We start from the raw sequence: 112,417 nt of genomic DNA on the forward strand, positions 1-112,417 counted from the left end.
ACGGTGAACCCGCCGATTTCCGGGGGTACTTCGCCGTAATCCCTGGTCGGGCCCGACCGCCAGTGCGGCGACACCCAGGTGCCGTCGGCACGGTAATGGCCGCGAACGTGTGGCACCGCTCCCCCCAAACCTGTTGCCGGGCGCCCGTCACGGCACGCCGACGACCTCCATGATGAACCATGCCGCTGCCCGCCGACCGGAGTGGTCGGTTGCGGAAGGTCGCACCAACTCGGCCTGCCGGCCGCGGAGTCGGCGGTCGAGCACCCGCGCGGCGCGCGGTCGGGGCCCGCCTCGCGACTGCTTCACGCGGACATCAGTCGGCGAGCGGTGCGTGCGGTCCGTGGGCCGACGCGCGCACGGCTCCGGCACCGGCGACGACGACAGGCGACGGGCGACGGGCGACGGGCGACGGCCCGGTGTTCGGTCGCGCCGAGGCTCTCGCCCAGGACGAGGTAGCCCTCGAGCGCCGCGATCGCGGGGCGAGACTCATGAGCACCGTGAACGTCGAGGACCGCAGCCGCCACAGGGCCAACAGCTCCAGGGTGGAGGGCAGGACGGACGACAGCAGGGCCACGGCGGCGCCCAGCGCCAGGGTGAGCGGGTGGAAGAGGGCGTCGCCCTGCTCTGCCGGCCCCGCCGGCGGGCTGAGCAGGGCACCGCCGGCCATGGCCGGCGCGAGACCGTCGGCCTGCGGGAACCGGCTGCCCGTCCGCGCGGACAGCCGGATGTACGCGGCCCATGTGGCCCCCGCGCCCAGGGCGCACCCGGCGCCCGCGAGGTCGATCCCGTCGAGACCACCACGGCCCAGCAGTGTCACGCCGGTCGGCGCAAGAGCCGCCCACACCAGCTGCTCGCCCGCCCTGCGGCAACGACGGACATCACCGACCTCGCCGGCCAGATGGCACAGGCGTCGTGACGCGCGTTCCGCCCGGCGCGGCGCACTTCGCCGCACGGCGCTTCGCCGCGTCCGGGCAGGTGCCCGTCAGTCGTAGTAGCGGCGGGCGCTGGAGCCGATGCGGGTGATGTCGGTGCCGTAGACGTGCAGGCTGACGGCCGTTGCGGCGTGGGTGTTCCGGATGCGGTGGATGTCGCCGGGCGGGGCGAAGCCGCTGACCTCGCCGACGTGGTTGTCCCGGACGCCGATCAGGTCGAGCCGCTCGTCGTACAGCTCTTCGTGTTCGACGCCCTGGAGGACGCCGACGACGCACCAGGTGATGTGGTCGTGGATGCGGGTGGTCTGGCCGGGCCGCCAGACCAGGGCGACGACGGAGAACGTGCCGTCGGGTTCGACGTGCAGGACGTGCCCCACGGGCCGGTCCGGCGCGCCGCGGCGCTGACCGGCGGTCAGGACGTCGGCGCCGGGCAGGTGCCGGCGCAGCCGGTCGGCGACGAGACCGGCGGTGCGGTCCCAGTCGGCGTGCGTGCGGACGACCGCGCGTATGCCGGCGAGGAGTTCGGCCGACGGGGGTGTCGCAGTGGTCCGGGCCTGCCTCGCGGGGCTCGTGGTCATGGCTGCCTCTCGATGTCGGCGGGGCGGAAGCGGAGGTCGGTGATCTGTCCGGCCGCGGAGCATTCCGTGCGCCGCAGCCGGACCCGTTCGCCGCCGGGGGCGTCGTAGAGCCGGATGCCGTCACCGAGCAGGACGGGTGCCAGGTGGACGAGGATCTCGTCCACCAGTCCCCGCTGGAGGCACTGGCTGCCGAGGCGGGCCCCGAGCAGCACGAGGTTCCTGCCGTCGGCGGCCGCGCGCGCCGTGTCGACGGCTTCGGGGAGGTCCGTGGACAGGAAGGTGACGTCCGGGTCGTCGGCGGGCCGGTGGGTGAGCACGAAGACCGGCCCGGACCAGGCACCGCCGTAGGGTCGGTGGCGCGAGTTGCGGCCCGTCTCGTAGGTGCGGCGGCCTGCGAGGACGGCGCCGGTCGTACGGATCGTCCGGTCGCCGGCCGGGGAACGGTCCGTGAGGTCGAAGACCCAGTCCATGGCGTCGTCGGGACCGGCGACGAAGCCGTCCAGGGACATCGTGGTGTGCCAGACAACTGAGGCCGTCATGGTTCGTTCCTTCACGGTCGGAGGCCTGTCCCCCTCAGCGTGCTGCCGACCGGATTCATTCGTCCAATGCCAGTATTCGTGCCTACTCATAGATAGCCTTGATGAATGCTGGACATCGTGCGGCTTCGGATCATCGCGGCCATCGCCGCGCACGGCTCCGTCACCAGGGCCGCGGAGCACCTGCACTACTCACAGCCGTCGGTCAGTCACCACCTCGCGCGCCTGGAGGCCGAGACCGGCGCCCGGCTCGTCCAGCGGGTGGGTCGCGGCATCCGTCTCACGCCCGAGGGCGAGCAACTGGCCCGTCGGGCCGCCGAGATCGTCGGCCGGGTCGACGCGGCCGCCGCCGAGCTGTCCGCGATGGTCGGCCTGCGGAGCGGCCGGGTCCGTGTCGCCGGTTTCCAGTCCGTGCTCAGCACGCTGGTCCCCCGGGCCGCGGCCGCCGTGCGCGACTCCCATCCCGGCATCGAACTGGGCCTCCTCGACGCGCACCCGGAGAACGCGTTGAGGATGCTCCGGGCCGGAGACATCGACGTCGCCGTCGTCTTCCGCTACGACGACGCGACTCCCGCCGACGTCCGCGTCACCCACCTCTTCGACGATCCCATGTACCTGCTCAGCCTCGACGCCACGAACAGGACCCTGGGCGACTGCCGGGACGCGGCCTGGATCGCCGGCTGCGAGCACTGCCGCCGCGAGTTCGTCGACGCCTGCGAGCGAGCGGGCTTCACCCCCCGCATCGCGTACACCAGCGACGACGTGATCGTGGAACAGTCGCTCGTCGCCGCCGGGCTGGGCGTGACCACCATCCCTGGACTGGCCCTGCGCGCCCACCGCGCACCGGGGATCGAGGCCGCCGAGCTCCCCGGCTTCCGGCGGCGCGTCCACGTGGCGACCTACGGCGACCCGCCCGATCCGCCCGCCACGGCCGCGTTCCTCGCCGCACTGCGCCAAGCGGTCCGACAGGCTGGGTACTTGGAGCCCGTCGCAGGCCGGCGCGAGCAGGAGTCACGGGAGTCCTGACACCTGCGCCCCCGCGCACCCCTCAAAGCGTCCGGAAACCGACGCGCTCGGCGGGGCGACGTTTCCGGCCACCAGTATTCATACAGCTAAGACTGTACAGATCAAGCTGTACTACTTAGAGTGGAGGCATGAACGAGAACCCTCACGCGTCACCTTCGGCAGTAGAGGCGTCGCGGCAGGTGCGTGCCGTCATCGGCCGTCTGCGGCGCCGCATTCTCGGTGCCGCCGAGGCCGACGACATCACCTTGGGACAGGTTTCGGTCCTGACGCGGCTGGCCGACCGAGCCGGTGTGACCGTCAGCGATCTGGCGGCCTCGGAGGGGATGCGGCACCAGTCGATGACCGCGACCGTCGCTCCGCTGCTCGCCTCGGGGCTGGTCGAGCGGCGCCGCGACCCTCACGACGGGCGGCGCCTGCTGCTCGTGCTCACGCCCGCCGGCCGGCGGAGGGTCGTGGAGGGACGGCAGGCCCGGCAGGAGTGGCTCGCCGGGCAGTTGGAGGAGAAGTGCACGGAAGAGGAGCGGCGGACCGTGATCGAGGCCATGACCGTCCTGGAGCGTCTGACACGTGACTGAGCGGACGAAGGCCGGGCCGATACCGTCGGCGCAGTCACGATTCGATCGGCGGCTGCTGCCTCCGATGCTGCTGGGCTCGGTCCTGAACCCGATCAATTCGACGATCGTCTCGGTCGCGCTCGTACCCATCGGCGTGGCACTGGGCGCACCGCCCGCTCAGACGGCTTGGCTGGTCTCCGCGCTCTACCTGGCCACCGCGCTCGGGCAGCCCGTCATGGGTCGTCTGATCGACATCTTCGGCCCCCGCCGGGTCTTCCTCGTCGGCACCGGCCTCGTCGGCGTCGGCGGCGTCGTCGGCACCCTCGCACCGAATCTGGGCGTACTGATCGTCGCGCGGATCATCCTCGGATTCGGCACCTGCGCCGGTTATCCGGCCTCCATGGCCCTGGTGCGCAGCGAGGCCCGCCGCACCGGGCACGACAGTCCCGCCTCCGTGCTCACCGCTCTCGCCGTGGCCGGGCAGACCGTCATGGCGGTCGGCCCCCTGCTGGGCGGCCTGCTGATCGGCGTGGGCGGCTGGCGCGCCACCTTCGCGCTCAACGTGCCGCTGGCCGTGGTCGCGGTGATGCTGGGCCTGCTCCGCCTGCCCGAGCGGGCCGGCACCGACCCCGCCCCGCGGCACGACCGGATCGCCGGCCGGCTCGACCTGCCCGGCATGGCACTGTTCGCGGTCATGCTGATCGCGCTCCTGCTGTTCCTGATGGACCTGCGCCCGGACCACTGGTATCTGCTGGTCGTCACCTTCGTCACAGGGACCGCGTTCGCCCGACGGGAGTTGCGGGCCGCGACACCGTTCGTCGACCTGCGGGTGCTCGGTGGCAATGTGCCCCTGCTGGCCACCTACGGACGCGCACTGGTGGCCTACGTCGTCGCGTACGGCTTCCTCTACGGATTCGCCCAGTGGACCGAGGACGGCTACGGGCTGACGCCCTTTCACGCGGGTCTGGTCCTGATCCCCACGGCCCTCATGGCGATCACCGTCTCCGTGGCCACCGGGAAGCGCAGCAGCGTGCGCGGCAAGCTGCTGACCGGTGCCGTCGGCCAGATCGTCGCCTGCCTGCTGATGCTGACCCTGGGCGCGGACAGCCCCCTGTGGATGCTGCTCGTCGTGGCTCTGGTCTTCGGCGTGCCCCAGGGGTCGAACAGCCTGGCCCTGCAGAACGCCGTCTACCACCAGGCCGACCCCGAGCGGACCGGATCCTCCTCCGGCCTGCTGCGCACCTTCTCCTACCTGGGCTCGTTGGTCGCCACCGCCACGACCGCGGCCTCCTACGGGCAGCGGGCCGACACCCACGGTCTGCACACACTCGCCTGGGTCATGCTCGCGGCCGGCGTCCTGTACCTGCTGCTGACCGTCTTCGACCGCACGCTGCGCCACGCGACGACCGGCAGATAGAGCGCGGCTGCCCGTCGGCTCCGGGCTCCCGGGCCGTGGAACACCGGACCTCGTCGAAAGGCCCTCACCCGCCGCGGTGACGTCACTGCGACCCCCGACAGGGCCACGAGTCGTGACGCCCGGGCATCCGTCCCTCAGGGCGCCACACAGGGACGTCCCCGCCCTCCTCGGACGGAAGGGCGGGGACGGGTACGGGCGTCAGGCGCGGACGATGTTCTCCGCCTGGGGCCCCTTCTGACCTTGGGTCACGTCGAAGGTGACGGTCTCCCCCTCCACCAGTTCCCGGAAGCCGTTCCCGGAGATGTTGCTGTAGTGCGCGAAGACGTCCGGCCCACCGCCGTCCTGGGCGATGAATCCGAAGCCCTTCTCGGCGTTGAACCACTTCACGGTGCCGCTGGCCATTCTGTGTCCTTCGTTCATGCCGGGACGAGCCCGGCTCAGTGAAAGCGGGTCCCCCACACATCGGGAACACCCGATATCCGTTCTACCCCGTAACGGCCGCATCGTCCGGCTTCCCCACCCCGCCATGGCGGATCTTTTCAGCCGCACACCGTGGCCCGCGGAGTCCCGCACCGGGTCCGGACCGCTGGGCCGAAGGCGTGTCCGGCCACCCGCTGGGCCTGTCCGAAAGCGTGTCGACGAGGTGGAGGGCTTGCGGCAATCCGGTGCGCGGAATAGCCCGCATGGGCCACAGGGCGCGCGCATCCCCGCGCCCGGCGGCAGGGTTTTGCGTGCAGGCTCCGGGCAGTTGCTCTCCGTTCCGCCCCCCGTACCCCCGTGTGCGGCGCTCAAGGAGCACCTCCCCAGAGCGACCGAAGACCACGGCAGGCCGGCTGGAGGCCCCATGCGGGACAAACCCCTGAGCAAGATCGGCAAGGAGCTGACGCGTCTGCGCCACGAGGTGTCGCACACCACCACGCGCCGTTCCGCACCGGAGGGCTTCGGCCTCGACCGCGCGTTGGTCAGCGGGCTGGTCGCCGACAGCCTGAGCCCGCAGGACGAGGCCACTCTGGCCGAGCAGGTCGCCCAGCTGCTGCCGTTCCACTGGGCCCAGTCCAACACGCTCGCCACCACGATGACGGAGATCACCGACCACCTCGGCGGCCACCGCGAACTGATGGCCTGGCTCGACCGCTTCCCCGGTCTGCCCAGGCTGACGGCCCGGCTGTACGTCCTCATGGGGCTCCTGGACCAGTACAGCGAAGAGCATGCGGTCGTGCAGGCCTTCCGGGAGCTCCGGGAGCGCACGCCTTATCCTCCGGGCTTGCAGGGGTACCTGGTGCCGCAGACCGACGACTCGACACTCGCCGGCCTCGCTTTCCGGATCGAGGAGCTTCTGGGCGACGGTGAGGTGAGCAAAGCCGTCGACCTCGCTCTCGCCACGGCGACGTGTGTCGAGCAGACCGCGCCGCGTGCCGAGGAACTCGACGCCACGGTCGGCGACATGGGCGCGGTGATGGAACACATGGTGAAAGATCTCCGCGAGGCGGACTCCGAGGTCTGACGCGGACTCCGAGGTCTGACGCGGACTCCGAGGTCTGACCCCGCGCCACCGGCCCGGCTCCGCCAGGGCACGACCGACCGTCAGGCATCGCCCCTGCCCGACAGTCACTCGTATGACCCCACCCAGCGGTCAGGTGGCCGCGGTGATGGTGACCTTGACGTGCTTCATCAGCGGCTGGTCGCTCTGCGTGCTGTAGTCGCAGAGCGCGCACAGCACGTTCATCTCCGGCATGTAGCCGGCGGCGCTGCCCCGGGGGATGTCGTACGGGATCGCGAGATAGCCGGCCAGGGAGCGGGTGCTGCCGTCCTTGGCGGTACTGACGATGTCGACGGGATCGAATTCCGACAGACCGCGCTCGCGCATGTCGTCCTTGTTCATGAACACGAGGGTGCGCAGGTTCTTGATGCCGCGGTAGCGGTCGTTGTCGGAGTAGATGGTCGTGTTCCACTGGTCGTGGGAGCGCATGGTGCCGAGCGCGAGCGTGCCGGGGGCGGGGACGACGTCGGGCAGCGGAGCGGTGGAGAACTCGGCGCGTCCGGACGGAGTGAGGAAGACCAGTTCGCGGGCCGGCTGCTTGATGCGGAAGCCGAGCGGAAGACGGACCCGGCGGTTGAAGTCCTCGAATCCGTCGAGAGCTTCTTCCATCGTGTCGCGGATGCGGTCGTAGTCCTCGATGTACCACTCCCAGGGCGTCCGGCTCTCCGGCAGGGCGGCGCGGGCGATACCGGCGATGATGGCCGGCTCGGAGAGCAGGTGACGCGAGGCGGGGCGCTTCATGCCGACGGACAGGTGGACCATGCTCATCGAGTCCTCGACGGAGGTGCTCTGGACGCCGTGCCGTTGGTGGTCCTTCTCGGTGCGCCCCAGGCACGGCAGGATGAGCGCCTGCCGGCCGTGGACCAGATGACTGCGATTGAGCTTGGTGCTCACCTGGACGGTCAGCTCGCAGGAGCGCAGCGCCTCGTACGTGTACGGCGTGTCGGGTGCGGCGAGGGCGAAGTTGCCGCCCATGCCGACGAACACCTTCACGTCGCCTCGGTGCATCGCCTCGATGGTGCCGACGGTGTCGAGTCCGTGCTCCCGGGGAGGGTCGATCCTGCAGGCCGCGGCGAGACGGTCCAGGAACTCCTCGGAGGGCCGGTGGTCGATGCCGCAGGTGCGGTTGCCCTGGACATTGCTGTGTCCGCGCACGGGCGAGGGACCCGCCCCCTCCCGTCCCAGATTGCCGCGCAGCAGAAGGACGTTGACGATCTCCCGGACGGTGTCGACGCCGTGCTCGTGCTGGCTGACGCCCAGACACCAGCTGACGATGCTCCGGTCGGCGTCCCGGTAGACGCGGGCCACCTTGAGGATGTCGTCGCGTTCCACTCCGGACTGATGCTCGATCTCCTCCCAGGAGGTGGCCTCGCAGAGCGCCTTGTACTCCTCGAAGTTCGCGGTGTGGCGATCGATGAAGCTCCTGTCCAGCGCCTTGGGATCGGCCTTGGCCTGTTCCAGGACGGCCTTGGCCATGCCGCGCAGGAGCGCCATGTCTCCGCCGATGCGGGGCTGGATGTTCAGGGTGCTGGTCCGCGTCGAGTGGAACGTGGCCATGTCCAGGAAGTCGTGCGGGACGATCGTGCGGGTCGCGGCGGCCTCGACCAGCGGATTGATGTGCACGATCTGGGCGCCGCGACGGTGCGCCTCGGCGAGCGCGGTGAGCATTCTGGGCGCGTTGGAAGCGGCGTTGACGCCCATGATGAACAGGGCGTCGGTCGTCTCCCAGTCCTTGAGGTCGACGGTCCCCTTGCCGGTGCCCAGGGACGCCTGGAGTGCGCGTCCGCTCGCCTCGTGGCACATGTTGGAACAGTCGGGCAGGTTGTTCGTGCCCAGCTCGCGGGCCATCAACTGATAGAGGAACGTGGCCTCGTTGCCCAGGCGGCCGGAAGTGTAGTAGGACGCCTGGTGGGGGCTGTCGAGCTCGCGCAAGGTGCGTCCGGCGAGCTCGAAGGCGTCGTGCCAGCTGATCGGTACGTAGTGGTCGGACTCGGGGTCGTAGACCATCGGCTCGGTGAGCCTGCCCTGGTCCTCCAGGTCGAAGTCGCTCCAGCCGGACAGCTCGGTCACCGAGTGGGCGGCGAAGAACTCCGGGCCGACCCGCTTTCCGGTCATCTCCCAGGTGACGTGTTTGATGCCGTTCTCGCAGATGTCCAGGTGCAGGCCCTTGGTGTCGTCGGGCCAGGCGCATCCGGGGCAGTCGAATCCGACGTTCTCGTGGTTCATCCGCATGATCGCCCGCGGTCCGTCCACGAGGGCACGCTCACGCACCAGCACCCGGGTGACGCTCTTGGCCGCCCCCCAGCCCGCGGCGGGGTGGTGGTACGGGTGGAAGTCCGGGTCGTCCTTGGGGGCGGGCCCTACCCGGGGCTCCAGACCGTCCTGGTCGTCATGGGAGGCGTTCAAGAGTCTCAGCCTTTCACCGTCCGGGTGTGGCCCGGTCCCCCCGGGACTTGTGTTCAGGCTATTCCGGTGGATCGGGCGATGCCACGTGACCGGTGTGTCCGCCCTGCGGCTTCTCGGCGGCGTGCGCGGTCGAGAAGGCACTGGCCAGTACACGTGGGTCACGGAGGGCCACCGGCCGGATGCCGTATCACGGAATCGCACCTAAGATCCGGAATGTTCCACCCCACATCGTCTCCTTGCACCCCGAGGACCAGGCATGCCCAGCGAACCCGCACCGATCAGCGACGCTGCCCGACACGCCCTCGAACAGGAACTCGCCGACCTCCGCACCGAACGCAGGACGGTCGCCGCGACGCTCCAGGACTCCGACTCGGCCGTGGGCGACCGCGCCGACGAAGCCGACGAGTTGCAGCGCGCCGACGACCTCCAGCGCCTGGACGCGCGTATCTCGGAGATCACCACACGGCTCCGCGGTGCGGACACGGCAGGCCCGCCGCCCACCGACCGGGTCGGCGTGGGCAGCACGGTCACCGTGCGATTCGCCGACGGCGCGGAGGAGACCTTCCAGGTCGGCGAGACGGCCGAGGAACTGGACCCCTCACTGGTCACGGCCGACAGCCCCCTCGGGCGCGCCCTCCTCGGCCACCGTCCCGGCGACACGGTGAACTACAGCGCGCCCGGCGGCCGGTCGACCGCGGTGGTCGTGTCCCTGGGGCGGTCGACCGGCGCCGAAGCGTGACCCGTTCGCGCCGCACGCCCGCACACGCTCGCGCCGCGCGCCCGAACACGCCCTCCCCCGGGGCTCGTTGCGCCGCCGTGCCCAGGAGCCTCCCGGGATCAGCCCCCGTCCGTCGCGGGGTCGAGTGCCACGACGGCCTCGTCCGTGTAGACGAGGAACGTCAGGGTCTGGCGGAAGTACAGTTCGATGTCGGTGGCGTCGTGCGACGTGTAGCCGATGGCGAGATCCTCGCCGAGCCTCAGTTCGTAGTCGCCGCCCCGGGTGGTGAGGAGAAAGGCTCCCTCGATCGCGGGCGCCCAGATCAGCTTCCCGTCGAGGATCCGGCCCAGATGGGCGGCGATCGGGTAGCCGTGGTCCGACGTCTCGCTGACCGCCGTGTACGCCTCGGCGCCCAGCAGCAGGGAGTACGGGCCCTGGACGCCTGCCAGGCGCAGCGTGCTCAGGGCGTGGCTGACGGCGTCCGGGTAGTCGCGGGGCTCTGCGGGCAGGCGCAGCACGGGATGTGAGGTGCGCCCGCGCAGACCCTCGATGCGGGCGGCCGGGTATCCGTTGAAGGCCGCCCGGTCCTCGGCGAACGCCATGATGCGCGCGGCGTCCTTGACCGGTTGCCAGTCGGAGTCCTGGGAACCGCGGTCGACGTCGTCGACGGCGGCCCGGCTCACCGTGAAGGGCACGGTCAGCTCGGTGAGGGGCCGTGCCTGGCGCAGCCGCGCGCCCACGCCCGGCGCCGGGCCGTCGATGTCCGAGAGGTGGCCCGTCCCCACCGCCGCGAGTTCGGGACCGTCGGGGCCGGAGACGTCCACGACCCGGCGGCCGGCGAGGTTGCGACGGAAGGTGCGGCGGGCCTCGTCCTCGATCTCGGCCCAGGCCGCGGGCGTGATGGGGGCGAGTTCGCGATGCAGGTTGGTGATGCCGTCGGGCGTCGTCATGTGCGGACTCCTTTGAGGCTGCCGATCCCCAGTGAGCCGTCTGCCGCGGCCTTCCTGCCGGGAGCCGGGGGAAGGTCGTCGAGGAAGCCGGCGGTGGGCACGTGGAACAGGCATCCGGTCACCGCGGTCGAGAAGTCGAGGATGCGGTCGTGCCGGGCCGGGCCGTCGCCGAGGAACATGTTCCTGAGCATCTGCTCGGTCACGTCGGGGGTGCGGGCATAGCCGATGAAGTACGTCCCGAACTCAGCGTCGCCGATGGTGCCGAAGGGCATGTTCTCGCGCACGATCTTGCGCTCGTTGCCGTCCTCGTCGGTGATGGTGTTCAGCGCCACATGGGAGTCGGCGGGCTTGACGTCGTCGGGGAGTTCGACGTTGGCCAGCTTGGTCCGTCCGATCACCTTGTCCTGCTCGTCCACCGGCAGGGCGTTCCACGCCGTCAGGTCGTGCAGGTACTTCTGCACGATCACATAACTGCCGCCGGCGAACTCCGGGTCCTCATCGCCGACGAAGACGGCTTCGGCCGCGAGGCCGCCCTCGGGGTTCTCGCTGCCGTCGACGAAGCCGAGCAGGTCGCGCTCGTCGAAGTACTTGAAGGCATGCACCTCGTCGACGACCGTGGCCGCGCCGCGCAGGCGTTCCCCCAGCAGCCGGGCGAGTTCGAAGCACAGGTCCATGCGCCGGGCCCGTACGTGGAACAGCAGGTCTCCCGGCGTGGACGGGGCCCGGTGTCGTTCCCCGGTCAACTCCACGAACGGATGCAGTCCCTGCGGGCGCGGTCCCTCGAACAAGCGGTCCCAGGCCGCCGATCCGACGCCGACGACGCACGTGAGCTCCTCGTACGGTGCGCGGAACGCTACCGAGCGGCGCAGGCCCGAGACGTCCTCCAGCAGGTCCCGGACGGTTTCCTCACGGCCCGGGACGACAGTGACCACGAGGAAGACGGTGGCCCGGGCCGGCGGCACGATCACGGGCTGCGACTCGGGCACGAGCCGGCCTCCTCACGGGTCGGGGACGGTCCTGTCGTGTGCGCAACGGCGCTCCCTCGGTCCGCGCCGCTCCCTTTCCATCCTGCTGCGTCCCGGGGAAATCCGCGCGAGCACGACAGGGGCCGGTGAGCGGCGAGGCCGGGCCGACTGGCATTCCGCGGGACGGTCGGGTACACCCGTGGCGTGCTGTTTCGCCAACTCGAGTATCTGGTGGCCCTGTCCCGGGAGCGCCACTTCGCCCGTGCCGCCCAGACCTGCCACGTCTCCCAGCCCGCCCTGTCCGAGGCGATCCGGAAACTGGAGGACGAACTCGATGTGCCACTGGTCAGACGGGGCCGCAAGTACGAGGGGCTCACGCAGGAGGGCGAGCGCATCGTGGTGTGGGCGCAGCGGATCCTGGCCGACCGCGACGCGCTCAAGGACGAGGTCGGTGCCCTGCGCACCGGACTGAGCGGCCGGATGCGGATCGGCTCGGTGCCCACCGCCTCCGGTGCCGTGTCCCTGCTGACGGGGCCGTTCTGCGCGACGCACCCGCTGGTCACGGTGGAGGTCATGGCGGATCTGAAGTCGGAGGACATACTCCGGCAGGTGCAGCGCTTCGAGATCGACGCCGGCATCACCTATCTGCGCGACGACCTCCCGGAGGGCTTCCGGACGGTCCCGCTGTACGAGGAGCGGTATGTGCTGCTGACGACGGCGGGCAACGGCCTCGGACACCGGCCGACGGCCACGTGGGCGGATGCCGCGCAGTTGCCCCTGTGTCTGCTGACCGGGACCATGCAGGGCCGCAGGACGGTGGACGGCCTGTTCGCGGAGGCAGGTCTCCAGCCGTCCCCGCGCGTCGAGACCGATTCGGTCGGCACACTGTTCGCCCATGTCAGGACCGGCCACTGGGCGAGTGTCGTACCGCACGCGTGGCTGCACGTCTTCGGCGTGCCGCCCGGCATGCGGACCGTGCCGCTGGTGGAGCCCTCACGCACGGTGCCGGTCGGGCTCGTGACCTCCGCCCGGGAGCCCGGTTCGGTCATGGCGCGCGCCCTGACCGACCTCGCCCGGCGGACGGACGTCGCCGCCGCTCTGGAACGCGTGCCCGGCGTGCGGTGAGGGTGCCTCAGGACCGGACCGCGGGCAGCGGCTGCAGACGCTCGGCACCCGCGTAGACGTTCATCGAGTCCCCGCGCAGGAACCCGACGAGGGTCAGCCCGCTCTCCACCGCCAGGTCCACGGCCAGCGAGGACGGCGCGGAGACGGCCGCCAGCACCGGGATGCCGGCCGTCACCGCCTTCTGCACGAGCTCGAAGGAGGCCCGGCCGCTCACCATCAGCACCGTCTCGCGCAACGGCAGCAGCCCTGATCGCAGGGCGTGTCCGACGACCTTGTCCACGGCGTTGTGCCGGCCCACGTCCTCGCGCGTGCACAGCGGTTCCCCGTCGGCGGTGAAGAGTCCGGCCGCGTGCAGGCCCCCGGTGCTGTCGAACACCTTCTGGGCCGAGCGCAACCGGTCGGGGAGCGCCGTGAGCCGCTCGGGGGCGATGCGCAGCGGGTCCTCGGCCACGGACCAGGCCGCCGACGTGCGCACCGCGTCCAGGCTGGCCTTGCCGCACAGCCCGCACGAGGAGGTGGTGTAGAAGTTCCGTTCCAGGGACGTGTCCGGAGCGGGCACGCCCGGGGCCAGGGCGACATCGACGACGTTGTACGTGTTTGCGCCGTCCGCCGTGGCGCCCGCGCAGTAGCGGATACCGGCCACGTGGTCGGCCGCGTGCACCACTCCCTCGCTCACCAGGAATCCCGCCGCGAGGTCGAAGTCGTCGCCCGGGGTGCGCATCGTGACGGTCAGCGGGCGCCCGCCGACACGGATCTCCATCGGTTCCTCGACGGCCAGTGTGTCCGGGCGGTACGACTCGGCCCCGTCCCGCAGCCGCAGCACGCGCCGTCGCGCGGTGACTCGTCCCATGGTCCTTCTCCTCTCGTCGATCGGCCTCGGCCGGCTCCCCGGTCCGGCTAGTCGGCCGAGCCGGTGCGCTCCAGGCGCACCAGGACGCTCTTGGACGTCGGGGTGTTGCTGATGTCGGCGACGCTGTCCAGCGGCACCAGGACGTTGGTCTCGGGGTAGTAGGAGGCCGCGGAGCCGGGCGTGGTGGGGTAGGCGACCACCCGGAAGTCCTCCGCGCGGCGCACGATCCCGTCGTGCCAGGTGCTCACGAGGTCCACCCGGTCCCGGTCGGCGAGGCCGAGCGCGTCCAGGTCGGACGGGTGGACCAGAACCACCCGGCGGGCGTTGTGGATGCCCCGGTAGCGGTCGTTCATCGCGTAGGGGACGGTGTTCCACTGGTCGTGGGAGCGCAGCGTCTGCAACAGCAGGTGCCCCTCGGGCACATGCGGCATCGTGAAGTCGTTGCAGGTGAAGACGGCCTTGCCGCTCGGGGTGGGGAACACGCCCTCGTTCACGGGATTGGGCAGCTTGAAGCCGCCGGGCTTCGCCACCCGGGCGTTGAAGTCCTCGAAGCCGGGCACGACTCGGGCGATCCGGTCGCGGATGGTGTCGTAGTCGGACTCGAAGTCCTCCCACGGCACGGACGGCGCAGCGCCCAGGGTCCGGCGGGCCAGCCGGCTGATGATGGCGACCTCGCTGAGCAGGTGCGGGGACGCGGGCGCGAGACGTCCGCGGGAGGCGTGCACCTCGCTCATGGAGTCCTCGACCGTGATGAACTGCTCGCCCGCGGCCTGGACGTCCCGGTCGCTGCGGCCGAGCGTGGGCAGGATCAGGGCCGTGTCACCGCAGACCGTGTGGGAGCGGTTGAGCTTGGTGGAGATGTGCGCCGTGAGCCGGCACCGCCGCATCGCCTCCTCGGTGACGCGGCTGTCGGGGGTGGCCCGTACGAAGTTGCCGGCCACGCCGACGAAGACCTTGGCGTCGCCGTCGCGCATGGCCCGGATGCCGTTCACCGAGTCCAGTCCGTGCCGGGTGGGCGGAGTGAAGCCGAACTCGCCGCCCAGCGCGTCGAGGAACGTCTGGGGCATCCGCTCCCATACGCCCATGGTGCGGTCGCCCTGGACGTTGCTGTGCCCGCGGACGGGGCACACACCGGCGCCGGGCCGGCCGATGTTGCCGCGCAACAGCAGGAAGTTGACGACCTCTCGGATCGTGGGGACGCCGTGCTTGTGCTGGGTCAGGCCCATCGCCCAGCACACGATGACGCTCTTGCTCTGCAGGACCATGGCGTGGACGCGTTCGATCTCCTCACGGGTGAGCCCCGTCGCCTCCAATGCGTCGTCCCAGGAGGCCTTCCGGGCGTGCTCGGCGAACTCGGTGAAGCCGGTGGTGGAGGCGTCGACGAAGTCGTGGTCGAGCACGGAGCCCGGCGCGTCGTCCTCGGCCTCCAGCAGCAGCCGGTTGAGCGCCTGGAAGAGCGCGAGATCGCCGCCGGGGCGGATCTGGAGGAACTCGTCGGCGATCTGCGTACCGCGGCCGATCACCCCACGTGCCCTCTGCGGGTGCTTGAAGCGCATCAGTCCGGCCTCGGGCAGCGGGTTCACCGCCACGACGCGCCCGCCGTTGCGCTTGGTCTCCTCCAGCGCCGAGAGCATCCGCGGGTGGTTGGTGCCTGGGTTCTGGCCCACCACGAAGATCAGGTCGCAGTGATGGATGTCGTCGAGGGAGACGCTGCCCTTGCCGATGCCCAAGGTCTCGTTCAGCGCGCATCCGCTGGACTCGTGGCACAGGTTGGAGCAGTCGGGCAGGTTGTTGGTGCCGTAGGCGCGGGCGAAGAGCTGGAGGAGGAAGGCCGCCTCGTTGTTGAGCCGGCCCGAGGTGTAGAACAGGGCCTCGTCGGGCGAGTCCAGGCGGCGCAGTTCCCCGGCGAGGAGGTCCAGTGCCTCGTCCCAGCCGATGGGCTCGTAGTAGTGCGCGCCCGGGCGCTTGACCATGGGCTCGGTCAGCCGGCCCTGCTGGTTGAGCCAGTAGTCGGACTTGGTGTCCAGTTCGTCGATCGAGTACTGGCGGAAGAAGTCGGCGGTGACCCGTCGCGAGGTCGCCTCGTCGTTGATGTGCTTGGCGCCGTTCTCGCAGTACTCGTTCCGGTGCCGCTTGCCCGGCGCGGGCTCGGGCCAGGCGCAGCCCGGGCAGTCGAAGCCCTTGACCTGGTTGATGTTCAGCAGCGTCAGGGCGGTGCGCCGTACGGACGTCTGCCCCAGGGAGTACTCCAGTGCGTGCGTCACCGCGGGCAGGCCTGTCGCCCACTGCTTGGGCGGGGTGACCGACAGGTCGTCGTCCGGGTCCTCGATGCCGCTCATCGTCTGCCTCTTCTCTGCCGCTGCCGACACGTTCCGCGGGGGTGGCCGCGGGCCCGCCGAGGAGCCGGGAAATGGCTCGTCCCATGCGGCGGATGCAGCCTCCGGCAATTCCTGGGAATCTGTCAAAGAGGTGACACCGATGAGTGAATAGGGTGCGCCTATCTTCGACCCCTCACCCTTTGCGTAAAGCGCCCCACCTGCACAAACATTGAAATAATCGTCACCTATCAAGCAATCGGAAATCCTTGTTTGACTTGTTCGGAAAATACGCAGACGATGACCGGGAAGCAATGAGGTGATGTTTCGGCATTCACCGGACGGTCACGGAAGTATCCGTACGCGACGTCGGGGGAGCAACGGCCTTCGACCGCCGACGACCAGAGGAAGAAGGCAGGTCCGTGCCCCGACCGCATCCGTGCCGTACGCCGGTATCGCTGCCGGACGGTCGCTCCCCCGAACCGTCACAGACAAGGTGAACCGCATGCACGAAGGGATCACGGCATCGGCCGGCCGCGCGCACGCCCCGGCGGGCCGGGCGCACGAAGGGTGCGGGGACCACATCCCCTCGGCACACGCGCCCACCGCCCGGGGCGCGAAGTCGCCCGCGAGCACGGCACCGGGACACGTCGCGGGGCCCGCCACGAGCTGGGCGCAGGCCCGTTCCACCGCGCGCCGCAGTGCCGGGGGGCCGCTGCCCGCCGTCACCCGGATGCCCGACGACGCCCTCGGCCACGCCCTCGCCGCGCCGCTCCACGCGCTCTGCGACCTGCCCCCGTTCGACACCTCGGCGATGGACGGCTGGGCCGTGGCCGGGCCGGGCCCCTGGCAGCCGTTCGGCGACCTGGTACTCGCCGGCGAGGAGCCGGCACCGATGGCGACGGGTACGGCCGTGCCCATCGCCACAGGCGCCCGACTGCCTTCCGGGGCCACCGCCGTACTGCGCCGGGAGCACGCGGAGACCTGTGGCGGCGTGGTGCGCCGGCGCGCCTCCGCGCCCGGTGCCCTGCCCGCGGGCCGCGACATCCGGCCGCGTGGTCAGGAGTGCCGTTCCGGCGAGCCGCTGCTCCCGGCCGGCACCACCGTCACCCCGGCCGTCCTCGGACTGGCCGCCGCGGCCGGTTGCGACCGGCTGTCGGTGCACCGCCGTCCCCGCGTCGAGCTCCTGCTCCTCGGCGACGAGCTGCTTTCGCACGGAGTGCCGAGGGGTGGCCGGGTCCGCGACGCGCTCGGCCCCCTGTTCACGCCCTGGCTGAGCTCCTGCGGCGCCGAGCCGATCGGGGTCCGCATGATCGGTGACGACCCCGGGCTGCTCCGCGAGGCCGTCGACCGCTCCCCCGCCGACGTCGTCGTCACCACCGGCAGCACCGCCGCCGGTCCGGTGGACTTCCTGCACGACGTGCTGCACCGGATCGGTGCCGCACTGCCGGTCGACTCCGTCGCCGTCCGGCCCGGCCATCCGATGCTCCTCGCCGAACTGCCGGACAGCACGGACGGCCGCAGCCGCCGGCTCGTCGGACTGCCGGGCAACCCACTGGCGGCGACCGCCGGGTGGGTGACCCTGGCGCTCCCCCTGCTGAGGCGCCTCGGCGGGCACACCGACCCGGAGCCGCATCTGCTGCCCGCCACGGCCGACCTGCCGGGCCATCAGCACGACACACGCCTGCTGCCGGTGCTGCGCACGGGGTACGAGGTGGCGCCGCTCCCGTTCGACGGACCCGCGATGCTGCGCGGACTGGCTCTCGCCGACGCTCTGGCCGTCGTCCCGCCGGGCGGCGTCGAGGCCGGCACCACCGTGGAGATTCTCGGGCTCCCGGGCCGGTGACCGCCTGCCTTTGAGGGCCGGGGACGCGAGGACGAACGGACAAGCGCACACGCATGAGAGCGGACGGGATCGGATCAGCCGCTGACGAGTCCCACGACGAGATTGATGGCGGTGGCGAGGATGCCGGTGCCGAAGACGTAGGACAGCAGACAGTGCCGCAGCACGATCGAACGGATCGTCGAACTGGAGACGTTGGTGTCGGACACCTGGTACGTCATGCCGAGGTTGTAGCTGAAGTAGAAGAAGTCCCGGTACGCCGGAGGGCGCTTCGAGTTGAAGTCGATCCCGTCGCCGGTCTCGTAGTACACGTAGGCGTAGCGGGTCGCGTACATCAGGTGCAGCGCGGCCCAGGCCATGAAGACCCCGCACAGCGCGAGGGCGGCCGCCGCATGGCCGGTGTCGGACTGCCCCCGCAGGAGCAGCAGCACGATGGCGGCCAGTCCGCACAGCGCGACGGCGACGACCACGAGTTCCTCGGTGAGGGGCTGGAAGTCCTCGCGTCGGGCGTTGCCGTGGGTGGCCGTGGCGTCCATCGGCCAGAGCACGAGCCATCCCGCGAGAACGAAGAACAGTTGCGTCGCAGCGATGCCGGCCAGGGCGCCGAGCGCCGGGTCGGTCGGCAGTGCGACGGCCAGGCCGACCACGGCTCCGAGGACCACCGCGCCGGCGAGTCGGGGCACCGCGTCCAGGGGCAACCAGGTCCTCATGCACCACCACGGTAATCGGGTTGCCGCCGGTCAGCCCGACGGAGCGGGACACCCGGCGACGGGGACGCCGAAGCGGGGCGGCCGTGGGAAGGCGACGGGCAGGAGCGGGCCGGAGCCGGCGTGCGGGGCCGAGCACGACCCGGCTCCGTGATCACCCACCGACAAGACCCATCGCTCGCCGGACAAGACCAGGGGTATACACCAGACATGCCAATTTTGCGCCGATTGGTCCCTGCCGGGTCCCGGCAGGGCCGGCGGCCCGCGCTCGCCGGAGCACGGCACGCGCTCTCGCCGCGCGGTGCGCTGAAGCTGCACGAGGTGGACGGAGCGTTTCTGTTCGCCCTGCGGGCGGCTCTGGCCATGGGGCTGGTGGCCGTGCCGATGGCGCTGGCCGGCCGTTCCGACCTGGCGGTCTACGCCATGCTCGGCTCCCTCACCACGACGTTCGGCCGGAATCTGCCCTATGCGCGCCGCGCCCGCGTCCTGGCGGTCGCGGCCGTGGCCATGACGGCGCTGGTGGGCTGTGGCGCGGTCCTCGCCGTGTGGGCGCGAGGGGCACCGGGTGGAGCCGGCGTCGCCGTGGTGGTCGTGGCCACGGCCCTGGTCGCGGGCGTCTCGAAGTTCGTCTGCGACGCGGCACGGCTGAGCGGGCTGGGTGCCGTACTGCTGCTGTTCTCGTTCGCGGTGGCGGCCAACAACACGACGACGCAGGCCGACGTGCTCCCGTACACCGCTCTCGCGGCGGCGGGAGCGGCGCTGGCCTGGCTGCTGGGCGTGCTGGGCCGATTCGTGCATCCTGACCGGCCGCAGCGCGTGGCCGTGGCCACCGCGCTGCGCAAACTCGCCGATCTGCTGGAGGCCTCGGACGCCGGGGACGCGCCGCGGCAGACCCGGCACCGGGCGACCGTCGCCGTCCTCCACGCCTACCAGTGCCTCGGAGTCGCGCCCCCCGCCGGCGTACCGCGGGCCGCAGCCGGGCGCGACACCGTTTTCCTGCGGCTGACCGATCTGTCCTGGACGCTGCTGATCGACTCGGCCCGTCGTCGCACCGCCGACCCGGCCGCCACTTCGGAACTGCTGCGCGGTCAGGCGCGCATGCTGACCGACCGGCGGCTCCGGGATCCCTTCGTGCTGGAGGAACTGGCCTCCCGCACCGGTGTGTCCGCGGCCGTCCCCGGCCTGGCCGAGGACGCGGAGCGCGCGGGCGCCGCGGGCCCGGCGCGGGAGGGCCCGGCCGCGCGGCGGGCCACCGAGCTGCTCATGGGGGCGCGCGGCGGCATCGAGCACTACGCCGTTCTGGCCGTGCCCGCCCTGCGGATGGCGCTCGGGACCGGTGTGGCCGGCGGGGTCGCCGCCCTGCTCGGTCTCGAGCGGGGCTACTGGGCGGCGATCTCCGCGGCAGCGGTGCTGCATTCGGTCAACCTCCGCACCACGGCACAGCGGGCCGCCCAGCGGATCCTGGGCACGGTCGTCGGGCTGCTGCTGGCGTTCGGGGCTCTCGCGGCGCACCTGGAACCCGTGGCGCTCACGCTGCTGATCGTGCTCCTGGAGTTCCTGCTGGAGTACGTCGTGGCCCGCAACTACGCCTTGGGCGTCGTGTTCCTCACGCCGCTGGCCCTGCTGATGAGCGACCTCGCGGCCCCCGCTCCGCCGGGGGAACTGGTCCTCGACCGGGTGCTGGGCAGCGTGGTGGGGATCGTCGTGGCACTGCTGTGCGCGCTGCTCGTGGTCCACGACCGGGCCGCGGTCCGGGTGGAGCGCGCGCTGGAGGGATGTGTGGAAGCCGCCGATCGGGCCGAACACGCGCTGGCGGGCCGCTCCGGACCGCCGCCCGCGTTCGTCCAGGTCCGGCTGGCGATGGCGGTCGTGGAACTGCGCGAGGCCGACGACGCGGCGGCCGGCGAGCTGTGGCCGGCCGGGATCGACCCGGCCGAGCTCGCCGCCACCGAGCAACGTGCCTACTCGCTGCTCGCCCGCTTGCACCGCCGGCAGCACTGAGGCGCCGGTGTGCCGCGCCGCCCGGACGGCGGCTGCCCGCCGTCCGCGCCGCGACGGGCTAGCGTGATGCGATGCGCCATGAAGTGACCGACGCCGACACGGCGGCGACGGTGGGCAGCGGGGACGTGCCCGTACTGTCCACGCCACGGCTGGTCGCCTGGATGGAAGCGGCGACGATACGGGCCGCCGCGCCGTTCACCGCGCCGGGTCAGACGACTGTCGGAACGGCGCTCCGCATCGAGCATCTGCGCGCGACACGGGTCGGAGGGTGCGTGGACGTCTTCGCCGATCCTCCCGCCGCCACCGGCCGCCGCCTCACGTTCCGGGTCCGTGCGGTCGACGGTTCGGGGACGCTGGTCGCGTCGGGCGAGATCGACCGGGCGGTCGTCGACCGGGAGCGGTTCCTCGCCGCGGCGCCGGATCCGGGCCGGTCCCGCGGGTCGACGTGACGCCACGACGTGACGAGGCGTCAGTGCCTCAGTCGAGCAGGATCTCCGGTGCGTACATGTCCAGCCACACGGCGAGGTCGAGGGTCCGCTCCAGACCACGCCGCGCCGCCTGGTGGCTGACGGGTGTGTCACGGTGCGCCGCCTGCTTCACCCGTTCCTGGTCGACGAGGTCGAAGACGGGGTGGGACGGCCGGGTCAGCAGTTCGCGGGCCTGTTCCTGGAGTGCGGCCGCGTAGGCGGGGTCCTGGGTGGACGGGTAGGGGCTCTTGACGCGGTCGTAGACCGACGTGGGGATGACGTCCGCGGTCGCCTCCCTCAGCAGGCTCTTCTCCCGGCCGTCGAAGGACTTGAGCGCCCAGGGCGTGTTGTAGACGTACTCCACGAGCCGGTGGTCGCAGAACGGCACCCGCACCTCCAGGCCGACGGCCATGCTCGTGCGGTCCTTGCGGTCGAGGAGGATCCGCACGAAACGCGTCAGGTGGAGATGGCAGATGCGCCGCATCCGGTACTCGAAGTCGCTCTCGCCCTCCAGGCGCCGGATGCCGGACACGGCGGAGCGGTATCCGTCGGCGACATAGGAATCGATGTCCAGGGCCTTGGTCAGGTCGGGCCGCAGGACGTCGGTGTCGTCCCCGAAGTGCCGGCCGAAGCTCACCAGCCAGGGGAAGGCGTCGGCGCGCCGCGCCTCCTCGTCGAAGAACTGGAGGTAGCCGCCGAACACCTCGTCGGCGGACTCGCCGGACAGAGCGACCGTGGAGTGCGCGCGGATGGCCCGGAACAGCAGGTAGAGGGAGGCGTCCATGTCGCCGAAGCCGATGGGCAGGTCGCGCGCTCCGATCACCTTGGCGCGGACCGCGGGATCGGCGAGGGCCTGCGTGTCGAGCACGATGTCCTGGTGATCGGTGCCCGCGGCACGGGCCACGTCGTGGACGTACGGCGTGTCCGGGGTGCCGCGCAGTTCGTCGGCGACGAAGTTCTCGGCCTGGCCCACGAAGTCGACGGCGAAGCTGCGGACGCGTTCGCCGCCGGCACGCAGCTGCTGTGCGGCGATGGCCGTCATCGCGGAGGAGTCGAGACCTCCGGAGAGCAGGGTGCAGCGCGGCACGTCGGCGACAAGCTGACGGCGCACGATGTCGTCGAGCAGCGAGCGGACCGTGGCGATGGTGGTGTCCCGGTCGTCGGTGTGCTCGCGGGTCTCCAGCCGCCAGTAGGCGCGGCTGCGCAGGCCGGCGCGGTCCACGGTGACGACGGTGCCCGGCTCGACCTCGCGCATGCCGTCCCAGACCGCGTGCCCGGGCGTCTTGATCATGGTGAACAGCTCGCGCAGACCGTCCAGCGTCACCCGGGCGTCGGCCAGGGGGTTGGCGAGGATCGCTTTCGGTTCGGAGCCGAACAGGACGCCGTCCGACGTCGGGTAGTAGTAGAAGGGCTTGATGCCCATGCGGTCGCGGATCATCACGAGCTTGTCGTGGCGGCCGTCCCAGACGGCGAAGGCGTACATGCCGTTGAGCCGCTCGGGCAGGTCCTCGCCCCAGGCGAGGTAGCCACGCAGGACGACCTCGGTGTCGGAATCGGTGGTGAAACGGTGCCCCTGCGCCTCCAGCTCGCGGCGCAGTTCCGTGAAGTTGTAGGTCTCGCCCGAGTAGACCAGCGCGACCGTGCCCTCAGGAGTGGTCGCGGTCATCGGCTGGCGGCCGCCGGGCAGGTCGATGATCGCGAGCCGGCGGTGCCCGAGCGCCGCCGGCCCCTCGGCCCAGACACCGCGGTCGTCCGGGCCGCGGCAGGCCATCGTTTCCGTCATTGCATCCAATTCCGCGGTCCGGTTCCGCAGATCACGGTCGAAGGACACCCAGCCGGTGATACCGCACATGCGCGTCGTCCCTTCTCACGGTGACGGCGGAAGAGGCCACGACCTGCGGATTCCTCGGGCCCGTGGCATCACGCCGCCAAACCAGTTGCATCAGGCACCTACATTCCAGCCTGTTCCCGGGACCGTGCGCAGTCAACGCGGCCGTAACCTGAACGACCGAGCCACCTCGCACTTTCAGCCGCCCTTTGCACGCGCGAGAACCAACGGGCCGTGCGGCGCCCGGTGATCGCGGCGGATATCGGCCACCGGCAAAAACTTCCCCAACCTTCCGCTTCCGCCCGCGGACGCCACCGGGACCAGGGCGGCGACTCGCCTCGCACACCGTCGCGGACGGCGCCTGCCGCGCGGCCCCGGACAGACCTCGGACGCCGTGCCCGACAGTCGCCTCAAGAGCCGTCGCGGACGGCCGCGAACAGCCGGGCGCAGCGTGCGCTCATGTCCCGCGCCGACAGTTCGGGGTGGGAGACCCACCAGCCGACCAGCGCGCCGACCGTGCCCGTCCACACGTGCTTGAGGGCGTCCGCGTCGAGGGGGTCGTCGTTGCCTTTGCCACGCAGCAGCGCGGCGGTGCCGGAGGCGGCCAGCGCGTCGATGGCCTCCCGATGGCGCTGCGCCGCGCGCCACGGCTCGGAGCCGTGCGGCAGGGTCCGGTCGTACAGCACGAACCAGGCCTGGCGCCGCTCCTCGATGGTCCGGAAGACCGCGGTGAGCACCGCGTGGGGCAACTGCTCCTCGGGCGGGTCCGACGCCATGGCCCCGTCGATCGCCGCGAGCAGGCGCGGGCCGAGGTGGTCGACGCAGGCGGTGTGGAGCCCGTCCTTGGAGCCGAAGTACGTGTAGAGCATCGGCTTGGTGACACCGACGCGCCGGGCGATCTCGGCCATCGACGCCGCGGCGTACCCGCGCCTGCCGAACTCCTCCAGAGCCGCGTCGAGGATCTGCTCCTCCCGGCGAGCGCGCGGGACACCCTTGGTCCCGGTGCCGCGCGGGCGGTCCGGCTCCGCCCTGGAACCGCCTCCGGCCGGATCCCGTGCGTCCGAGGCCCTTGTCGTCGTCATGCGCAGACTATACGTTGCGGTAACTTACCAAGAGGTAAATTACCGAGAGGTCAATTCACGTGCCCGACAGCTCCGACCGCAGTACGTCCTCCCCGGCCCAGCGCTCCTGGTGGGGCTGGGGGAACGCCGACAAGGCCCTGCCCGACGCCGAGTGCACGGCACTCGCGGCGCTGGTTCCCGGCGCGGCGGACACTCCGCTGCCGGTGCCCGCGATCTCCGCCCTCGCCCTGCCGAAGGTGCGCGTCGAGCCGCCCCCGGCACTCGCCCCCTTGATGTCGGCCGCACCCCTGGACCGGGCCTCGCACACCTACGGCAAGGCGTTCCGCGACGTGATGCGCGCCCTGCACGGCGACCTCGCGGCGGCCCCGGACCAGGTCGCCCGTCCCCGTACGGAACAGGAGGTGATCGACGTCCTCGACTGGGCGGCGGGCGCCGATGCGGCCGTCGTGCCGTACGGCGCGGGCAGTTCCGTCGTCGGCGGTGTCGAGTACCGGGCCGGTCTGCATGGCGCAGTGGTGTCCCTCGACCTCTCCAGCCTGGATCGAGTGCTGGAGATCGACCGCGTCAGCAGGTCCGCCCGGATCCAGGCCGGCGCCCTCGGCCCGGCCCTGGAGGCACAGCTGCGACCGCACGGGCTGACCCTGCGCCACTTCCCGCAGAGCTTCGAGTTCTCCACGCTGGGCGGCTGGCTCGCCACCCGGGCCGGCGGCCACTACGCCACGTTGTACACCCACATCGACGACCTCGTGGAGTCGCTCCGCGTGGTGACGCCCGTCGGGGTCAACGAGTCGCTGCGACTGCCCGGTTCGGGCGCGGGCCCCTCCCCCGACCGTCTGTTCCTCGGCTCCGAGGGGACCCTCGGAGTGATCACCGAGGCCTGGATGCGGCTCCAGGACCGGCCGCGCCACAAGGCTTCGGCCACCGTGCTGTTCGACGACGTCCATGCCGCGATGGACGCCGTGCGCGCCGTCGCGCAGTCGGGCCTGCACCCGGCCAACTGCCGGCTCCTCGACCCCGGAGAGGCCGCCCTGGCGGGAGTCGCGCACAACGGGGAGAGCGTGCTCGTCCTCGGCGTGGAATCGGCCCATGCCCCCGTCGACGGCCGCCTCGCCGAGCTCGTCACCCTCGCCCGCGATCACGGCGGCAGTGCGGCGGCCACGGAGCCCGGGACCGGTGACGCCGCGGCGGACACCTGGCGCTCGGCCTTCCTCACCATGCCGTACCTGCGCGATGCGCTAGCCCGAATGAGCGTGATCTCCGAGACCTTCGAGACGTCCTGCACCTGGGACCGCACGCGAGAGCTGTACGAGGCGGTACGCGAGCGGCTGGCCGACGTCGTCAAGGAGGTGACGGGCACCGCGGGCACCGTCAACTGCCGGTTCACCCATGTGTATCCGGACGGCGCCGCGCCGTACTTCACGGTCATCGCACCCGGGCGTCGCGGGGACGAGGTCGCCATGTGGGACGAGATCAAAGCCGCGTCGATGCAGATCCTCCACGACCACGGGGCGACCGTCACCCACCACCACGCGGTCGGACGCGACCACCGCCCGGGATACGACCGCCAGCGCCCGGAGCCGTTCGCCCTGGCCCTGCGTGCCGCGAAGGAGGCACTCGACCCGGCCGGGATCCTGAACCCGGGTGTGCTGCTCGACCCGGCCACCACGGGATGACACCCGCAGCCGGGGTCCGGGCCACTCGCGAGCGGTGCACGGGCCCGGCCGCGCGCCGGGTTCCCACCGGGAGCGGCGGCCCGGACCGCCCTCCCCTCCCGTGGCCGCCGGCCCACGGTACGGGCTTCCGCTTTAGTCCAGACGACTGGTTCACCCGCGCGCCAGGATGAACGGTGGGGTCGTGCGCCCCGCGACACCGGTGCCCGGCTGTCCGCGACCATTAGCGTCACTCCTTGTGTCGATGAGTCATGCATTCGTGAACCTGAAACCCGGAGTGGGAAAGACGACCAGCGCGGTCTGGTTGGCTCACGCGCTTCACGAGTCGGGCATCTCACCGTTGCTCGTGGACAGCGATCCCGCCTCCTCCGCCCTGCGCTGGAGCGAACTGGCGGGCGGCTTCCCCTTCCCCGTGGTCGCCCTTCCCGTGGGCGACGTGCACCGGCGTGTGAACGACTTCCTCGGAAACCGGCAGGCCGTCGTGTTCGACGCGCCGCAGATGGAGGATCACGCCCACATCACCCGGAGCATCATGAGGTACGCGGGCGAATGGATCGTGCCGGTGACACCGGCCCCCATCGAACTGGACCGCATGGCACCGATCGGCGGCGAGATGGGCGACATGCAGTCGTTGCGCGCCCATCCGGCCCGCGCCGCCGTTCTGCTGAACCGCACCAATCGTCCCGACGCCACGCGCACCGGCCCCGATGCCGACGCGCGCGAGGCGCTCACCGAGCGCGGCTTCGACGTGCTGTCCACCCACATTCCACGGCTCGACCTCTACGCCCAGTCGTTCGGCGGCCCCGTCGAGGTCAAGGGATCGGCGTACATGGATCTCGCCGACGAGCTCATCAAACGTCAGGACAAGGCATGAACCAGCGCAGGGACACCTACCGAGCCGCCTTGCAACGCGGACCGGAGGTCATCGCACCGCCCCGGCACACGAAGGTCACCGAGTTCCGCACCCGGTACGTCCGGGTGACCATCGAGCTCGATCCCGATCTGCCTCGGGACCTCACCCGGTGGGTGAGACCACCCGTCGCCGCGCTCCTGCGCGCCGGAGCCGCCGCGCTGCGCCCCCTGAAGAGCACCCCGTAGGCCTGCGGCACGCGGGGAGCCCCACGTCGAGTTGCACCGTTCCACCCGGGATGCTGTGTGGTCGATGGGCGACTAGCATCAAAGGACGAGAGCCGCTCTGCGGGTCAGGCCGAACGACGTAGTCCTTGGTCGCCAGGGATCGCCTGACCTGCGTCCCGTACTCGGGCGGCACCATCCACAGCGGCGCCGGACCCCTCGCCCGGCCGCCGCGGCCATCCGTCACGTGCCTGGATCCGCACGTTGGGTGGGAAGGAAGGCAAGTCCATGAATGCACACCGCGCGAGGCGCTTGGCCGCGATGTCCGCCGTCGGAGTTCTGCTGGCCGGCGGTGCCGCAGTCGGCGCAGCTGGTACGGCCTCGGCCGCGACCCCGGCCCAGAGCGTGACCAACGTCAGCAACTACTGCGGACACGGTGGCTGGTGGAACCGCTGCGACAACGGCTACGGCTACGGCGGCGACTTCTATCGCACCGGCTACGGCTACGGCTACAACAACGGTTGGTACGGCTACAACAACGGTTGGTACAACGGCTACAACAACGGTTTCGGCAACGGCGTCGTAGTGATCGTGGTCCCCTGAGAGCGACACCGCAGCACATGAGCGAGGGGCGCCACCCGGGAGTCGGGTGGCGCCCCTCGGTCGTGTGCTGCGCTCGCGGAGAGCTCAGGCCGCCAGCCGTCTCGGCGTGCGGTCGGGCTCGGCGAACGGTCCGGGTCGGCCGGGAGCGGGGTCCGGCGAGTGGACCCGCCCGGCCGATGGCAGGGGTCACGGTCAGGGGCCGGCTCGGCCGGTCGCCGGGGTCGGGCGGTGGTCGGGCTCAACCGCCTGCCGGTCGGTCGAGGAGGGCCGTGACCTGCCGGCCGACCGCCTCCCACGCGACGCCGTCGAGCTCGCCGAGGGCCGTGCCGCGCAGCGCGCTCAGCGCCCGCTCGGTGTCGCCGTCACGGGCCGTGCTGCCGCTGAGCACGTCGTAGCCGTGGCGGACGGCGACATGGAGGCTGGTGCCGGCGCCGCCGTCGGCGTGCAGTGCCGCGGCGACGACGAGGGGCGGCGGACCGCCCGCGTCTCCCTGCGCCTTGTGACTGGAGCTGGCGACCGGCTCGCGCCAGCGGAGCCCGAGCAGCAGCGGACGCTTGGCCACCACCTCGCTCAGGTCGGTCTCGTGCACGCCGTCGGACTCCAGCACCGTGGCCCGGGCGTCCAGCACCAGGGCCGCCGGAAGCAGACAGCGCAGGCTGCTGCCGACGAGGTTGCCGCCGACCGTCGCCGTCCTGCGTACGGCCCCGGTGCCGACCGTCGCGGCGGCCAGACGCAGCGCGTCCGGTACCCGGTCGTCGATCCGGTTCAGCACCACGGCACTGCCCAGCTCCTCGCGCCCGATGGCATTGGCCGTGGGCAGGTCCCGCAGCGACATGGCCTGTGCGGGGAAGCCGTCCCGCTGCCAGGTGGCCCATATCAGCGTCGCCCCACCGATCGGGACCGCCCCTTCGGCCAGGCACTCCTGCGCTTCGGAGAGGGACGTGGGGAATCGCACCAGCACCGCGACCGACCTGCCTTCCTGGAAGTTGAGCGACGGGCAGGCCAGGCATCGGCCGTCTTTCCGTCGGCACGGCGCATTTTCGCCGTCCCTGCGGGGGCGCATCCAGGGCTCACGCGAGCAAGCCGTGCGCCGCGCACCCCGCGACGTGCACCGTCCGGGCTCATGCCTCCGTCGTCAGGACCACCTTCCCGGCGATCTCGCGGCGCTCCAGCGCCGCGTGGACGTCGGCGGCCTTCATCAACGGTTCGACCGCTCCGATCCGTGGCACCGTCCGACCGCTGCGGGCCATGCCGAGGAGCCGCTCCAGAGCGGTGCGGTACCAGTCGTGGCCGGCCTTGATCTCGTGGGGCACCATGCTCAGCGCGGTGCGGCGGCCCGGCCGCAGGTTCATCGCCTTCACCCGCACGGCGCCGCGCACCGTGTCCGCCACCATGTGGCCGGGGCGGCCCGCGAACGCGTAGCTGACCAGTACTCCCCCGGGCGCCAGCGCGCGGTACCCCTTGCGCAGTCCCGGTCCGCCGATGTGGTCGAACACCGCCTGGACACCCTCCGGTTCCCGCTCCCGCAGCACCTCGCCGAAGTCCTGCCGGCGGTAGTCGATGTGGGTCACGCCGTGACGGGCGAGCAGTTCTTCGGCGCCGGGCGCCGAGGCGGTGCCGTACATCCGCAGCCCGAGGAGGGCACCGAGGCGGCTCAGTGCCTGGCCGACTCCCCCGCTCGCGCCCTGGATCAGGACGGTGTCGCCGGCCCGGACACGGCCATGGGTCTCCAGGACGCTCACCGCCGTCAGGTGGTCGAGGGGAATCGCGGCGGCCGTCACCGGGTCGAGGCCGTCGGGCAGCGGGACGAGCTGCCACAGCGGCAGGGTGACGTACTCGGCGTACGCACCCATCTTCGTCAGGGAGACCGCGACGCGCGTTCCGGAGGTGAGCCAGGCGGGCCGCGGCCCGTCGGCCGTGAAGTCCACGATCTCGCCCACGAGTTCGTATCCGGGACCGAACGGCGGCCTCCGTTGCAGCAGATAGTCGCCCGACCGTGCCATCAGGTCGGTGAAGCCCACTCCGGCGGCGAGGACCTTGAGCCGGGCATGCCCCGGCGGCGGCTCCGGCAGCGTGGCCTCGACGGTCCGCAGCACCTCCGGGCCGCCGAAGCGTTCGACGACGATCTTCCGGTACGTGATCTCGCTCATGAACCTCACCACTTTCTGTGTCGTGTCATTAAGTTACACGACACATATTGAGGTGACCAGCTCGCACGGAAGATCGAGAGGGGATGAATGTCGTGTAACGTAGTTGTCTCGTCCGTCGATCCCGGGGAGCGTCGCGATGGAACCGGCCGAAGAAGCCCGTTTCCTCATCCTGGCCGCGCAGCGCGAGGGCAACCGCCGGCTCGCCCACGGACTGCGCCCGCTGGGGGTCACTCCCGCCCAGGCAGAAGTACTGCGCCTGCTGGCCGAGCGACAGCCGCTCAGCATGTCGGGGCTCGGGGCTCTGCTGGTGTGCGAGAGCGGCGGCAACCCCAGTCGCCTGGTGGACCGGCTGGTGACCGCCGGACTCGTACGCCGCGAGGAGGGCAGCCGCGACCGACGGCACGTGGAGCTCACCCTCACGCCCTCGGGGCACGAGACGGTCCGCTCGGTGGCCGCGGTGGAAGCGGAACTGCACGCCGGTATCAGCGCCGCGGCACAGGGACACGATCTCGACTCGGTTCTCGCCTTCCTGCGCAGCCTGGTGGCGGATCAGGACGCGGGCAGGGCGGTCGCCCTGCGCGCGGGCAGGCCCACCTCCGACGACGGGAAGAGCCGGCACGCCTGACTCCGGCCGCGCACGCACCGCCTCCGTGCCGCCGCCCGGCGGGCGCGCCGCCGGGCGGTTCACCCGCAGGGCGGCGCGACACCGGCTCGGCGACCGGGGTGTCTCCCGCTAGACGGAGGCCACGACCTCACCGGACATGACCTCCGGAGGGTTGGGAAGCAGCGACGCCAGGTTGTCCCGCACGAAGACCGCCGCCTTCTTGATCGATTCGCCGGCCCCCGCCTCGCTCTCGAAGACGCTCGTCGAGACCATGACGCCGTTCCCGGCGTCGACCCAGTAGTAGGCCAGGAGCCCCGGGATCTCGCGGATGAGGGGGACGAACCCCTCGTTCACGCGGCGCCCCGCCTCGACGGGGTCGGTCACTCCTGAGTAGCGTCTGACGGCTGCGTACACAGCTGTTCTCCTCACGGTTCGGGCAGTCTGCTGCCCAGACGCCGTACCCGCCGAGCGGGGGCCGCGCCCGCGGATCGTCCGGCAATCACCGGAAGGGGCCGGTCTGCGGTCCGAATGGCGGTAACTCAACTCTCCTCGTCACCAGACGAGTTGTCTGCCCGGCGAACAGCGGCGGCCAGGCGCGGGGCCGGAAGGCAGGACGGACCGAAGCCCGAGGACGGCTGCCGCCGCAGCGCTCAAGGGCGTCTCGGCGCTCGTCCTCCACCGGGCCGGGTCCACGACGACGTACGTGCACGGTCACTCGGCCTTCCTGAACACCTCCGACATCCCGTCCCCCGTGTCCCGGGCGAGCAGCCCCGTCGCGTCCGGCGCGATCAGACCCACGCGTGTGGCCAGTTCCCGGCCGTGCACGTCGACCGCCGCCTCGACGAGCCCCGCCAGCACGTCCAGTGCGGTGCGAGCACGCGAGCGGGCCACCGCCGCGCATCCGGCGGCGATCAGCGCGGCCGGCCACCACCAGCAGGCGAGCAGGGCGTAGCCCGCGGCCCAGGCCGCGAGGCGCGCCGCGGCGCCGAAGGAGTCACGGGCCGCCTGGATCTGCCGTACGGCGGGCTCGGGGAGGATCAGCCACAGCCGCGGCCACAGGGCGGCGAGATCCACACCGTAGGCGGCTTCGACGCGGTCCGCCGTCGCCTGCATGCGGTCGCCGTACCAGGTCGGCCGGGTCGGCTCGCGCGGCGCGACGCGGTCGCGGGCCTCGGTGAGAGCCTGGATCCGCTCCCACGTCCGCCGGGGGATCGCCACCGCGCCATGCGCCGCGGCACCGGTCGGCCCGGCCTGTGCGACCGCGGCCTCGACCTGGGCGTCACGTGCCTTCCACCGACGTTCGCGCCGTGCGGTGCGGGCACGCGAGAGCGGGTCCCGGCCGAACCGCAGCCAGTACTGCTCGACGGCGCCGCCGAGGAACTGTGCGACCAGCGAGGCCGCGGTCGCGGTGAGCAGGACGAGCGCCACCAGGAGCGCGGCCGTGCCGGTCCGGTCCAGGGCGGGCCGGGTGGCGAGGTCGTCGAGCGTGGAACGCAGTCGGTCGATGTCGTGCCAGTGGCGGTGACCCAAGGTGGTGCCGACGGCGGTGGTGGCGAGGAACAGGGCGCCCGGCAGAACCAGCAGGTTCAGCCAGCGCTCGGTGAGCTTGCCGCCCAGGGTGGCGAGGAGGGGATTCATGGGATCAAGAGGCCGCGGGCGGTCACCGCTCGGGTTCCAGCCGGGCCTTGCGCATGCGCGCGCCGTGGACGGCACAGGGCGGCGCGGGCAGCAGGTCGCGCGCCCGTTCGAGGCGGGTGCAGGGCGTGGAGGCCGGGCACACGGCCACCTTGAGGTGTGCCGCGACGCCCGGGGCCGTGGAGCCCCTCGAATCGCCCGCGAGTCCGCCGGCGTGCCCGGCCCGGCGCAGCGCGTGGTCCACGTCGTCGTAGCCGGCCGCCAGCGCGGCGGAGTCGGCGCCCGACCGCAGCAGGGTGAGTGCGCGCTCGGCCGCCGCCCGGACCTCGGGCAGTCGCCGCACGTTCCCCGACGAGCCGAGCAGAGCGCAGAACGCTGCGGTCCGGTGGGCGAGTTCGCTGCGGTCGGGCGGCTCGGTCATGGCCCAAGTGTGCCGCAGAATGAGGACAGTTGAGGATGGTCGTGGTGATGACGGAGTCGGCATGGGGGTGTTCGGCAACGTGCGGGACGATCGGGACCGGCTGGTCCGGGCGGTCCATGACCGTGTCCAGCGGTCCGGCACCGCGGACGGGCGGGTGGACCGGGACACCGTGTTCGGCGACGAGGCGGATGCCGAACTCCGCGCACTGCTGAGAGCCGCCGACCCGCGGACGGACATGCAGGCCCGGCACGCGGCCGGCTGGCTCTGCGTCGCGCGTGCCGCGGCCGACCCCGGGGAACACGGCCGGGTCCACGGGTGCATGGCAGGGACGCTGCTCTTCCCGGTGTGGGTGTCCGATCCCGGCCTCGTGCCGCCCGAGTTGGCCGCGAACTACGCAGCCCTCGATCCCGCTGTGCGCCCGGATCCAGCGAACGCCGACGGACCCGGCGAATGGTGGGCCGGTTGCGCCGCGTTCGCGATCGCCGCCGAGGGCACGCAGCACGATCCGCCGCCCGACGCCTCCGAGGACACCCGCAGGCTCTACGAGTTGGCCACGCAGTTCGGTGCCATGACGACCTCGCGCGAAGTGCAAGTGGCCACCGCGATCGGGTGCGGCACGCTCGCCGTCCTCGCGACGCCGGAAGAGGACCCCGTGCACCTGTCCCGGGCCGAGAGTCTGTCGGAGGTGTTGGCCCTCGCCAACATGTCCTGGCCGTTCGGGGACCTGAGCATCGATCCGGTCCGGTCCGGTCACCGTGTCCTCAAGGGCACCCCGTCCGACTCCCCCGACCGGCTTCTCGCCCTGAGCAACCTGAGCATCCGGCTGATGGAGCGCTACCGCCGGTCGTACGACCGGGAGGACCTGTACGAGGCGGCCGGCATCGCCCGCGACGTACTGGCCCAACTGCCGCCGGGGAGCCCGCATCTCGCGCACTGCTTCAGCACAGCGGGGAGCGCGCTGATGATGCTGCGTCAGCGGGAGGGCGGCACGCCCGAGGAGTACGACGAGGTGGTGGACCTGTTCCGCCGGGCCACGCCCCACGACCCGAAGGGACCGGCGGCCGCGGGCCTCAACCTGGGGCTCGCACTCGTCCTGCGCGCCCAGCGCACGGGCCACGTGGACGACCTGGACGAAGCGGTCCGGGTGCTGACCGAGGCGCTCGCGGTGTCCTGGGATCCGCAGCAGGGAGCCGCGCTGCGCCGGGCCCTGGGCAACGCACGGCGCGCCCGCTTCACCATGACCGGCGGCGATCCGGCGGAACTGGACGGAGCGATCGCGCAGTTCTCCGACACGGCAGGCGCCTCCGGGGAGGCGACGCCGCAGACCGCTCCGCGACTGCTCGGTCCCGCCATGGCCCTGTACAACCGCTACGAGCGCAACCCGGAGGAGAACGAGGCCGACCTGACCGAGGCGCTGCGGCTCCTGCGGTCCGCCGTGGCCGCCCTGCCGCGGGACCACCCGGACCGGCCCGTCGCGCTCGACGATCTCGGTCTCGTGCTGGTCAGCAGCTACGCGCGCACGGGCGATCCGGAGGAGTTGCACGAGGCCGTGCGGGCGCATCGGGAGGCGGTGGCGCTCACCCCCGGAGGCCACGAGATGCTCGGAGTCCGCCTGCTCAACCTGGGTATGGCACTGGGGGTGCGGCACCTGCTCACCGAGGACGGGGAGGACCTGCGGGAGGCCCGGGAGTTCCGCGACCGGGCCGCCACACTGCCCGGTCTCGGCCCCGCGCACGAGGCGATGCTGCGAGGTTCGCAGGGGATCAGCCTCATGACGGGCTTCGCGCGCGCCGCTGATCCGGTCGCCCAACTCGGCAAGGCGATCGACCGGTTGAGGCAGGCGGTCGCCCTCACCCCGGAGGGCGACCCGCGGTTGCCGCGGCGGCGCCACAACCTCGCGGCCGCCCTCATGTCCCGATGCGGTCACAGACCGCTGCTCAGCGATGCCCGCGAGGCGCGCGAACTGGCCGACGCGGTCATCGCGGCGCTGCCCCCTGCCTCGCCCGACCTGCCGGGTGCCCTTACGGTGGCGGCGAGCTCGCGACTGCTGAGTCCTCGCACCCTGTGGTCGTCGGCCGCCCGCGACGAGGCCGTCGCACTGTTCCGCCGGGCGGTCGAGCTCACCCCGCCCGGCCACACCCAGCGCACGCCGCGTCTGATGAATCTCGGCAACGTCCTGCGCGACCGTGGGCCGGGACGGCGTCGCCGTCGAGCCGATCTGGCCGCGGCGGCGGCCGTGTTCCAGGAAGCGGCCCGTGAAGAGCAGTGCGCGCCGTCCGTCCGCCTGGACGCGGCCCGCGTCTGGGGCGACGTCCGGGCCGAGCTCGGTGACTGGGCCGACGCCGTCGACGGCTATGCGCTGGCCGTGGACCTGCTGCACTCGGTCGCTCCGCGCCATCTGGCGCGCGACGACCAGGAGTTCCTGCTGAGCCGTACCGTCGGACTGGGTGCCGCGGCGGCGGCCTGCGCGGTGCGCTGCGGCCGGCCGGGACTCGCGGTCGGTCTGCTCGAACAGGCCAGAGGCGTGCTGCTCTCCCACGCCTTCGACGCCGACAGCGATCTGACCCGGCTCCGGGAGAGGGCCCCGGAACTCGCCGACCGGTTCGAGCGACTCCGCGAGGCCTTGGACTCGGCCACCGACAACCGGGCGCAGGCGTTCCTCGTGGAGGGCCCCCTGACCCATGCGCGGGACGCCGACGCACAGGCGGACCTGCGGCAGCGTCTGGCCGCCGAATGGCGGGAGCTGACCCGGCGCATCCGTGTCGAGCATCCCGAGCTCGGCCTGCTGCGCCCGGTGCGGGAATGGGACGAGCGGGAGCTGCGCGCCACAGCCGCGGCGGGCCCGGTGGTCCTGGTCAACGTCTCCCCGTACGGCAGCGACGCGCTGATCGTCGGCGAGCACACCGTCGACGCCGTACCGCTTCCCGGACTGAACCCCCAAGAGGCGGCGAACCGCAGGCAGATCTTGCAGGAGGCGCTGCTGCGTCTGGAGACGCCGGGAATCTCCCTCGCCGCGTCCCAGCGCGCACAGCGCGTCGTGCGCGACACGCTCGCCTGGCTGTGGCGGGCGGTCACCGGCCCCGTCCTCGACCACCTGGGCGTCCCGGCCGCACCCGCCGGACCGTTGCCCCGCATGTGGTGGTCGCCCGGTGGGGTGCTGGGCACCCTGCCGCTGCACGCCGCCGCCCCCGAAGGGCCGGCGCCGGGTGCGCTGGACCGGGTCGTCTCCTCGTACACGCCGACGCTGCGGGCGCTGCACCATGCCCGACAGCGCGCCGCACGCCCGGCCGGCACCGGGGCGCTCGTCGTGGCCGTCGACGCGGTCGCCGGGCTGGCACCGCTGCCCGCCGCACGCCGTGAGGCCGAGCACCTTGCCCGGCTGCTGTCCGCCCCCGAGGTGCTGACCGGCGCGTCCGCCACGCGTCCGGCCGTGCTCGCCGCCCTGCCCCGGCACGCGTACGCGCACTTCGCCTGTCACGCCCTGGGCGATCTGCAACGCCCGTCCGGCAGCAGGCTCGTCCTGCACGACGACACCGAACGCCCGCTGACCGTACGCGACTTGGCCCGGCTCCGGCTGCCGTCGGTGCGGCTCGCCTATCTCTCCGCGTGCAACACGCTGCGTACCAGCCCGGAACTCGCCGACGAGGCTGTCCACATCGTCAGCGCCCTTCAGATCGCGGGATTCCCCCATGTCGTCGGATCCCTCTGGCACGTCGACGACACGATCGGAGCCGGTGTCGCCCAGAGCGTGTACGAGGCCCTGACCACGGATGACGGCACGCTGGACGTCGCCCGGACTGCGCGGGCGCTGCACTCCGCAGTGGACGCGCTGCGCAGCGCCTACCCCCGGACCCCGAGCCTGTGGGCCTGCCAGGTGCACGCGGGTCCCTAGACATCGCCGGCACGACGTCGTCCGTCGCCGGGGGACCCCGCGCGGCTCCGACGGACGTGTCACTCCTCGACCGCGTCCCCCTCGCCGTTCTCGCGGGCCTGCAGGACGGTCGTACGGAAGGAGGCGACCACCGGCCGCAGGTCGATGCGGTGCCAGGCGGCCCACAGGCGGACGGAGGCGTCGAACCAGGGGAGCTCGCGCACGACCACCCCCCGGGTCTGGCCGCGTGTCATGCTCTCCTGCACCAGGGCCACGCCCAGTCCGGAGGCGACCAGGCCGATCGCGGTGAGGGGATCCGGGGCCGCGAGCCTGATGTCGGGGGTGAAGCCGGCCGCCGCGCAGGAGGCGATGAAGCCGTCCCGCCAGGTCACGTCCTGGCTGTTCTCGACCGCGATCCAGGGCTGCCCGTCCAGATCCTCGGGCCGGATCTCCGCCCGTCCGGTGAGCGGGTGGCCGGTCGGCAGGGCCAGCAGCAGGGGGTCCACCAGCAGGGGCGCGGACCGCAGGTCGGGATCGTCGGCGGCCGGTGCCTCCGGGACGAGGGCGATGTCGAGGCTGCGCTGCCTGAGGCCCTCGAACTGCTGCGCCGCGGTCAGGTCGTAGAGCGCGACATGGATACCGGGGCGATCGTCGTGCAGATCACGCAACGCGCGCGGCAGGACGCCGGTGTGCATGGCGTCCCCCACATATCCCACGCACAGGCCTCCCTCCTCGCCCCGGCCGAGGCGTCTGCCGAGGTTCTCCAGGCGGTCCGCGTGCCGCAGCAGGGCCTCGGCCTCGGACAGGAAGACCCGTCCGTCGGAGGTGAGCCGGATGCGCTGCTGGCTGCGCTCGAACAGGGTCAGGCCCAGGTTCTTCTCCAGCTGGGCGATCTGCCGGCTGAGGGGCGACTGGGACATGTGCAGCCGCTCGGCGGCGCGGCCGACATGCTCCGCCTCCGCGACGGCCACGAAATAGCGGAGTTGCCGCAGGTCAAGCATGTAAGACCTCTCAGGACTCAAGTGTGTCCAAGCAAGTCTTGGACAGTCTCAATTCCCGATCCTAACCTCGACAGAGCAAGAGCCGCGGAACAGCAGAAACCGCGCAGAACCGCACAGAATTGGAACTACCTCATGGGCATCAAGTCCTTCCTCCCGGGCTCCCTCGGCTTCGGTACCGCGCCGCTGGGCAACATGTTCCGCGACATTCCCGACGACGAGGCCTCGGCCACCGTCCACGCCGCCTGGGACCACGGCATCCGCTACTTCGACACCGCCCCCTTCTACGGCGCGGGCCTGTCGGAGATCCGCCTCGGCGAGGCACTGGCGGACCGTCCGCGCGACGAGTACGTGCTCAGCACCAAGGTGGGGCGCGTCATCCTCGACGAGCTGGAGGACCCCGCCTCTCGCGAGCTGGGCGAGAAGGGCGGTCTGTTCGAGCACGGCCGCCCGAACAAGATGATCAACGACTACTCGGCGGACGCGACGCTGCGCTCCATCGAGGACAGCCTCCGGCGTCTGCGGACGGACCGGCTGGACATCGTCTGGGTGCACGACGTCGCCCAGGACTTCTACGGCGACGAGTGGCTCGCCCAGTACGAGACGGCCCGCACCGGTGCCTTCCGCGTCCTGCAGCGGCTCCGCGACGAAGGCGTGATCCGGGCCTGGGGCCTGGGCGTCAACCGCGTCGAGCCCCTGGAACTGACGCTGGACCTGGACGAGCCGCGCCCCGACGCGTTCCTGCTCGCCGGCCGCTACACCCTCCTCGACCACGACCGGGCGCTCGAGCGGCTGCTGCCCGCCGCGGTCGCGCAGGACGTCGACATCGTCGTCGGCGGACCGTACAGCTCCGGCATCCTCGCGGGCGGCCGCCACTTCGAGTACCAGGAGGCCCCGGCGGCCATCGTCGCGAAGGTCGAGCGCCTCAAGGCCCTGGCGGCCGAACACGGCGTCGGCATCAAGGCGGCCGCCCTCCAGTTCGCCCTCGCCCACCCGGCGACCGCCGCCGCCGTCCCCGGGGCCACCCGGCCCAGCCGTATCGCCGAGGACGTCGCCGCGCTGCGCGAGACCGTGCCGGCCGCCTTCTGGGCGGCACTGCGCGAGGAGAAGCTCATCGCGCCCACCGCCCCCGTCCCCGCTCTCTGACCTCACCCGCCCGTTTCCCCGGAGGCATCACCATGGCCACCACCCGTGCATCCATCGACATCCCTCGCAGCGCCGACCGCGTCTGGGACCTGATCGGAGGCTTCGGCTCGCTGCCCGACTGGCTCCCCTACATCCCCCAGAGCGATCTCAGCGAAGGCGGTCGCGTCCGGAGCCTGACCAACGAGGACGGCGGTGTCATCGTCGAACGCCTCCAGGTCTTCGACCAGGAGGCGCGCAGCTACTCGTACGCGATCGAGCAGGCGCCCTTCCCCGTCACCGGATACCTCTCCACCCTGACCGTCCACGAGGGGCCGACGGCCGGCACCGCGCGGGTGGAATGGTCGGGCTCGTTCACTCCGGCCGGGGTCGGCGACGCCGAGGCCGAGGAGCTCTTCCACGGCATCTACACGGACGGACTCGCCTCGCTGCTGCGGACGATGACCTCCTGACAGCTCCGGCGTCCGTCGCCGGACACCGTGACGGCCGCATCACGGGCAGGGCTTCGCCGACCGGGAGGCGGCCGTCCGGTCGAACAGAAACGGCCGCCGCGGCGTCGAAGTCCATGAGGAGGGCGATGCCGTCGCCCTCCGTGCAGGCCCGAGAAGCCGGAGCAGACGCTCCACGAGGAGGCGCATCATGACATCCCTGTTCCCGACCGCCCGGACCGCGACGGTGTGGACCCTGCCGGCAGTGGTCCTCGCCGCCCTGTGCGTCGCCTGCACGTCGTCGGGCGGGGACGACGACGTGCAGGGAGCGTCGTCGTGCGCGGCCCTGGTCGAGTACCAGGACCGCACGTACACGGGCGCCGAGGTCGGGGACTTCAAGGTCGGGGACGCACTGGGTGCCGCCACCCTTCCGCCGTGCAACGACACCGGCGATCTCGACCACGCGACGCCGACCCCGACGACGGCCTACGCGATCGAGGGCGTGGACCCCGCGGTCGCCGTCGCGCTGGAGCAGTCGCCCGACGGCGTCGTGTACGTCAACAACGCCTCCGGCAAGGAACTGCCGGAGATCAAGAAGATGATCAAGGGTTCCTGAACCCTCCCCTCCGGGGCGGAGGTTCGCGGTTCGACCTCCGCCCCGGCCCACGGGCGCCTTCCCTAACGACCGGCCAGCGCCGACCGCTTGTACGAGTAGCCGGCGTAGACGGCGACGCCGATGACGAACCAGACGGCGAACCGCACCCAGGTCTGCCACTGCAGGAACGTGATCAGCCAGATCGAGAAGACGATGCCGAGCGCCGGCACGAACGGCATCCACGGGGTGCGGAAGCTGCGCGGGAGGTCCGGCTGCCGGTAGCGGAGCACGATCACCGCCGCGCAGACCACCACGAACGCCAGCAGGATGCCGATGTTGGTCAGTTCGGCCGCCTCGTTGATCGGCAGGAACCCGGCGATGGCCGCCGACGCCACCCCGACGATCCAGGTCACGCGGGTCGGGACGTGCCGCGTCGGGTGGGTCTTCGCGAACCACTTGGGCAGCAGGCCGTCCCGGGACATGGCGAACCAGACCCGGGTCACACCCAGCATGAACGTGAACATCACCGTGAGGATGCCGATGATCGCACCGACCGCGATGACGTCCGCCAGCCGGTTCAGACCCACCGCCTGGAACGCCGAGGAGAAGCCGCTCTCCTTGTCGATCTCCTTGTAGTTCTGCATGCCGGTCAGCACCAGACAGGCCAGCACGTACAGCACCATCGCGATGATCAGCGAGTAGATGATCGCCTTCGGCATGTGCCGCTGCGCGTCCTTGGACTCCTCGGCGGCCGTCGACATGGCGTCGTACCCGAACACCGCGAAGAACACCGTCGCCGCGCCGGTGAACGCGCCGCTGATCCCGTAGGGGAAGAACGGGTGGTAGTTGGCGGTGTTGATGTGGAAGAAGCCGACGACGATCACCACCAGCACCACGATGACCTTCAGCGCCACGACCACGGTCTCGAAGCGGGCCGCGCTGCGGATGCCCTGCGTCAGCAGCCAGGCGATCAGCAGGCACAGGATCGCGGCGAACAGATCGACACGGTGTCCGGAGCCGGTGCCGGGGGCGCCCAGCATCCAATTGGGGAGGTCGGCACCCATGTCCTCGACGAGGAAGCTGAAGTAGCCGGAGATGCCGATCGCGACCACCGCCACGATCGCCGTGTACTCCAGCAGCAGGTCCCAGCCGATGAACCAGCCCGCGAACTCGCCGAGCACGGCGTAGCCGTAGGTGTAGGCCGAGCCCGCCTTCGGGATGAGTCCCGCGAACTCGGCGTACGACAGGGCCGCGGCGGCGCTCGCGACGCCGGCGATGAGGAACGACACCAGCACCGCGGGTCCGGCCGTGCCGTTGGCCACCGTGCCGGCGAGGGTGAAGATGCCCGCGCCGATGATGCCGCCCACGCCGATCGCGGTCAGTTGCACCAGGCCGAGCGACCGCTCCAGCCCGGGGCCCTCGGCGACCTCGGTGTCCTCGATGTGCTCAATGGGTTTGCGCCGGAGAATGCCTTCGCCCATTCGGAGCCTGGCCATACGCCTCACCTCTCCACCAACGGCAAACGGCTGACGGCGGATCATGATGGCTCAGGGGGCGCACGGACGGAAGACGCCACGCAAGAGTGCGCCGCGGGAGATCCGCCCGCCCAACGGGAGGTTCTCAGGCTGCCGGAGGGCCGTCCTCCGGGCGCGCCGGCGCGAAGGCGCTGTCGGTGGTCAGGCGCCGATAGGCGGCATGGGCGTTCATCACGCGGGCGAGCGTGGTGCCCAGCACGGCGGCCGTCAGCAGACAGGCGAGCCAGAAGGCGTCGCGGTGCGCGGTCCAGGTCAGGGTGCCCGCCGGCGGAATGGCGAAGCCGTTGAGGAAGAGCCAGCAGAGCAGGGCCGTGCCCGGAGCCGCGGTGAATCGCGCGCAGATGCCGAGGACGGCCGCCAGGACGGAAAGGCCGGCCAGGGCCCATCCGGGGCGGTCCGCGCCCACGGCCGCGTTCAGGAGGGCGACCAGTACCAGCGCTCCACCGGAGGCCGCGGCCCAGACCAGCGGGGTGGCGACGGGCTGGGGCACGGGCCTGGCTTCTGTCCCGAGTCGCACCCACGCCGTCATCCTGACGTTCCCTTCCCGTCGTGTCCGGCGTCGGCAGAACGGGCTGCGCGACCCCCCGCGGCCGGGCGTCCGGCACGCCCTGGGCACGGATTGTTTCACAGGCCCGGTGTCCTGGGGGCCTGTGGATCAGGACGAGCTCTTCGTTAGGGTGTCTTCAATAGTTGTAAAAGAAACAGTCAAGACAACAACAGGCAGGGGGCAGTCGTGGCGGCTGCACGAATGAGCAGTACGCCGTTGCCGGGCATCGGAGTTCGCTACGACCTGACGACGCGCGAGCAGCGCCGTCTGTCGGTGGTGGCCCACCGGGACGGTTCACGGACACTCAGCGCGTACCAGGAGGACGATCCCGACGCCTGCGCACTCTCCGTGCGTCTGGCGTCGGGGGAGGCGGAGAGCCTCATCGACGCGCTGATGCCCACCCACCACAGTCCGAGTCTTCTGTCGACGACAGAGCTGGGGCTGGTGGCGGAGCGGATCGAACTCTCGGCGACCTCGCACTGGAACGGCCGCCTGCTCGGCGACACCCGCATGCGGACGGAGACCGGTGTGTCGATCGTGGCCGTGCTGCGCCGGGCCGAGGCGACACCCTCACCCGGCCCCGACTTCCGTCTGGCGGGCGGCGACACGTTGATCGTGATCGGCACGCGCGAGGGCGTGGAGGCGGCCGCGACGATACTCGGGCGGGAGTGATCGCCTGTGCACTCCTCCGCGGTTTTCCTGATCGAATTCGGCGCGATCATCCTCGGGCTCGGGCTGCTGGGGCGGTTCGCGGGACGGTTGCAGTTCTCGCCCATCCCCCTCTACCTGCTGGCCGGACTGGCGTTCGGAGAAGGCGGAATCCTTCCCCTCGGTGCCAGTGAGGAGTTCGTGGCCATCGGCGCCGAGATCGGCGTCATCCTGCTGCTCCTGATGCTCGGCCTGGAGTACACGGCCAGCGATCTGGTCTCCAACCTCAAGACCCAGTACCCGGCCGGCCTCGTGGACGCCGCCCTCAACGCGCTGCCCGGCGCGGTGATGGCGCTGCTGCTCGGCTGGGGCCCCGTGGCCGCGGTCGTCCTGGCCGGAGTCACCTGGGTCAGCTCCTCCGGGGTGATCGCCAAGGTGCTCGGCGATCTGGGGCGGCTGGGCAATCGTGAAACACCGGTCGTCCTCAGCATCCTGGTCCTCGAGGACCTGTCCATGGCGGTCTACCTGCCGATCATCACCGCCCTGCTCGCCGGCACCGGTCTCGCCGCCGGAAGTGCCACCCTCGCCATCGCGCTCGGTGTGGCGGCCCTGGTGCTGCTGGTGGCGGTGCGCTACGGACGGCACATCTCGCGGTTCGTCTCCAGCGACGATCCCGAGAAGCTGCTGCTCGTGGTGCTGGGTCTGACCCTGCTGGTCGCCGGTCTCGCCCAGCAGTTGCAGGTCTCGGCGGCCGTGGGCGCCTTCCTGGTCGGCATCGCGCTGTCCGGCGAGGCCGCCGAAGGAGCGCACCATCTGCTCGCTCCCCTGCGGGATCTGTTCGCCGCGGTCTTCTTCGTCTTCTTCGGACTGCACACCAACCCCGCCGACATCCCGCCGGTGTTCCTCTCGGCGCTCGCGCTCGCCGCCGTCACCACCGCGACGAAGATCGCCACCGGGTACTGGGCGGCCCGCCGTGCCGGGATCTCGGCCAAGGGCCGCTGGCGGGCCGGCGGAACCCTCGTCGCCCGCGGCGAGTTCTCCATCGTCATCGCCGGCCTCGCCGTCGGTGTCGAACCCCGCATCGGCCCCCTGGCCACCGCGTACGTGCTGATCCTGGTGATCCTCGGCCCGCTCACCGCCCGCTGGACGGAGCCCATCGCCCTGCGCCTGACCAGCCGGAGGCGGACAACCGCGGCCCGGACCGAGACGCCGGTGAAGGCGTCCGTCCCGGCCCCGCGCGGCGAGGTCGACGAACAGGACGCGATCGGCCGATCCTGACCGGTGCCGCCCGCGCCCCCGTGGCGGGGGCGCGGGCGGCACCGACGGACGGACCGGCCCGGAGGACCGCGGCGCCCCGGGCATCAACGGCCCGGGGACCGCCCTCGTCCGCCGGGCGCCCGGTAGGGATCGAGCAGGGACGCGGCGATCCCCAGGAGGACCAGTCCCGTGGCGACGAGGAGTCCGTGCGGGAGGACCAGCCCCGTCGGCAACGCGACCACGGCGGTCGCCAGCACCCACCAGGCGCCGGCCCGCCGTCCTCCTCCGGCACGGACGGTGCGCCCGTTCACCGGCACTCGTGCCGACCGCGGACCGTCCCTCCCGAGCTGCGCGTCAAGACCGGCCAGACCTTCTTCGTCGTACTGGGACACGGCTCTTCCTCCCCGGAACCGACAGCACCTGGAAGCGCAGAGCGGCTCAAGTCCGCGGGCCGGCCGGGCCGATCGTCACCGCTCGGCCGACCGCCTCTGCGCCACGACCCACATCCAGGATTTCTTCCCCCCTCGGGCCGCCGCCAGTAGGCCCGGCCCCCATCTTTTCCGGCTCCCGACCCCCAGGACTTCTGCTCGACACGGGGGCCTCCCGGCCTCGGAAATGGGTGCTGTCACGGATGGCGGTCGTCGTGAGCAGGGCACACGCTGGTCGTGGAAGTCCGTCGCAGTGCGCCAGGAGCCGAACGGTTCACGTCGCCGCCCCTCTCCGGTGCGGAAGGGACCGACGGCACGACGGCTCATGGCCGGGAGGAGAGACGCGGTGCCCCTGTTCTGGCGGATCTTCCTGCTGAACGCCGTCGTGCTCGTCGCCGCGGCCGCTCTGCTGCTGGGCCCCATCACCGTCTCCACTCCGATCCTGCTCGCCGAGGCCGCGATCCTCACCGGCGGCCTGGCGGCCATGCTCGTCGCCAACGCGCTCCTGCTCCGCCTGGCCCTGGCTCCGCTACGACGTCTCACCCGTGCCATGACCACGACCGATCTGCTGCGCCCGGGGCGCCGTCCCGCGGTGAGCGGACACGGGGAGATCGCCGGGCTGATCACGACCTTCAACACGATGCTCGACCGCCTGGAGGACGAGCGGGCCACCAGCAGCGCCCGTGCCCTGTCCGCGCAGGAGGCCGAGCGCCGCCGCATCGCCCAGGAGTTGCACGACGAGGTCGGGCAGACCCTGACCGCCGTCCTCCTCGAACTCAAGCGCGTCGCCGACCACGCCCCGTCCGACGTGCGTGCGGAACTGCGCCAAGTGCAGGAGACCACGCGGGGCAGCCTCGACGAGATCCGCCGTATCGCGCGCCGGCTGCGCCCCGGGGTCCTCGACGAACTCGGCCTGGCCAGCGCCCTCCGCTCCCTCACCACCGAGTTCGCCGGTCCCGGACTGACCGTCGGGCACAGGCTCGACGCCGAACTCCCGGCCCTCCGCCATGAGACGGAACTGGTCCTCTACCGCGTCGCCCAGGAGGGGCTCACCAACACCGCGCGCCACGCGGACGCCCACCACGCCGAACTCACCCTGAGAACCACCGCGAACGGTGTGGAGTTGCTCCTGCGCGACGACGGCCGCGGTCTCGGCGACGCGCCCGAGGGGGCCGGCATCCGCGGCATGCGGGAACGAGCGGTCCTCATCGGCGCCGATCTCGCGCTGGGTGCCGGTCCGGGCGGCGGCACCGAACTGCGCCTCACCGTCCCCGTCCCCGACAGGAGCGGCCGACCATGACTGCCCCCTCCCCCGTGCGCATCCTGCTCGCCGACGACCACGCGCTGGTCCGCCGCGGAGTCCGTCTCATCCTCGACGGCGAACCCGACCTCACCGTCGTCGCGGAGGCCGAGGACGGCGCCGAGGCGGTCGCCCAGGCCCACGCCCACCATCCCGATCTGGCGATCCTCGACATCTCCATGCCCCGGCTCACCGGCCTCCAGGCGGCCCGTGACCTGTCCCGCAGCGAGCCTGACCTGCGGATCCTGATCCTGACGATGTACGACAACGAGCAGTTCTTCTTCGAGGCCCTCGCCTCCGGCGCCTCGGGCTACGTCCTCAAGTCCGTGGCCGACCGCGACCTGGTCGAAGCGTGCCGCGCCACCATGCGCGGTGAGCCGTTCCTCTACCCGGGCGCGGTGAACGCGCTCGTCCGCAAGTACCTGGACCTGGCCCGGGAGGGCCGCGCGTTGCCCGCGAGGGCCATCACCGACCGCGAGGAGGAGATCCTCAAGCTGGTGGCCGAGGGGCACACCTCGCAGCAGATCGCCGACCTGCTCGTCATCAGCGCCAAGACCGTGGAGCGTCACCGCGCCAACCTGCTGCAGAAGCTCGGCCTCAAGGACCGCCTGGAACTCACCCGGTACGCCATCCGCGTCGGCCTCATCGAGCCCTGACCCACGACGACGGACAGGCGGGGCGGGCGCCATGACGCCTACTGCTCGACGTCGGCGGTCAGGGCTTCCGGGGCGTCCTCGCCCGTCGGCGGGCAGGACTCCGCTTCACGGTCCGGTCCGTGAGCGGGCGCCGGGTCCGTTCCGACCGTGCGCGCCGCCCGGCCGCGCACGGCGCCGGCGGCGGCACTCAGCGCACCGGCCAGCAGGTCGGCACGCCCCGCGACGACGGGGCCGAGCACCGCGAGGACGAGGACGTAGCCGGCGATGAACGCGGGGAGACGGCCGTCCAGTCCGGCCGCCGCGGCCATCGCGGCGAGGATCAGCGCGAATTCCCCACGGGCCACGAGGATGGTGGCGAGGTCCGCGGCGGCCTGGAGACCGTAGCCGTACAGGCGGGCCACCAACAGCCCCGCGGCCACGTTCACGACGACTGTCAGCGCGGCCGCGAGCGCCACCGGCGCGGCGACGGACGCGACGTCACCGGGGTCGACGGCGAGTCCGAAGGCGAAGAAGAAGATGGCCGCGAAGGCGTCGCGCAGTGGATGCACGAGCCGGCGGATCCGAGGCGCGGAAGGTGTTCCGGCCAGAATCAGTCCCACCATGAACGCGCCGATGGCGTCCGAGACTCCGACGGCTTCCGAGACTCCGGCCACGAACACCGCGGCCCCGAGGAAACTGACGACCAGCAGTTCGCCGTCCCGGATCGCCATCAGACGGCCGACCAGACGGGTGCCGTAGCGGGCGGTTGCGGCCAGCACCAGCAGGAACCCGAACGCCTTGCTCCCCTGCCAGACCATGTCCCCGAACCCCCGGGCGCCGCCTATGACCGGCTGGAGCACGGCCAGATACAGGGCGAGGAAGACGTCCTCCACCACGATCACACCGAGGATCAGACGGGTCTCCGGGCGGCCGATGCGCCCCAGGTCGATCAGGGTCTTGGTCACGATGGCGGAGGACGAGATGCCCAGCACGCCGGCGAGCACCAACGCCTCGCGCAGTCCCCAGCCGAGGGCGAAGCCGAAACCCAGGCCCGCGCCCACGTTCAGCAGCAGATAGATCCCTCCGGCGGCCGGCAACCGCCGGCCTCCGCTCCTGAGGTCGTCGAGGTGGAACTCCAGCCCCAGGTAGAAGAGAAGAAGGACCAGCCCGAGTGCCGACAGCATCTCGAAGTCGTGGGCGTCCTCGACCAGGACCACACCGGGTGTGTGCGGGCCGAGCAGGACGCCGGCGAGCATGAACAGGGGGATGGTCGGCAGCCCGATCCTTCCCCCGAGCCGGGCGAAGAACGCCGCGGCCAGGAAGGCTCCCCCCATGGCGAGCAAGGTGTCGGCATGGCCCACGGGTCACCACCCTCCACGGCGGCGGGGCCGAAGAGAACGCCGTAGGACGACGGACAGTCGCTCCCCGCCGCGGCGGCACGGGCGACCCTGACCTGATCACCGGCTCAGCCGCTCTTCGATCGCCCCACGGCCGAACGCGCAAAGGCGCCAGGGACCTCACGCCGGGCGGCAACCCGACGTCACCGCCACCCTCGCACACCGCCGGTCCCCCTCACCATCCGTGCCGACACCCATGCGCGGCCACGTCCGACACCCATGCCACAGCCGATTCCAGCCGGGGCGCGCATGGCGCACGGGAGCCAGGGGCGTGAGCAGCGGCCGTTCACATGTTGATCATGTGGCCGGCGAGGCCGTGGACCGCTTCCTTGACCGCCTCGCCGAGGGTCGGGTGGGCGTGAACGTTGCGGGCGACCTCGTGGACGGTGAGGTCCCACTGCTGAGCGAGGGTCAGCTCCGGGAGCAGTTCCGTGACGTCCGGGCCGATGAGGTGGCCGCCGACGAGCTCGCCGTGCGTGGCGTCGCTGATCAGCTTCACGAAGCCCGTGGTGTCCCCGAGGCCGTGCGCCTTGCCGTTGGCCGTGAAGGGGAACTTCGCCACTTTGACGTCGTAGCCGAGGTCGCGGGCCTGGGCCTCGGTGTATCCGAAGCTGGCGATCTGCGGCCGGCAGTACGTGGCTCGGGGGATCATCGCGTAGTCGAGTTCCATGGTCTCCGCCTCGGCCAGCGTCTCGGCGGCGATCACGCCCATCGCCTCGGCGGCGTGCGCGAGCATGAGTTTCGCGGTGACGTCGCCGATGGCGTACAGATGGGGGACGGATGTGCGGCAGCGGCCGTCGACGTCGATCGCACCCCGTTCGGTGACCGTCACGCCGGTGTTCTCCAGGCCGTATCCGGTCACGTTCGGTGCGAAGCCGATGGCCTGAAGGACCTTGTCCGCCTCCAGCACCTGCGGGGCGCCGTCCTTGCCGATGACCGTCACACGGACCTGGGGACCGGACTCGTCGATGGCGTCGACGCGGGTCGAGGTGAGCGCGGTGATGCCCAACTTGCGGTACTGGCGGGCGAGTTCGGCGGAGACCTCGGCGTCCTCCAGCGGGGCGAGACGGTCCAGGAACTCGACCACGGTGACCTTCACCCCGTAGTTGTGCAGCACGTACGCGAACTCGATGCCGATCGCTCCCGCGCCGGCGATGACGATCGACTCCGGCAGGTCCTCGGCGAGGATCTGCTCTTCGTAGGTCACCACCCGGGACGTACGGCGAGTGCCGGGCAGCAGCTTCGGCGTGGCGCCGGTGGCGATGACACAGTGGTCGAATCCGATGGTGAGGGTCTCGCCGTCGTAGCCCGCGACCTGGAGGGTGTGCGGGTCGAGGAAGGTGCCACGGCCGTCGATCTCGGTGATCTCGTTCTTCTTCATCAGGTAGTGGACACCCCGGACGCGTCCGTCGGCGACCTTGCGACTTCGGCGGTAGGCCTCGCCGTAGTCGAAGGACACCTGCCCGTCGACCCGGATGCCGAAGGTCTTCGCCTCACGGGTGACGATGTGGGCGAGCTCGGCGTTGCGCAGCAGGGCCTTCGTGGGGATGCAGCCCACGTTCAGACAGACTCCGCCCCAGTACTTCTCCTCCACGACGGCGACGCGTTTGCCCAACTGGGCCGCGCGGATCGCGGCGACGTAGCCACCGGGACCGGCTCCGAGTACCACCACGTCGAAACGCTCGTCCAGCTCGGCCATCGTGGTTCCTCCCGTTCCTCGCTCATGTCGTCGCTGCGACTGTAGGCCGCGCCCCGGGCACGTCCGGGTTCCGGCGCGAGCGGATGGTCCGTCAGGACGCGTCCCGTACGGCCTCGACGAACGTGTCGGTGGTGAGGATGGCGTGGGCGTAGGCAGGGGCGTTCAGTTCGAAGGTCGCCTGCATCTCCTCGGGGCGGAAGGCGGCGATGGCGTCCTTGACGAGGGTGACGTGATAGCCGAGCTCCTGGCCGAAGCGTGCGGTGGTGTCGATGCAGGTGTTGGCCCGCATGCCGATCAGCGCGATGTGCGAGATGCCGTGCTGCTTCAGCTGGAGGTCGAGATCGGTGTTGGCGAAGCCGCTGGAGGACCAGTGCTCGTGCACGACGATCTCGCCCTCCCCCGGCTCGAAGTCGGGGTGGAACGTCCCGCCCCATGAGCCCTTCTCGAAGATCTTCGTCTCCGCGGCCCTGGCCTGGGAGAAGGAGAGGTGGGCCCAGCCGTCGTAGTCGCCCGGGGCGGTGCGACGGTGCGGGACGAAGAAGGTGCGGATACCGGCCGTGCGGGTGGCGGCGAGGACTTGCCGCATGTGGTCGAGCAGCCGGACGCTCTCGGCGACCTCCTTCGCGCGCGGCCACAGTTTTCCGCCCTCGGACAGGAAGTCGTTGTAGGGGTCGACCACCAGGAGCGCCGTGCGGGAGCTGTCGTAGCCGTCGGTTGTCATGGTCTGTGCCTCGTCTCTGGCTCGGACTCCGGTTCCGGCTCTGGCTCTGGCGTACAAGAGGTCGGGGGCCGGAGTCCGTGGCGGTTCCAGGGCGGAGATGCGGAGGGGGAACGGCGGACTCGGGACCGGCCGCGCGGGAAGGCAGCGGCGGACGTCAGCTCATTGACAGATTACGTCGGCACCGTCCGCCGCGCGCTCGCACACCGGCCCCGCCCCGATGAGCCCACCCAGCCCCGGTGCGCACCCTCCCGACGGCGACAGCCGCTGCGGACGGGAGCCGGCGCCCGCGGCCCGAGGGGCACGTGGCACGGCCCGCGTCAGGGGGCGTCGCCCCGCCACTCGTACGTGCGGCTGCCCGACGACCTGGGGGCGTACGTGGCGTAACCGCCGGGGCCGTAGCGCCCTATCTCCGTGGGCAGGACGACGGCGCGCCCGGCCTCGTGGTCCGCCCTGTCGGTGACGTCGAGCAGCAGACCGTCCAGCGGGCCGCCCACCAGCTCGACGTACGCCCGACCGCTCCGGGGGCCGGGATCGTCGTGGTCCGCCCCGTAGACCCGTCCTCGCATGAACTCCAGCTCGTCCATGATCTGCAGCATCGCATCCGGCACTGACAACGCGCCCTGGAGCGGAACGCCGCCTCCGTGTGCCGGCGGGGACAGCCCGTGCCCGGACCCCCCCGGGCTCCGGGCGGTCCGCCTCACCGGCGGTCCACGGGTGAGCCGGACCGTCGACTTCTCCGTACAGTGAGGAGGTGTCCTAGGAGGCGTACCGACATGGATCAAGAGCAGATCCTCAGCAGGATCACGGCCATGGTGGACGACGAGCGGCGGCTGCGGGAGGCCATCGAGGCCGGTCGGATCGACAGCCGCACCGAACAGGAACGGCTCGGAGAGCTGGAGCGCCAGCTCGACCAGTGCTGGGACCTGCTGCGCCAACGGCGTGCCAAGGCCGAGTTCGGCGAGAACCCGGACGAGGCGCAGGTCCGTCCTTCCTCGGAGGTCGAGGGCTACCTGGGCTGATTGCTGCGCGCCAGACGCGGACGGTCGCCGGGCGCGGCCGACGCCGGCTCGACGACGTGCGCGGACCATTCCTCGTCCGACAGGCCGAGCAGGCGTTCCGTCTCCTCCCGGTCGGGCAGTGGCCCCCGGTCCGCCGTCACCGTGAGGGCGGAGGACGCGGTGACGTGGCCCAGGCGGAGCGCGCGCGGCAGGGGTGCGCCCCGGAGCAGGCCCGCGAGGAAACCGGCCGCGAAGGCGTCACCGGCGCCGACCGACTCGACCACCGTCGTCCGCAGCGCGGGCACTGTGTGCACGGCCGCGTCGGTGAAGGCACTGGCGGCGTGGGCACCGTCCTTGACGACGACGACGCGTGGATGCGGGAGCAGGGCCCGTACGTCCGCCGCCGTGAGGTGCGTGCCCCAGAGGTCCTGTGCCTCGTCGAGGCCGACGAAGACGATGTCGGCACGGTCGGCGAGTTCGCGAAGCACGGCGGGGGCCGACCCGTCGGGCCACAGGGCGGCGCGATGGTTGACGTCGAAGCTGACGGCGTACGGCCGCGTCGCGGGCGGGCCGGTGAGCGCCCGGGTCACGAGTCCGCGGCAGGACGACGACAGGGCCGGTGTGATGCCGGTGAGGTGCAACAGCGCGGCCCCACTGACGGGTTGACGCTCCAGCAGGTCGGGTCCGAGGGCGGACGCGGCGGAGCCGTTCCGGTAGTACCGCACCCGTGTGCCGCCGTTTCCGGGGTCCTTCAGGAGCAGGCCGGTGGGACGGTCGGTGTCGGTGCGCACATGGGACACGTCGACGCCTGCCGCGGCGACGGTGGCGCGGACCCGGCTCCCCAGCGGGTCGTCGCCGAGCGCCGAGAGCCAGATGCTGGGGACGCCGTGGTCGGCCAGGTACATGGCGACGTTGGACTCGGCCCCCGCCACCGACAGACTCAGGTGGGTGGCGTCGTGCAGGGGACGAAGCGGGTCGGGGACCAAGGCCGCCATGGTCTCGCCGACGCAGACGACGGGCCCCGGGGCGGGTCGCCAGCGGGTCATGACGTCTCCTGCGGGTCCGAGGGGGTGCGTGGTGCGTGCGGTCGGTAGGCGGATGCCGGCGTTCCCGGCACGTCGACGCGGAGGGTGAACACCGCTCCGTCATGCGAGCCGGGTGCGGTCAGGCCGACGCGGGCGGTGGTGACATGGAGGACGTCGTCGACCAGGCACACACCCGCGGGGCAGCTCGCGGGCAGCCGCAGGACGCGGTCGGGTGTGCCGTCCGGCAGATACCGGCGCACCGTCCCGGTCCCCCAGACCGCGATCCACACCCCGCCCTCGACGTCCACCGCCATGCCGTCCGGGCTGCCTTCGTCGACGGCGACGAACGTCTCCGGGGCCCCGAGGTCGGCCGTCTGCGGATCGACCGGGAAGCGCCGGACGATTCCGCGGGCGCTGTCGGCCAGGTACATGGCGCTGCCGTCGGGGGTGAAGGCCGGGCCGTTGGGCACGGTGATGCCGTCCAGGACGCGTACGGTCGTGCCGTCGTGGCCGACCCGGTACAGAGCGCCGGCGCCCTCGTCGGCGTCGTACGACATGCTGCCCGCCCAGAAGCGGCCCGCGGGGTCGGCCGCGGCGTCGTTCATGCGCATGCGCGGGGCGGTGTGCTCCTCAGGGCGGGCGAGCCAGTTGACGGTGCCGTCCGGACCGATCAGGCAGATGCCCGTGCCGGCGGCCGCGATCCAGGTGCCCGGCCGGCCGGCGACGGGGGCGACGGCGCCCAGCGGTACGGGGAGCCGGAACAGTGTCCGCAGGCCTGCCGCCGGATCGTCGGGCGCCGCGAGGAGACGGCCGGAGAGGATGTCCACCAGCACGACGCCGGTGCCGGTCCAGCGGATGCCTTCGCCGAGCTCCAGCCGGTCCGGCCGGGTGGCACGCAGGCCCTCGGTGACGTCGCCGGTCACGGTGTCACCTCCCGTACGACGGCGCGGAAGGCGCGGGCCCGGTCCCTCAGCGCGGTGAGGCTGCCGCCGTCGGCGGCGTCGCCGACGAGGGGGGACCCGACGCCGACGGCGGTGGCGCCCGCCGCGAGACAGGCGCGGGCGACGGCCTCGTCGACTCCGCCCACCGGGACGAACGGCGCGTCGGGGAACGGACCGCGCAGCGCCTTGAGATAGGCCGCTCCCCCGGCCTGGGCCACGGGGAAGACCTTCAGTGCGTCCGCGCCCATCGCCCGGGCGGCGATGATCTCGGTCGGGGTGAACACGCCGGCCAGGACGGGCAGGCCGAGGTCCTGTGCCGCGCGCACGCCGTCCCCCAGGCCGGGGGTGACGACGAAGTTCGCGCCCGCGCGGTGGGCGGCGCGTGCGTCGTCGGCGGTGAGGACCGTACCGGCGCCCAACGGCCTTTCGGGACCCAGTACTTCGCGGGCGCGGGCGATGACCTTCAGGGCGTCGGCTCCGCTCAGCGACACCTCGACGAGTTCGACGCCTTCCTCGGCCAGGGTGAGCACGGTGTGCAGCGCGGCGTCGGCTTCGCCGCCGCGCACGATGGCGACCAGGCGCTGGGCGGCCAGGGCAGCGGGTAGTTCCACGGACGAAGCTCCTCGGTACGGGGGTTCAGGGGCAGTGGCAGGCGGAGTCGACGGTGAGCCGCCAGCGCACCTCGCCGGTCGCCGGGACGCGGACGGCGTCCGTGGGCCCTGCGTCGGCGAGGTCGAAGGTGCGGCCGAGCATCGGCTCGACGCCCGTACTGCGATAGGGACTCGGCCGGGGGAAGCCGCCGAGGTTGCGCCACAGGGCGATCGACACCGGGTGCCCCTCGGCCCGCACGGCGAAGCTCAGCCGGTCGCGGCCGTCGTGGACACAGCACCACGGGGCGTCCACCACGGCGCCGACGGCGGTGCCGTCGTCCGGGCCGAGTCGGTCGAGGGGCAGTCCGTGCGGTGCCGGCCACGGGCCCTCGATCCACGGCGCGCCGGCGGGCCAGGGCCGGTGCAGCAGCGGACCGGCTTCGGGGAACAGGCGGGTGCTCGCACCGGAGTTCATGTGGAGTGTCGCGTGCGGGGACAGGTCGAGCAGGGCGTGCGCCGCCCAGACGAAGCGGTACCCCGGCTCCGCGGTCAGGTGGTAGTCGGCGATGACACCTTCGGGTGTGGAGCGGATGGTGCGGCCCAGGGCGAAGTCCGCGCAGCGCACGTGCTGGGTGTCTCCGTCCTCGGTCCAGCGGCGCGACCAGGCGTCTCCGTGGTCGGGGTCGCCGCGGACGGTGGGGATGCATTCCTCCAGGCCGCCCGCGTCGACGAACGCGTCGCCGGGCGAGACCCCGTGGCGTTCCGGTGCGTCGCGTTGCCACAGCCATTCACGGCCGTGCGCGCGCAGGGAGGTCCAACGGCCGCCGTGCGCAAGGTCGGTGAGCACGTCCACGGAATCGTCACCACTCCGCGAAGGAGCCGTCGGCGTGCCGCCAGACCGGATTGCGCCAGGCGTGTCCCGAGCGGTCGGCGGCACGCACGGCCGCCTCGTCGACGGTGATGCCGAGTCCCGGTGTGTCGCCGCGGTGGGCGTGACCGTCGACGAAGCGGAAGGGCTCGGGGTCGGCGACGTAGGAGAGCAGGTCCGCGTCCTTGTTGTAGTGAATGCCGCGGCTCTGCTCCTGGATCAGGAAGTTCGGTGTGGCGAAGGCGACTTGGAGGCTCGCGGCCAGTGCGATCGGCCCGAGGGGGCAGTGCGGGGCCAGTTGGGCGCCGTAGGTGTCGGCGAGTGAGGCGATGCGGTGGACCTCGGAGATGCCGCCCGCGTGGGAGAGGTCGGGCTGGACGACCGCGACGCCGGCGGTGAGAGCGGGCAGGAACTCGCCGCGGGAGTAGAGGCGTTCGCCGGTGGCGAGCGGTACGGAACTCGCGGCGACGAGACCGGCCAGCAGGTGGCCCTGCTCCGGGAGAACCGGTTCCTCGACGAACAGCGGGTGCAGGGGCTCGATCTCGGTCAGCACGCGGCGGGCGCTCGCGGCGGTGAAGCGGCCGTGGAAGTCGACGGCCACGTCCCGGTCGGGCCCGAGCACGTCGCGGGCGGCGGCCACACGCGCGACGACGGCGGCCGTCTCGGCCGCGGTGGCGATCGGGGACGTGGCTCCGGCGCCGTTCATCTTGACCGCGGTGAAGCCGGCCTCCACCTGAGCCGCTATCTGCTCGGCCAGTTCGGTGGGTTCGTCGCCGCCGACCCACGCGTAGACCCGGACGCGTTCGCGTACGGGGCCGCCCAGCAGGGCGTGCACGGGTGCGCCGTAGGTCTTGCCCGCGATGTCCCACAGGGCCTGGTCGAGGCCCGCGACCGCGCTGGACAGCACCGGGCCGCCCCGGTAGAAGCCGCCCTTGGTGAGGACCTGCCAGTGGTCCTGGATGCGCAGCGGGTCCTCTCCGATCAGATGCTCGGCGAGGACGTCGACGGCGGCCCGGACGACCTCGGCGCGTCCCTCGACGACGGGTTCGCCCCAGCCGACGACTCCGTCGTCGGTCTCGATCCGGCAGAACAGCCAGCGTGGTGGGACCAGGAAGGTTTCTATGCGGGCGATCTTCACTTGCCGCCGGTGCCTTTCGTGTCGTCGGGTTCGTCGATCCGGTCGAGATCGCGTCCGGCCTGTTCGAGGAGGGCGTGCATGGCGGCCTCGGCGGCCTGGGGGTCCTGGTCGCGTACGGCGTCCAGGACGGCGCGGTGGGCCGGTACCGGATCCTCACTGTGCGGAGAGCTGTGCACGAGCCGGTCGCGCTGGGCGAGGCCGGACTCGATGACCATTTCCATGCGTTCGAGGAGTTCGTTGTGGGTGGCGGTGAGCAGCGCCCGGTGGAAGGCGAGGTCGGCGTCGACGGCGTGCGCGGCGTCGGCGTCGTGCTCCCCCATGGCCGCGAGGGCTTCGTCCAGGGCGGCGAGGTCGGCGTCGGTGCGGCGCTCGGCGGCCAGGCGTACGGCGGCCGGCTCGATGATGGAACGGACCTCGGCGAGGTTGCGCAACAGCGCGTGGTCGGCGCCGGTGGTGCCGCCGCCCTCGAACTGCCAGCGCAGCACGTCGGCGTCGAGCAGGTTCCAGTCGGCGCGGGCGCGTACGAACGTGCCGCGTTTCTGGCGTGCGTCGACCATGCCTTTGGCGGCCAGCACCTTCAGGGACTCGCGCAGTGCGGTGAGGCTGACGTCCAATTCGCTCTGCAGCGCGACGAGGTCGAGCGTGGCCCCCTCCGGGATGTCGCCTCCCAAGATGCGGCGGGCGAGCGCTTCCACGGTCTGGCCGTGCAGTCCGCGGCGGGCGTAGGGCGTCATGGCGTAGTGCCTTTCTCCTCGGATGTGAACGCTGCAATGATCACGCGGATGCCTTGACGACGCTCCACCCTCCGTCGACGACGAGGTGCGCTCCGGTGATGAAGGAGGCCTCGTCGGCTCCGAGGAACGCGATGGCGGCGGCCACCTCCTCGGGTGTTCCGAATCTTCGGGCCGCCGTCTCGGCGACGCTGCGTTGCCGGTCCTCGGGCGGCACCCGGTCCCAGGCGCCGGTGAGCACGGGGCCGGGCAGGACGGCGTTGACCCGCACCTCGGGCCCGTACTCCACGGCGAGCTGACCGCACAGGGAGAGCAGGGCGCCCTTGGAGGCCGCGTACGCGGGGTGTCCTGGCAGGCCTTTGTGCGCGTGGACCGACGAGGTGAGGACGACCGATCCGCCGACGGTGCGCAGGTCGGGCAGGACGGTCTTGAAGCCGATGAAGGATGCGGTGAGATTGACGGCGAGCTGCCGCTCCCAGGACGCGAGGGACATCCGGTCGGCCGGGGTGACGTCGACGGTGAACGCGTTGCTGACCAGCACGCCGACGGGTCCGTGGGTGTGGGCGGCGGCCGCGATCCGCTGCCAGTCCTGCTCGGCCGAGACGTCGGCGGTCACGAAGGTGGCCGTGCCGCCGTCCTTGGTGATGCGCTCGGCCACCGCCCGGCCGCGCTCCTCGGCGATGTCGGCGAGGACCACGGCGGCGCCTTCCTGTGCCAGGCGTTCGGCGGTGGCGGCACCGATGCCGGAGGCGGCGCCGGTGATCACGGCCGTTCGGCCGGTGAAGCGGGCGCCGTGCCCTCGTGACGGGTCCATGGTGTGGTTCGGCTCCTTCGTCGGGGGGTGGAAATGATGGGGGGTGGCGGGTGCCGGTGGTCTAGTGCCGGGTCAGTACCACCAGTTCGGCGTCGTGGTCGGCGCTCCACGCCAGGGGCAGTCCGTAGTGCAGCAGGTGTGCGCCGCCGTACGCGGTCGAGGACGCGGCGTCCGTGTAGGTGGCGGTGGGGTCGAGTCCGCGCAGCCGCAGCCGGGCGGGGCGGCCGGGCACGAGTGGGGCGCCGTCCAGCCGTCCGGTGCTGAACGCCGCGACGACGACGCGGTGGCCGTCCTCGGCGTCGTACTGCACTCCGCAGGTGGCGTCCCGCACCGTGCCCAGCAGGCGGGCCTCTCCGTGGTGCACGACGTCGCGGACCTCCTTGTAGCGGCTGATCCACCCGGCGGCTTCGGCGAGTTGGTCCGGAGTCCAGTGGCGCAGGTCGGCGCCGATGCCGAGCACTCCGCACATGGCGGTGACGAACCGGAAGGCGAGGCTGCGCGGGCGCGGGTCGAAGACGCCGCGGGCGTCGGTGACCCAGGAGCTCATCACGTGGGGTGCGTGCGCGTGCAGGAAGCCGTACTGGATGGCCAGGCGGTCCAGCGGTGCGGTGTTGTCGCTGGGCCAGACGACGTCGGTGCGCGCAAGGGTGGTGTGGTCGATGCGGCCGCCGCCGCCCGCGCAGCCCTCGACGGTGACGTCGGGGTGGGCGGTGCGCAGATGGTCCAGTACGCGCAGGTATCCGCGGACGTGTTCGGCGTCGAGGTCCAGGTGGTCCGCGAGGCCGGCTCCCGGTCGGCCGCGTTCGGTCGGCGGGCGGTTCATGTCCCACTTCAGATAGCTGATGTGATGGCCGGTCAGCAGCTCGTCGAGCGTACCGAGGACGAACTCCTGGACGTCGGTGCGGCCGAGGTCGAGCAGGAGCTGGTTGCGCACCCGGCGGGCGGGGCGGCCGTCGATGCGGTACACCCACTCGGGGTGCTCGGCGTACAGACGACTGGCCGGGCTGACGGCTTCCGGCTCGATCCACAGTCCGAAGTCCAGTCCCAGGGCCCGCACGTCGTCGACGAAGCGGTCGAATCCGTCGGGAAAGGCCGCCGGATCGGGCGACCAGTCGCCCAGTCCTCCGGTGTCGTCGGCGCGGCCGGTGAACCAGCCGTCGTCCACGACGAACAGCTCGGCCCCGATGTCCGCGGCCGCCTTGGCCAGTTCCAGCTGGCTCGCGGCGTCCACGTCGAAGCCGGTGGCCTCCCAGGAGTTGTAGAGGACCTTGCGGGGGCGGCGCAGTCGTCCGCCCGCGAGCCGTCGTTCGTAGCGGTGCCAGACGCGGGACAGGCCGTCGAGACCGTCCGGGCTGAAGGCGCAGGCGAGGCGGGGTGTGGTCAGGGTGTCCCCGGGGGCGAGCCGTACCGCGCCTTCGTGCGCTACACGGCCGGCCCGGACCCGCACCGTGCCGCCGGGTTCCGCCTCCGCGGCGATGTGCCAGTTGCCCGCCCATTCCAGGGCGATGCCGTACGTGGGGGCGGGTGCGTCGTGCGGGGCGGCCGCGTCCTGGACGGCGAGCCAGGGCGCGTACGCGTGTCCCGGTACGCCCTGGGAGCTGCCCATGGTGAAGGTGCCGCGGGTGAGGTCGAGTTGGGTGTGCTGGAATTCCTGCGACCACTGGCCGGTGAGGTACGTCAGCCGGGCCCCTTCGGTGACGGGAACGGTCACGGCGGCCGAGTCCAGCCGTTCCAGGCGCAGTTCTTCCTCGCCCGTGCAGGTCAGTTCGGTCCACCGGTGGATGACGTCGGTTCCCGGCACGGTGGCGTAGCACAGGGTCGTGCGCAGGCCCAGGACGTCGTCGGTGAACGCCAGCCGCAGTGTGCCGGGTTCCTCGACGGCGCCGTCGAAGGTCCACCACACGCCCCGTTCCCCACCCGGTCGCGAGGCGATGAGGTCGGCGCCGGTGAAGGGTCGCAGTCCCTGCGGCAGGTATTCGGCGGGGGCGGCGTCTGCGGGGGTGATGAAGTGGGTGCGGTGCGACCAGTCCAGCGCCGACGGCCCGTGCTCGGCGCCGTGCGGCCCCCATGCCTCCAGTTCGGCCCACGGGCCGTCCGGGGAGAGCCGCACGGTGTAGCCGGTGCGCTCGGTGCGCAGTGTCCAGCGCCGGGATGTCGTCACTTCACTGCTCCGAGGTTGAGGCCGGCCACGAAGTGGCGCTGGAAACGGAGGAACACGGCCACGGTGGGGGCGGCGGCGATGACGGATCCGGCGGCGATCACGTTCCACATGGACACGTACTGTCCCTGAAGTCCGATGAGGGCCGCGGTGATCGGCATCTTGGTGTCGCTGCGCAGCACGGTGATGGCCCACAGCAGGTCGTTGAAGATCCAGGTGAAGGACAGGGCGCTGAGCGCGGCGAGCGCGGGCCGGGTGAGCGGGAGGATGATGCGCCAGAAGATCTGCCAGGGTCCGGCACCGTCGACGACGGCGGCCTGCTGGATCTCGGCGGGGATCGCCCGCATGAAGCCGTGCAGGACGAAGACGTAGAAACCGACGCCGAAGCCGATCTGCACGCCGATCAACGCCGGCAGGGTGTCGTACAGGCCCATCAGTTCGCTGAGCTTCGAGACCGGGATGAGCAGGATCTGCGGAGGCAGCAGATTGCCGCCGAGCATCAGCAGCAACAGGGAGCGGCGGAAGGGCATTTCGTAGCGGCTGAGGGCGAACGCCGCCATGGCGGCGAGTGCGAGGGTCACCGCGACGCAGGGGATGGTGACGACCAGGCTGTTGATCAGGGCGCGCTGCTGGCCGCCGTCGGACCAGGCCTGGTGGAAGTTGTCCAGGGTGAAGGAGTGGGGGCGGCTGCCCAGACCGTGTGCGGCGATGTCGTCGAAGGACCGCAGGCTGGTCACCAGGACCAGGGCGATGGGCAGCAGCCACAGCACGGCCAGCGTCCCGGCGCCGAGGTGGAAGCCGGCCGTGGCGGCCCGCCGGCGGCGCAGTGCGGTGGTGGACGTGCCGGCACGGGTGGCCGACGTGCGGGGCCGGGTGGCGGACATCAGTCGGCCTCCCGGAAGGCGCGGACGAGGTAGGAGGCGATGACGCCGAAGGCCAGCAGGAAGATGACGACGGCCAGGGCGGAGCCGTATCCGAGGCGCAGGGACTGGAACGCGGTGGAGTACATGTAGGTGCTCAGCAGTTCGGACGAGTGGTAGGGGCCGCCCCGGGTCAGTGACCACACCACGTCGAAGGAGCGTAGCGAGTCGATGATGATCACGGACAGCACGACGGCGTTGACGCTGCGCAGTTGAGGGAGCGTCACATGGCGGAAGCGCTGGAGGCGTCCGGCGCCGTCGACCTTGGCCGCCTCGTAGAGTGCCGGGTCGATGCCTTTGAGGCCGGCGAGGTAGAGGACCATCACGTAGCCGATCTGGCGCCAGAGCGCGGGCACGATCACCGCGTACAGGGCGGTGTCCTGGTCGGCGAGCCAGGCGTGGCGCAGGCTGCCGAGGCCGATCCCGTCGAGGAGTTGGTTGAGTACGCCGTCGGGCTGGTAGATGGCCTGCCAGACGAGGGCGGTGGCGACGAGGGAGAAGACGACGGGCAGGAACAGCGCCGCGCGGTAGAAGCCGATGCCGCGTCGTTCCTGCTGGAGCAGCAGCGCGGCGCCGAGGCCGAGGAGTGCGGACAGTCCGCCGAACAGCACCAGCCACAGGACGGTGTGGCCGAGGGCGCTGCGGAAGATGTCGTCCCCGGCCATCTCGCGGAAGTTGCCGAGACCGACGAACTTCGGCGGCGACACGCCGTCCCAGCTGGTCAGAGCGAGGTAGAAGCCCTGAAGCGCGGGCCAGAACACCCACACGGCCTCGGCGAGGAGGGGGATGAGGACGAAGGCGAGCACGAGCGGGGGTGTGCGCCGGGGGCCCCGGCCCCGACCGCCGCTGGGCGGGGTCGGGGCCGGGGTCTTGCGTCGGGTGGCGGTCAGGACGGCCATGTCAGGCGTTCCAGATCTTCTGGGCGTCGCGCTGCCAGGTGGTGAGGATGCTGCCGACCTCCTTGGGCTTGGCGAGGAACTTGGTCAGCGCGGTGTCGGCGGTGGGCTGGAGGGCGTCGCTGGAGTCGCGGTTGAAGAACTGGGTGATCTCCGCGGCCGCCTCGATGTGTTTGCGGCCCTTCTTCACCAGGGGGGTGCCGGCGTCCTTCGCGTCGGGGTGGCAGGGCAGGACGGTGCCGGAGGAACCCTTGATGTAGAGCTCCTGCGCCTGCGGTGTCGCGAGGTACCCGAGCAGGTCGGACACCTGCTCGTGGCGTCCGGTGCGGGCGCTCGCGAAGTAGCCGTCGGTCGGCGCTTCCTCGGCGAGCGGCACCTTCGGGTCGATGACGGGGAAGCGGAAGAAGTCGATGTCGTCGAGCGCGTCCTTGGGGGCGGCGTCGGCGAAGAAGGTGCCGATCAGCATCATGCCGCTGCGGCCGTTGAGCAGGGAGGTCGAGGCGTCCTGGAAGGCGACGGCGGTGCCGTTCGGGTCGAAGAAGGGCAGCACCTCCTGCCAGCGGTCGAAGACCTTGCGCACCTCGGGGTCGTCGAAGCGGTGCTCTCCGGCGAGCAGCCGGCGGTGGTACTCGGCGCCGTTGATCCGTATGTCGAGGTAGTCGAACCAGGCGGAGGCGACCCACGCGGTGTTGCCGCCGGCGCCGAGCCCGATGGGGTCCACGCCCTTGGACTTGAGCTTGTCGCACAGGTCGAGGAACTCGTCCCAGGTCGAGGGCTCGCTCACACCCCACTTGGCGAAGTTCGACTTCCGGTAGAACATGCCCCACCAGTAGTAGGTGGTGGGCACGAAGACCTTCTTGCCCGACGTCGCGGTGCACAGCGTGTGCAGCGCCTTGGAGTAGCGCTTGAGGTCGGGTGAGGAGTTCCAGACGTCGTCGAGGCCGAGGAGCAGGTTCTTCTTGGCGTAGGCGTCGGCGACCGAGCCGGGGTACCAGGTGTACACGTCCGGCGGGTTGGCGGAGGTCAGGTAGGTCGGCAGCTGGGTGCGGAAGGTCTCGGCGGCGACGGTGTTCAGGCTGACCTGTCCGGAACCCTTCTTGCCGTAGGCGGCGACCACGTCCTGCATGGCGGCCTTGGCCTGCGGTGCCGACAGGTTGGACTGGAGGGTGACCGCACCCTTCGAGGAGGTCTTGGAGGAGGAACTGGAGGTGACACAGCCGCTGAGCAGCGCCGCCGTCCCGGTGGCGCCGAGTCCGGCGAGCACGTGCCGTCGGCTTGGCTGGTGGTTCGTCATGAGAGTCTCCCTGCGGATCCCCGCGGTGGGGGCGGCCCTCCTGACGGCCGGTGCCCCGCTCGCGGCGGATCCAGGTTCGCGTGGCTCTCCCGCCACGTCAAGATTAATTACTAATTTATTTGAACTGGATGAGGTGAACGCGCCCCCTGGTTCGCGGCGCCGTCCGCCGCGGCCGCGGGGGCGCGGAGCCTGGAACTGTCGCCGCCGGCGCCGCGGAGGCGGCCAGGGCCATGCCGACGGCCGCGGTGGAGGCCAGGCGGGTGGAACGGGATCGGGTCGGTCCGACTGCGGGTGAACGTGAAGCCACTTGCCTCTCCAGGAGGTCGGGAAGCAGAGAGGGACGCGATGCGGGCCACGCGGGGCCGACGGCGTCACGGCGACGACTGTGGCCCGGAGCCGAAACCCTGTCAAGATTAATTACTAATTTAATAGAAGCGCCTCGGGTCGAGGGCATGCCGACGGGCCGAACGCCACAGTGGGGGCGATCGGCAGGCCGGGTGCCGGAAGGGTGACCGCGCGCGGGCCGCGCGCACGGCGGACGGTGCGAGGACAGCGGAGCGCGCACGTCGGGGCGGCACCGCGGGACCCGTCACCCCACCGCGTCGTCGACGTGACCTACGCGCAGGTCAGGGGGCGTTCTGCACTTCACCACGGGTGGAGAACGTGACGGGTTCTCCCGGCATGATGTCGCCCGGCGGTATTCCGGGGTGGTGGCCGTCGCGCGGCGACGAGCGCTCGGTGCGCGGACCCAGCGTCAGCCGGGAGACGATGCGATAGCGGTCCCCGCGGTAGAGCGAGTGCACGTACTCCACCGGCCGGCCCTGAGCGTCGGAGGTGAGGCGCTCGAAGAGAAGGGCCGGTGAGAGTTCCGGTACGTCGAGCAGGTCCGCCTCGCCCCGGGTCACCACGGTGGGCTCGATCGCCTGCACCGCCTCGCTGACCTGGATGCCATGGCGTCGGCCGAGGTGCTCGTACAGGTCGCCGTTCTCCAGTTCGTCACTGGTCAGGTCCGGGACCAGATCCGCGGGAATGTACAGGTACTCGATCGCCATCGGAGACCCGTCGACCAGGCGCAGACGTGCCACGTACCGGATCCTGGCCGCGGGCGAGACGCGCAGCTTGCGGCCCACCCTGGCACCGGCCGACTGCGTGCTCACTTCGAGGAGCCTGCTGGTCCACTCCCCCACGGCCTGGGGCAGGCTGAAGGTCCGGCTGTCCTGGACCAGTTCCTGAGTGATCTTCTCGCTCGCCACGAACACGCCACGGCCGTGCTCGCGCACCAGCAGCCCGGCGACCACGAGTTGGTCCACCGCCGCGCGCAGTGTGGGCCGCGACACCCCCAGCTCGGCGCAGAGGGCGCGCTCGGAGGGAATCGCATCGCCCGGCCGGCGTTCCTCGACGAGTGCGAGGACGGCGTCGCGCACCTTCTCGCGCTTGAGTACCGCGCGGGAGGCTGCGGGGTCGATCTCCATGCAGGACTCTCGTTCGTCGTCGGGACGGGTTCCGGTGCGGCCCTGACCATAACTGGTCTGCTGGTAAGCCGACTTTAGTCGGGCTCGGCGCACACGAACCAGCCCACCAGTCGGTCGTACACGCACCAATTTCCTTTGCCTGAGGGGTACTTGACGGCCACATTGGTCTATGCCACCTTCGTCCGAGGCCGACTGGTAAACCGTCGGCCGGTCAACTGGTCAAGTGTGGTGTGTAGTTTCCCTCCAGCCCCCCAGAGGTGAACCATGCGATACCGCTCGTCCGCCCATGGTGTGCCTGAACGGCCGGGAGCCGCGACGTCCCGGTGAACTCCCGGCTCGTGGGACCGCGGGTTCGACGGCCCGTGTCCACCGACCGCTGTGCGCTGAGCGCCGTGGCCGCCGCGGGGCGATCCGCCGCCCTCACGCGGATCCCCCTGCGCCGTACCACTCCTTGAAGGCCCCCGATCGGCCCGCCCCGCCCTGGGCCGAGGCCCACTCGCCACGTCCGCCGACGTGTTCCACGACCGGTGGCGCAGCGCGCCCGAAAACACTCCGCAAAACCCCCGATCCTCCCGCCGGATGCGGGAGACTCCCCGAAAGGAACCCGGATGAGAACCCGTCCCGCCGCCGGCCGCCGCCGGTTGGCCCTGGCTCTGTCAGCGCTCCTGGGCAGCACCGCCCTGGCAGCCGTCCCGATGAACGCGACCGCCGCCGCGGCCGACGGCCTCGCCGTCCAGTACCGCACCAGCTCCGGCGGGGCCACCGCCGACCAGAGCGAACCCTGGCTCAAGGTGCGCAACACCGGAGCCTCCACGGTGCAGTTGAGCCAGGTGAAGATCCGCTACTACTTCAAGGCGGACTCGGCGAGCGCCTCCTACCGGTTCGCCTGCTCCTGGGCGGTCAAGGGGTGCGCGAACATCACCGGCACGTTCGGCACGCTGAGCCACCCCACCGCGACCGCGGACCGGTACCTGGAGATCGCCTTCACCTCGGGCGCCGGGACACTCGCGCCGGGCGCCGACACCGGCGACATGCAACTGCGCTTCTACCAGTCCACCTGGCAGACCCTGACCCAGGCGGACGACTACTCCTTCAACTCCTCCCTGACCTCCTACGCGGACTGGAACAAGGTCACCGCCCAGCTCGCGGGCAGCACGGTCTGGGGCACGGCGCCGGAGGGCAACGACCCGACCGACCCCACCGATCCGACCGATCCGCCCGGCGGCGGCCAGACGCTGTTCGACGACTTCGCCTACACGTCGCACACCGACCCGGCCCTCGCCGCCCACGGCTGGAACGTCCGCTCCAACTCCGGCGGCCCCGGCGTGCCCAACGCCACCTGGGACCCGTCCAAGGTCACCTTCCCCACCGTCTCCGGCAACTCGGTGATGAACCTCCAGACGTCCACCGCGGGCACCGCCGAGTCCACCAGGCAGACCGAAGTCGTCTCCAAGAGCACGAAGTTCAAGAACGGCACGTACGCGGCCCGGGTGAAGTTCACCGACGCCCCGGCCTCCGGACCCGACGGCGACCACCTGGTGCAGACCTTCTTCACCATCAACGACCTCAAGGCGCCGATGGCCGACGACTACTCCGAGTACGACGTCGAGTACCTGCCCAACGGCGGCTGGGGCGAGACCGGCAACATCCTGTACACCACGTCCTGGGAGACCTACAACCCGGACCCCTGGCAGGCCGTGAACCAGCACACCGAGGCCCGCCAGAGCTACGCCGGCTGGCACGACCTGATCGTCACCATCGACAGCAGCAGCATCAAGTACTACATCGACGGTCAGCTCTTCGGCACCCACGACGCCCAGTACCTGCCCGAGCGGCCGATGTCGATCAACTTCAACCAGTGGCTGATCGACCTCAACGGCCAGACCTCCACCACGGCTCGCGCCTACGACGAGCAGGTCGACTACGTCCTGCACGTCAAGGACCAGGTCCTCACCCCGGCGCAGGTTGCCGCCAAGGTGGCCGCCTACCGCAGCGCCGGGACGGCCTTCGTGGACGAGGTCCCGGCCTCCTGACCCCGGCCCTCGCAGGGGCCATCTCCCCGTCCCGGCCGCGGACATGAAGCCGCCGGGACGGGGACGCCGGACGGCACCCGGGCCGTGGACACGCCGCCCGACCAGGCCGGTGGCCGTGCCGCTCCGGCCCGGCGGCCGCTGTTGCGATCACCATGACGCAGGTATCGAATGAACCGTGAACACACCTGACCGCAACGGAACCGTCCTCCACCGCACCGGCTCTGGGAGACATCATGGCCGCAAAGCCTCCGGTGCCCCCGTTCACCCGGGAGAGCGCGATCACCAAGGTGCGCCTCGCCGAGGACGCATGGAACACCCGGAACCCCGAACAGGTCTCGCTCGCCTACACGGTCGACAGCCGCTGGCGCAATCGTGCCGAGTTCGTCGAGGGACGGGCGGAGATCGTCGCCTTCCTCACCCGCAAGTGGACCAGGGAGCAGGACTACCGGCTGATCAAGGAGCTGTGGGCGTTCACCGAGAACCGGATCGCGGTGCGGTTCGCCTACGAGTGCCACGACGACTCGGGCAACTGGTTCCGCTCCTACGGGAACGAGAACTGGGAGTTCGACGACGAAGGCCTGATGCGGGTACGTCTGGCATGCATCAACGACCTCCCCATCACGGAGGAGGAGCGCAGGTACCACTGGCCGCTGGGGCGCCGCCCCGACGACCACCCGGGGCTGAGCGACCTCGGGTTCTAGATCGCGTACCGCCCGGCCGCCCTGCAGGGGGCGACGACGAGGGACGACACCCGGAAGGCCCCGAAAGGCACACCCAGGCGACCCGGGCACGGCACACCCCCGGGGGGAATGGACATGCCCCGGGGGAATCGGCACCTGGGCCCACCGCGGGAAAGCTCGGCGCAGCACCGCCGCGCCGCGCCCGTCAGCACTGAGGCCGACGCCCGTGGTTCGCCGCGTGCTTGCGCCGTCCCTTCTTCTTACGGCGTCGCTTCGAGGACATGGGAACACCTCCTTCGCTTCGGCCGGGGATCAGAGGTCCGACGGCGCGTTCGCGCGGCCGGAACCTCATCAGCCTGCTCGTCAGACTTCCTCAGCCTGCTGGGCGCGGAGTTCCGCCCGGTCCATTTCCGTCCGTCGCTCCAGCTCGTCGTCGTCGGGGCGCAGCGGCAGGCCCCGCCCATGGCCCGTGTCCGGGTCGCCTTCGACTTGTTTGTTGGACTTGTGATGGTGAGCCACCGTCAGTCCCTCCCTCGCGGGCATCGCGACCTGTGTTGCCCGCTGCCGCCGCTCTGCTGGGGCCGCCTGTCATCCGGCCGGCGCCGCCCGTGGCGGCAGCTGCTGTCGCGGTTGAGGTGTCCATAGACCAAATTCCACTCAAACAACTGCGCGGACAACCCGCAACCGGAGGCCTGCGGCCGGGCCGCAGGCCTGACCGGGACACGATCAGCGAGGACAGCCGACTGCCTCGACGTGTGCGCGGGGTGGCCCTGAGTCACGGCACGCGGTGCCAGGCAGGATCACGACAATGAGTGCCGGGCGGGCCGGCGGTCAAGGGGCGATGCCCACCCCGTCGATACGGCTCCAGGACCTCTCCTGCGCGACGGTCATGGCCGGCCACGACAGCCCGCCCGGCCGCGGCCGGACCCGGGACGCGTACGGAGCGGGGCGGAAGTCCGGGGCGTAGAAGCACCCGGTGCCGTAGGCGCGGTCGAACCGGGCACACGACGAGGTGACGGACCGCGGTGTCGGCTTCTTCCCCGTCCGCACCCAGGCGTCGAGCGCGGAGATCGAGTTGGCGTACTCCGAGTCGCTGAGCTCGCTGTGTTCGCTCTCCTCGGTGAAGGTCTGCACGAGGTGCTTCCCGCGGTGCGCGCCCTCGACGCTCGCACGGTAGGCGGCCTCGTGCTCGACGAACGCGGTGGGGTCGTCGATGGCGTGCATCGTGAGCACCGGCAGGGAGATCCGCCCGGTCAGGTCGCTGTCGTAGGACAGATCGCGGCGGGCGGCGGGGTCCGCGGAGAAACGCTCGACACCCTTGTTCAGCGCTTCGTCGTCGTGCGAACCGGAATACCGCACGCGCGCGTTGTCGAAGGGATTCCGGTCGCCGAGCCGGTTGTGCACGATGTCGCGGAAGGTGAACACGGAGAAGCGCAGGTGCGACTCCAGCGTCCGCTCGGGGATGCGCGTCACCGCGAGGATGTCGTCGAGGTTGCGCTGCTGGAGCGCGGTGCGGTCCTGGGGAGCGGACGCGTATCCCGTGCACTCCTGCAGACGCGCACGCAGTCCCGCCGTCGTGAGCGTGGAGGCGGGACGCAGGCCCTGCCACAGCGGGTACTGCGGCTCGTCGGGGCGCGGCAGGTTCCGGCAGTAGTACTGGTAGACCACGCGCAGATCGACCCGGTAGTCGTATCCCCGGGAACCGCCGGCCAGGACGCCGCTGGTGAGCAGGGCCCCGTCGTAGGGGCCGCCCTTCTTGCCGTACTCCTCGACGACCTTGGCCGCGACGTCGCCGCCCCAGGACTGTCCGTGGACATAGGTCCGCTCCGGCCTGCCGAACTCGTCCACGAACAGGCGGCGCAGGTGCTCCGTGTCGGCCGCCGCCATCCTGGTTCCGTAGCCGCCCCTGCGGTAGGACGAGCCCGCCCAGGCGTACCCTTCGTCGACCATCACCGCCCAGCGGTCCAGGTCGCCGACGCTGCGCTGGGGATCGGACTCGTCGCCCAGGTCGGGCCCGCCGTGCGCGTGGACGACCAGCGAACCGTTCCATTGCTTGGGGACGGCGATCGCGTAGTACGCGCCGTCGGAGTCCCGGCCCGTGTAGCAGGTCGCCTCGTCGCCGACGCCTGCCGGGCAGGTGGTGATCCCGGGACCCGACGGCGCGGCCTGCGCCGGGCCGGTGCCGCTCACCACTCCGGCGAGCAGGCCCGCGACACCCATGGCCAGTGCCATGCGGTGCCGCGTCCGGGGTGGCGGGGGCTGGTTTCGACGTGAGCTGCGCAAGGCGACGCTCCTCAACTCGGTGGCGCGCCGTCGCGCCGAGCGTGGCGATGCTAGGAGCGCACCGGCCCGCACACCATCGAGGAGGGAGTTGTGTTCATACTGTGCGCGCATCCGGCGCACGAGGCGGACCGAGAACACGCGCATGGGGACGGGCTGTTGATCCGGTACTGCGTCACGCGGTGGTTCTGGACGTGTCACGGCGCTTTCCACCCGCAGGTGTGACGGCGCGTCGTGAGGGTCGTGCACCGCCAGGTGTGACGGAGCGCGGCGGGGTCGCCGACGGCGGGAGGGACGGAGGGCGGGGGCCGTCAGCGCTCCTGAAGTGCCGCCAGGGCATGGACCGTCGACGAGGTCTGCGGGTACAGACGCCGGTAGAGGGCGTACAACTCCTCGTAGCGCCCGGTGTTCTGCGCGTCGGGCGTCACCACCTCGCGCACCGGGTTCCAGTCCTCGACGGTGACGTCCGCGACGAGCTGTGCTGCGAGCAGCGCGTCGCCGTAGCCGGCGCCGATGGTCGTGGTCCGCACCTCCTGCGGACGGCCGGTGATGTCGGAGACGATCTGCGTCCACAGGGAGCCCTGGGTGCCGCCCCCGACCGCGACCACGCGTCGGATGTCCCCGCCGGCCGCCTCGATGACCTCGATGTTGTGGCGGACACCGAATCCGGTGGCCTCCAGGGCTGCCCGGTAGAGGTCGCCGCGGGTGTGGGACAGGGTGAGTCCGGCGATCACTCCGCGGGCGTCCGGGTCCATGACCGGGGTGCGCTCGCCGGAGAAGTACGGGAGCATCAGCAGGCCGTTGGCGCCGGGGCCCGACTCGGCCGCCAGACGGGTGAGTTCGGTGTGATCGGTGCCGGTGAACAGGTCGCGCAGCCAGTTGGTGACGGCGCCGGAGGTGGCCATGCCGCCTGCCAGGTTGCGGGTGCCCGGGAGCGCGCCGACCGTGCCCCACAGGGACGGACTGGTGAGCGGCTCGGGCACCGTGTGGATGAGAAACATGGTGGTGCCGTACATGAGCATCAGATCGCCGGTGTTCTGCGCGCCCACGCTCAGCGCCTCGGCCCAGGCGTCGATGGTGCCGGTGGTGACGGGGATGCCGGCGGGCAGTCCGGTCTCCCGGGCGGCCCGGGCGGTGAGCGTGCCGGCCGCCTCGCCTGGCCAGCGCAGCGGCGGGAGCTCGATGCCTGGTGCCACTTCGGCGGCCCAGGGGGCGTACCACTCGCAGGCGAGGGTGTCGTAGAGCGGGGTGCACTGGCTCGCCGAGTGGTGGTCGAGGACGTAGTTCCCCGTGAGGTTCCCGACCAGCCAGGAGCTCGGCATGTACAGGCGCCGGGCCCGGGCGTAGAGCTCGGGCTCCTCGTCGGCGATCCAGGCGATCTTCGGCCCCGCCGCCTGGGTGGAAAGGGCGGATCCGCCGCGGCGGATGATCTCCTCCGCGCCGAGCCGTTCCTCGATGCGCCGGATCTGGCGCACGGAACGCGTGTCCACTCCGTAGAGCACGGCGGGGCGCAGCGGGGCGTCGTGCTCGTCGGTCAGCAGGACACAGGGCCCCATGCCGCTGACCCCGACGGCGACGACGCCGGTGTCTCCGGGTGCGGTCAGCTCCCGGGCGAGTTCGGTGAACTCGCGCCACCACACCGAGGGGTCCATCTCGAAACGGCCGGGACCGGGTCTCGTGGGGGTGTGCTCCCGGACGGCGGAACGGATCGGGGCACCGTCGAGGCCGACGAGGACGCCTTTGCTGCTCGACGTACCGATGTCCACACCCATGACCGCGTCGCGAGGCATGACGAGCACTCAGGCGTCGCGGCAGATGACGAAGGCGGGGAACGGGTGCCGGCCGGGCCGGTCACCGATCTCGTCGATCGCCGCCCGGATGTCGCGGAGCCGGCCCGGGGCCATCTCCAACGGCGGCTCGTCGGGCTGGTAGGTGGTCCGGATCGGGTAGTCCACGCCGGGCTCACGCGTCATCTCGATGTGGCACCCGAGCACATGGGTCACCGGACGGCTGTCCGCGAACTCGATCAGGCGGTCGACGGTCCGCGTGAAGGCCGGCCAGTCCGCCACGTACAGCCGGCCGGGGTAGACCGTGTCGCCGGTGAGCAGGAATCCCGTCCAGGGGTCGAAGTAGGTGACCGCCGCCTCGTGGTGCCCAGGCGTGGAGAAGCACTCCAGCACACGGTCCCCGAGGTCGATCCGTGCCACCCGGTCGGGATCCTCGCGGAACCCGAAGTAGTCCCATGCGGTGTCGAGTCGGGCTCCCACGACCTGGGTGTCCGGGCGGTCCGTGAACTGCGCGTCCGCGGCGATGTGGTCGCCGTGCGGATGGGTGTGCAGTACGAGCAGCCCGTACCCGTCGTGCGGGTGCCGGCGGAGCCGGTCGGCGATCAGACCGTCGACGACGCGCCGCAGCGGGAAGTACTCGGCGGACGCGGTGGCCCCGGTGTCCAGCAGCACCGCCCGCTCGCGTCCGAAGAGCAGGAACATGAACGGCGCCTCGTAGTCGATCGCCATGTTCTGCCGGAGGATGAAGGTGTCCTCGTCGTACGCATGGACCTGGATGTCGGCATCCGTGTTGTGCTTCGCCGACGGTGATCCGTGGTCCCACCGGACGTCCAGCGGGCGGGACCCGTGCACCGCGGGTGCCGGGCCGGACGAGCGCTTGTCTGCGTCCACGACGCCTCCCCTCGTGCGTCGTCTTTGCGGACCGGGTACGGCGCACTTCTCGTCCGGGGCAGGCACTGGCGCGCCGCCGCCCGGAAACTAACACGGTCCGCCAAGTCCCGCATGCGCGCGGTGACCGGCACCGGCGCGATTTCCTACGGGGGCGACGACCGGCAGACGACCGGCACGCGCGCGCGGGATCGGTGACCGGCCCAGGAGCGGTCGGGCGCGGGCACAGCGGACGGCCGCGCCACCGTCACGCACCTACGCCCCGCCACACCACAGTCACGCACGCACGACCGGCCACACCACAGTCACGCACGCACGACCGGCCACACCACAGTCACCCACGCACGCCCGGCCACACCGCGATCACGGACCTACCCCCTCCGGCCCCGACTCCCCGCCGTCCTCCTGCGGCACGGCGTATCCGGGGACGGAGGGCCATCGCACGGTCAGCACCACCGACTCCTCCTCGGCGACCCAGGAATGATCCACTCCCCGGCCCCACACGACGTAGTCGCCCTGCTCCGCCAGCACGACGCTGCGACCGGGCAGCTCGACGCGGAAGCGGCCGCTGACGAGGACCTGGAGAGCCGTGCGTGTCTCTCCCCGCACCCACTGCTCGCGCCGCTCGCCGCGTGGGTGGACGCCCCATTTGATCTCCACGGCCTCGCTCCGGCGGGGATCGCCGGGCTCCTTGAAATGCCCGAGCAGCCAGCCCCGGTCCAGTGCCGCGTCCTTGCCGGCGTTGCCCACGTACACGCTGTCGTCCATGCGCCCGAAGCTAACACCCGCCCCGCTCCGCTCCGCGACCCGCGGCGCGATCGGCGCAGGCCGACGGCACCGGACTCGGGGGTCTGACCGGACGGCAACGGCGTCACGCGTCGCCGGTGCCCGGCCCCGCCGGCGTGCAGGGACGTCCGGCGCTGCTCTCGCGGACCACCAGCCGGTGACCGGCCGTCAGCGTGGTCGGACGGGTGGCCGGTTCGTCCGACATCCGGTCCAGCAGCGCCGCCACGGCCATGCGGGCGATCTCCCGCTTGTCCGGTGAGACGGTGGTGAGCGAGGGCACCGCGTAGCGGGACTCCTCCAGATCGTCGAAGCCGACCACGGCCATGTCGTGCGGGACTTCGACGTGCCGCTCGTGGGCCACGCGCAGTGCGCCCGACGCGAGGAGGTCGGAGAAGCAGAAGACCGCGTCCGGGCGGTGGTCCAGGTCGAGCAGGCGGCTCATCGCCTCGGCCCCCTCGGCCCGTCCGAAACTGCGCACCGGGGGCGCGAGGCGGGGGTCGTAGGGGACGCCGGCCGCATGGAGGGCGGTGAAGTAGCCGTGCATGCGCTGGGCGGAGGTGGCGAACGGCGGGTCGGTCTGATGTCCGATCACGGCGATCCGCCGACGGCCGAGTGCCAGCAGGTGCTCGGTGGCCTCGCGCGCCGCCGCGGCATTGTCGATCAGGACGTGATCGGCGGCGATGTCGTACGAGCGCTCGCCCAGCAGGACGAGCGGCACCGTCTGCTCCAGGGCCGCCAGCCGTGCCTGGTCGAGCCTGAGGGGGCTGAGCAGGACGCCGTCGATCAGCGAGTCGGTGAGTCCGCTGGCGATGCGCAGTTCTTCGTCGGGGTCGCCTCCGGTGTCCTCGATGAGCACCGTGTAGCCGTGTTCCTTGGCCGCCACGACGACTTCGGCGGCGAGTTCCGCGAAGTAGGGGGCGACGAGTTCGGGGAACGCCAGGGCGATGATGCCGCTGCGGCCGGTACGCAGGTGGCGCGCGGAGGCGTGAGGACGGTAGTCCAGTTCCGCGATCGCCCGCTCGACGCGCAGCCGGGTCGGTTCGGCGACCTTCGCGGCGCCCCGCACCACGTTCGACACCGTCTTGATGGACACACCCGCGCGCGCGGCGACGTCCTTCATGCGTGCTCCGGCCACGTCCCCGCCCTCTGTGCCGCCCTCCATGGTTCCGATGTCACCTTACCCCCTGGTTCCAACGTTGGAACAGAAGCACTCGACGGAGCGCTCCGGGCACCCGCCCAGCCACGGCCACCAATTCACCAGTGTCGACGCGACCTATTGACGACCGCAGTCGAACTAAGTACAACGTTGGAAACTTCTCGGGCCGATCCACTCTGAGCCGCTTCACATCAACGATTACAACGTAGAACCTCCTGCCTCCCGGGCCCGCTGCTGTGGAAGGACGCACACTCATGCCGGAGCGAACCGGGCACGTCCCACCCTCGGCGCCGTCACGCCGTCTCCTCCTGCGGGCGGCGCTCGCGCTGGGGACGACCGCCGCCGGCGCCACTCTGACCGGCTGCGGCAACACGCTCGCACAGGGATTCACCGGCGGCGCGCCCGCGTCGGCCCGGCTGAACTTCTGGAATCCGTTCACCGGTGGCGACGGAGCACGCATGGTCGCCATGGAGAAGGCCTACGGTGCCGGCCACCCCGGCACGACCCTGAAGTCCTCCACCTTCGTGTGGGGCAACCCCTACTACACCAAGCTCACGCTGGCCACGCTCGGCGACCGCCCTCCCCAGGTCGCCGTCGCCCACCTGTCCAAGGTGCCGACACTCGCCGAGGCCGGCCTGCTCACCGAGCTCGCCCCCGAGGCGCTGGCCCGGCACGGCATGACGGCCGAGCGGTTCGACGCCAAGCCCTGGGCCAAGGCGCATCTCGACGGCTCGCTCTACGCGGTGCCGCTCGACACCCACCCCTTCGTCCTGTACTTCCGCACGGACATCGCCAAGAAGGCGGGACTGCTCGACGGCAGCGGGCAGTTGACCGCCATCGACGGTCCCGACCGGTTCATCGACGCGCTGAAGGCGGCCAAGGAGGTCACCAAGAACTGGGGCGGCTCGGTGGCAGCCATCAAGGACGCCTCCACCCAGTACCGGCTCTTCCTCTCCCTGTACCACCAGCTGACCAGCTCTCCCCTGGTCACCGACCAGGGCAGGCGCGTCAGCATCGACACCGGCGCGGCCGAGGAGGCGCTCGCCTACATCCGGCGGATGACCGTCGAGGAGAAGGTCCTGCCCACCGGCGTCGACAGCCCCGGCGCCATCACGCTGCTGACCACCGGCAAGGCCGGCTTCCTCATGGACGGCGTGTGGCAGGTGGTGGCCGTGCAGGACGCGAAGGTCGCCTTCGACATGCGGCCGTTCCCCCGCATCTTCACCGACCGCCCCTACGCGTGCTTCGCCGATTCACACGCCCTGGTGCTGCCCAAGGCGCCGTCCGCCAAGGCACAACGCCTCGACACCTCACTGGAGTTCGTGCGCGCGATGCTCGGGTCGAGTCAGCTCTGGGCGGAGGGCGGCCATGTGCCGGCCTGGCTGGCCACGCAGCGCTCGGCCGCGTACAAGAAGCTGGTCCCGCAGTCGCACTACGCCGCTGCCGCCGACGGAGCCGTCTACGACCCGGTCGCCTGGTACGGCGGAGCGGGCAGCACCCTGCAGATCGTGGTGGGCGACGCCGTCACCTCCGTGTTCACCGGCGCCAAGAGCCCCCGGGCGGCAGCCGCCGCGATGCGTTCGCGGCTGCGCAAGCAGGCGGACACGGCGTCCCCCGTCTGAGCGGCACCGCACGGCACCGCCTCCCGACACCCCTGGACTTCGCAAGAAAGGTCTGCCCGTGGCTGCCACCGCACTGCCGGCTTCCGCCGCCTCTCCACCGACACGAACGACCCGCTGGGCCGGTCCCGCCATGATGGCCCCCTTCGCGGTCCTCTACGCCCTCTTCCTGGTCGGCCCGCTCCTCTACATGCTCGTGGCGAGCTTCTTCGACACCTCCCTGCTCAAGGGCGGGCTGGGACACTGGGTCGGGTTCGCCAACTACGGTGACGCGCTGAGCGATCCGGAGTTCTGGCGCACGCTCAAGCACATCCTGTGGTTCACCGTGCTGACCACGGTTCCCCTGGTACTGCTCAGCCTCGTCCTCGCGGTCCTCGTCGACCGGTTCGTGCGCGGCCGGTGGTTCCTGCGGTTCGCGTTCTTCGCTCCCTTCCTGATCCCGTCCGCCGTGGTGTCGCTGCTGTTCATGTACATCTACGCGGACCAGGTCGGGCTCGCCCAGGACGCGATCAAGGCCGTCGGGGTGGACACTCCCCCGTCCTGGCTCGGCGACCCGGACTGGACCATGGTGTCCATCGCCGCCGCGACGGTGTGGTGGACGATCGGCTTCAACTTCGTGCTCTACCTCGCCGGCCTCCAGGACATCCCGCGCGAGGTGCACGAGGCCTCGGCGATCGACGGTGCCGGACCGTGGCAGCGCATCCGGCACATCGTCGTGCCGCTGCTGGGCCGCACCACGGTGCTGGTGACGGTGCTCCAGGTCATCGCCTCACTGAAGGTGTTCGACCAGATCTACATGATGACCGGCGGCGGCCCCGACGGCGCCACGAAACCGACCCTGGAACTCATCTACGACACCGGCTTCACCGAGGGCCGGGTCGGCTACGCCTCCACCCTGTCCATGCTCCTGTTCGTGGTGATCCTGATCGTCTCCGCGGTCTGGTTCGCCCTCGTCCGCCGTGCCGAGAGGGACCAGTGAGATGACCGCGACACTCACCGAACAGCCCGCGGCGACACAGCAGCCCGCCACGTCCGCCGTCACGGGCCGCACCCGTGACTCGGAGAAGCTCTTCAACCGCATCGCACTGGGTGTGGTGATCGCCCTGGCCGTGCTGTGGCTCGTCCCGCTGCTCTGGGCGCTGGCCACCTCCGTCCGGCCCGCCCAGGAGGTCGTCACCGACCCGACGGGCTGGTTCACCGCCCACCCCACCCTGAGCGCGTACGGCGATCTCTTCGCCAAGGGCAAGCTGCCCTACTGGTACGCCAACAGCTTCATCACGTCGGCGCTGACGACCGTCCTCACGGTCGTCGCCGGATCGCTGGCCGCGTTCGCCCTGTCCCAGACGAGGTTCCGCGGACGCCGCTCCATGTATCTGCTGCTCCTCGCCGGACTCATGGTCCCCGGACAGGTGCTGATGATCCCTCAGTTCCTGACGCTCCAGGAGGCGGGGCTCCTCAACACCTACTGGGGCGTGGTGCTGCCCCAGGTCCCCAACGTGGTGGCCGTCTTCGTCTTCAAGCAGTTCTTCGACGGCATACCCCGCGAACTCATCGACGCCGCCCGCGCGGACGGCGCCGGATACCTGCGCACCTACTGGCAGATCGTGATGCCGGTGTCGAAGCCCGTGGTGTCCGCGGTGTCGATCTTCGTCTTCGTCGGCGTCTGGAACAACTTCCTGTGGCCCCTGCTGGTCGTGACCGACCCGGAGATGATGACGCTTCCCGTCGGACTCACCTCCGTCCAGGACGTGTTCGGCGTCCCGTACGCGCAACTCATGGCGTCCTGCGTGCTCGGCGCCATCCCGCTGATCGCCGTGTTCACGCTCTTCCAGCGGCACATCGTCGAAGGCATCCAAGGCACGGGCCTGAAGTGACCGATGCGCCGCACCGGCCCCCGGCCGTTCATCGCCCTGCACACCCGAGAGAGAGGCACCACATGCACACCGCCCGGTTCATCATCGACCCGGAGTTCTCCATCGCCGATGTCGACCGGCGTCTGTACGGGTCGTTCGTGGAACACATGGGACGCTGTGTGTACACGGGCATCCACGACCCGGAGCACCCCACCGCGGACGAGGCCGGCTTCCGCGGCGACGTGGCCGACCTGGTGCGGGAACTCGGCACCGGCCTGGTGCGCTACCCCGGCGGCAACTTCGTCTCCGGGTACCACTGGGAGGACGGTGTCGGACCGCTCGCCGAGCGGCCGCGGCGCCTGGACCTCGCCTGGCGCTCGATCGAGACGAACCAGGTCGGCACGAACGAGTTCCTCGGCTGGGCCAAGGGCCTCGGCCTGGAACCCATGATGGCCGTCAACCTCGGTACCCGGGGCATCGACGCCGCCCGCGCCCTGGTCGAGTACTGCAACCACCCCGGCGGGACGGCCTGGTCCGACCTGCGCATCAAGCACGGCGTCGCCGATCCGCACGGCGTGAAGCTGTGGTGTCTGGGCAACGAGATGGACGGCCCCTGGCAGACCGGACACAAGACGGCGACGGAGTACGGACGCCTGGCCGCCGAGGCCGGCAAGGCCATGCGCCAGGTGGACCCGAGCATCGAACTGGTCGCCTGCGGCAGTTCGAACTCGACGATGCCCACCTTCGGCACCTGGGAACGCGAGGTCCTGGAGCAGACGTACGACGAGGTCGACTACCTCTCCCTGCACGCCTATTACGAGGAACTGGACGGCGACCGGGCCAGCTTCCTCGCGTCGGGCGCGCACATGGACCGCTACATCTCGGACGTCGTGTCCACGGCGGACCACGTACGCGCGGTACGTCACGCCAAGAAGCGCATCCGCCTGTCCTTCGACGAGTGGAACGTCTGGTACGCGGCCCGCTTCCCCGGGGAGCGGAACCTTGAGACCGCCGAGACGCCGCGGCTGATCGAGGACACCTACAGCGTCACGGACGCCGTGGTCGTGGGCTCGTTGCTCATCACACTGCTCCGCCACGCCGACCGTGTCGCCGTGGCGTGCCTCGCCCAACTGGTCAACGTCATCGCTCCGATCCGCACCGAACCGGGCGGGGCCTCCTGGCGTCAGACCATCTTCCACCCGTTCGCGCAGGCCGCCCGTTTCGCCACCGGCCGCGTGCTGCGTACGGAGATCAACGGCAGCAGGATCGACACGGACCGGCACGGGGACGTCACCGCCCTGGACGCCGTCGTCACCCACGACGAGACGGACGGTTCCCTCACGGTGCTCGCCGTCAACCGCGCGCAGGACCGGCCGTTGAAGCTGGAGGCGGCGTTGCGGGGTCTCCCGGGCGGCTACCGCCTGGAACAGCATCTGGTCCTCACCGACGACGACCACGACGCCGTGAACACCGAGGCGGAGCCGAACCGGGTGGTCCCGCGCCCGGCGACCGGCGCTCATGTCACCCCCGACGGCGTGCTGGAGGCCGAACTCGCGCCGGTCTCCTGGAACGTCATCCGGCTGGTCCGCGCGGACTCTCCACGCCGTCCGGGCCCTCCATGACGTCCTGCTCGGAGCCGGAGGCAGGTGCACCCGCCTCCGGCTCCGAGCGGGGCGAAGTACCCCGCCGGATCACCCGTGACCGGCCCGGCACCGGTCGTCCCCCTCCGCCGGACGACGGCGCCACGGCGCGGGAGACGCAGGTCACACTCGCTCACCTGTCACATTCCGCCGAGTTGCCCGGTCAGCCATACGTCACTGCAAACTCGGCCAGGAGATCGTCATGGATTCGCGTCTCAACTACTTCGGCAACGCCCTCGCGGGGAAGGTTCTGAAGCACGTCAACTCGGCCGCCAAGGTGCTGTCGGAGTCGGGGCTGCCGGCCGCCACCCAGGAGCTGGTGAAGATCCGCGCCAGCCAGATCAACGGGTGTGGCTTCTGCACCGACATGCACACCAAGGAGGCCACTCTCGCCGGGGAGACCGCGGTGCGGCTCAACCTGATCGCCGCCTGGCGGGAGGCGACGGTCTTCACCGACGCCGAGCGCGCCGCGCTGGAGCTGGCGGAGCAGGGCACCCGGGTCGCGGACGCGGCCGGCGGTGTCGGCGACGAGGCCTGGGCGAACGCCGCCAAGTACTACGACGAGGACCAGCTCGTCGCACTCATCTCCCTGATCGCCGTCATCAACGCCTACAACCGCATCAACGTGATCAACCAGCAGCCGGCGGGCAGCTACCGTCCCGGCCAGTTCGGCTGAGCAATTCCGGTCCGGCCGGACACCCACGGCCCGTCTTCTCGTCGCCGCGGCCCGCGACGAGAGGGCGGACTTCCGGTGTCGGCCGGTCCCACGGAGCATGCGGCGGCCGGCGGCCGGACACGCCGGCCGCGAGGAAGCAGAGGAATCAAGGGACTCCGGGCACTCGGCGAGTGGCCACGTCAGCCCGTCGTCGGCGGTCGTTGTGCAGGCCATCGAGTGCCGTGGGCGCACTGCTGTGGCGGCTTGTAGCATGGTGATCTCGGGGTCTGAAGGGACGACCATGCACGCTGGGGACGACGCCGGCTCCCTCGACCGGGCGACGAAGGACTTCCTGGCGGCGCGCCCGCAGCTCTTCGGTATCGCGTACCGCATGCTGGGCAGCTCCGTGGAGGCCGAGGACATCCTTCAGGAAGTGTGGCTGCGGTGGCAGAACGCCGACCGCACGAACATCCTCGAACCGGCGGCCTTCCTGACGACCGTCACCACACGTCTGGCCATCAACCACGCCCAGTCCGCCCGGGTGCGGCGGGAGTCGTACACCGGCCCGTGGCTTCCCGAGCCGGTCGACACGAGTCAGGATCCGCAACTGGGCGCGGAGCGGGCCGAGGCGCTCGAACTGGCCGTTCTCGTTCTGCTCGAGAAGCTGAACCCGGTCGAACGCGCCGCATATGTCCTGCGGGAAGCCTTCGACTACCCCTACAAGCAGGTCGCGGACATGCTGGACACGAGCGAGGCCAATACCCGCCAGCTCGTGAGCCGTGCGCGCAAACACCTGGCCGCCGAGCGCAGGGAGCAGGTCAGCCCGGCCGATCACCGACGCCTGCTGGAGGTGTTCGTCACCGCCGCGCAGACGGGCAATCTGACGGAGCTCGAGGATGTGCTCGCCGCCGATGTCGTCAGCTATGCCGACGGCGGCGGAATGCGCGGCGCGTCGAGGGTTCCGGTCGTCGGACGCCCGCACGTCTCCAAGTACCTCGTCGCCTTCCGGCCGCGGTTCTGGCCTCAGTCGGACGTCCGGTGGGTCGAGGCCAACGGCCGGCCGGCCGCTCTCGTCACGTCCGGCGGGAACCCGATGGCCCTGCTGTCCATCGATGTGTCGGCGGACGGGATCGACCGTCTGATGTGGGTGCTGAACCCGGACAAGCTCGCGCCCTACATGGCATCGCTGAACACCTGAGCGCCGCTCTGCCACAGGGGTGCGTCGCGGCCGTCGCCGGCCCACCGGTCCGGCACCGCTGCCCGTCTCCCAATGGATGAACGGACGCCTGTCACAGGGCGCGCCGTCGCACCGTCACGCGGGCGCCCCTCCCACCATGGCTCACAGCATGCGGAATCCGAGAAGAGGAACATGACGTCCCCTGTGAACACCTTCGTGATCGTCGGAGGCGGTCTGGCCGCGGGCAAGGCGGCGGAGGCACTCCGGGAGCAGGGCCACAACGGCCCGCTCCTCGTCATCGGCGACGAGCGGGAGCGCCCGTACGTTCGGCCGCCGCTTTCCAAGGGCTATCTGCTGGGCAAGGAGGACCGCGACTCGATCTTCGTGCACCCCGAGGACTGGTACGCGCAGCACGAGGTCGACCTGCTCCTGGGCACGAGTGTGCGCGCCGTCGACGCCGGGGCGAAGGAGGTGGAACTGGAGGACGGGCGTCGTGTGCCCTACGCCAAGCTGCTCCTGGCCACCGGTTCGTCCCCACGCCGGCTGTCGGTTCCCGGGGCGGACCTCGACAACGTCCTGTATCTGCGGCGCGTGGGAGACAGCGAACGGCTGAAGGAGGCCTTCACCGCGGGGGCCAGGATCGTCGTCATCGGCGGCGGCTGGATCGGCCTGGAGACCGCCGCGGCCGCCCGGACCGCGGGGGCGGAGGTCACGGTGCTCGAACACGGGGAGCTGCCGCTGCTGAAGGTGCTGGGACGTGAAGCGGCCGAGGTCTTCGCCCGCCTGCACACGGATCACGGCGTCACCCTGCGCCCCCGCGCCCAGGTCGAGAGCATCACCGGGAGCGGAGGCCGGGCGGACGGCGTACTGCTCGCCGACGGCACCCGGCTGCCCGCGGACGCCGTGGTCGTCGGCATCGGCGCCGCACCCAACGTCCGGCTCGCGCAGGAGGCGGGCCTGGAGGTGCGGAACGGCATCGTCACCGACGAGCATCTGCGGACGTCCGCGCCCGACGTCTACGCGGCGGGCGACGTCGCCAACGCCTACCACCCGCTGCTCGGACTGCACCTGCGCGTCGAGCACTGGGCCAACGCCCTGAACCAGCCGGGTACGGCCGCGCTCGGCATGCTCGGCCAGGACGCCGTCTACGACCGGCTGCCGTACTTCTACACGGATCAGTACGACCTCGGGATGGAGTACACGGGATACGTGCCACCGGACGGCTACGACCGTGTCGTCTTCCGCGGCGAGGCCGCAGAGCGGCAGTTCATCGCCTTCTGGATGTCCGGGAACCGTGTGCTCGCGGGAATGAACGTCAATGTGTGGGACGTCATCGATCCGATCCGTTCCCTGATCCAGTCCGGGGCCGACGTCGACGACGCCCGCCTCGCCGATCCCGGTGTCCCCCTGGACGGCCTTCTCCCCTGAGGCCGGCGTTCCCGGGGCGAGGGGGCGACACCGCCGGTCGTCACCTCGCCCCGGGAACGGGAAACCCTCGACCCCCGCTGTCACAAATGCCTCCGCCGCCCGGTCGTACTCGATGACGACCAAGTCGATCGGAGTAATCGTGGCTATCACCGAACAACGTATGTCCACCATGGTGCTGGTGATCGGTACCGGCGGAGCCGGCCTGCGGGCGGCGATCGAGCTGGCCGAGGCCGGTGTCGACGTCCTCGCCGTCGGCAAGCGTCCCAAGGAGGACGCCCACACGGCCCTCGCCGCCGGGGGCATCAACGCGGCGCTGGCCACGATGGACCCCGAGGACAGCTGGCAGCAGCACGCCGCGGACACCCTCAAGGAGAGCTACCTGCTCGGCGACCCCCGTACCGCCGAGATCGTCACCCGGGGCGCCGCCCTCGGCATCGACGACCTGGAGCGTTACGGCATGGCGTTCGCCAGGGAGACGGACGGCCGTATCTCCCAGCGGTTCTTCGGCGCGCACAAGTTCCGCCGCACCGCTTTCGCCGGCGACTACACAGGCCTGGAGATCCAGCGGACACTCATCAGGCGCGCGAGCCAGCTCGCCATTCCGATGCTGGACAGCGTCTACATCACCCGGCTGCTGGTCCACGACGGCGCCGTGTTCGGGGCCTACGGCTTCGACCTCGCCAAGGGGACGCGCTACCTCATCCACGCGGACGCCGTCATCCTCGCGGCCGGAGGCCACACACGTATCTGGCGGCGCACCTCCTCCCGACGCGACGAGAACACCGGCGACTCGTTCCGGCTGGCCGTCGAGGCCGGGGCCCGGCTGCGCGATCCCGAGCTGGTGCAGTTCCACCCCTCGGGCATCATCGAACCGGAGAACGCGGCGGGCACCCTGGTCAGCGAAGCGGCACGTGGTGAGGGCGGCATCCTGCGCAACGCGCTCGGCGAGCGGTACATGACCCGCTACGACCCCGAGCGCATGGAACTCTCCACCCGCGACCGGGTGGCCCTCGCCTCCTACACGGAGATCAAGGAAGGGCGGGGGACGGCCAACGGCGGGGTGTGGCTAGACGTCTCGCACCTGCCCCGGCAGACGATCATGACGCGGCTCCCCCGCGTCTACCAGACGCTCCTGGACCTTCAGATGCTGGACATCACTCGGGAGCCGATCGAGATCGCCCCGACGGCGCACTACTCCATGGGCGGGGTCTGGGTCCGGCCCGAGGACCACAGCACCGACGTCCGCGGCCTGTACGCCATCGGTGAGGCGGCGAGCGGGCTGCACGGCGCCAACCGTCTCGGCGGCAACAGTCTCATCGAGCTGCTCGTCTACGGCCGGATCACCGGACAGGCGGCGGCCGCCTACTCGGAGTCGCTGGCCGCGCAGCCGCGGTCGGCGTCGGCGGTGGCCGAGGCGCGTGCGGAGATCGACGACCTGCTCGCCGCGGACGGCCCGGAGAACGTGCGTGCGCTGCAGCGCGCCATCCGCAACACCATGACGGAGCACGCCGGAGTGGTGCGTGACGAGGAAGGCCTGCGCGCCGGGCTGGCGGAGCTCGCGGTGATCGAGAAGCGGATGCAGGACGTCGGGATCCATCCCGACATCGCCGGCTATCAGGACCTCGCCCATGCCTTCGACCTCAAGTCGGCGGCCCTGGCCGCGCGAGCCACACTGGAAGCAGCGGTCGAGCGTCGTGAGACCCGCGGCTGCCACAACCGAAGTGACTATCCGGACATGGACCCGGCGATGCAGGTCAACCTCGTGTGGTCCCCGGCGACCGGCATCACCCGCGAGCCCGTCCCCGCCGTCCCGGACGAGATCTCCGCGCTGATGGAAGAGGTCTCGACCCGAGGAAAGCTCGTCGAGTAGCCCGCGCGGGTCCGGATTCGGCGCAGCGCGCCGCCGGCCTGCCCCCTTGCTCACGCCCGTGCACGGAGCGTGACGCGACATACATGTCGCACCCGAAACACATGAATACGCATCGAAAGGATCCTCGTCATGAAGGTCGTAGTCATCGGTGGAACCGGACTCATCGGCTCGAAGGTGGTCGCCAAGCTCAAGGAGCACGGACACGAGGCGGTGCCCGCCGCACCCAATACGGGCGTCAACACCCTCACGGGTGAGGGCCTGGCGGAAGTCCTGAAGGATGCTTCGGTCGTGGTCGACGTGTCGAACTCCCCGTCGTTCGCGGACGACGCCGTCATGGAGTTCTTCCGCACCTCCACGACCAACGTCCTCCACGCGGAGGCGGATGCCGGTGTGAGCCACCATGTCGCGCTGTCCATCGTCGGCACCGACCGGCTTCCGGAGAACGGCTACTTCCGTGCCAAGGTCGCGCAGGAGGAGCTCATCAAGGCGTCGGGCATCGCGTACTCCATCGTCCACGCCACGCAGTTCTTCGAGTTCGTGACGGGCATCGCCGACTCGGCGACCGAGGGCGACACGGTGCGGGTCCCCGACGCGAAGATCCAGCCCATGTACTCCGACGACGTGGCCACGGCGGTGGCCGGCGCGGCCATGGACGCGCCCCTCGACGGCGTGGTGGAGATCGCGGGCCCCGAGGCGTTCTCGTTCGACGAGTTCATCCGCACGGGCCTCGCCGCCGGGAACGACCCCCGTACCGTGGTCGTGGATCAGCACGCTCAGTACTTCGGTTCCGAGCTGGAGGAGAACAGCCTCCTCCCCGGCCCCGGCGCACATCTCGCTGAGACCCGCTTCGCCGACTGGCTCGCGCAGCGGAAGTAGTCGGCGGGTCGGCTCCGTGCGATGACCACAGGCGAGAGGGCGGGTGACATGGAGTCACCCGCCCTCTTCGTCGGTCGGTCAGCGGGTCGCCCGCGCCGCCTCCTCGATGATCCGGGAGACGTCGCCGGGACGCGAGACGCTGACGGCGTGCGACGCTCTGACCTCCACCGTGCGGGCGTCGGCGCGCTCGGCCATGAAGTGCTGTGTCCTCGCGGGGATGTTGCGGTCCTCGGTGGCCACGAGTGCCCAGGACGGGACGGTCTTCCAGGCGGGCGTGGAGGAGTCCTCCGCCAGGGCGGCAGCGGTCACCGGCCGCTGCGTGACCGCCATGATGTCGGCGGTGTTCTTCGGGACGTCGGCGGCGAACTGGCGGTGGAACTTGCCCTGTTCGATGTAGAGGTCCTGGCCCCGGGAGCCGTCGGGCAGGGTGACCGTGACGGGACGCAGGGCCGCGCCGAGCGTGCTGCCGGGGAACTTGTCCGCCAGTTCGAGTGCGCTCTCCCCCTTGTCCGGTATGAAGGCGGCGATGTACACGAGCGCCTTGACGTTGTCGGCGCCACGGGCGGCATCAGTGATGACCGCCCCGCCGTAGGAGTGCCCGGCGAGCACGACGGGCCCCTCGATGCCGGCCAGGAGTTCCTTGACGTAGGCGGCGTCGCTGCCGAGTCCGCGCAGGGGGTTCGCCGCGGCCACCACCGGGTAGCCGTCCCGCTTCAGCTTCTTCACGACGCCGTTCCAGCTGGTGGCGTCCGCGAATGCGCCGTGGACGAGAACCACCGTCGGCTTGCGGGTGTGCGCCGTGGGCGCCCTGCCGGCGCTCGCCGGGACGACCGTCGCGGCGAGGATGCCCGCGGCGATGCCCGCCGTGGCCACCAGGGTGAGCGGGGTACGGACCCTGCGGCGAAGAGGATGCCGGTTCATGAGTGTTCCTTTCGGGAATTTCGGTCGAGCGGTTGATATCGCTCCTATGACAGGAAGCTCATGAAAGATGTGACATCTCACGGAAAAAGGGCCACGGCGGCGGCGCTGTCGCCTCGTGTGGCAACGACCGGCCCGCGGGCGCTGGGACGCGTGATCGGCCGATGTCACAAACGGCGTTGCTGTCCGGTCTGAATGGTTGAACGCACTGAGGGAGCAGGGAGGTCGTCCTCCGGGACGTATCCCACCGACGAGGCGCCGGACCCGGTCCGGCCCTCGTGAACCGCGCCGGGGCGATCGACGCGCGGCTGTGCCGCATGGTGCCGCGCGAAGGGAGGGATGCCGTATGTGGCATTCCGATGAGGCGACACCGATCACGGAACTGCTCGACGAGCGGAGAGCTCTGTTGGCTCTCGTCCGCGGGATGCTGGGCAGCGGCAGCGAGCTCGACAGCGTCGTCGACGAGACCTATCGACGGTGGTACGAGCTGTCCGGTCCGGTGCGGGCACGTATCGAGGCACCCGGCTCCTGGCTCACGAACGTCGCGGGCGGCATCTGCCTGGCCCGGCTGGCGCTGCCCGTCCGGGGGGAGGCCCGGGCCGGAGGGGACATCGTGTGGCAAGTCGAGGCGGGGCCCGGCGAGCCGGCCGACCACGCGCGCCACAGCCTCCGCAGACGGCGCCTGGAGCCCACGACGCCGCAGCAGCACGATGCCGTCGTCCGTGCCGTCCGGCAGGCGTGTGCGGCCCGGGACGCGGCCGGTCTGGCCTCCTTGCTGGCCTGCGATGTCACGGCCTACTTCGACGGCGGCGGCAAGATCCGCGCTCTGGTCGAGCCGGTGCACGGCAGTGAACGGGTCGCCCGCACCCTGCTGACACTGCTCTCCGGACACGCGCCCACCACACTTCGCGCCCAGTCCGTCAACGGCAGGACCGGACTGGTGGTGCGCTACGGCCACCAGGTGGCCGCGGTCATCGGCCTCGACGTCACCGTCCGTCACGTCGTGCAGGTGTGGGTCACCCTCAACCCGGACAAGCTCCGCTCCTGGAACCCACCCGGCCCCCCGCCGAGCCCCCGCCCCGGACGCCGGCCACGCGGACGTACGTCGGCGTCGTGACCACGACGCCGGCACCCGAAGGACATGGGGTCGAGGTATGGGCCCGAAGTGGCGGTGGGGCGGTGTGCCGGGATGTCTGCGACGCAGGCAGGCCTGTCCGACCACGGGTGGGTCGGGGCGGCCGGTTCGTCCCGGCCGCCCCGACCCGCCCCGTCACACGTCGCCCGCTCTCGTCCGTCCCCGGCCCTCACACGTCAGCTCTTGGGCATCAGGACGGTGTCGATGATGTACACGTCGGCGTTGGCCGTCTTGACGTTGCCGCAGACCACCTTGGCGGAGTCGTTCACCGTGTAGGCCTCTCCCGAACCGGACGTCATGAGCTTCGACTTCTCCAGCGTGTCGAACGAACCGTTCTCCAGGTCCTTCGGAGCCAGCTTCCGGCCGACGACGTGGTAGGTGAGGATCTTCGTCAACTGCGCCTTGTCGCCGAGGACCTTGTCGAGCGTGGCCTTCGGGATCTTGGCGAACGCGTCGTTCGTCGGCGCGAACACCGTGATGTTCTCTGCGTTGTTGAGCGTGTCGACCAGACCCGCCTTCTTCACGGCCGACACCAGGGTGGACAGCGCCGGGTTGTTGGACGCCGCCGTGGCCACCGGATCCTTCGCCATTCCGTCGAAGGAACCCGCGCCGCTCCTCGGCACCGACGAACACGCCGGTCCGAACGGCTCGTCCTTCGTCGCCGGGCTGCTCGGGGCGCCGGCCATGCCGTCGTCCGAGGCGGACGCGGAGGACTTGGCAGCTGAGTCCGACTTGGCGGAGTCGCTGTCGTTGTCGGAACAGGCGGACAGGGCCAGGGGCAGCACAGCGGCTGCGGCCAGGGTGACAGCGGTACGACGGATACGGGTGTTCATCAGATCTCTCCTGTTGATCGACGCGGCGACTGCCGCTGGAACGGTGCGGAAGAAGGTCATCGGTGGGTCAGTCGACGGTCACCACCGTGGAGTGCCATCCACTGGCTCCGTCGGGGGCGGTGCGGGTGCGCTCGTCGGTCTGCACCGCACCGGTGCGGTCGGTGGCGCGCACCGTGAGGGTGTGGCCGCCCTTGGTGGCCGTCCAGGCGAACGACCACTGCCGCCAGGTGTCGCGGGAATCCTCGGCCGCGAGCGTGGCGGTCTGCCAGGGTCCGTCGTCGACACGGACCTCGACCTTGTCGATGCCGCGGTGCTGTGCCCAGGCGACCCCGGCGACCATCACCGTGCCCGCCTCGGGCCGGGCGAACGGCTTCGGCGTGTCGATGCGCGACTGCGTCTTGACCGGCGCCTGCCGCGCCCAGTCGCGCCGGACCCAGTACGGGTCGTAGGCGTCGAACGTGGTGAGCTCGATGTCCTCGATCCACTTGCAGGCCGACACGTAGCCGTACAGGCCGGGCACCACCATCCGCACGGGGAAGCCGTGTTCGAAGGGCAGTGGCTGTCCGTTCATGCCGAGAGCGAGCAGGGCGTCCCGGCCGTCCATCACGTCCTCGACGGGGCTGCCGATCGTCATGCCGTCCACGGACCGGGCCACCAACTGGTCCGCCGGGCCACCGTCGGACGGCGCCCGCACCCCGCACTCCGCCAACAGGCCGGCCAGACGCACCCCGGTCCAGCGGGCGTTGCCCACGTACGGCCCGCCGACCTCGTTGGACACACAGGTCAACGTGATGTCCCGCTCGACCAGTTCGCGGCGCAGCAGGTCGTCGAAGGAGAGCGTGACGGGCCGTCGTACACCTCTGCCGTGGATGCGCAGTCGCCAGGCCCCCGCGTCCACCTTCGGCACCACCAACGCGGTGTCCACCCGGTAGAAGTCCCGGTTCGGCGTCACGAAGGGACTCACACCCGCCACGCGAACCTGGGCGCCCTTGGGCACCGCCGAGGCCGGGGACCCGGGGGCGGGGAGGACCACCCGCTGCCGGGACGCCAGGGCGTCGCGGCCACGCCGTCCGTTCAGGGTGCGCCCGAGGACACCCGCTCCGGTGGACGCGGCGGCGGCAGCGGTCGCGGCGACGACGAAGCCGCGGCGGTCCCAGTCCTCACCCGACGGCTCGTCTCCGGCCGGTGAGCCGGCGGCACCGGTTCGGCCCACGTCGTCGGTGCGCCGGTCCGCCTGCCCGAGACGGCCGGCGAGCACGTACAGGAGCAGGGCGCCGGCCACCGCGCCTGTGAGTGACGGAAGGGCGTCGCCGAGACCGGTCGAGTCCGGACGGCCGGTCGCCGCGACCGCGCCCACCCCGCCGAGGACCAGTACTCCGGCGGCGCCGGTGCGCCGGCGATGCACGGCGAGAACGCCCAGTGCCAGGGCGAACAGCGCCAGAACCACGAGAATGCCGGCCTGCAGGACGACCTTGTCGCCGGTGCCGAAATGGCGGATGGCCCAGTCCTTTACGGGGGCGGGCGTGCGGTCGATGGCCGCACCGCCGACGGCGACGATTGGCGACGCCTGAGGCCGCACCGCGGCCGAGACCGATTCGGCGACACCGAGCGAGGCGAAACCGGCCAGTGCGCCACTCAGTGCGCCCAGCACCGTCCCTGTCCGCCGGTGTCGGCTGCGTGTCTTCTTCTCGTCGTCCCTCACGTGGGGAATCCGGTCCGGGACCGCAAGTGGATTGGTGGACTCCCCGATCGGATGAATGTCTCTTCCGGGGCAATCCGAACTACCCGCGGCAACGGATGAATCGGGGTCTTCCCTGCGCAGACCGCCTTGCACGAAGGCACTTTCATGACGTCGACCGGACGCGGTCACACATGTGCGGGCACGCCGTCGAATCCGTCGGGCGACGCGATGCGACGTGTCCGTGGAATCGCGGCCGTCTCCGCACCGCTTCGATCGCCGGCGCCGGCGCGGCGGCCGCGACCGGCGTCGCCACGGCGGTCCCGCCCTGCCGGGGGTCAGTCGGAGGGGCCCGGCGGCAGGAGCGTGCCGAGGGGGCCGAGGTCCAGATTGAGGTCGTCCATGGTCAGGCCGTAACTGGCGCACAACTCGTTCATGCGGTCGTGGAGGATCATGAGGGTGGCCCCCAGCCGTTCCTCTTCCTCCTCGGTGAGGTCCCCGCGGTCGACCCGGTGCAGTGCCTGCCGCTCCATGAGCTGTCGCAGCAGTTCGACGAGCGTGAGGACGAGCCTGACCAGATCACGCTCGACGGTGTCGGGATCGGCGCTGATCCGGCGGGCCGGGCGAGGAGGTCCCTGCCGACGGGTCCGTGCGATGTCGTCCGGTACCGCGGGCAGCAGGCGGAAGGCCCGCTCGGCCGCGTCGGTGATCTCCCCGAGCCGGTCGGGCGGACGGCCGTCGTCCGCGCCTGTCACGGCCCGGCCTCGGGACGTGCGGCCACGTCCCACGGAGACGGGTTCTGGGCGCTCACGGAGACGATCAGCGCACGCAGCGAGATGCGGACGAGGTCGATGTCGGCGATGGACAGCACCACATCACCGGTGAGCACCACACCGCCGCTCAGCAGGCGGTCGAGCAGGTCGATGAGGGCCACCTGGCGCTGCGCCAGAGGCTCGTCCGAAGGAGCCCGCTGCACCGGGTTCACGGCGCCCGCTCCGGTGCGGGGTTCTCCTCGCGCTCAGGGGCGGCGAAGGAGTACGGGGCCCAGGGCCCGGTGACCTCGATGCGTATGCCGGACAGTCCCTCCGCGGCGTCGAGGATCTGCTGCCGGAAGTCCTCCGCCGTCCCGCGTGCGACGAGATAGGCGTCGTTGACGACGTTCTCCCCGGTGCTCGCGGCGAGTTCGCCCTGCTGTACGCGGTGCCGGGCGTGACCGGCGGCCACGGCCCGCCCGATCGCCTCGACGCGCTCGGCGGCCCGCCGGGCGGCTTCGTGACGTTCGTCCATCGAATGCCGCTGCGCACGGCGGGCGCGCAGGTAGGCCCGTCCCGGGCTGAGGCCCTCGGCCGCCTCGGGCGCGCCCGCGGCGTCGGGTACCGCGGTGTCGGACGGCGCCTCGACGTAGATCTTGACGCCCCATTCCAGATGCCCCGACAACCGGTCGAGGGCCTGGGAGAACGTCGCGGCGTCCTGTCGCAGCATCGCCCGTACGCGTTCGTCGTCGAGGTACACCGTGGCGAGGCGGAGGGGCAGCACGGTGGTGTGCGCGGCCAGCACCTCGATGACGGTGTGGTGGGCGCGCGCGACCGCTTCCAGCCACTCCAGGTCCTCCAGATGGCGTCTGAGGGCGCTCTCCTGGAAGTCGGGGGCCGGCACCGGGCTCACCGCGGCCGCGAGTTCTTCCGCTCCGGTGCCCGCGGTCACGAGGCGAACCGGGGCCCGTGCCACGCCCTCCACCTCCGTCAGGGCCGACGCGAGCCCGGGGGCCTCGCGCAGCACCGCGTAGGCGTAGGTGACCTGCTCAGCCATCGTCCGCCCTCTCGCGCCGTACGGTGGACGGTCTGGAACTGCGACGCTTGGGGGCGGTCTTCGTGTCCTCCTCGGGAGGCAGCTCCCGCTTCTCCTTGAGCGCCTCGATCTCCGCTCGCAGTCGCCGGTTCTCCTCCGCCAGCGACCTTTCGCCGTCCGCGCGGGAGGACAGGGACGGATCGTGTTCCCACCAGTCGATGCCCATTTCCCGGGCCTTGTCGACGGAGGCGACGATCAGCCGGAGCTTGATGGTGAGCAGCTCGATGTCGAGGAGGTTGATCCGGATGTCGCCCGCGATGACGATCCCCTTGTCGAGGACGCGTTCGAGGATGTCGGCCAGGTTCGCGGAGGAGCCCTGGCCGTAGCCGTACGGCGCCCCCGCCCGGGACGGGTACGAGCTCAGTCGGCCGGCAGGGGTCTCCGACATGCGGTCACCTCGTCTCCCGTTCAGGGGGCTGTCTCGCCTCGCCGGTAGGCCGCGATCTCGTCCAGCCGGTCGAGGAGCTCGTCCTCCCGCTCCTCGAAGGTCTGCTGGTCGATGCGGCCTTCGAGCAGGTCCTTCTCCAGGTCGGCGAGTGCACGCTGCACGGGCTCCGGGTCGTAGTACTCCTGCTCGGCCGCCTCCACGACGCGGTCGACGACCCAGCCCACGCCCCGCACGGGCGCCAGCGGCAGGGTGAGAATCTGACTCAGCAGGCCCATGAGCAGCACCTCTCGGATCAGACGAAGCTGTAGGGCGGCAGTGGTCCGTGCAGCCGGAACTCGCACTCCTCGCCCAGTTGGTTGGCCAGACTGATCTCCGTGGCCAGGAACATCTCCTCCTTGTCCTCGGCCACCAGGAAGGAGACGTTCAGAAAGTCCTGGCCGCCCGGGGGCGACACGCTTTCTTCGCGTGCGTACGGGCGCAACGCCTCGACGATGCCCGCGGCGAGCGCCTCCTGCTGCGTCTGGACGTCCTGCGCGATCAGTTCGCCGAGCGCGATGGACATGGCGGGGGTGCCCGCGCCGTCACGGATCTGCTGGTTCAAGGTCCGGGCCTCGTCCGACTCCGCGAGGATCCGGCGCAGCAGAGCGTCTTCGTCCCAGGATGCCCTCAGGTGGTACTCGCTTCCGCCGTCCAGGCGTCCGAGCCGTTCGCGGTACTCCTCCGCCCGTTCCTCCAGGACTTCCCGCACCACCTGGTCGTCGTCGGCCGTGAAGCCGAATCGCAGGGGCAGGATCGCCCCGTCGGCCATCAGCCGCTCCTGGACCCCCTGATGCGCCATGACGTCGCGCCGCCGGGGACGCAGGTCCTCGGGAGCGTCGCTCACGACCGCGCACAGGTCCCCGGCCGTCACCGTGCGCAGCCGGCAAGGGGGATCGCCGACACCGGAGACGTCGTCGAGGGGCAGCGGGTGATCCTTCGAGGTGATGGAGTAGACGTAGACGCCCATGCTCACTCCCTCTCCCGCCGCGCGGTCCGCCGGGCCGGCCGGCGCCGCTTCTGCCGCGGCTCCTCCTCGTACTCCGCTTCCTCCTCGCCTTCGGCGTCCTCCTCGTACTCCTCGTCCTCGTCACCTTCGTCGTCGCGGCCGGTCAGGGACTCCCGCACGGCTTCGACGGCACCGGTCAGGGCACCCTTGGACTTGCCTTTCGCCCCGCCCTCGGTGACCTCACCGACCAGGTCGGTGAGCTTGGAGGGCTGCTTGCTGCCGGACTCCAGGTCGAGGCGGTTGCAGGCCTCGGCGAAGCGCAGATACGTGTCGACGCTGGCGACGACGATGCGCGCATCGATCTTGAGTATCTCGATGCCGACCAGGGACACGCGTACGAAGACGTCGATGACGAGGCCGCGGTCGAGAATCAGCTCCAGGACGTCGTACAGGGTCCCGGTACTCCCCCGCGAGACACTGCCTCCGCCCTGCGGCACCACGGTCATGGCGCCTCCCTTCGCCTCCCCCTCGTGCGTATCAGCCGCGCCGGTCGATCTGGCCGCGCGTATAACGGCGGGTCCGCTCGTAGGCCACCAGGTCTCCCTCGTCATCGAGTGTCACGTGGTACGTGCCGATCACGCTGGTGGTCTCGGGGACCCGCTCCAGTTCGAGTACCTCGACATCCGCCTCCCACCCGTCCTCGGTCCGTTTGATCGCCGACACCGATTCGGGAACGCGCCCGAGCAGTTCTGCCAGTTGGCCCGCCGCGGATCGCATCGCCCATGCCGCCGTGCGCTTGCCCGGCTTCCGGGCTCCACCGCCGCTCGTGCGACGCGTGGCGCCACCGCGGGAGGGTCGTCGCCCGCTCCCGGTGCCGTCCTTCTCCGACGCGGCCATCTTCGGTACTCCGTCACTGGGGCGGCACTTCCCGGCATACAAAACGTACTATTTGAGTATATAGCCCCAAAAAGGTGAGCTGCGATGGGCCGCTTGAGGCCGTCCGTCGGCGTGCGCCCACGCGGCGGCTCTCCGGAGGGAATGACCGATGAACGATTCGACGAAGATCGCTCTCGCTGCCGCCGTCGCCGGCGGCTACGTCCTCGGCCGAGCCAAGAAGGGGCGACTCGCCTTCGCGATGGCCACCTTCATCGCAGGCCGTCGCTTCGGACTCGAACCGCAACAACTGCTCACGGAAGGCCTGCGCAGGCTCCAGGAACTGCCGCAAGTCGCCGACCTGAACGAGCAGATGCGTGGCGAACTCAAGGACGCGGGACGCCAGGCACTGGCCGCGGCGGCCGACCGCAAGCTCGCGGACCTGGCGGACGCCCTGCACGAACGAACCGCGCGCATCGGGACCGACGACGGCCGAGCGGAGGAAGAGGAGTACGAACCGGAGGAGGAAGAAGAAGAGGAGGAGCCGGAGGAAGAAGAGGAAGAGGAGGAAGAAGAGGAGCCCGAGTACGAGGAAGAGGGAGAGGAGGAAGGAGAGGAAGAGGAGCCCGAGGAGGAACCGCGAACGGCCAGGAAGGCCGCGCCGAAACGCAAACGCCCCACCCGCCGTTCCGAACCGGCAGAGGAGAAGCGGGAGTCCGAGAGGCCCACGCGTCGCCGCACCGCCAAGCGGTCCGCGCCCCGCAAGGCGCCGGCCCGTAAGACCGCCACGAAGCGGCCGGCGGCCAAGAAGGCACAGCCGGCCAAGAAGACGCAGCCGGCCAAGAAGACCGCGGCGAAGAAGACCGCGGCCAAGAAGACGGCAGCCAAGAAGACCGCGGCGAAGAAGACGACGGCGAAGAAGACCGCCCCCAGGAAGAGCGCGGCGAAGAAGACCGCCAAGAAGGCTCCATCACGGCGGAGGTAGGCCATGGCCAGGACGGCGCAGGACACCGAGCGGGACGAGCCTTCCGGCCTCGACCGGTTGCGCGACGAGCTCAAGGACTACCTAGGCGCCCAGGTGGAGCATCTCGCGGATGTGGCGGGCGACAAAGTAGGTGACATCACCGACCAGTTGATGGACGTGGCCGACAGCGGTGGAACCCTTCCCAAGGTCGGCATGCGGGTCCTCCAGGGCGATTCCCCCATCAAGGCCCTGATCGGCGAGAAGGCCAAGAGCATCAAGGGATCGGTGACCGAGAAGGTCTCCGGCCTGTTCGGCGGAGGCAAGGGCCGCAAGTCCGGCACCAGCAAAGTCACCAACATCATCGAGCACTTGGACGTCGGCGTCCCGATACGCGTCGCCTACGACCACTGGACCCAGTTCGAGAAGTTCAGCTCCTTCACCAAGGGTGTGCGCAGCGCGTCCAAGGGGGACGAGACGAGCAGCGACTGGAAGGTCAAGGTCGGGCCCTCCACCAGATCCTGGAAGGCCACCGTCCAGGAACAGATCCCGGACGAGCGGATCATGTGGACCTCCGAGGGTTCCAAGGGCAGCACGCGTGGCTGCGTCACCTTCCACGAAGTGACGCCCACACTCACCCACATCGTGATCGTCGTCGAGTACTACCCCTCCGGCTTCTTCGAGAAGACGGGGAACATCTGGCGCGCCCAGGGCCGTCGACTGAGGCTGGACGCCAAGCACTTCCAGCGCTACGTCACCCTCTCCGACGAGGAGCCGGACGGCTGGCGCGGCGAGATCCGCGACGGCGAGGTGGTGCGCACCCACGAGGAGGCCGTCGAGGAGGAGGAAGCGGAGTACGACGAGGAAGAGCCCGAGGAGGAACAGGAGGAAGCCGAAGGCGAGTACGAGGAGGAGCCCGAGGAAGAGGAAGAGGAGGGCGAGGAGGAAGAGGAGGACGAGGACGAATACCCGGAGGACGAGACCGAGTACGAGGACGAGGAAGAAGAGGAGTCCTGAGGTCCCGCTCCCCGGTGAACCGCAGGTGAGCGCCGAACCGGCCCCGACTGTCCGCCTGTTCCGCCCCGCCACTCACAAAGCACGCAGGGGGAGCGACAGTTCGGGAGGATCAGGCGGCACGGTGTCGTTCGCGACCCCGGGGCCGCCCGTGGACCGGTACGGAATCGTCCGCGTCAGGGACCACACGCAGATGACGGCGCCTGGCGTGCCGGGGCGTCGGCGGACCGCCGAGCATTCGGTCCTCGACGCGGTCCATCCCGTACAGCAGAAGTCCCAGTACCGGAAGCACCAGAAGCGCTACGGCTATCACCACAAGGTCCCCTCCCGACCGACGGCAGATCCATCGGGTGCCCCCTTCTCCACCGGCCAACTACCGGTGTGTGTGAAGGTCCGGTGACCACGTTCCGCCTGCGTCGGGCGCGAGCCCGGCTCCTCGAACCGGACCGTGCGGCCGCTATCCGGAAGCCCGTCGGGCGTACACCTCGATCTCGATCTTCATACGGGGGTCGGCCAGGCCGCACACGAGCATCGTCGCGGCCGGCCTGACCGCACCGAAGCGGCGTCGCAGGACCGGCCAGCAGGGCTCGAAGTCCGCACGGTCGGGCAGCAGGTAACGCACCCTCACCACATCGGCGAACGTGCACGTCGCCCCGGCCAGTGCTGCTTCGATGTTCCGCAGGCACTGCTCGGCCTGTTCCACCACGTCGTCGGAGATCGTCATGGTGGCGTAGTCGAACCCGGTCGTCCCGGACACATGGACCCAGTCGCCGTCGACCACGGCGCGGGCATAGCCGATCTGCTCCTCGAACGTCGAGCCACTGAGGATCGCGTGCCGCTCTGTCATGCGCCGAACGCTAAGCACTCCGCACCGATACGTCCAATACGGCTGGAGGACTCAGCTGATATCACTAGGCGTATGGACCGTCCCGAAATCCCCTTGCCTCAGCTGCACGCGTTCGTCGTGCTCGCGGAGGAGCTCCACTTCGGCCACGCGGCCGCCCGCCTCGGCATCGCCCAGCCGCCGCTGAGCCAGCAGATCCGCCGGCTGGAGGACAAGGTCGGCCACGCGCTGTTCAGCCGTACCCCCGGACGCGTCGCCCTCACACCGGCAGGCCGGGAACTGTTGCCCGCCGCGCGAGGGGCCCTCACCGAACTCTCCGACGGACTGGCCGCGGCGCGGGCCGTCGGCAGCGGCCGGGCCGGCCGCCTGCGGATCGGGTTCGCGGCGTCGCTGGCCCTGACCGTACTGCCGGGCCTGCTGCGCACGTTCCGGCAGCAGTTCCCCGACGTACACCTGGACATCCACGAGATGACCACCGCGCCACAGCTCACCGCCCTGCACGACAAGGTCCTCGACATCGGCCTGCTGCGCGAACCCCCGGACGACGAGACGGAACTCAGCTTCCGGACCGTACTCAGCGAGCCCTTCGTGGCCGTACTGCCGTCCACTCATCGACTGGCCGCCCAACGAACCGTGGATCCCGCACAGTTGGCGGACGACCCCTTCGTGCTCCTCCCCCGAGCGGTCGGCCCTCGGCTCTACGACCGGATCACCGGACTCTGCACCGAGGCGGGCTTCACCCCCAGGATCGCCCAGCACGCCGTGGAGTGGCAGACCGTGTGCGCCCTGGTCGAAGCAGGCCTGGGCGTCTCCCTGGCCCCGGCGAGCATCCGACGCATCCGCCTCAAGGGGGTCGCCTTCCGCAGCACGCACCCAGGCACCGCCCGTACACGCGTCGCCGTCGCCTGGCGGAGCGCCGACCGGAACCCCCTGGTCACGCATTTGACGACGGCCATCAGCCAGAAGCCGACGGCCGGGCCGTAGCCCGGACGGGCCGCGGCCCCGGGTACGCCGCGAGAGGTCGTGCCGTCGCTTCCGTGCGCCTCGAACTCGTCCGTGCGCCTCGAACCCGTCAGTGCGCCTCGAACCCGCCGAGGCAGCGCCGAAGTTGACGCATTGGACAGGGGCGCACGCATCCTCACGGCCCAGCAGGTGGATCTCACCGGGGCGGAGCAGCAGTCGGCGAGCCATTCATGGGTGGCGTCATGGCCCCGACGAGGGCGACGCCCATCCGAGCCGCTGTACGGTCCCCGAGCCTCTTCCCCGATTCGCTGACGGTCCGCGCCCGCGATCGGCAGGCCGACCGGTCAGTCCTCACCCCGCACGATGTTCGATTCCGTACCCGGGCGCGTACCGCCGGGCGCTTGGCGCTCCACTACGGCGGGCTCACAGGTACGTATGGGCTTCCCGTTCAGCCGACGGGCCTTCGACCAGCCCGTTTCGGCTCGGCGGACACTTCGATCCGTGCCGTAGACGGCCACAGCAAACATCTTCCTTCCACTTCCACTGTCGAGAGACCGTCGGGTCCCCTTCAGGCCAACCATTAAACGCCCTGCGCAGGGGCTCCGCTCGTTGGATCACGGCCAGGTCCCCTCGGTCCGTCGCGTGAGCGGAGAGCTCTCAGGCGCCGGGGCGGCGCGCGGCCATGAGGTCCACGCACGGGGCCCGCACGACATCCAGTCCGGCTCCCCGGAGTTCGGCGACGATCACCGACGGTGGGGCGGGCCAGGTGTCGAACACCTCGCGCTCCTCGCGCAGGAGGAGACCGTCCCTCTCCACGCGGTAGGTGAACGTGATGCGCAAGGTCTCGTGGCAGGGCGTGCTCATGAGTTCGGCACTGTAGGTGTCGGGCCCGACACGTGCCGGGCCGAGCCGCCCGACCGTCCGGGGTCCGGCGGGCATGGCGGCGGGAGGAGGGTCGAAGAGCAGCAGGCCGCCGGGGACGAGCGCCGAGGCGACGGCCTTCCAGGCGTTGCGTCGTGTGACCGGATCGAGGCAGGCGACGACATTGGAAGCGACCGCCAGGTCCACCGCGTCGTCCAGGCCCGCTTCCTGCACGGGTTCGGGGTGCACGATGACACGAGCCCGCCGGTCGGCCCCGAGGTGCGCCAGCCGCGTCAGCAGCGCCGCCCGCATCGCGGGCGCCGGTTCGATCACGTGGACGGGGGCCGCGGACTCGGCGAGCAGGACTTCGGTGACGATGCCCGTGCCGGCCCCGATGTCCAGGATCCCGCGGCAGGCCCGGCGGGCGGCCTGGGTGAAGCGCCGTTTCGCCTGACGGCGGTCCCTCTCGGCCTGCAGCAGGTCGTAGAACTCGACGGACACCGTGTACGCAGCATCGGGCTTGTCGGTCACGGCGCCGCGGCCGTCCCGGCGACCGAGCCCGGCCACGGGCGCGGAGGGGCGGGCGCACCGGTTCGACGTGAGGTTCCGGTGCTGTCGGGCAGATCGGCGACCCGACGATCCGCGCCGCGCGCCACGTCTTCGTCGCCCCCGAACCGCGCAGGGGTGTCGACCGCGTCTGACATCGGCCCGCTCCCCTCTGCGCCGTCGTACCTGATGGGTGCCTGCCTCAGACGCTACGACGCTCCCGGTAGCGCGGCACGGCCACAAGGCCATGCGCGTGCGTGTTCCCGGTACCGTCACGGCCCGGCGGCGGCGAGCACACCTGTTTCACCGCCGCCGCGGCACGGCACGGTCGGCCACGCGCGCCCGTGCCCCGAGTACCGCGGTGGAGCGGGACGGCCGCGCGCGAGTGCGCCGGGCGGCTGGTGGTGGTCGCGCGGGGGTCTCACGGTGCGCCTGCGACGGGCGGCGGAATTCCGCCGCTCGGGTTCCGCCGTCGCGAAGGCCGACGCGCGGACCTCGGTCCCCGTACCGGGGCCGGTCAGGACGAGCGGGCCGGTACGGCCGTCGTGCCGCTCACCCGTCGAGGCCCTCGATCAGCAGCCCGTCGAACAGCGCGATCCTGGCGGTGATGCACTTGCCGACGGGCTCCCGCCGCGCCTCGAAGCCCTGCACCACCGCCATCACGATCTCCAGGCCGTGCTGCCCCACCCGCCCGGCGTCCGCCGCCCGTGCCACCGGCAGCACCGGGTCGGTGTCCCAGACCGAGATCTCCACGGCGCTTCCGATGATGCGCAGCTGAACCAGCACCGGTCCGGGCGCGTACTTCAGCGAGTTGGTGACCAGTTCGCTGACCACCAACTGCGCGAAGTCGAGGGCGCGGGCCGACACCGGCAGCCCGTACTCGGACTGCGCCCGTGTCAGGAACTCGGACACCTGGTGGCGCGCCATGGCGATGCAGCCGTCGGCGCCGTCGAGGGCCACGGTCACCTCGGCAGGTGCATCCGGCATCCGGGACCCCTCCTCGGGCGGGACAGGTTCCCTGCTGATGGTCTTCAATACCCCGTTCATACGCGCGCGCTTACCCCGTGACACACGTGATACTCCTACGGCCCAGGCACTTGGATGGGACATGCACGGACTCCGGCCCCCTTACGTGCCCGTACGTGCCCTCGTCCGGCGGCGACGCCGTGGTCCACGACCGCGTACCGCGTCACGGCGGCGGGGCGGTGGATCGGCGGAGCGCAGGCGTCCGCAGGGCGAGCAGCGCCACGTCGTCCTCGTTGTCGGCCGGCCGGGCCCGCTCCAGCAGCTGGTCCGTGAAGGACTCCAGGTCGCGGTGGACCAGGTCGGCCGCGTGCCGGCACAGCCGGTCCAGGCCCTCGTCGAGCGAGCGGCCCGGAGACTCGATCAGACCGTCGGTGTACAGCACGAGCGTCGATCCGGGCGGGAGCGACTCCGTGGCGTCGGTGCGCGGCCGGTCGGCCGCGGTGCCCAGCAGAATGCCGTGCCCGTCGGTGAGATAGCGCGCAATCCCGTCCGGGGTGACCAGCAGCGGGGGCGGGTGCCCCGCGTTGGTCCAGGTCAGCTGCCAGCCGCCGTCGCCGTCGTCGGCCGCCAGCCGGCCGAAGAGCATGGTGGCGACCGGGACCTCGGCGACATGGACGGCCGCCCGGTCGAGCCGTTCGACGACGAGGCTCGGCGGTTCCTGCTGGGACCACGCGTAGGCACGCAGCATGCTGCGCAGCTGGGCCATGCCCGCCGCGGCCTCCAGGTCGTGCCCCACGACGTCCCCGATGGCCAGCGCGAGCACACCGTCCGTCAGCGCAAAGGCGTCGTACCAGTCCCCGCCGACCTGTGCCGCGTCGGAGGAGGGCAGGTATCTGGCGGCCATCTCCAACTGCGGTACGCGCGGCAGTTGGGGCAGCAGATGCCGCTGCATGGTCTCGGCGACCTTGCGCTGCTGCTCGTACAGGCGCGCGTTGTCCAGGGCGAGGCCCGCCCTGCGCGTGATGTCCTCCAGCAGCGGCAGATCGGCCGCGGTGAACGGGTCGGGCCGCTGGGAACGGCCGAGCGTCAGGGCGCCCAGCACCTCGCGCAGGCCCCGTATCGGAGCGATGACCGCCGAGTGCATGCCGGTCGCCTCGAACAGCCGGCGCTGTTCGACGGCGATGCCGGAGTCGGGCGGGCCGTGATAGGTCTGCGGGCTCACCAGGGCGGACGCGACGCCCCGCAACGCCCGCGACAAGGGCATGGAGGAGTCCTCGGAGACCTGCGGCATGGCGCCCTCCAGGTCGCGCCGGTTCACGAGGGCTCCGTCCACCGCGTGCACCACCGCCGTGCGCCACACCGCGTTCCGGTCGGTGATCAGATCGACGACCGCCCAGTCCGCGAGCCGTGGCACCACCAGGGCCACCAGCCGCCGCAGCCCCTCGTCGACGTCCAGGGTGGAGGTCAGTTGGGTGGTGGCCCTGGCCAGCAGGGACAGCCGGTCCAGATCCGTGAGGGGCTCGAGCGCCGGCTTGGGAGGCACCGCCTCCGGCGCACCGGGCTCCGCCGGAGGGTGGAAGACCACCAGCGTGGCCGGCGCCGGCCCGCCGAGGTCGTAACGCGTGATGAGCCACGACACCGGCAGCAGGGAGCCGTCTCCGCGCTCGAACCAGTCCAGGTCCGCCTGGGCCGTGCGGCCGGCCAGGAACGCCTGGCGCATGCCGCACCGGGTCCGGGGCAGTTCCTCACCCTTGCTGGTGCGGTGCAGCAGATCGTGCGCGTCGCGGCCGACCAGGTCCGCGGCGGAGCGCCTCAGCAGTTCCTCGGCGCGCGCGTTGACGGCCACGAAGCGCCCCTGCTCGTCGACCACGTAGGCACCTGAGCCGAGCGCGTCGAGGAGGACACCGAGGTCGCCCGGTGGTCTGTCCTCGTCCCCCTGACCGGTCGTGTCCACGCCCTGCGGACCCCCCATTGCCCTGCCCCCATCACTTCGGTCCGAGGCGCGCACCCGGTGTTGCCGGGTCGTCCCGCCCCGCCGCTCCCAGCGCGGCCTACGCGTCTCATAGTGTCCAACGGACGCCCGCTCGAACATCACACGTTCGACCGACCGACCGGTGGGAAGTGACGGCCCGGGACACCCCGTACGGCAGAGAGGCACCGGGCGCCGAGGAGGACGTCAGGTGAGCGTGCCCACCAGCAGTGCCGCCGCGACCGTGAGCACGGCGACCGGCAGCACCGCCCTACGCAATCGCGTCAGCCAGTCGGCGGCCTCACGGCCCTCGTCCGCCGCTGGTTGACGCTTCCCGCCCTGCAACCGGAGCAGTTCACGGCACCAGCGGCAGTCGTCGCCCGCGTCGTCCAGCCAGTAGGCACCCGTCAGTTCGGCGAAGACCGCCCTTGCGCCATCGTCCCTCACAGCACTCACGCCGGGCCAACGACGGATCACGCCGACGGACCACTGCCGGGCACCAGCCTGTGATGCCTCCGCAGCCCAATCGTGATGGACGAGCCCCTATGGTGCCGGGCGCCTCGAAGCCGGCCCGCCGCAGCCGCGCGTGGCGCGCACGCCCCGGCCGCGCCTCGCAGAGCCTGGCGGCCGAAGGCGCACGCCGCCGCGCGACACGCCCCGACCCGCGCATCGTCCGAGACCTCGGCGCCGTCGCCCAGGATGATCCCTGCGGACTCCCCGGGCGCGACGCGAGGACAAGGTCGCGTCACATCGCGCCGGGTCCGTCGGATCGGCAGCCGCCACCGCCCGTCCCCGAGGAGGACATCGCACCGTGCACATCGATCTTTCGGGCCGCACCGCGCTCGTCACCGGTTCCACGCAGGGCATCGGCTACGCCATCGCCGCCGGCCTCGCCCGGGCCGGAGCCCGGGTGGCCGTCAACGGCAGGCGCAGCGAGTCGGTCGACGAGGCGGTGGAGCGGCTGCGCGGGGAGACCGGCAGCGACGGGCTCGTCGCGGCCCCGGGCGACCTGGCGAGCGAGGAAGGGACCAGAGGAGTCCTGGACGTCCTGCCCGCGGTGGACGTCCTGGTCAACAATCTGGGCATCTTCGGCGCCACCCCGCCCCTGGAGATCGAGGACGCCGAGTGGCGGCGCTACTTCGAGGTGAACGTGCTCTCCGCCGCCCGGCTCATCCGCGCCTACCTGCCCGGCATGAAGGAGCGCGGCTGGGGGCGGATCCAGTCCATCGCGAGCGACTCGGCCATCGTGATCCCCGCGGAGATGATCCACTACGGGATGACGAAGACGTCGCTGCTCGCGCTCACCCGCGGCTTCGCGAAGGACGCCGCCGGGACGGGCGTCACCGTCAATTCGGTCATCGCCGGTCCCACGCACACCGCGGGTGTCGAGGACTTCGTGTACCAGCTGGTGTCACGTGACCTGCCGTGGGACGAGGCCCAGCACGAGTTCATGATCAAGTACCGTCCTCAGTCGCTCGTCCAGCGCCTCATCGAGCCCGAGGAGATCGCGAACATGGTGGTCTACCTCAGCTCTCCACAGGCCTCCGCGACCACCGGCGGCGCGTTGCGGGCGGACGGCGGCTACGTCGACTCGATCCTGCCCTGACGCCCGCTCCACACCGTTCCGATGGCGCGACGAGGCCCTGGCCGGTGACTCGACGGCGTCCCTGGCCCGGGGGCCGGCGCTCGCCGGCCAGCCCGTCGAGGCGCATCCCACCGCACCGCATCGAGGCCGGACCGGATTCACCCGAAGGGCGGATGCGCGCACCCACGGGACCGAGCCGGGACCGGTCGCCCGGTTGCCGCACCGGACGGATACGCCTTGAGTCGGACACAGCGCGCTCGGGGCCACAGGCGCATGCACCCGCACAGGCCGGTACCCGTCCGAACCGGAGGATCCATGTCCGACATTCCCCCTCCCGTCACGCCCTACCTCGAACCCGCCGCGAAGGAGCTGACCGAGGCCACCGACCCGCATCCGCGCATCTACGAGGTACCGCCGGAGAAGGGCCGCGACATCCTGGTGAGCCTGCAGAGCGGCGAGGGCGTCGAACGGCCGGAGGTCGACGAGGAGTGGGTGACCGTCGACGCCGGGAAGTGGGGGCAGGTCCGCACCCGGATCATCAGGCCGAAGGGTGCCACCGGCCCGCTGCCCGTGGTCTTCTACATCCACGGCGCCGGCTGGGTCTTCGGCGACGACACGACGCACGACCGTCTCTTCCGCGAGCTGACCGTGGGAGCCGGGGCCGCGGGTGTCTTCCCCGTCTACGACCGCGCTCCCGAGGCGAAGTACCCGACCCAGGTCGAACAGAACTACGCGGTCGGCCAGTGGGTCGCCGAGCACGGCGCCGAACACGGCCTGGACACCAGCCGCGTGGTCGTGACCGGCGAGTCGGTCGGCGGCTGCATGTCGGCCGTCTTCGCCCTCATGAACAAGGAGCGCGGCGGACTCGACCTGAAGGCGCAGGTCCTGCTCTACCCCGTCACCAACGCCGACTTCGACACGCCGTCCTACCACCAGTTCGCCGAGGGCTACTACCTGACCCGCGACGGCATGAAGTGGTTCTGGGACCAGTACTCCGAGCCCTCGCAGCGGACGGAGGTGCACGCCTCGCCGCTGCAGGCAGGCCTGGACCAGCTCAGGGGCCTGCCCACGACCCTCGTCATCACCGACGAGGCGGACGTCCTGCGCGACGAGGGCGAGCAGTACGCCAACAAGCTCCGCGAGGCCGGTGTCGACGTCACCGCCGTCCGCGTGGCGGGCATGGTGCACGACTTCATGCTGCTGGACAGCCTGCGCGACACCCGTGCCGCCAACGTCGCCCGGCACCTCGCCGTCGACGCGCTGCGCAAGGCACTGCACGACAGCTGACGTCTCGCAGTCCCCGGCCCGCCCCGCCCCCGGATCCGGCCACGGATCCGGGGGCCGCGTTCCTCGGGCCGGCCGAGTCATGCCTGCTTCAGTGGGCGCCGGCCCCGCTGCCCGGTGTCGCCGGAAGCGCCAGATGGGCCAGATCCTGCGGCGGCGGAGTCGTGGCGGGCCAGAGAGGGACCGCGCATCCGTCGGCCACCGCCGCCGGCGCGTCGGTGAGCCTCATGCGTTCGCGCAGCCGGCCGTAGAAGTCCATGGGCCCGAGACGGACCGCCCGCAGGGGGCGGGGGGCCGCGTACACGCCGATCCAGTCGCCCGGGTCGAGCACTCCGCGCAGTTGGCCGTCGACGCTGACGGCGGCCTGACCCGACCGTTCGAGCACCCGCAGGCCGATGGGTTCGTCCGGTGCGGCGACCACCGACCTGTTGAAGGCCATGTGCGGGGCGACCGGTGTGAAGACGAGACCTTCCGCCCGGGGCGACACGACGGGACCCCCGGCGGCGAAGCTGTACGCGGTCGATCCCGTCGGGGTGGCGACGAGCAGGGCGTCGGCGGAGTAGGCCGCCAGAAGCCGCCCGGCCAGATACACCCCCACGGACACCTGCCGGTCCCTGGACAGCTTCTCCAGGACCACGTCGTTGAGCGCGGTGACGTGCAGCGCGATACCCCACTCGCCGCCGGACGTGCAGTCGGCGCGCACCCGTGGCGGCGGCAGCAGCGGACCGCGGCCGTAGCGGACCAGTGCCTCCATGTCCTCGGGCACTTTCAGGGGACACGAGGACCGCATGGTGAGCATCATGCGGTGCTCGACGGTGATGCGGCCCTCGCGCACGGCGTCCAGGGCCGAGTGCATCATCGTCACGGGCACCTCCGTCAGGAAGCCGACCCGGCCGAAGTCGACGCCGAGGACCAGGGCGTCGTGCTCGGCGGCCAGCCGGGCGCCTCGCAGGAACGTCCCGTCGCCGCCGAGGGTCACGATGAGGTCGGGATCGCCGGCTGATTCGACCTCGTCGCTCGCGCTGTGCCGTTCGCCTTCGTTCCACACGTCGATGTCCGTGCACTGCACCGCCCGCGCGGCACACCAGGTCCGGACCGAGTCCGCCGCCCGTACGGCTTCCTCGCGCCCTCCGTGCACGACCAGGCCGATACGGCTCACCGTCACGTCTGCCTCCAGTCCACTGTCTGTAGCCTGCGGTCCGCTGTCCGCGATGCGACGGCGCTCTCGACGAATGGCCCGGCGCAGAAGCCATACTCCGCGAACCGGCCCGGACGGGACCGGACGCCACGCCGCCGGGTGCGCGGGACGGGCGGCGCCACCGGAGCCCGAGGGTCGCCACGGCATTCGGGGGTACCCGGTCGTCAGGGAACCGACCTGCCCGGGTCCTGCGGCCCGGCTTGCGCCGGGTTGGGCAGGCCGGGGCAGGGGCGGTCATGATGGGAGTGCGGGTCCTCGGACCCCAGGCGTGGAGCGGTACCCGCTCGGGAGGCATGTCCTCCTGGCCGGCGGAGGAGGATCTGCGATGACAGCCGAATCCCGCCAACCGACACTCGGCGACGGAGCCGGCCCCGTGCCGCCCCGGCCGACCGGTTTGCTGGACGTGCTCAGCGTGGCCGCTGTGGTGCTCGACGCGAGCGGGCGCATCGTGTTCTGGACCCCGCAGGCAGAGGAGCTCTTCGGCTACACCGCGCAGGAGGCCCTGGGCGAGTACGCGGCCCGGTTGATGATCGGCCCGGAGCATCTGGAGGCCGTACTCGGCCTGTTCGCGGAGGTGCTGGAGACCGGCCGGAGCTGGGCCGGGGCCTTCCCCATCCTGCACAAGGACGGCAGCACTCGCGTGATGGAGTTCCGCAACATGCGACTGCTGGACGACCTGGGAGACGTGTACGCGCTGGGCATCGCGGCCGACCACACCCTGCTCCAGCGCGTCGAGACCGACCTGGCGCTGTGCGAGCGGCTGATCAACCAGTCCCCCATCGGCCTGGCCCTCATGGACCCCGATCTGCGTTACCTCCTCGTCAATCCCGCGCTGGAGCGCATCGACGGCATACCCGCGGAGGACCACATCGGCCGTCACCTGAGGGAGACCCTCCCCTTCCCCGATGTCGACACGATCGAGTCGGCCCTGCAGCAGGTGCTGACCACCGGCACGCCGCTGCTCGACCAGTACCACGTGGCGCGTCCGCCGTCCGATCCCGAGCACGACCGGGCCTGGTCCCTCTCCTTCTACCGGCTGGAGGACCCCGGAGGCCGGATCCTGGGCGCGGCCGCCTCGGTCGTCGACGTCACCGAACGGCACCGTGCGGCCACCGAGGCCGACCGGGCCCGGAGGCGCCTGGCCCTCATCGCCGCCGCGTCCACCCGCGTCGGCACCACGCTGGACGTCGAGCAGACCGCCCACGAACTGGCCGAGGTCGTCACGCCCGAACTCGCCGACGTCGTCGCCGTGGACATCCTCGACTCCGCCCTCGCCTGCCGTCGTACCCGCGCTCCGGACAACGGCCCGGAGCTCTTCCGTGCCCTGGCTCTCAAGGCGGCGCACCCGACGGCGGCCCTGCGCGCCGCCGATCCGCCCGGCGACCTCGCGGCCTACGACGGCGACCGTCTCGTCACCCTGTGCGTGCACACGGGCCGCCCCGTCCTGGTGCGCCACGTCGGCGACCACGACCTGCGGCGCATCGCCCGCGACGCGGAGGCCACCGCGATCCTGGCGCGTGCCGGCGTCCACTCGTATCTCGCGGTGCCGTTGATCGCCCATGGCGAAGTACTCGGTGCCCTCGATCTCAAGCGGACGCGCAACCCGGTGCCCTTCGACCAGGACGACGTCGTCCTGGCCGGTGAGCTCGCGAGCCGCGCCGCCGTGGCCATCGACAACGCGCGCTGGTTCCAGAGCGTGCGCAACACGGCTCTCACGCTCCAGCGCAGCCTGCTGCCCGACCACCCGCCGAACCGGACCGGTCTGGAACTCGCCTCCCGCTACCACCCGGCCCAGGCCACGAGCGAGGTCGGCGGAGACTGGTACGACGTCATCCCGCTGACCGACGACAAGACCGCGCTCGTCGTCGGCGACGTCATGGGCAACGGGATCGACGCCGCCGCCACCATGGGCCGGCTGCGCACCGCCACCTGCGCGTACGCGGACCTCGACCTGGTACCCGAGACGGTGCTCCAGCACATGGACAAGATCACCTGCGATCTGGAGCACTACATCGTCACGTGCCTGTACGCGGTCTACGACCCTCGCAGCGGGCAGTGCCACATCTCCAACGCCGGACACATGCCGCCGGCGATAGCCCGCCCCGGCCGCCCGCCCGAGCTGCTCGACCTGCCCGCCGGGGCCCCGCTGGGCGTCGGCGGCATCCCCTTCGAGACGACCACGACCGAACTCGCACCCGGAGATCTGCTCGTCCTGTACACCGACGGCCTCGTGGAGACCCGGCACCACTCCATCGACGACCGGCTCAACACCATGCTGAGCTTCCTCGACGACCCCGGCCGGCCTCTGGAGGAGACCTGCGACCGTCTGCTGTACGGCCTGCGCCACCCCGAGGACCACGACGACGTCGCCCTCCTCGTCGCGCGGGCCGTCTAGGCGGTCCACCGCGACGGCGTCCGGCTCCGGATCCAGGGCCGGACGTCTCAGAGCAGGCGCAGGACTCCGACGACCTTGCCCAGGATCTGCACCCCGTCGCCGGGGATCGGGTCGTAGGCGGGGTTGCGCGGCATCAGCCAGACCTCGCCGTCCTGGCGTCGCAGTTGCTTGACCGTGGCCTCGTCCTCCAGGAGCGCGGCGACGATGTCACCGTGGTCGGCGCTGTCCTGCCGCCGCACGGTCACGATGTCGCCGTCGCAGATCGCCGCCTCGATCATGCTGTCGCCGGACACCGTGAGGGCGAACAGGTCGCCGTCACCGACGATCTGGCGGGGCAGCGAGTAGACGTCCTCCACGGATTCCTCGGCGAGCAGGGGCGCACCGGCGGCGATCCGTCCGACGAGCGGCACCTGCACGGGCGGTTCGCCCCGTTCGCCGAGGTCGGGCGACCAGGGGGAACGCACCCGGTAGGCGCGGGGACGGTGCGGGTCGCGGTACAGGAGGCCCTTGCGCTCCAGCGTCATCAGCTGGTGGGCGACGGAGGAGGTGCTGGCGAGCCGTACGGCCTTGCCGATCTCCCGCATCGACGGCGGGTAACCCTGCTGCTGGACCGTCGTCGTGATGAAGTCGACGATGGCCTGCTGGCGGGCGGTCAGTTCACCCTTGACAGCCCGAATGCCCGGGGGGCGGCCCCGCCGGGCGGGCTCGCTGTTGTCCATTCCGGGCACCTCCGTACAAGATCTCTCGCACGAGACCTTAACCTGCGACACCCCGCGTCTGGAACGCCTCCTGTCGAACATGTGGACCAGGCGCACCGCGTTCCGCCGCCGTCGGGCACCGGGGAGCCTCGCAGGGAGGCGGGACCGGTGCGCACCAGCGTCAACCGGCCGGTGCTCCCGACACCGCGGAAGCGAGTCGGCGCCCCGCGAACTCCCCCGCCGCCCGCAGCGGAGTGCAGCCCCTTTCGTGAGCAAGGTCGAGGACGCGGCTCACGGTGTCCCCGATGGCGTCCACCCGCTTCATCGCCGCATCGTGGCTGTGGTGGTCCGACTCCCGGCTGAGCGTGTAGACGATGCCGCCCGCGCCGGCGACGTAGTCGGGAATCCAGACGATCCCCCGGGAGGCGAGGACGTCCGCGACGGATGCCTCGGTGAGCTGGTTGTTCGCAGGACCGACGACCAGCCGGGCGCCGAGCCCCGGGACGGTCTCCTCGCTCAGCACCCCGCCCGTCGCTGCGGGCACCAGGATGTCGGCCGGTGCGCGGAGCGCCTGTTCGGGCTCGACCCATCCGAAGCCGGCCGCCAGCGCCGCGTCCTTCCGGGACCGCTCCACGTCCGACGCGACGACGTGCGCCCCCTCGGCCGCCAGACCCGCAGCGACGGCACTGCCGACCGCCCCGAAGCCGCTGACGACGACCGTCCGGCCCGCGCAGGACGCGTCGCCGAAGACGTGCCGCGCACCGGCGTGCAGGGCGGCCAGGACGCCCGCCGCGGTGGGGCCACTGGAGTCGCCGGTGCCTCCCTGCTCCTCGGGCGCGCAGTAGGCGTACGGCGAGAAGCGGCGCAGGACCACCATGTCGTCGGGGCCGGTGCCGATGTCGGGACCCGTCCGGTAGGAGCCCTCGAAGGACGCGACCAGTTCGCCCAGGTCCGACAGCGCGGCCTCGCGCAGATCCGGCGTCAGTTCGGTGTGCCGGTCGAGTGCGATGACGCTCTTGCCGCCGCCGAAGTCGAGGCCGGCCACGGCCGCCTTGTAGGTCATGGCCTCGGACAGGCGCAGCGCGTCGGTCAGTCCGTCGCGCCAGCCGTCGTAGCGGCGCAGCCGGCAGCCGCCGACGGCCGGGCCCAGCGCCCGGGAGTGCACGGCCACGATCAGTGGCAGACGGGAACGACGGCCCTGTCGGACCACGATCTCCTCATGCGCAAATGATTCGCTCATGGCTTCGAAGCTAGGGTGATATGCAGGACCGAAACCGTTCTGCCGAACGAAATTCGGCACGCGAGGCCTGGGGGCGATCGTGGACGAACTTGATACAGAGATCCTGCGGCATCTGCAGTCGGACGCACGCCAGTCCAACCGGGCGCTCGCCGAGAAACTCGGCATCGCCCCCTCGACGTGCCTCGAACGCACCCGGCTCCTGCGGCAGCGCGGCATCATCCAGGGCTACCGCGCCCAGGTGTCCCTGCCGGCGCTCAACCGCGCCGTACAGGCCATGGTGTTCACACAGGTCCGGCCGCTGCGCCGGGACGTGGTCGCCGCTTTCGAGCGCTCGGTGACCCAATTGCCTGAGGTGCTCTCGGTCTACACGATGGCCGGCAGCGACGACTTCCTCGTCCATGTCACGGCGCAGGACATCGACCACCTGCACGCCTTCCTGCTGGACCAGTTCACCGACCGGCGCGAGATCGTCGGCTTCCGGACGTCGATCATCTTCCAGCACCTCACCAACCCGGTGATCGGCCCCCTGCCGGCCGCCGACGAAGGCCGGGGATGACACACGTGGGCCGATCCCCGCGGGACCGTGCCGTGTTCCGGCCGCGCGCGGGGTGTGTGCGGAGCACAGGGGGTCAGCCGAGTCTGCGGTCGAGGTTGAACGCGGCGCTGATGAGGGCGAGATGGGTGAAGGCCTGGGGGAAGTTCCCGTGCTGTTCGCCGGTGTGGCCGATCTCCTCGGCGTAGAGGCCGAGGTGATTGGCGTAGGTGAGCATCTTCTCGAAGGCGAGACGGGCCTCGTCGAGCCGGCCCGCGCGGGTGAGCGCCTCGACGTACCAGAACGAGCAGATGGAGAAGGTCCCTTCCTCGCCCTGGAGACCGTCGGGGCTCGCCTGCGGGTCGTAGCGGTACACGAGGGAGTCCGAGACGAGGTCCTCGCCCAGGGCGTCGAGCGTCGTCAGCCACTTCGGGTCGGTCGGGGCGATGAACTTCGCCAGAGGCATCATCAGGAGGGACGCGTCGAGGATGTTGCTGTCCTCGTACTGGGTGAAGGCGCGCCGTTCCTCGGACCAGCCGCTGCGCATGATGCGGCGGTAGATGTCGTCGCGCGCCTTCGCCCAGCGGACGATGTCGGCGGGCAGGCCGCGGTGCCGGGCGAGGCGTATGGCGCGTTCGATCGCCACCCAGCACATGAGCCGTGAGTACAGGAACGGCTTCCGCCCGCCGCGGGTCTCCCACACGCCTTCGTCGGGCTGGTCCCAGTTCTCGCAGACCCAGTCCACCAGTTCGCCGATGCTGTCCCAGTGTGCGCTGGAGATCGGCTTGCCCCACTTGTCGTAGAGGTAGAGGGAGTCGATCAGCGCGCCGTAGATGTCGAGTTGGAGCTGTCCGACGGCTTCGTTGCCGATGCGTACGGGTGCAGAGTTCCGGTAGCCCTCCAGGTGGGTCAGCTCCTCTTCGGGCAGTTCACGGCGGCCGTCGATGCCGTACATGATCTGCAGCGGGCCGGTGGGGCCGGGCTCCTGCGCCGTGGTGAGACCCGCGTGGTCCGTCAGGAAGCTCATGAAGGCCTCGGCCTCGTCGGTGAATCCGAGGCGGAGCAACGCGTACACGCAGAACGCGGCGTCGCGGATCCAGACGTACCGGTAGTCCCAGTTGCGCTCCCCGCCGATCTGTTCGGGCAGGCTGGTGGTGGGGGCGGCGATGATCGCGCCGGTGGGTGCGTAGGTCAGCAGCTTCAGCGTGAGGGCGGAGCGGTGGACCATCTCCCGCCAGCGGCCGCGGTACCGGGAACGGGACAGCCATTGCCGCCAGTAGCGCACGGTCGCGTCGAACGACCTCTCCGCCTCGGCCACGGCGCAGAAGCGCGGGGCGACGTCGCCGCCGACCCGGTCGAGGGTGAAGACGGCGGCCTCGCCCTCGTGCAGTTTGAACAGCGACCACACGTCCTGGCCGTCGATCTCGGTGGGGACCGTGGAGGTCAGGGCGAGCTTGAGCGTGGAGCACTCGAAGAGGGCCTGGCCCGGCTGCTTGCGCACGGTGTGCGGCAGCGTGCCGTAGGCGAAGCGAGGGGCGATGCGGGCACGGAAGGGAAGGGTGCCGCGCACGCAGATCACGCGGCGGATGAGACGGTGCCGATCGGCCTCGCGCGAGTCGTCGACGACGGGCATGAAGTCCTGGATCTCACCGACTCCGTCCTCCGCGAAGAACCGCGTGATCAGCACGTTGGTGTCGGGGAAGTAGAACTGCTTCGTTCGGGCGGGCACATCGGCGGCGAGTTCGAAGCAGCCGCCCCGGTCGGCGTCGAGGATCGAGGCGAAGACGCTGGGCGCGTCGAAGCGTGGACAGCAGTACCAGTCGATCGTGCCGTTGGTGCCGACGAGGGCGGCACTGCGCAGATCGCCGATCAGACCGTGATCGGCGATCGGCAGGTAGCGGGGGGAATCGGTGCCGGCGGACGGGCCGGGCATCCCGTGGGGCCGTCCCCGTGTCCCGGCGCTGGTCGTTGCGTCAGCCGTGTCAGCCGTGTCTGCCACGTCGGCCTCCCTGGGCGTTGCCCGAGCCGCTCCCCCGCACATACAGGCTAGCGAGTCGCCGCCGTCCGCACGTGTCGAGCGGGGGCGCTCCTCGAACCGCCGGGCAGCCGCGAGGCCGTCGCGGCGCGGCAGCACGCCGGTCGCCGGATACCTCTGACATCCACCCGGTTCGGGGGGCGATTACCTCCTCCGCCGAGTCGCGTCAAGTGACGAACAGCCGGGACTACGGCGTGCCGCACCCGGCCGGGCACGGTGGCAGGACGCGCCTGCCGCAACCCCGGAGCGGGCGCGGAACGCACCTGGAGGCTCGGATGCTGTGCTGGATCGGCGAGGCGGCGACCCGTCGTCCTCGGCTGGTGCTGTTCGCCGGGCTCGTCTTCCTCGTGCTGTGCGTGGTGTTCGGTGCCGGAGCCGGCGGCCGTCTGAAGACCCAGGGATACGACGATCCCCGTTCGGACTCCAGTTTCGCGGCCCGGGTGACGGCCGAACGCTTCGGCGGATCTCCGAACGTGGTCGTCGTCGCGCAGGTACCGCGGGGGTCCGTGGACGACCCCGCCGCCCGTCGGGCCGGTGAGGAGCTGACCCGGCGTCTGGCGGCGCAGCCGCATGTGAGCGGCGTCGTCTCGTACTGGACGACTCATGAGGACCGGCTGCGCGGCCAGGACGGCCGGGCCGGCCTGGTGCTCGCGCACGTGGACGGGGACGGCGAACAGCTCGGGGAGCGGGTACGGGGGCTGCGCGCCGTGCTGGCCGGGTCCGGGCCGGATTCCGGTGCCGCGGCGACCGGGTCCGGTGCCGGGGCCGGGTCCGGTGCGGCCCCAACCGGGTCCGCTTCCGGTGCCGCCACGGCCCGTGTGCTGGCCGGGTCCGGGACCGGTGCGGCCACGGCCCGTGCCGGTGGTTCCGGTCCCGGTACGTCCGTGGCCACGGGT

The 112,417-nt window shown here is 71.2% G+C and carries 107 protein-coding genes and 1 riboswitch (2 of these 108 running past the window's edge); of the genes, 43 read left to right on the plus strand and 64 right to left on the minus strand.

What is annotated here, in order from left to right; translation table 11 throughout:
* The 4 genes from ABEB03_RS10535 to ABEB03_RS10550 all read right to left on the minus strand — a co-directional run.
* Positions 1-116 carry the 5' end (the start) of a hypothetical protein gene (locus ABEB03_RS10535; protein ID WP_345645129.1) on the minus strand. 424 nt of this gene lie to the left of the window's left edge, so the window shows 116 of its 540 coding nt (coding positions 1-116); its start codon is at positions 114-116; its stop codon lies beyond the left edge, outside the window.
* A 197-nt stretch (positions 117-313) separates the two neighbouring features.
* Complete coding sequence (locus tag ABEB03_RS10540) at positions 314-817, minus strand: DMT family transporter (protein ID WP_425589216.1); 504 nt, start codon at positions 815-817, stop codon at positions 314-316.
* A gap of 165 nt (positions 818-982) precedes the next feature.
* Entirely contained in the window at positions 983-1,510 is a 528-nt protein-coding gene (locus tag ABEB03_RS10545) for a cysteine dioxygenase family protein (RefSeq protein ID WP_345645132.1), read from the minus strand.
* On the minus strand, positions 1,507-2,049 hold the full coding sequence (locus ABEB03_RS10550; protein WP_345645137.1) for a dihydrofolate reductase family protein: 543 nt from the start codon (positions 2,047-2,049) through the stop codon (positions 1,507-1,509). Before ABEB03_RS10550 ends, ABEB03_RS10545 begins: the two co-directional genes overlap by 4 nt.
* 105 nt (positions 2,050-2,154) lie before the next feature.
* Between ABEB03_RS10550 and ABEB03_RS10555 the strand changes: the two genes are divergently transcribed.
* The 3 genes from ABEB03_RS10555 to ABEB03_RS10565 all read left to right on the plus strand — a co-directional run bounded on the left by ABEB03_RS10555 (position 2,155) and on the right by ABEB03_RS10565 (position 5,043).
* Positions 2,155-3,072: a LysR family transcriptional regulator gene (locus tag ABEB03_RS10555; protein WP_345645141.1), complete on the plus strand. Its 918-nt coding sequence runs from the start codon at positions 2,155-2,157 to the stop codon at positions 3,070-3,072.
* A gap of 128 nt (positions 3,073-3,200) precedes the next feature.
* Positions 3,201-3,647, plus strand: coding sequence for a MarR family winged helix-turn-helix transcriptional regulator (locus ABEB03_RS10560; RefSeq protein WP_345645144.1), 447 nt, complete (start codon positions 3,201-3,203; stop codon positions 3,645-3,647).
* 64 nt (positions 3,648-3,711) lie between these two features.
* Positions 3,712-5,043 carry an MFS transporter gene (locus ABEB03_RS10565; protein WP_345645980.1) on the plus strand — a complete coding sequence of 444 codons (1,332 nt, stop codon included), beginning with the start codon at positions 3,712-3,714 and terminating at the stop codon, positions 5,041-5,043.
* 198 nt (positions 5,044-5,241) lie between these two features.
* Here ABEB03_RS10565 and ABEB03_RS10570 read toward each other — a convergent pair whose 3' ends face one another.
* A complete protein-coding gene (locus ABEB03_RS10570; RefSeq protein ID WP_028801265.1) occupies positions 5,242-5,445 on the minus strand; it encodes a cold-shock protein in 204 nt (67 codons plus the stop codon).
* A 442-nt stretch (positions 5,446-5,887) separates the two neighbouring features.
* Here ABEB03_RS10570 and ABEB03_RS10575 point away from each other — a divergent pair, with 442 nt between their 5' ends.
* Positions 5,888-6,547, plus strand: coding sequence for a hypothetical protein (locus ABEB03_RS10575; protein ID WP_345645155.1), 660 nt, complete (start codon positions 5,888-5,890; stop codon positions 6,545-6,547).
* A 129-nt stretch (positions 6,548-6,676) separates the two neighbouring features.
* Here the strand turns inward: ABEB03_RS10575 and ABEB03_RS10580 are convergent, their stop codons facing one another.
* A complete protein-coding gene (locus tag ABEB03_RS10580) occupies positions 6,677-8,989 on the minus strand; it encodes an FdhF/YdeP family oxidoreductase (protein WP_345645158.1) in 2,313 nt (770 codons plus the stop codon).
* Positions 8,990-9,245: 256 nt separating this feature from the next.
* Here ABEB03_RS10580 and ABEB03_RS10585 point away from each other — a divergent pair, with 256 nt between their 5' ends.
* Positions 9,246-9,728, plus strand: a complete 483-nt coding sequence (locus ABEB03_RS10585) for a GreA/GreB family elongation factor (RefSeq protein ID WP_345645161.1) — start codon at positions 9,246-9,248, stop codon at positions 9,726-9,728.
* Between the two features lie 98 nt (positions 9,729-9,826).
* Here ABEB03_RS10585 and ABEB03_RS10590 read toward each other — a convergent pair whose 3' ends face one another.
* Entirely contained in the window at positions 9,827-10,657 is an 831-nt protein-coding gene (locus ABEB03_RS10590; protein WP_345645164.1) for a family 1 encapsulin nanocompartment shell protein, read from the minus strand.
* On the minus strand, positions 10,654-11,643 hold the full coding sequence (locus ABEB03_RS10595) for a Dyp-type peroxidase (protein WP_345645167.1): 990 nt from the start codon (positions 11,641-11,643) through the stop codon (positions 10,654-10,656). Before ABEB03_RS10595 ends, ABEB03_RS10590 begins: the two co-directional genes overlap by 4 nt.
* Positions 11,644-11,826: 183 nt before the next feature.
* On the opposite strand from ABEB03_RS10595, the gene ABEB03_RS10600 reads away from it, so the two are divergent.
* On the plus strand, positions 11,827-12,747 hold the full coding sequence (locus ABEB03_RS10600) for a LysR family transcriptional regulator (RefSeq protein ID WP_345645170.1): 921 nt from the start codon (positions 11,827-11,829) through the stop codon (positions 12,745-12,747).
* A 7-nt stretch (positions 12,748-12,754) separates the two neighbouring features.
* Here ABEB03_RS10600 and fdhD read toward each other — a convergent pair whose 3' ends face one another.
* Positions 12,755-13,597, minus strand: a complete 843-nt coding sequence (gene fdhD / locus ABEB03_RS10605) for a formate dehydrogenase accessory sulfurtransferase FdhD (RefSeq protein ID WP_345645173.1) — start codon at positions 13,595-13,597, stop codon at positions 12,755-12,757.
* Between the two features lie 47 nt (positions 13,598-13,644).
* Positions 13,645-15,936 (minus strand): FdhF/YdeP family oxidoreductase, encoded by a 2,292-nt coding sequence (locus ABEB03_RS10610; RefSeq protein ID WP_345645176.1) that lies wholly within the window; start codon positions 15,934-15,936, stop codon positions 13,645-13,647.
* 481 nt (positions 15,937-16,417) lie between these two features.
* Here ABEB03_RS10610 and ABEB03_RS10615 point away from each other — a divergent pair, with 481 nt between their 5' ends.
* Positions 16,418-17,758 (plus strand): molybdopterin molybdotransferase MoeA, encoded by a 1,341-nt coding sequence (locus tag ABEB03_RS10615; RefSeq protein WP_345645179.1) that lies wholly within the window; start codon positions 16,418-16,420, stop codon positions 17,756-17,758.
* 74 nt (positions 17,759-17,832) lie between these two features.
* On the opposite strand, the gene ABEB03_RS10620 is transcribed toward ABEB03_RS10615, so the two are convergent.
* Entirely contained in the window at positions 17,833-18,465 is a 633-nt protein-coding gene (locus tag ABEB03_RS10620; RefSeq protein ID WP_345645183.1) for a DUF1345 domain-containing protein, read from the minus strand.
* Positions 18,466-18,672: 207 nt separating this feature from the next.
* Between ABEB03_RS10620 and ABEB03_RS10625 the strand changes: the two genes are divergently transcribed.
* Together ABEB03_RS10625 and ABEB03_RS10630 are read left to right on the plus strand one after the other, a co-directional pair.
* On the plus strand, positions 18,673-20,463 hold the full coding sequence (locus ABEB03_RS10625; protein ID WP_345645187.1) for an FUSC family protein: 1,791 nt from the start codon (positions 18,673-18,675) through the stop codon (positions 20,461-20,463).
* A gap of 71 nt (positions 20,464-20,534) precedes the next feature.
* Positions 20,535-20,912 (plus strand): thioesterase family protein, encoded by a 378-nt coding sequence (locus ABEB03_RS10630; RefSeq protein ID WP_345645190.1) that lies wholly within the window; start codon positions 20,535-20,537, stop codon positions 20,910-20,912.
* Between the two features lie 28 nt (positions 20,913-20,940).
* On the opposite strand, the gene asnB is transcribed toward ABEB03_RS10630, so the two are convergent.
* Positions 20,941-22,782: an asparagine synthase (glutamine-hydrolyzing) gene (asnB, locus tag ABEB03_RS10635; protein WP_345645193.1), complete on the minus strand. Its 1,842-nt coding sequence runs from the start codon at positions 22,780-22,782 to the stop codon at positions 20,941-20,943.
* Positions 22,783-23,168: 386 nt separating this feature from the next.
* Positions 23,169-23,840 (minus strand): TetR/AcrR family transcriptional regulator, encoded by a 672-nt coding sequence (locus ABEB03_RS10640; RefSeq protein WP_345645196.1) that lies wholly within the window; start codon positions 23,838-23,840, stop codon positions 23,169-23,171.
* A 59-nt stretch (positions 23,841-23,899) separates the two neighbouring features.
* Here ABEB03_RS10640 and ABEB03_RS10645 point away from each other — a divergent pair, with 59 nt between their 5' ends.
* From ABEB03_RS10645 to ABEB03_RS10660, 4 genes are all read left to right on the plus strand, one after another.
* Positions 23,900-25,513, plus strand: coding sequence for an FAD-binding oxidoreductase (locus tag ABEB03_RS10645; protein WP_345645199.1), 1,614 nt, complete (start codon positions 23,900-23,902; stop codon positions 25,511-25,513).
* Positions 25,514-25,769: 256 nt separating this feature from the next.
* A complete protein-coding gene (locus tag ABEB03_RS10650; protein ID WP_345645202.1) occupies positions 25,770-26,384 on the plus strand; it encodes a ParA family protein in 615 nt (204 codons plus the stop codon).
* Positions 26,381-26,608: a hypothetical protein gene (locus tag ABEB03_RS10655; RefSeq protein WP_345645205.1), complete on the plus strand. Its 228-nt coding sequence runs from the start codon at positions 26,381-26,383 to the stop codon at positions 26,606-26,608. The genes ABEB03_RS10650 and ABEB03_RS10655 overlap by 4 nt, the downstream gene beginning before the upstream one ends.
* A gap of 264 nt (positions 26,609-26,872) precedes the next feature.
* Complete coding sequence (locus ABEB03_RS10660) at positions 26,873-27,187, plus strand: hypothetical protein (RefSeq protein WP_345645208.1); 315 nt, start codon at positions 26,873-26,875, stop codon at positions 27,185-27,187.
* A 238-nt stretch (positions 27,188-27,425) separates the two neighbouring features.
* Here the strand turns inward: ABEB03_RS10660 and ABEB03_RS10665 are convergent, their stop codons facing one another.
* Complete coding sequence (locus ABEB03_RS10665; protein WP_345645211.1) at positions 27,426-28,148, minus strand: FAD binding domain-containing protein; 723 nt, start codon at positions 28,146-28,148, stop codon at positions 27,426-27,428.
* Positions 28,149-28,308: 160 nt separating this feature from the next.
* A complete protein-coding gene (locus tag ABEB03_RS10670) occupies positions 28,309-29,337 on the minus strand; it encodes a zinc-binding dehydrogenase (RefSeq protein ID WP_345645216.1) in 1,029 nt (342 codons plus the stop codon).
* A 136-nt stretch (positions 29,338-29,473) separates the two neighbouring features.
* On the opposite strand from ABEB03_RS10670, the gene ABEB03_RS10675 reads away from it, so the two are divergent.
* Positions 29,474-29,962, plus strand: coding sequence for a MarR family winged helix-turn-helix transcriptional regulator (locus ABEB03_RS10675; protein ID WP_345645220.1), 489 nt, complete (start codon positions 29,474-29,476; stop codon positions 29,960-29,962).
* A 108-nt stretch (positions 29,963-30,070) separates the two neighbouring features.
* Here ABEB03_RS10675 and ABEB03_RS10680 read toward each other — a convergent pair whose 3' ends face one another.
* From ABEB03_RS10680 to ABEB03_RS10690, 3 genes are all read right to left on the minus strand, one after another.
* On the minus strand, positions 30,071-30,325 hold the full coding sequence (locus ABEB03_RS10680) for a hypothetical protein (protein ID WP_345645225.1): 255 nt from the start codon (positions 30,323-30,325) through the stop codon (positions 30,071-30,073).
* A gap of 327 nt (positions 30,326-30,652) precedes the next feature.
* Positions 30,653-31,579 carry a hypothetical protein gene (locus tag ABEB03_RS10685; protein ID WP_345645228.1) on the minus strand — a complete coding sequence of 309 codons (927 nt, stop codon included), beginning with the start codon at positions 31,577-31,579 and terminating at the stop codon, positions 30,653-30,655.
* A gap of 22 nt (positions 31,580-31,601) precedes the next feature.
* Positions 31,602-31,997 carry a hypothetical protein gene (locus ABEB03_RS10690; protein WP_345645231.1) on the minus strand — a complete coding sequence of 132 codons (396 nt, stop codon included), beginning with the start codon at positions 31,995-31,997 and terminating at the stop codon, positions 31,602-31,604.
* A 61-nt stretch (positions 31,998-32,058) separates the two neighbouring features.
* Between ABEB03_RS10690 and ABEB03_RS10695 the strand changes: the two genes are divergently transcribed.
* On the plus strand, positions 32,059-35,889 hold the full coding sequence (locus tag ABEB03_RS10695) for a CHAT domain-containing tetratricopeptide repeat protein (protein ID WP_345645234.1): 3,831 nt from the start codon (positions 32,059-32,061) through the stop codon (positions 35,887-35,889).
* 59 nt (positions 35,890-35,948) lie between these two features.
* On the opposite strand, the gene ABEB03_RS10700 is transcribed toward ABEB03_RS10695, so the two are convergent.
* Complete coding sequence (locus ABEB03_RS10700) at positions 35,949-36,869, minus strand: LysR substrate-binding domain-containing protein (RefSeq protein ID WP_345645237.1); 921 nt, start codon at positions 36,867-36,869, stop codon at positions 35,949-35,951.
* Between the two features lie 132 nt (positions 36,870-37,001).
* Between ABEB03_RS10700 and ABEB03_RS10705 the strand changes: the two genes are divergently transcribed.
* The 3 genes from ABEB03_RS10705 to ABEB03_RS10715 all read left to right on the plus strand — a co-directional run bounded on the left by ABEB03_RS10705 (position 37,002) and on the right by ABEB03_RS10715 (position 39,053).
* Entirely contained in the window at positions 37,002-38,012 is a 1,011-nt protein-coding gene (locus ABEB03_RS10705; RefSeq protein ID WP_345645240.1) for an aldo/keto reductase, read from the plus strand.
* Positions 38,013-38,044: 32 nt separating this feature from the next.
* A complete protein-coding gene (locus tag ABEB03_RS10710) occupies positions 38,045-38,461 on the plus strand; it encodes an SRPBCC family protein (protein ID WP_345645243.1) in 417 nt (138 codons plus the stop codon).
* Between the two features lie 187 nt (positions 38,462-38,648).
* Positions 38,649-39,053 (plus strand): DUF6281 family protein, encoded by a 405-nt coding sequence (locus ABEB03_RS10715; protein WP_345645246.1) that lies wholly within the window; start codon positions 38,649-38,651, stop codon positions 39,051-39,053.
* Between the two features lie 62 nt (positions 39,054-39,115).
* On the opposite strand, the gene ABEB03_RS10720 is transcribed toward ABEB03_RS10715, so the two are convergent.
* Positions 39,116-40,528: an amino acid permease gene (locus ABEB03_RS10720; protein ID WP_345645249.1), complete on the minus strand. Its 1,413-nt coding sequence runs from the start codon at positions 40,526-40,528 to the stop codon at positions 39,116-39,118.
* A gap of 124 nt (positions 40,529-40,652) precedes the next feature.
* The gene (locus tag ABEB03_RS10725) at positions 40,653-41,096 is read right to left on the minus strand and encodes a hypothetical protein (RefSeq protein ID WP_345645251.1); all 444 of its coding nucleotides are present in this window, start codon (positions 41,094-41,096) and stop codon (positions 40,653-40,655) included.
* 219 nt (positions 41,097-41,315) lie between these two features.
* Between ABEB03_RS10725 and ABEB03_RS10730 the strand changes: the two genes are divergently transcribed.
* Together ABEB03_RS10730 and ABEB03_RS10735 are read left to right on the plus strand one after the other, a co-directional pair.
* Complete coding sequence (locus ABEB03_RS10730; protein WP_345645983.1) at positions 41,316-41,786, plus strand: cation:proton antiporter regulatory subunit; 471 nt, start codon at positions 41,316-41,318, stop codon at positions 41,784-41,786.
* 6 nt (positions 41,787-41,792) lie between these two features.
* Positions 41,793-43,040 carry a cation:proton antiporter gene (locus ABEB03_RS10735; protein ID WP_345645256.1) on the plus strand — a complete coding sequence of 416 codons (1,248 nt, stop codon included), beginning with the start codon at positions 41,793-41,795 and terminating at the stop codon, positions 43,038-43,040.
* Between the two features lie 83 nt (positions 43,041-43,123).
* Here ABEB03_RS10735 and ABEB03_RS10740 read toward each other — a convergent pair whose 3' ends face one another.
* Entirely contained in the window at positions 43,124-43,411 is a 288-nt protein-coding gene (locus tag ABEB03_RS10740; protein WP_345645261.1) for a hypothetical protein, read from the minus strand.
* A gap of 382 nt (positions 43,412-43,793) precedes the next feature.
* Between ABEB03_RS10740 and ABEB03_RS10745 the strand changes: the two genes are divergently transcribed.
* Positions 43,794-44,747, plus strand: coding sequence for a sensor histidine kinase (locus ABEB03_RS10745; protein WP_345645264.1), 954 nt, complete (start codon positions 43,794-43,796; stop codon positions 44,745-44,747).
* On the plus strand, positions 44,744-45,403 hold the full coding sequence (locus tag ABEB03_RS10750; protein ID WP_345645267.1) for a response regulator transcription factor: 660 nt from the start codon (positions 44,744-44,746) through the stop codon (positions 45,401-45,403). The genes ABEB03_RS10745 and ABEB03_RS10750 overlap by 4 nt, the downstream gene beginning before the upstream one ends.
* 38 nt (positions 45,404-45,441) lie before the next feature.
* On the opposite strand, the gene ABEB03_RS10755 is transcribed toward ABEB03_RS10750, so the two are convergent.
* From ABEB03_RS10755 to ABEB03_RS10770, 4 genes are all read right to left on the minus strand, one after another.
* Entirely contained in the window at positions 45,442-46,743 is a 1,302-nt protein-coding gene (locus tag ABEB03_RS10755; protein ID WP_345645271.1) for a cation:proton antiporter, read from the minus strand.
* A gap of 322 nt (positions 46,744-47,065) precedes the next feature.
* The gene (gene lpdA / locus ABEB03_RS10760; RefSeq protein WP_345645275.1) at positions 47,066-48,478 is read right to left on the minus strand and encodes a dihydrolipoyl dehydrogenase; all 1,413 of its coding nucleotides are present in this window, start codon (positions 48,476-48,478) and stop codon (positions 47,066-47,068) included.
* Between the two features lie 91 nt (positions 48,479-48,569).
* Complete coding sequence (locus ABEB03_RS10765) at positions 48,570-49,199, minus strand: cysteine hydrolase family protein (protein ID WP_345645278.1); 630 nt, start codon at positions 49,197-49,199, stop codon at positions 48,570-48,572.
* Between the two features lie 317 nt (positions 49,200-49,516).
* Positions 49,517-49,783: a hypothetical protein gene (locus ABEB03_RS10770; RefSeq protein WP_345645281.1), complete on the minus strand. Its 267-nt coding sequence runs from the start codon at positions 49,781-49,783 to the stop codon at positions 49,517-49,519.
* Positions 49,784-49,972: 189 nt separating this feature from the next.
* On the opposite strand from ABEB03_RS10770, the gene ABEB03_RS10775 reads away from it, so the two are divergent.
* Entirely contained in the window at positions 49,973-50,218 is a 246-nt protein-coding gene (locus ABEB03_RS10775) for a DUF2630 family protein (RefSeq protein ID WP_028801293.1), read from the plus strand.
* On the opposite strand, the gene ABEB03_RS10780 is transcribed toward ABEB03_RS10775, so the two are convergent.
* The 12 genes from ABEB03_RS10780 to ABEB03_RS10835 all read right to left on the minus strand — a co-directional run bounded on the left by ABEB03_RS10780 (position 50,206) and on the right by ABEB03_RS10835 (position 63,044).
* Positions 50,206-51,243 (minus strand): sugar kinase, encoded by a 1,038-nt coding sequence (locus ABEB03_RS10780; protein WP_345645289.1) that lies wholly within the window; start codon positions 51,241-51,243, stop codon positions 50,206-50,208. The genes ABEB03_RS10775 and ABEB03_RS10780 overlap by 13 nt on opposite strands.
* Entirely contained in the window at positions 51,240-52,145 is a 906-nt protein-coding gene (locus ABEB03_RS10785) for an SMP-30/gluconolactonase/LRE family protein (protein WP_345645293.1), read from the minus strand. The genes ABEB03_RS10780 and ABEB03_RS10785 overlap by 4 nt, the downstream gene beginning before the upstream one ends.
* Entirely contained in the window at positions 52,142-52,774 is a 633-nt protein-coding gene (locus tag ABEB03_RS10790; RefSeq protein WP_345645295.1) for a bifunctional 4-hydroxy-2-oxoglutarate aldolase/2-dehydro-3-deoxy-phosphogluconate aldolase, read from the minus strand. The genes ABEB03_RS10785 and ABEB03_RS10790 overlap by 4 nt, the downstream gene beginning before the upstream one ends.
* Before the next feature lie 25 nt (positions 52,775-52,799).
* Positions 52,800-53,606 (minus strand): hypothetical protein, encoded by an 807-nt coding sequence (locus ABEB03_RS10795; protein WP_345645298.1) that lies wholly within the window; start codon positions 53,604-53,606, stop codon positions 52,800-52,802.
* 7 nt (positions 53,607-53,613) lie between these two features.
* Positions 53,614-54,759: a galactonate dehydratase gene (dgoD, locus tag ABEB03_RS10800; RefSeq protein ID WP_345645301.1), complete on the minus strand. Its 1,146-nt coding sequence runs from the start codon at positions 54,757-54,759 to the stop codon at positions 53,614-53,616.
* Positions 54,756-55,493, minus strand: coding sequence for a FadR/GntR family transcriptional regulator (locus ABEB03_RS10805; RefSeq protein ID WP_345645305.1), 738 nt, complete (start codon positions 55,491-55,493; stop codon positions 54,756-54,758). Before ABEB03_RS10805 ends, dgoD begins: the two co-directional genes overlap by 4 nt.
* 40 nt (positions 55,494-55,533) lie before the next feature.
* On the minus strand, positions 55,534-56,304 hold the full coding sequence (locus ABEB03_RS10810; protein WP_345645308.1) for an SDR family NAD(P)-dependent oxidoreductase: 771 nt from the start codon (positions 56,302-56,304) through the stop codon (positions 55,534-55,536).
* Positions 56,305-56,365: 61 nt separating this feature from the next.
* A complete protein-coding gene (locus ABEB03_RS10815) occupies positions 56,366-58,465 on the minus strand; it encodes an alpha-galactosidase (RefSeq protein WP_345645311.1) in 2,100 nt (699 codons plus the stop codon).
* A complete protein-coding gene (locus ABEB03_RS10820; RefSeq protein ID WP_345645314.1) occupies positions 58,462-59,346 on the minus strand; it encodes a carbohydrate ABC transporter permease in 885 nt (294 codons plus the stop codon). The genes ABEB03_RS10815 and ABEB03_RS10820 overlap by 4 nt, the downstream gene beginning before the upstream one ends.
* A complete protein-coding gene (locus ABEB03_RS10825; protein WP_345645317.1) occupies positions 59,346-60,281 on the minus strand; it encodes a carbohydrate ABC transporter permease in 936 nt (311 codons plus the stop codon). The genes ABEB03_RS10820 and ABEB03_RS10825 overlap by 1 nt, the downstream gene beginning before the upstream one ends.
* Before the next feature lies 1 nt (position 60,282).
* On the minus strand, positions 60,283-61,572 hold the full coding sequence (locus ABEB03_RS10830) for an ABC transporter substrate-binding protein (protein WP_345645320.1): 1,290 nt from the start codon (positions 61,570-61,572) through the stop codon (positions 60,283-60,285).
* Between the two features lie 626 nt (positions 61,573-62,198).
* Complete coding sequence (locus ABEB03_RS10835; RefSeq protein WP_345645324.1) at positions 62,199-63,044, minus strand: GntR family transcriptional regulator; 846 nt, start codon at positions 63,042-63,044, stop codon at positions 62,199-62,201.
* Between the two features lie 608 nt (positions 63,045-63,652).
* Between ABEB03_RS10835 and ABEB03_RS10840 the strand changes: the two genes are divergently transcribed.
* Together ABEB03_RS10840 and ABEB03_RS10845 are read left to right on the plus strand one after the other, a co-directional pair.
* Positions 63,653-65,077: a cellulose binding domain-containing protein gene (locus ABEB03_RS10840; RefSeq protein ID WP_345645329.1), complete on the plus strand. Its 1,425-nt coding sequence runs from the start codon at positions 63,653-63,655 to the stop codon at positions 65,075-65,077.
* A 233-nt stretch (positions 65,078-65,310) separates the two neighbouring features.
* Positions 65,311-65,778 carry a nuclear transport factor 2 family protein gene (locus tag ABEB03_RS10845; protein WP_345645333.1) on the plus strand — a complete coding sequence of 156 codons (468 nt, stop codon included), beginning with the start codon at positions 65,311-65,313 and terminating at the stop codon, positions 65,776-65,778.
* Between the two features lie 342 nt (positions 65,779-66,120).
* Here ABEB03_RS10845 and ABEB03_RS10850 read toward each other — a convergent pair whose 3' ends face one another.
* The 6 genes from ABEB03_RS10850 to ABEB03_RS10875 all read right to left on the minus strand — a co-directional run bounded on the left by ABEB03_RS10850 (position 66,121) and on the right by ABEB03_RS10875 (position 72,660).
* Positions 66,121-66,276: a hypothetical protein gene (locus ABEB03_RS10850; RefSeq protein WP_234020883.1), complete on the minus strand. Its 156-nt coding sequence runs from the start codon at positions 66,274-66,276 to the stop codon at positions 66,121-66,123.
* Between the two features lie 312 nt (positions 66,277-66,588).
* Complete coding sequence (locus ABEB03_RS10855) at positions 66,589-67,989, minus strand: hypothetical protein (protein WP_345645342.1); 1,401 nt, start codon at positions 67,987-67,989, stop codon at positions 66,589-66,591.
* Positions 67,990-68,348: 359 nt separating this feature from the next.
* The gene (locus tag ABEB03_RS10860; protein ID WP_345645346.1) at positions 68,349-69,827 is read right to left on the minus strand and encodes an FGGY-family carbohydrate kinase; all 1,479 of its coding nucleotides are present in this window, start codon (positions 69,825-69,827) and stop codon (positions 68,349-68,351) included.
* A gap of 9 nt (positions 69,828-69,836) precedes the next feature.
* Positions 69,837-70,715 (minus strand): MBL fold metallo-hydrolase, encoded by an 879-nt coding sequence (locus ABEB03_RS10865; protein ID WP_345645349.1) that lies wholly within the window; start codon positions 70,713-70,715, stop codon positions 69,837-69,839.
* A gap of 12 nt (positions 70,716-70,727) precedes the next feature.
* A riboswitch (guanidine-III (ykkC-III) riboswitch) is annotated at positions 70,728-70,795 on the minus strand.
* 280 nt (positions 70,796-71,075) lie between these two features.
* On the minus strand, positions 71,076-71,480 hold the full coding sequence (locus ABEB03_RS10870; RefSeq protein ID WP_345645352.1) for a cupin domain-containing protein: 405 nt from the start codon (positions 71,478-71,480) through the stop codon (positions 71,076-71,078).
* Between the two features lie 103 nt (positions 71,481-71,583).
* Complete coding sequence (locus tag ABEB03_RS10875; RefSeq protein WP_345645355.1) at positions 71,584-72,660, minus strand: LacI family DNA-binding transcriptional regulator; 1,077 nt, start codon at positions 72,658-72,660, stop codon at positions 71,584-71,586.
* Positions 72,661-72,908: 248 nt separating this feature from the next.
* Between ABEB03_RS10875 and ABEB03_RS10880 the strand changes: the two genes are divergently transcribed.
* From ABEB03_RS10880 to ABEB03_RS10920, 9 genes are all read left to right on the plus strand, one after another.
* Positions 72,909-74,276 (plus strand): extracellular solute-binding protein, encoded by a 1,368-nt coding sequence (locus ABEB03_RS10880; protein WP_345645359.1) that lies wholly within the window; start codon positions 72,909-72,911, stop codon positions 74,274-74,276.
* Positions 74,277-74,334: 58 nt separating this feature from the next.
* Positions 74,335-75,252, plus strand: coding sequence for a carbohydrate ABC transporter permease (locus tag ABEB03_RS10885; protein ID WP_345645365.1), 918 nt, complete (start codon positions 74,335-74,337; stop codon positions 75,250-75,252).
* Position 75,253: 1 nt separating this feature from the next.
* Entirely contained in the window at positions 75,254-76,147 is an 894-nt protein-coding gene (locus tag ABEB03_RS10890) for a carbohydrate ABC transporter permease (RefSeq protein WP_345645370.1), read from the plus strand.
* 62 nt (positions 76,148-76,209) lie between these two features.
* Positions 76,210-77,748: an arabinosylfuranosidase ArfA gene (gene arfA / locus ABEB03_RS10895; protein WP_345645373.1), complete on the plus strand. Its 1,539-nt coding sequence runs from the start codon at positions 76,210-76,212 to the stop codon at positions 77,746-77,748.
* A gap of 220 nt (positions 77,749-77,968) precedes the next feature.
* On the plus strand, positions 77,969-78,442 hold the full coding sequence (locus tag ABEB03_RS10900; protein WP_345645376.1) for a carboxymuconolactone decarboxylase family protein: 474 nt from the start codon (positions 77,969-77,971) through the stop codon (positions 78,440-78,442).
* A gap of 280 nt (positions 78,443-78,722) precedes the next feature.
* Positions 78,723-79,619 carry an RNA polymerase sigma-70 factor gene (locus tag ABEB03_RS10905; protein ID WP_345645379.1) on the plus strand — a complete coding sequence of 299 codons (897 nt, stop codon included), beginning with the start codon at positions 78,723-78,725 and terminating at the stop codon, positions 79,617-79,619.
* A gap of 171 nt (positions 79,620-79,790) precedes the next feature.
* Positions 79,791-81,026, plus strand: coding sequence for an NAD(P)/FAD-dependent oxidoreductase (locus ABEB03_RS10910; protein WP_345645382.1), 1,236 nt, complete (start codon positions 79,791-79,793; stop codon positions 81,024-81,026).
* Between the two features lie 169 nt (positions 81,027-81,195).
* A complete protein-coding gene (locus ABEB03_RS10915; protein ID WP_345645986.1) occupies positions 81,196-82,896 on the plus strand; it encodes an FAD-binding protein in 1,701 nt (566 codons plus the stop codon).
* 129 nt (positions 82,897-83,025) lie between these two features.
* Positions 83,026-83,772, plus strand: a complete 747-nt coding sequence (locus ABEB03_RS10920) for an SDR family oxidoreductase (protein ID WP_345645385.1) — start codon at positions 83,026-83,028, stop codon at positions 83,770-83,772.
* A gap of 78 nt (positions 83,773-83,850) precedes the next feature.
* On the opposite strand, the gene ABEB03_RS10925 is transcribed toward ABEB03_RS10920, so the two are convergent.
* Entirely contained in the window at positions 83,851-84,693 is an 843-nt protein-coding gene (locus tag ABEB03_RS10925) for an alpha/beta fold hydrolase (protein ID WP_345645388.1), read from the minus strand.
* A 343-nt stretch (positions 84,694-85,036) separates the two neighbouring features.
* Between ABEB03_RS10925 and ABEB03_RS10930 the strand changes: the two genes are divergently transcribed.
* Positions 85,037-85,807, plus strand: coding sequence for a sigma-70 family RNA polymerase sigma factor family protein (locus tag ABEB03_RS10930; protein WP_345645391.1), 771 nt, complete (start codon positions 85,037-85,039; stop codon positions 85,805-85,807).
* Between the two features lie 194 nt (positions 85,808-86,001).
* Here the strand turns inward: ABEB03_RS10930 and ABEB03_RS10935 are convergent, their stop codons facing one another.
* The 10 genes from ABEB03_RS10935 to ABEB03_RS10980 all read right to left on the minus strand — a co-directional run bounded on the left by ABEB03_RS10935 (position 86,002) and on the right by ABEB03_RS10980 (position 92,454).
* Positions 86,002-86,658, minus strand: coding sequence for a fasciclin domain-containing protein (locus ABEB03_RS10935; RefSeq protein WP_345645394.1), 657 nt, complete (start codon positions 86,656-86,658; stop codon positions 86,002-86,004).
* Positions 86,659-86,725: 67 nt separating this feature from the next.
* Positions 86,726-88,360, minus strand: coding sequence for a molybdopterin-dependent oxidoreductase (locus ABEB03_RS10940; protein ID WP_345645397.1), 1,635 nt, complete (start codon positions 88,358-88,360; stop codon positions 86,726-86,728).
* Between the two features lie 314 nt (positions 88,361-88,674).
* Positions 88,675-89,091, minus strand: a complete 417-nt coding sequence (locus ABEB03_RS10945; protein ID WP_345645402.1) for a gas vesicle protein K — start codon at positions 89,089-89,091, stop codon at positions 88,675-88,677.
* Complete coding sequence (locus ABEB03_RS10950) at positions 89,088-89,321, minus strand: gas vesicle protein (RefSeq protein ID WP_345645405.1); 234 nt, start codon at positions 89,319-89,321, stop codon at positions 89,088-89,090. Before ABEB03_RS10950 ends, ABEB03_RS10945 begins: the two co-directional genes overlap by 4 nt.
* Entirely contained in the window at positions 89,318-90,145 is an 828-nt protein-coding gene (locus tag ABEB03_RS10955) for a GvpL/GvpF family gas vesicle protein (protein WP_345645408.1), read from the minus strand. Before ABEB03_RS10955 ends, ABEB03_RS10950 begins: the two co-directional genes overlap by 4 nt.
* Positions 90,138-90,572 (minus strand): gas vesicle protein, encoded by a 435-nt coding sequence (locus tag ABEB03_RS10960; RefSeq protein WP_345645411.1) that lies wholly within the window; start codon positions 90,570-90,572, stop codon positions 90,138-90,140. The genes ABEB03_RS10955 and ABEB03_RS10960 overlap by 8 nt, the downstream gene beginning before the upstream one ends.
* A 20-nt stretch (positions 90,573-90,592) precedes the next feature.
* Positions 90,593-90,847: a gas vesicle protein GvpG gene (locus ABEB03_RS10965; RefSeq protein WP_345645414.1), complete on the minus strand. Its 255-nt coding sequence runs from the start codon at positions 90,845-90,847 to the stop codon at positions 90,593-90,595.
* A 17-nt stretch (positions 90,848-90,864) separates the two neighbouring features.
* Entirely contained in the window at positions 90,865-91,578 is a 714-nt protein-coding gene (locus ABEB03_RS10970; RefSeq protein ID WP_345645417.1) for a GvpL/GvpF family gas vesicle protein, read from the minus strand.
* 2 nt (positions 91,579-91,580) lie between these two features.
* The gene (locus ABEB03_RS10975) at positions 91,581-92,063 is read right to left on the minus strand and encodes a gas vesicle structural protein GvpA (protein ID WP_345645420.1); all 483 of its coding nucleotides are present in this window, start codon (positions 92,061-92,063) and stop codon (positions 91,581-91,583) included.
* A gap of 31 nt (positions 92,064-92,094) precedes the next feature.
* Positions 92,095-92,454: a gas vesicle protein GvpO gene (locus tag ABEB03_RS10980; RefSeq protein WP_345645423.1), complete on the minus strand. Its 360-nt coding sequence runs from the start codon at positions 92,452-92,454 to the stop codon at positions 92,095-92,097.
* 148 nt (positions 92,455-92,602) lie between these two features.
* Between ABEB03_RS10980 and ABEB03_RS10985 the strand changes: the two genes are divergently transcribed.
* Together ABEB03_RS10985 and ABEB03_RS10990 are read left to right on the plus strand one after the other, a co-directional pair.
* A complete protein-coding gene (locus ABEB03_RS10985; RefSeq protein WP_345645426.1) occupies positions 92,603-93,415 on the plus strand; it encodes a histone protein in 813 nt (270 codons plus the stop codon).
* Positions 93,416-93,418: 3 nt separating this feature from the next.
* Entirely contained in the window at positions 93,419-94,408 is a 990-nt protein-coding gene (locus ABEB03_RS10990) for an SRPBCC family protein (protein ID WP_345645429.1), read from the plus strand.
* Between the two features lie 454 nt (positions 94,409-94,862).
* Here the strand turns inward: ABEB03_RS10990 and ABEB03_RS10995 are convergent, their stop codons facing one another.
* Positions 94,863-95,252 carry a RidA family protein gene (locus ABEB03_RS10995; RefSeq protein WP_345645435.1) on the minus strand — a complete coding sequence of 130 codons (390 nt, stop codon included), beginning with the start codon at positions 95,250-95,252 and terminating at the stop codon, positions 94,863-94,865.
* Positions 95,253-95,324: 72 nt separating this feature from the next.
* Between ABEB03_RS10995 and ABEB03_RS11000 the strand changes: the two genes are divergently transcribed.
* A complete protein-coding gene (locus ABEB03_RS11000; RefSeq protein ID WP_345645440.1) occupies positions 95,325-96,233 on the plus strand; it encodes a LysR family transcriptional regulator in 909 nt (302 codons plus the stop codon).
* A gap of 636 nt (positions 96,234-96,869) precedes the next feature.
* Here the strand turns inward: ABEB03_RS11000 and ABEB03_RS11005 are convergent.
* From ABEB03_RS11005 to ABEB03_RS11020, 4 genes are all read right to left on the minus strand, one after another.
* The gene (locus ABEB03_RS11005) at positions 96,870-97,604 is read right to left on the minus strand and encodes a class I SAM-dependent methyltransferase (protein WP_345645444.1); all 735 of its coding nucleotides are present in this window, start codon (positions 97,602-97,604) and stop codon (positions 96,870-96,872) included.
* 567 nt (positions 97,605-98,171) lie between these two features.
* Positions 98,172-98,606 (minus strand): ATP-binding protein, encoded by a 435-nt coding sequence (locus ABEB03_RS11010; RefSeq protein ID WP_345645447.1) that lies wholly within the window; start codon positions 98,604-98,606, stop codon positions 98,172-98,174.
* A 202-nt stretch (positions 98,607-98,808) separates the two neighbouring features.
* On the minus strand, positions 98,809-100,557 hold the full coding sequence (locus ABEB03_RS11015) for a SpoIIE family protein phosphatase (RefSeq protein ID WP_345645450.1): 1,749 nt from the start codon (positions 100,555-100,557) through the stop codon (positions 98,809-98,811).
* 204 nt (positions 100,558-100,761) lie between these two features.
* Positions 100,762-101,001 carry a hypothetical protein gene (locus ABEB03_RS11020; RefSeq protein ID WP_345645453.1) on the minus strand — a complete coding sequence of 80 codons (240 nt, stop codon included), beginning with the start codon at positions 100,999-101,001 and terminating at the stop codon, positions 100,762-100,764.
* A 364-nt stretch (positions 101,002-101,365) separates the two neighbouring features.
* On the opposite strand from ABEB03_RS11020, the gene ABEB03_RS11025 reads away from it, so the two are divergent.
* Positions 101,366-102,160, plus strand: coding sequence for an SDR family NAD(P)-dependent oxidoreductase (locus ABEB03_RS11025; protein WP_345645456.1), 795 nt, complete (start codon positions 101,366-101,368; stop codon positions 102,158-102,160).
* A gap of 294 nt (positions 102,161-102,454) precedes the next feature.
* Positions 102,455-103,426, plus strand: coding sequence for an alpha/beta hydrolase (locus tag ABEB03_RS11030; protein WP_345645459.1), 972 nt, complete (start codon positions 102,455-102,457; stop codon positions 103,424-103,426).
* 88 nt (positions 103,427-103,514) lie between these two features.
* Here the strand turns inward: ABEB03_RS11030 and ABEB03_RS11035 are convergent, their stop codons facing one another.
* Positions 103,515-104,588: an NAD(+)/NADH kinase gene (locus ABEB03_RS11035; RefSeq protein WP_345645462.1), complete on the minus strand. Its 1,074-nt coding sequence runs from the start codon at positions 104,586-104,588 to the stop codon at positions 103,515-103,517.
* A gap of 358 nt (positions 104,589-104,946) precedes the next feature.
* Between ABEB03_RS11035 and ABEB03_RS11040 the strand changes: the two genes are divergently transcribed.
* Positions 104,947-107,016, plus strand: a complete 2,070-nt coding sequence (locus tag ABEB03_RS11040; protein WP_345645467.1) for a SpoIIE family protein phosphatase — start codon at positions 104,947-104,949, stop codon at positions 107,014-107,016.
* A 47-nt stretch (positions 107,017-107,063) separates the two neighbouring features.
* On the opposite strand, the gene lexA is transcribed toward ABEB03_RS11040, so the two are convergent.
* Entirely contained in the window at positions 107,064-107,735 is a 672-nt protein-coding gene (gene lexA / locus ABEB03_RS11045; protein WP_345645472.1) for a transcriptional repressor LexA, read from the minus strand.
* 160 nt (positions 107,736-107,895) lie between these two features.
* The gene (locus ABEB03_RS11050; RefSeq protein ID WP_345645476.1) at positions 107,896-108,954 is read right to left on the minus strand and encodes a Glu/Leu/Phe/Val dehydrogenase dimerization domain-containing protein; all 1,059 of its coding nucleotides are present in this window, start codon (positions 108,952-108,954) and stop codon (positions 107,896-107,898) included.
* 79 nt (positions 108,955-109,033) lie between these two features.
* On the opposite strand from ABEB03_RS11050, the gene ABEB03_RS11055 reads away from it, so the two are divergent.
* Complete coding sequence (locus tag ABEB03_RS11055; RefSeq protein WP_345645479.1) at positions 109,034-109,510, plus strand: Lrp/AsnC family transcriptional regulator; 477 nt, start codon at positions 109,034-109,036, stop codon at positions 109,508-109,510.
* 73 nt (positions 109,511-109,583) lie between these two features.
* Here ABEB03_RS11055 and ABEB03_RS11060 read toward each other — a convergent pair whose 3' ends face one another.
* Complete coding sequence (locus ABEB03_RS11060; RefSeq protein WP_345645482.1) at positions 109,584-111,419, minus strand: glycoside hydrolase family 15 protein; 1,836 nt, start codon at positions 111,417-111,419, stop codon at positions 109,584-109,586.
* 377 nt (positions 111,420-111,796) lie between these two features.
* On the opposite strand from ABEB03_RS11060, the gene ABEB03_RS11065 reads away from it, so the two are divergent.
* Positions 111,797-112,417 carry the 5' portion of an MMPL family transporter gene (locus ABEB03_RS11065; protein WP_345645485.1) on the plus strand. Its footprint extends 2,175 nt past the window's final position, so the window shows 621 of its 2,796 coding nt (coding positions 1-621); the start codon lies at positions 111,797-111,799; the stop codon falls past the right edge of the window.

This window comes from Streptomyces siamensis (genome assembly GCF_039543605.1).
GTDB classification, from domain to species: Bacteria; Actinomycetota; Actinomycetes; order Streptomycetales; family Streptomycetaceae; genus Streptomyces; species Streptomyces siamensis.

Excerpts from the sequence above, each read along its gene's own strand:
- ABEB03_RS10545 (WP_345645132.1), bottom strand. The coding sequence starts at position 1,510 with ATGACCACGAGCCCCGCGAGGCAGGCCCGGACCACTGCGACACCCCCG.
- ABEB03_RS10550 (WP_345645137.1), bottom strand. The coding sequence starts at position 2,049 with ATGACGGCCTCAGTTGTCTGGCACACCACGATGTCCCTGGACGGCTTC.
- ABEB03_RS10555 (WP_345645141.1), top strand. The coding sequence starts at position 2,155 with ATGCTGGACATCGTGCGGCTTCGGATCATCGCGGCCATCGCCGCGCAC.
- ABEB03_RS10560 (WP_345645144.1), top strand. The coding sequence starts at position 3,201 with ATGAACGAGAACCCTCACGCGTCACCTTCGGCAGTAGAGGCGTCGCGG.
- ABEB03_RS10565 (WP_345645980.1), top strand. The coding sequence starts at position 3,712 with ATGCTGCTGGGCTCGGTCCTGAACCCGATCAATTCGACGATCGTCTCG.
- ABEB03_RS10570 (WP_028801265.1), bottom strand. The coding sequence starts at position 5,445 with ATGGCCAGCGGCACCGTGAAGTGGTTCAACGCCGAGAAGGGCTTCGGA.
- ABEB03_RS10575 (WP_345645155.1), top strand. The coding sequence starts at position 5,888 with ATGCGGGACAAACCCCTGAGCAAGATCGGCAAGGAGCTGACGCGTCTG.
- ABEB03_RS10585 (WP_345645161.1), top strand. The coding sequence starts at position 9,246 with ATGCCCAGCGAACCCGCACCGATCAGCGACGCTGCCCGACACGCCCTC.
- ABEB03_RS10590 (WP_345645164.1), bottom strand. The coding sequence starts at position 10,657 with ATGACGACGCCCGACGGCATCACCAACCTGCATCGCGAACTCGCCCCC.
- fdhD (WP_345645173.1), bottom strand. The coding sequence starts at position 13,597 with ATGGGACGAGTCACCGCGCGACGGCGCGTGCTGCGGCTGCGGGACGGG.
- ABEB03_RS10610 (WP_345645176.1), bottom strand. The coding sequence starts at position 15,936 with ATGAGCGGCATCGAGGACCCGGACGACGACCTGTCGGTCACCCCGCCC.
- ABEB03_RS10615 (WP_345645179.1), top strand. The coding sequence starts at position 16,418 with ATGCACGAAGGGATCACGGCATCGGCCGGCCGCGCGCACGCCCCGGCG.
- ABEB03_RS10620 (WP_345645183.1), bottom strand. The coding sequence starts at position 18,465 with ATGAGGACCTGGTTGCCCCTGGACGCGGTGCCCCGACTCGCCGGCGCG.
- ABEB03_RS10625 (WP_345645187.1), top strand. The coding sequence starts at position 18,673 with ATGCCAATTTTGCGCCGATTGGTCCCTGCCGGGTCCCGGCAGGGCCGG.
- ABEB03_RS10630 (WP_345645190.1), top strand. The coding sequence starts at position 20,535 with ATGCGCCATGAAGTGACCGACGCCGACACGGCGGCGACGGTGGGCAGC.
- asnB (WP_345645193.1), bottom strand. The coding sequence starts at position 22,782 with ATGTGCGGTATCACCGGCTGGGTGTCCTTCGACCGTGATCTGCGGAAC.
- ABEB03_RS10640 (WP_345645196.1), bottom strand. The coding sequence starts at position 23,840 with ATGACGACGACAAGGGCCTCGGACGCACGGGATCCGGCCGGAGGCGGT.
- ABEB03_RS10655 (WP_345645205.1), top strand. The coding sequence starts at position 26,381 with ATGAACCAGCGCAGGGACACCTACCGAGCCGCCTTGCAACGCGGACCG.
- ABEB03_RS10660 (WP_345645208.1), top strand. The coding sequence starts at position 26,873 with ATGAATGCACACCGCGCGAGGCGCTTGGCCGCGATGTCCGCCGTCGGA.
- ABEB03_RS10670 (WP_345645216.1), bottom strand. The coding sequence starts at position 29,337 with ATGAGCGAGATCACGTACCGGAAGATCGTCGTCGAACGCTTCGGCGGC.
- ABEB03_RS10675 (WP_345645220.1), top strand. The coding sequence starts at position 29,474 with ATGGAACCGGCCGAAGAAGCCCGTTTCCTCATCCTGGCCGCGCAGCGC.
- ABEB03_RS10685 (WP_345645228.1), bottom strand. The coding sequence starts at position 31,579 with ATGAATCCCCTCCTCGCCACCCTGGGCGGCAAGCTCACCGAGCGCTGG.
- ABEB03_RS10690 (WP_345645231.1), bottom strand. The coding sequence starts at position 31,997 with ATGACCGAGCCGCCCGACCGCAGCGAACTCGCCCACCGGACCGCAGCG.
- ABEB03_RS10695 (WP_345645234.1), top strand. The coding sequence starts at position 32,059 with ATGGGGGTGTTCGGCAACGTGCGGGACGATCGGGACCGGCTGGTCCGG.
- ABEB03_RS10700 (WP_345645237.1), bottom strand. The coding sequence starts at position 36,869 with ATGCTTGACCTGCGGCAACTCCGCTATTTCGTGGCCGTCGCGGAGGCG.
- ABEB03_RS10705 (WP_345645240.1), top strand. The coding sequence starts at position 37,002 with ATGGGCATCAAGTCCTTCCTCCCGGGCTCCCTCGGCTTCGGTACCGCG.
- ABEB03_RS10710 (WP_345645243.1), top strand. The coding sequence starts at position 38,045 with ATGGCCACCACCCGTGCATCCATCGACATCCCTCGCAGCGCCGACCGC.
- ABEB03_RS10715 (WP_345645246.1), top strand. The coding sequence starts at position 38,649 with ATGACATCCCTGTTCCCGACCGCCCGGACCGCGACGGTGTGGACCCTG.
- ABEB03_RS10720 (WP_345645249.1), bottom strand. The coding sequence starts at position 40,528 with ATGGCCAGGCTCCGAATGGGCGAAGGCATTCTCCGGCGCAAACCCATT.
- ABEB03_RS10725 (WP_345645251.1), bottom strand. The coding sequence starts at position 41,096 with ATGACGGCGTGGGTGCGACTCGGGACAGAAGCCAGGCCCGTGCCCCAG.
- ABEB03_RS10730 (WP_345645983.1), top strand. The coding sequence starts at position 41,316 with ATGAGCAGTACGCCGTTGCCGGGCATCGGAGTTCGCTACGACCTGACG.
- ABEB03_RS10750 (WP_345645267.1), top strand. The coding sequence starts at position 44,744 with ATGACTGCCCCCTCCCCCGTGCGCATCCTGCTCGCCGACGACCACGCG.
- lpdA (WP_345645275.1), bottom strand. The coding sequence starts at position 48,478 with ATGGCCGAGCTGGACGAGCGTTTCGACGTGGTGGTACTCGGAGCCGGT.
- ABEB03_RS10765 (WP_345645278.1), bottom strand. The coding sequence starts at position 49,199 with ATGACAACCGACGGCTACGACAGCTCCCGCACGGCGCTCCTGGTGGTC.
- ABEB03_RS10770 (WP_345645281.1), bottom strand. The coding sequence starts at position 49,783 with ATGGACGAGCTGGAGTTCATGCGAGGACGGGTCTACGGGGCGGACCAC.
- ABEB03_RS10775 (WP_028801293.1), top strand. The coding sequence starts at position 49,973 with ATGGATCAAGAGCAGATCCTCAGCAGGATCACGGCCATGGTGGACGAC.
- ABEB03_RS10780 (WP_345645289.1), bottom strand. The coding sequence starts at position 51,243 with ATGACCCGCTGGCGACCCGCCCCGGGGCCCGTCGTCTGCGTCGGCGAG.
- ABEB03_RS10805 (WP_345645305.1), bottom strand. The coding sequence starts at position 55,493 with ATGACGCCCTACGCCCGCCGCGGACTGCACGGCCAGACCGTGGAAGCG.
- ABEB03_RS10810 (WP_345645308.1), bottom strand. The coding sequence starts at position 56,304 with ATGGACCCGTCACGAGGGCACGGCGCCCGCTTCACCGGCCGAACGGCC.
- ABEB03_RS10820 (WP_345645314.1), bottom strand. The coding sequence starts at position 59,346 with ATGTCCGCCACCCGGCCCCGCACGTCGGCCACCCGTGCCGGCACGTCC.
- ABEB03_RS10825 (WP_345645317.1), bottom strand. The coding sequence starts at position 60,281 with ATGGCCGTCCTGACCGCCACCCGACGCAAGACCCCGGCCCCGACCCCG.
- ABEB03_RS10830 (WP_345645320.1), bottom strand. The coding sequence starts at position 61,572 with ATGACGAACCACCAGCCAAGCCGACGGCACGTGCTCGCCGGACTCGGC.
- ABEB03_RS10835 (WP_345645324.1), bottom strand. The coding sequence starts at position 63,044 with ATGGAGATCGACCCCGCAGCCTCCCGCGCGGTACTCAAGCGCGAGAAG.
- ABEB03_RS10840 (WP_345645329.1), top strand. The coding sequence starts at position 63,653 with ATGAGAACCCGTCCCGCCGCCGGCCGCCGCCGGTTGGCCCTGGCTCTG.
- ABEB03_RS10845 (WP_345645333.1), top strand. The coding sequence starts at position 65,311 with ATGGCCGCAAAGCCTCCGGTGCCCCCGTTCACCCGGGAGAGCGCGATC.
- ABEB03_RS10855 (WP_345645342.1), bottom strand. The coding sequence starts at position 67,989 with ATGGCACTGGCCATGGGTGTCGCGGGCCTGCTCGCCGGAGTGGTGAGC.
- ABEB03_RS10860 (WP_345645346.1), bottom strand. The coding sequence starts at position 69,827 with ATGCCTCGCGACGCGGTCATGGGTGTGGACATCGGTACGTCGAGCAGC.
- ABEB03_RS10870 (WP_345645352.1), bottom strand. The coding sequence starts at position 71,480 with ATGGACGACAGCGTGTACGTGGGCAACGCCGGCAAGGACGCGGCACTG.
- ABEB03_RS10875 (WP_345645355.1), bottom strand. The coding sequence starts at position 72,660 with ATGGAGGGCGGCACAGAGGGCGGGGACGTGGCCGGAGCACGCATGAAG.
- ABEB03_RS10880 (WP_345645359.1), top strand. The coding sequence starts at position 72,909 with ATGCCGGAGCGAACCGGGCACGTCCCACCCTCGGCGCCGTCACGCCGT.
- ABEB03_RS10890 (WP_345645370.1), top strand. The coding sequence starts at position 75,254 with ATGACCGCGACACTCACCGAACAGCCCGCGGCGACACAGCAGCCCGCC.
- arfA (WP_345645373.1), top strand. The coding sequence starts at position 76,210 with ATGCACACCGCCCGGTTCATCATCGACCCGGAGTTCTCCATCGCCGAT.
- ABEB03_RS10900 (WP_345645376.1), top strand. The coding sequence starts at position 77,969 with ATGGATTCGCGTCTCAACTACTTCGGCAACGCCCTCGCGGGGAAGGTT.
- ABEB03_RS10905 (WP_345645379.1), top strand. The coding sequence starts at position 78,723 with ATGCACGCTGGGGACGACGCCGGCTCCCTCGACCGGGCGACGAAGGAC.
- ABEB03_RS10910 (WP_345645382.1), top strand. The coding sequence starts at position 79,791 with ATGACGTCCCCTGTGAACACCTTCGTGATCGTCGGAGGCGGTCTGGCC.
- ABEB03_RS10915 (WP_345645986.1), top strand. The coding sequence starts at position 81,196 with ATGGTGCTGGTGATCGGTACCGGCGGAGCCGGCCTGCGGGCGGCGATC.
- ABEB03_RS10920 (WP_345645385.1), top strand. The coding sequence starts at position 83,026 with ATGAAGGTCGTAGTCATCGGTGGAACCGGACTCATCGGCTCGAAGGTG.
- ABEB03_RS10925 (WP_345645388.1), bottom strand. The coding sequence starts at position 84,693 with ATGAACCGGCATCCTCTTCGCCGCAGGGTCCGTACCCCGCTCACCCTG.
- ABEB03_RS10930 (WP_345645391.1), top strand. The coding sequence starts at position 85,037 with ATGTGGCATTCCGATGAGGCGACACCGATCACGGAACTGCTCGACGAG.
- ABEB03_RS10935 (WP_345645394.1), bottom strand. The coding sequence starts at position 86,658 with ATGAACACCCGTATCCGTCGTACCGCTGTCACCCTGGCCGCAGCCGCT.
- ABEB03_RS10955 (WP_345645408.1), bottom strand. The coding sequence starts at position 90,145 with ATGGCTGAGCAGGTCACCTACGCCTACGCGGTGCTGCGCGAGGCCCCC.
- ABEB03_RS10960 (WP_345645411.1), bottom strand. The coding sequence starts at position 90,572 with ATGTCGGAGACCCCTGCCGGCCGACTGAGCTCGTACCCGTCCCGGGCG.
- ABEB03_RS10965 (WP_345645414.1), bottom strand. The coding sequence starts at position 90,847 with ATGGGCCTGCTGAGTCAGATTCTCACCCTGCCGCTGGCGCCCGTGCGG.
- ABEB03_RS10970 (WP_345645417.1), bottom strand. The coding sequence starts at position 91,578 with ATGGGCGTCTACGTCTACTCCATCACCTCGAAGGATCACCCGCTGCCC.
- ABEB03_RS10975 (WP_345645420.1), bottom strand. The coding sequence starts at position 92,063 with ATGACCGTGGTGCCGCAGGGCGGAGGCAGTGTCTCGCGGGGGAGTACC.
- ABEB03_RS10980 (WP_345645423.1), bottom strand. The coding sequence starts at position 92,454 with ATGGCCGCGTCGGAGAAGGACGGCACCGGGAGCGGGCGACGACCCTCC.
- ABEB03_RS10985 (WP_345645426.1), top strand. The coding sequence starts at position 92,603 with ATGAACGATTCGACGAAGATCGCTCTCGCTGCCGCCGTCGCCGGCGGC.
- ABEB03_RS10990 (WP_345645429.1), top strand. The coding sequence starts at position 93,419 with ATGGCCAGGACGGCGCAGGACACCGAGCGGGACGAGCCTTCCGGCCTC.
- ABEB03_RS10995 (WP_345645435.1), bottom strand. The coding sequence starts at position 95,252 with ATGACAGAGCGGCACGCGATCCTCAGTGGCTCGACGTTCGAGGAGCAG.
- ABEB03_RS11000 (WP_345645440.1), top strand. The coding sequence starts at position 95,325 with ATGGACCGTCCCGAAATCCCCTTGCCTCAGCTGCACGCGTTCGTCGTG.
- ABEB03_RS11010 (WP_345645447.1), bottom strand. The coding sequence starts at position 98,606 with ATGCCGGATGCACCTGCCGAGGTGACCGTGGCCCTCGACGGCGCCGAC.
- ABEB03_RS11015 (WP_345645450.1), bottom strand. The coding sequence starts at position 100,557 with ATGGGGGGTCCGCAGGGCGTGGACACGACCGGTCAGGGGGACGAGGAC.
- ABEB03_RS11030 (WP_345645459.1), top strand. The coding sequence starts at position 102,455 with ATGTCCGACATTCCCCCTCCCGTCACGCCCTACCTCGAACCCGCCGCG.
- ABEB03_RS11040 (WP_345645467.1), top strand. The coding sequence starts at position 104,947 with ATGACAGCCGAATCCCGCCAACCGACACTCGGCGACGGAGCCGGCCCC.
- lexA (WP_345645472.1), bottom strand. The coding sequence starts at position 107,735 with ATGGACAACAGCGAGCCCGCCCGGCGGGGCCGCCCCCCGGGCATTCGG.
- ABEB03_RS11050 (WP_345645476.1), bottom strand. The coding sequence starts at position 108,954 with ATGAGCGAATCATTTGCGCATGAGGAGATCGTGGTCCGACAGGGCCGT.
- ABEB03_RS11060 (WP_345645482.1), bottom strand. The coding sequence starts at position 111,419 with ATGCCCGGCCCGTCCGCCGGCACCGATTCCCCCCGCTACCTGCCGATC.